Genomic DNA, 114,252 nt, shown 5'->3' with positions numbered 1-114,252 from the left:
GCCCGTGGGGCGTCGATTCGTTCACGCATACCGACGTCCCCCACCGGCGCGGAAGCAAAGACCCGGCGCGCGTGCGCGCCTTCATCGCCGCCGCGCTGCGCGGCTTCGCCGCGATGGTCGAGTCGGCGGCGCGATGATACCCGCTACTCGCTGAAGCCAAGGTCCTTTAGGCGGGCGCGCGCCTCAGCCGCGTCCGAGGCGTAAACCATCAGGCGCGCCGGCACCGCGGAGGTCGAGCCGAGCATCCGCGACATGTCGCCGTCAAAGATGAAAACCTCGAGCCCACTGCCGGCGATCAGGTCATAGGCCATCTTCACCCGCATCGAATCGATGCTGCGGAAGACCTCGGTGAGCCGGTCAGGATCGAAATCGCGCTCCGCCATCGTCGAAAGCGCTCGGCACGGTCGCCGCCGCGCACGCGCATCAAATCAGCAATCGACTGACGCGCGCCGGCTGAATCGTCAGTCGCGCGCGGCGCTGTGTGCGCCGCCGATTCCCTTGATTCGATTGTATAGCACCAGGCCGCCCCCGGCGACGATCAGCACCCCGAGCACGCCGTCGAAGCGATGGAAATACGGGCCGAGATCGTCCCAGTGCTGCCCCAGCTTCATCCCTGCCCACGCAAGGCCCAGGCACCACAGGTACGAGCCGAGCAGCGTGTAAATCGTGAACGGCACAAGCCGCATCCGCGCCACCCCCGCCGGCAGCGCGATGAAGGTGCGGATCACCGGCAGCAGGCGGCTGATGAAGACGGCCTGCGCACCCCAGCGCTCGAAGAAGCGCTCAGCGAGTTCGATCTCGTGCGGCGCGATCAGGACGTAGCGCCCGTAGCGCACGAGCAGGCGGTTACCGCCCTTGCCGATAAAATAGGCGACGTACGAGCCCAGCAGACATCCGAGCGCGCCGGCGAGCGCGACCAGTTGCAGGTCGAAGCGCCCGGCGGCGACCAGGTAGCCCGAAAACGGCATCGTGACTTCCGATGGCAGCGGCACGCAGGCGCTCTCGATCGCCATCAACAGCACGATCCCGCCGTAGCCCATCGCCGAGATGGTCGCCACGATGGCGGCCGAGAGCGAGGTCATCAGGCGATCGATCATGGCGCGCGCCCTGCTTGGTCGCCCCAGAGTCTCATGATCGGACAGCGTGCCATGCGCGGCCGGGCGGCGCCAGTGGGCGCGCCGGCGTGCTCGATCCTTGAGCTGTATATATGTTGATTCGCGGGGTTGAGTTCGCGCGCTGATCGGACAAGACTGCCCGGTAGAAGCTTGCGCCAGAGAAGGAAACGCTCATGGCTAAGAACTCACTGACGATTACCGACAACCGCACCGGCAAGCAGTACGAGATCCCGATCGAGGACGGCGGCGTGATCCGCGCCTCGCGCCTGCGCGACATCAAGACCGGCGCCGACGACTTCGGCCTGATGTCGTACGATCCGGCCTTCACCAACACCGCGTCGTGCCGCAGTAAGGTGACCTTCATTGACGGCGAGCGCGGCATCCTGCGCTACCGCGGCTACCCGATCGAGGAGCTGGCCGAGCGCAGCAACTACCTCGAAGTCGCCTACCTGGTGGTCAAGGGCGAGCTGCCCAACGAGGCGCATTACCGGGCGTGGGAGGAGAACATCAAGACCCACACGATGGTCCACGAGAACATCAAGCATTTCATGCAGGGCTTCCGCTACGACGCTCATCCGATGGGGATGCTGGTGGGCACGGTGGGCGCGATGTCCACTTTCTACCCCGACGCCAAGGACATCATGGACCTCGAGTCGCGCCGCCTGCAGACGCGCCGGCTGATCGGCAAGATGCCGACGCTGGCGGCGTGGGCCTACCGCCATACGCGCGGCCTGCCTTACGTCTACCCCGACAACGAGCTCAGCTACACCGGCAACTTCCTCTCGATGCTGTTCAAGATGACCGAGCTCAAGTACAAGCCCAACCCGGTGCTCGAGCGCGCGCTCGACGTGCTGTTCATCCTGCACGCCGACCACGAGCAGAACTGCTCGGCCAACGCGATGCGCTCGGTGGGCAGCTCGCAGGTCGATCCCTACTCGGCAGTGGCGGCGGCGACGGCCGCGCTCTACGGTCCGCTGCACGGCGGCGCCAACGAGGCGGTGATCCGGATGCTGATGGAGATCGGGTCGGTCAAGCGCGTGCCCGAGTTCATCAAGAGCGTCAAGGCGGGCGAGCGCAAGATGATGGGCTTCGGGCACCGGGTGTACAAGGCCTACGACCCACGGGCCAAGATCGTCAAGAAACTCGCCTACGAGGTGTTCGAGGTCACCGGCCGCAACCCGCTGATTGACATCTCGCTCGAGCTCGAAAAGATCGGCCTGGAAGACGAATATTTCGTCTCGCACCGGCTGTATCCGAACGTGGACTTCTACACCGGGATCATCTACCAGGCGATGGGTTTTCCGATGACGATGTTCCCGGTGCTGTTCGCGATCCCGCGGACCTCGGGCTGGATGGCGCAGTGGGCCGAGATGGTGCGCGACCCCGAGCAGAAGATCGCGCGCCCGCGCCAAGTCTATATCGGCGAGAGCGTGCGCCACTGGCAGCCGATCGAGAAGCGGCCGGAGCCGACGATGCGCGAGGACGCGGTCAGCGACCGCATCTGAGCCCGGGCCCGGGCGCGCGCCCCGCATGCCGACGCGGATGGCCCTCGTCCAGCGCTCTGCCCCGCTAGTCGAAATCCGCCGCCTGCTCGGCGAACTCGCCGCTGCGGCAGGCGAACTCGATTCGGTCCAAGCGTATCTGCACGACGCGATCGAGGTCGCCCGCGCGCGGGAGGCCAAATCGTGGGAGCTGCGAGCCGCGACTTCGATCGCGCGGCTGATGCGCGCGCGGGGCCGCGTAGCGCAGGCCCGCGCCCCACTGGCGCCGGTCTATGAATGGTTCAGCGAGAGCCTCCCGAGCACCAACTTTTGCGCAGCCCGAATGCTGCTCGGTGAGCTGCCCGAATGAGAGCGCGCGCGGCTTGGCTCCGGCCCGTGCGGCTGGCGAGCGCCGCGCGAGTGTAACGCGTTGTCCCTGCGGGCGCGCTATTTTGACCCTCCGCTCTGCAGCGCAACACCGGCACGCGGCGGCGACTGTTAGTAATTCTGCACGGATTCATTAGTCAGTCCCGTGACTTCGAGCGGAACGGCGCGCGCTTCATCGCAGAGCCGCTCTCGCCGCAGACTTTCGGCCAACCCTGAAATCCGCGAATTACCGGCACAAATTGATACGCAGTCACCCCCATTGAGTATTCGCGCCGAATAGCTAGTCGTGCGGCCGTCCATCCTCGGATCGTTGGGGGTGAAATATTTCACCCTTACCGGGCTTTGCGGCCTGCGGCACAATCCGCCGCGATGGACGCGACGCACTTCACATCCGCCAGGCCCGCCCCGCAAGGCGCAGCGCTCGCCGTGCATGGCGTCGTGCTCGACGACAGCCACCTGGGCGAAGCGGCGCCGCCCGAATGGGTAATGCTGATCCCCACCGGCGAGTTTTCCGGTCGCGACGGCCGCGGCCCTTTCCGCCTCAGCGACCCCGCCGCTGTGATCGCGGCGACCAACGAGCTCGCGATGGCGGCCGGGCTGCCGATCGACTACGACCATGCGACGGACTTCGCCGCACCCAAAGGGCGTCCGGCGCCGGCGGCGGGATGGATCTGTGAACTCGCCGCGCGGGAAGGGGCGCTGTGGGGCCGCGTCGAGTGGACTCCGCACGGCGCGATGGCGATCGCGTCGCGCGAGTACCGCTACATCTCGCCGGTCTTCCAATACACCGCGGAGGGCGAGGTTATGCGGCTTCTGCGCGCAGGGCTGACCAACAATCCCAACCTCTATCTGACCGCAATTTCGGCGCGCGCGGCAGCAAGCGCGGGCCATGCCAGGGACGGAATCATGCATTCATTGCTGGACGAATTGCGCAAGCTGCTGGGCCTGCCGGATGAAGCCTCGGCCGAGGAGGCGCTCGCCGCGGTCCGCGCACTGCTCAGCGGCGACGCGGACGATGACGCGCAGGACGCAGCCAACGGCGAGGCCAGCGCCGAGCACGAGCGCGGCGCGGAAGGGGCGCGGGCGGACGGCGGCGCGATGAGCGCCGGCGGCGCGGACGCCGACCCCGCGCGCTACGTCCCGGTCGCGCAGTTCCAGAAGGTGTTAAGCGAGCTCAACCGGATGCGCGCGCAGGGCGCGCGCGAGCGCGCCGAGCGCGCAGTGGACGAGGCAATCCGCGCGGGCAAGCTGATCCCCGCCCAGCGCGAGTGGGCGGTCTCGTATTGCCAGGCCGACGTCGACGGCTTCGCCGCCTTCGTCGCCCGCCAGCCCGCGGTCTTCGGCGTGGAGGTCGAGCGCGCCGCGGCCGACATCGCGCCGCCGCGTCAGCTCGGGCGCGCCGGCGCAAACGCGCTCAGCGCGGTCGAGACCGCGATCTGCGTTCAGCTCGGAGTAAATGCGCAGGACTATCTGCGGCGCAGGCGTGGGGGGCACGGCGATTTTCTGCGCCTCAATCACGGCGGCGAGTAAGCCTGCCGCCGCGCCCTTCATCCACAGGCACAATCCCAACGAGGTAACCCCATGGCGGCTCTAAGCAGCTCCCGCAACACGCCTGAAATGGCCGACTTCGGGCGAATGCAAATCTACCCGGTCGAGGCGAATACGACCATCTATCTGGGCGCGATGGTCGCACTCAACGCCAACGGCAACGCGGTCCCGGCCAGTTCAGCGTCGGGGCTGAAAATCGTCGGGCGGGCCGAGCGGCTGTACAACGGTCTGCCCGGCCAGGACGCGATCAATACTTCGTCGGCGATGATTCCTGGCACCAACCAGCCGGCGGGCGCGGCGGGCGCGATCTCGATCGTGTGCCGGCGCGGCGTCTTCATGTATGCGGTCAACGACGGCTCGCTCGCACAGGCGCAGGTCGGAGCGCTGTGCTTCGCAGTGGACGACAATTCCGTGTCGGCGAGCGACGGCTCGGGGGCAACCGCGGTGAGCGGCGAGTCGCATACCTTTCCCGCTTCGACCAGCGCGCAGGTAATCACGGTCGGTCACGAGAACATCTCCAAGCTGGTGGTGACCTCCTCACCGCCGGGCACCACCTACGTCGAGGGCAAGGACTACGTGGTCGATTACCAGGCCGGGATGATCATGCTGCCGCCGAGTGGTGGCGCGATCGCGGCGGCGTCAACCGTGCTGGTCTCGTACAACTGGGGCGCGCCGACTCGCAGCGTGGCCGGTACGGTCGTCAACCTCGACCCCAGCGGCCAGGTCTGGGTCGACTTCTGGCACCAGGCGGCGCTCGCCGCCTGACACCGCGACGCCATCCTCCGCCCCGCGGCCGCGCCGCGGGCCTCAACGGTAGTAACGATGGAAATCAGCGCAGCAAATCTCACCGCCCTGTTCACCGGCTTCGACGTCATCTTCCAGCGCGGCTTCGAGAAGCCGCCGAGCTACTACGAGCAGATCGCCTCGATCGTCCGCTCGGGCTCGCGCCAGACCACCTATCCATGGCTGGGCCGCACCACCCGTTTTCGCGAGTGGCTCGGTGAGCGCGTGGTCCAGGCGCTCGAGGCCCACGCCTACACGATCGTCAACAAGAACTTCGAAGACACCATCGGCATCGACCGCAACGACATCGAGGACGACACCTACGGCGTTTACGAGCCGGTCATCGAACAGCTCGGCTGGGACACCAAAGTCCACCCGGACATGCTGCTTTTCTCAATGATCAAAAGCGCCGTCGCCACGCCTGCCTCGGTGCTCGCCTACGACGGCCAGCCGTTCTTCGCGACCACCCATCCGGTGGGCCCGATGGGCTCGAACCAGACCCAGGTCGCCAACGTCAACTCCGGCGGCGGCGGGCCATACTGGTTCCTGGTCGACGCGTCGCGCCCGATCCGTCCGTTCATCTTCCAGCTGCGTCGCGAGTACGCGGTTACCCGGATGAACACGCTGACCGACGAAGCGGTCTTCAACCGCCGCGAATTCCGCTACGGCGTCGACGGCCGCGCCAACACTGGCGTCGGGCTCTGGCAGCTCTGCTACGCGAGCAACATGGATCTCAGCAATCCGGCCAACTACGGTGCGGCGCGCGCCGCGATGCGCTCATTCAAGACCGACGGTGGCCTGCCCTTCGGCGCGCTCTCCAGCGGCAAGGGCGTCTATTTGCTGGTGCCGCCAGCGCTCGAGGAAGCCGCCCGCCAGTTGCTCCACTCGGAGTTCATGGTTGGCGCCGGGGCCAGCTCCGGGGTGACCACCTCCAACATCTGGCGCAACAGCGCTGAGCTCATCGTCAGCGAATATCTCGCCTGACCCCCTCCTCCCGCCGCACGCCCGGGGCGGACGCCGCCAGGCCCCGCCCCGGGCCTCCCGCCCACCGGCGGCCGGCGCAAGGAAGAATCGACGATGGCATACGCACAGCCCTCCGACATGATCGCCCGCTATCCCAACCGCGACCTGGTCCAGCTGACCAACGAAGATCCGACCCAGACCACGGTCAATGAAGCGGCCCTGGCCCAGGCGCTGGCCGACGCCTCGGCGGAAATCGACGGCTACCTCGAAAGCCGGTTCGCCCTGCCGCTCAGCGATCCGCCCGCAGTGCTGGTGCGCCTGGCGTGCGACGTCGCGATGTACCGACTTCAGACGCTGCGCCCCCTGCACGACCTCGCGGAGGCGCGCACGCGCTATGAGGACGCCCTCGCTCTGTTGATGCGCGTCGCCGACGGCACCCTCACGCTCGGCCTCGCGCTCGACAATCAGGAGCCCGGCGAAGCGGCCGGCGCCGTGGCCAGCGAGGCCGGCGGCGACCGCTCGGGCGCGCTGCCGGCGCGGATGTTCAACCGCGGCGGCCTCAAGGGGTTCTGACGATGGGTGTGACGCTCGACGCTCCGTGGGCGGGCCAGACCTTCACTCCGCCAACGCCGCTCGACATCGCGACGATCGAGTCCGCGATTGCAGCCCAACTGCGCGCCCAGCTCGGCAGCGTCGAGGTCGTGCAGTTTCCCGACAAGCCCGCTGCCTACCGCCTTGCCCATCGCATCGGCGCCGCGCTGGTCGCCTGGCGCGGCGCAACCTACGGCGCACCCGTCGATACCGCCGCGATCGTCCAGACGCGGCGGCTCGAGTTCGAGATAACGCTGATGGTGCGCGACCTCGGATGGAGCTTCGGCGCCGATCCGTCGGGGCCGAGCCCCGGCGCCCACGCCCTGCTCGAAGCGATCCGCGCGACGCTGACCGGCTTCCGCGTCCCGGGCTGCCGCAAGATGTATCCGCTGCGCGAGAAATTCCTCGGCCGCGACGCGCAAGGCGCGGCCTGGGCCTGGTCGTGTCTCTACGCGCTCGACACGATGGCCGTCGAGGCGTCTACGGCGGACAACTTCCCGCTCTTCGCCAAGGGCAACGCACTGGAGGAGGCGGGCGAGACGACTGCTGCCGCGCCGCCGGCGAGCTTCACTTTCAACGCGCAGGATCAGATCCGCCTTCCCATCGGCAACCTCAGCGGCGTGAGCGTTGCGTCTGCGGACGGCGGCGCCGCCTATGTGGGCGGCGTCGATTACTCAGTCGATACCGTAAACGGCATCATCACTCGCATAAGCGGCGGCGCTATCCCGGCCGGCGCGAGCGTTGTCGTCGGCTATAACTACGCGGACACCGTAACCGCAATCGCCGGCGGCTCGCCTTATCCCACCAGCCCCACGAACTGATCTATTGGCGGACCCGACCTCGGCAGTTGTCCGGCACCCACAGCCAACCCGCACTTACCAGTGTTGAAAAGGAAAAGAGATGCCAGCCAGCTTTCTACATGGAATCGAAACCATCGAGGTGGCCACCGGGCCGATGCCGATCACGGTCGTCAAATCGGCGGTGATCGGACTAGTGGGCAGCGCGCCGCTGTGGGCGGTGGCCGGCGCGCTCGACCTCTGGCAGGCCAACTGGATGGTTTCCGGCGGCCAGCAGATCGTTGACGCCAATGGAAACGTCCAGCAGTGCCTGACCTCCGGCACCACCGGCTCCGCCGCACCGGTGTGGGCGACCGCGCTCAACGCCACCACCAACGACGGGACCGCAGTCTGGAAGCTGGTCACGTTCGCCGGCACTCTGCTCCAGACGCCGACGCTGGTGAACTTCACCGCCAATCCGAATATCGCCGGCTCGGCGGCCGCCTTCGGCCCGCTCATCCAGGGTTACACGGTGCCCTACGCGCTGGCCGCCATCCAGGCCCAGGGAGCGGGCCAGGCGGTGGTGGTGGACGTCTTCAATCCCTACGTCCATTTCACCGCCGTCAGCGGGCTCGCGCTCGCGATGCCGGCGTCGGGTGCGCAGGCGGTCAGCCTCGGCCACATGGGCGTATGGGACGTTGCGGTCAAGAACTCAGCCGGCACCACTACCTACATCAATGGCACTGACTATACGCTCGACGCCGTAAATGGAGTAGTTACTGCGAAGAGCGGCGGCGCGATCACCTCCGGCCAGGCGCTCAGCGTATCATTCAACTACGCCGACCCGGGCAAGGTCACCGACACCGACATAATCGGCGCGGTCAGCGGCACCGTTTACTCCGGAATCCAGACGCTGCGCACGACTTACGGCACCCTGGGCTTCTTTCCCAAGATCCTGATCGCGCCCGGTTACTCGCAGGACGCGCCAACCGCCGCCGCGTTGCTCTCGATGGCGGAAACCATCCGCGCGATCGCGCTCATCGATTCACCGCCGTCGACCTCGCCCGCGACGATAATCGCCGACCGCGCCGCAACCGGCAACGCATTTGCCACCAGCTCGGCTCGCGCGGTGCTCTGCTACCCGCAGGAGAAGTTTCTCGACACCGGCCTGATACCCACCGGCGTAACGCTCAACTCGGCGGGCACGCCGGTTCAGAACGCGGCCAACTCCGAGGCGGTCGGCCCGTACTCGCAATGGGTGGCGGGCGCGATCGCCGCCAAGGACCTCCAGAAGGGCTACTGGTGGTCGCCCTCCAACACGCCCGTCAACGGCCCGCTCGGCCCGGACGTGACGCTCTACGCCTCGGTCATCGACGCGGCCAGCGACGTTAACAACCTCAACGCCCAGGGCGTCGTGACCATCTTCAACGCCTTCGGCACCGGCCCGCGCCTCTGGGGCAACCGTTCGGCCGCTTTTCCTTCCTCGACCACGCCCGACAATTTCATCAACGTGCGCCGCACGATGGACGTGATCGAGGAGTCGGTGGAGCTCGCGATGCTCCAGTTCATCGATCAGCCGATCAGCAACGCGCTAATCTCGGCGATCCTGGCCAGCGCCAACGCCTTCATCCGCAGCCTGATCGGGCGCGGCGCGCTGGTCGCCGGCAGCGCGAGCTACAATCCCGACGAAAATCCCCCCAGCCAGGTCGCTGCCGGGCAGCTGGTATTCGACCTCGACGTGATGCCGCCACCGCCCGCCGAGCGCCTGACCTACAACGTCTTTATCGATACCACACTGCTGAGCGCGCTCGGCAATACCTCCGCGCTCACCGCGGTCACGCTCAACGCCTAGCTCGGCTTAACCGCCCGCCATCGCCCTTCCGCGACGCCGGGCCGCACGAGGCTCAATCGCGATGCCAAATCTCTCGGTCAATCGGATCACCAACGCCAACGTTTATATTGACGGTATCGGCCTGATGGGCCGCGCCGAGGAGGTCGAGGTCGCAAAGCCCAGGCACAAGATGGTCGATCACAAGGGGCTGGGAATGGCCGGCACGGCCGAGTTCTGGGCCGGCGTCGACAAGCTCGAAGCCAAGATCAAGTGGGCCTCGATCTATCCCGAGGCCGAGGCAGTGCTCAACAGCCCTTTTCAGGCGCACTACTTCCAGATCCGCGGCAACCTCGAAACCTACACCAGCCAGGGGCGCACGCAGGAGCAGCCGCTGGTCTATCTGATGACCGGCGTGTTCAAGGACGCGGGTGCGATGAACTTCAAACTTCACGAGGGAGTGGACACCACATCCGTGATCTCCGTGTATCACTCCGAACTGTATATCGGAGGGACGCAGATTTTCCTGTTCGATGTAATGGCGAATATTTACGTCGTCAACGGCGCCGACCAGCTCAACACTTTCCGCGCCAACCTCGGCGGCTAACCGCGGGTAATGAAGATGGCTGAAACGAGAACTTCCGCCGCGCCTTGCGCAAGGCGCTCAGCTTCGCCCGAAATACGCAGCCTGACGCTGCCGTCGGGCCGGAGCGCCACGCTGCGCAAGGGCAAGGGACGCGACCTGATGCGGGCGCAGCGCGCGGTCGGCGGCAACCCCGATCCCACGGCGGTGGTGTTCGCGCTCATCGCGGAGCTCGCCCAGATCGAGGGCGCGCCGATCGTATATGAGGACGTGCTCGAGCTGGACCTTGAGGACGTCCTGATCCTTCAGGCGGAGGTGACGGGCACAAATTTTCACGAGCCGGCGCAGGGCTCCCCGGCGCCGGCGCCTTCGCAGGCCTCGTCCGCTTCGGATTCGGAGTCCGGGAACTAGCCGCGATGGATTTCGAGGAACTCGCTTACTGGCTTGCTGCGGTGGCCGAGTACAACCGCACGCCGGAGGAAGCCGCCGATGAGCGGCCTGGCGGCTGAACGTGACCAGCACGGCCAGAACGAATCTTTCGATGGCGGCTGCCAGCCCAGGGGCTCTTGCGCTTCGCCGCGCGATGCGATCATCGAGCGCGCTGACAAACGCGGCGCGTCTCTCGAGGATGATGGCCATTCCGGCACCTTACGCTGACTCCACCGAATACGCGGCGCGCTACCGCCGCGACGTGCCGCCTCTCCCGCGTCGTTCGGTGGAACTTCACGCGCGCGCGGTCGATTCCGTTCGCGCCAGCGCAGCGCGCGGCGACACGGCCGCGCCGCTGCCGGGCGTGGCGGGACGAATCCTAAATGCGATTAGGCCGCTCCGTCAGATGGCGAGCCGCATAATTCGGGCTTCCGGCATGCACTCCGGTGGCGGTACGGCTGGAGTAATCGAACTGCGGCGCACCCTCGTTCAACGATTGATCGCCCCCGGCTCTGGCATCCCTCTTGACCGCTTGGCGTCTTTCGTAGCGAAAGGGCAGCGCATTTCAGAGAACGTTGCCGCGGTCTCCGCAACGATCCATCAAGCATCCGCGGCCCGCACCACCCATGCACAGACTGAGTCGCGTCGCATCGCACGCGCGGCGCGCCCGCCCGCCATTCGCCGCCCGCGCCGGATCGTACAACCTGTCCCGCCATCCATCGCGCAGGCGGCAGGCGAGAGCCGCAGCTCGACGGACGCTCAAGGAGCAGCCATTACTCAGTCGATTGCGCGCGTGGCCGATGTGATCCGCGTTATCGGAGCACGGCTTGATTCGTTGCTGCATTTTCCCGCCCCGCGCTCCACTGCCGGCGGCCCATCACACATGTCGCGCGCATCGACAACCTTCGCCGAATTGTCAAGCGGCGCCGCTGTCTCCCTGAGCGCGGCGCGGCTAATCGCGCCGGCAGCGCGCGGCGCGGCCCGGCCCTTGTCGTTCGGAGTCCGTCCTGCTTCTAATGGGATCGCGGCCTCATCTCGCGTTCCGCCGCGCGTGCCAATCGTGATTAACTACTCACCCAACCTGGCTATTCATACTAATGAAGGCGAGCGCGACGAGGGACTCGAGCGGCGGCTGATGGATATACTCGAGCGTCACGGCCGCGAACTCCATCAAGTGCTGGCACGTGAGATGGTCCGACGCCGGCGCATGGAGTTCGACAACTGACGTTCTGTCCGGGGAGCTCTGTCCAGTTACTATAATGTTCGCGCTACTTGGTGAAATCCCTTTTGCGGTGATCGCCTCACCCGAAGCGTTGGAATCCAGCCGACGCTTCCAATACGCCGAGCAGCGAGTGATCGAGGACCGACCGCGCCTGCAATGGGTTGGCGACGGTCTGGAATGCATCACGCTCGCGATGCTCTTCCACGCCTCCTTCACCAATCCCGCCGTCCAGTATGAAGCGCTGCTCGCGGCCGCCCGGGACCATCAGGCACGCGCGCTGGTGTTCGGCAACGGTGTCTTCCGCGGCTTCTTCGTAGTCGAGGCGGTCGCCTCCAGCGGCGTCCAGCTCGCCGCCGACGCGAGCCCGCTCGCGATCCGCATGCGCGTACGGCTGCGCGAATGGGTGCCTGAATTCGACCCGGCCGCGCCGCCGCGGCCCGCCTTTGCGCCGCTCGGGCTCGCTCCCGCACCCATCAGCTTTTCCCTGCCGGCGGCCGTATTCACCGCCGTGGCGGCGGCGACCGGCTACGTCGCGCCGGTGTTCGGGCTTCCCGGAGCGTCGGCGCTGGTTGATAATCCGGCGCCCAGCGGCCCAGCCGGGCCCGAAGTCTCATACACCGACGTGCCGGCGTCGGCAATCGTGAGGTCGCCGCGATGAGCGCACCGCAGTTTATCGAGCACGTCACCTTCGCCGGCGAGCGCTGGGACCTGCTTGCTTTCCAGTACTACGGTGATCCGACCAACTACGAAGTGATTATTATGGCCAACCCGTCCGTGCCAATCGAACCGGTGTTCGAGGCGGGAATAGTAATCGCCATTCCGATTATCCAGCAGTGGAGCGTCGTAACCAGCGGCCTGCCACCCTGGAGAGCGAACGCGGTGTCGCAACCATGAGCACTGCGACTGTATATCCGATTCGGTCGCCCAGTTGGGTGCTGCTCTACCAGGGCGTGAACATCACCGCCGATGTCTCGCGGATGGTGCTCTCGATCAGCTACGTGGACGAGCTCGGCGGGCGCGCTGGCGAGCTCGAAATCGAGCTCGAGGACCGCGAGCGCCGCTGGCAGGCCGCCTGGTTCCCGCAGCAGGGCGACGCTGTGAGCCTGCTGCTCGGTTACGGCGGCGAGCCGCTGCTTGCCTGCGGCGATTTCCAGGTGGACGAGCTCGAGCTGCAGGGGCCACCCGACGTTTTCCATCTGCGATGTTTACCCGCGTGGATCACGCCCCCGCTGCGCACGCGCAACAGCCTCGGCTACGAGGGGCAGACGCTGGCGCAGATCGCGGCTACGGTGGCGGGGCGCCACGGGATGAGCGTCGTCGGTGCGCCGGAGGCGCTGGAATCCGCCTACCTCCGGGTCACGCAGAAGCAGGAAACCGACCTCGAATTCCTCCATCGTCTCGCCCGCGAGCACGACTACGAGTTTACGGTGTGCGGCACTCAGATCGTCTTCTATCCGCGTCCGGCGCTGGACAGTCAGCCGGCGGTTCTGACGCTTGCGCGCAGCGACGTGATGAGCTTCGACTTCGTCAGCAAAACCCATCGCATCTATCGTGCGGCGCAGGCTTCCTACTTCGACCCGACGAGCAAGCAGCTCTACACGCAGACCGCCGAGGCCGAGCCCGCGGTCGCCGTCGGCGACGAGCTCAAGCTGGTGGTACGCTGCGAGAACGGGCAGCAGGCGCGCGAGCGCGCGATCTCCGCTTTGCACGACACCAACCGGTTGCTCGTGACGGGCCATCTGAGCGCGCCCGGCGCGACGCGGCTGGTGGCGGGCAACAACGTGGCACTGTCGGGATGGGGCGCGATGGACGGCACCTACATGATCGAGCGCGCTCATCATCGGCTCGCGCGCGCCACGGGTTACGTCACGGAAATCGACGTGCGCCGCGTCAACGCAGCGCCCGTCCCCCAGCTCGCGTGAGGCGACGATGTTCCGGGTCGGACTGGTGAGGCAACAGGATGTGCAGGGGGCGCGAGTGCGGGTCGCGTTTCCCGACCGCGACCAGATGCTTTCGTACTGGCTGCCGATCGTCGCCTTCAAGACGCAGGATGACAAAGGCTACTGGATGCCCGACCTCGGGGAGCAGGTGGTCTGCCTGATGGACGAGCGCGACGAGGCGGGCGCCGTGCTCGGCGCAATCTACTCGACCGCCGACACGCCGCCGGTGCACAGCGCCGACAAGTTCCACGTTGCCTTCAAGGACGGCGCCAGCTTCGAGTACGACCGCGCCGCGCACGCGCTCGCGCTGAATCTGCCGAAAGGGGCGACGATGAAGATCAGCCTCAACGGGGCGTCGCTCGCGATCGACGCCAGCGGCAACCTCACGCTGGTGCCGGCCGACGGCGCGCAGCTTCAGCTCGGCGCCGCGGGCCAGATGGCCGGCGTGGCCCGGCTCGGCGACGCGGTGCAGGTTACCGACGACGAGGGCGGGACTCTGCACGGCACGATCACCAGCGCGAGCACTGATGTGGTCGCCAACTGAGAGCGCCGCAGCGGGAGTATCGAGATGCCGGGCGGAGTAGTGACCCTGGCCGATATCACGTCAGCCGACTGGTCGATGAAGCTCGACACGCCCGGCGCGCCGGGCTCCGGGCTCGGCCAGGTGGTCCAGGGCGTGGACGACGTCAACCAGTGCATCGCGATCATTCTGACCACGCCGAAGGGCACCGATCCGCTGCGCCCCGGTTTCGGGACCGAGGTCTGGAACTTCATCGACGCGCCGATAAGCGAGGCGGGCCCGGCAATCGTGCGCGAGGTTACTCAGTCGATTACCCAGTTCGAGCCAAGAGTGAAGGTGCTGTCGGTAAAAAGCACGCCGCTGCTCGACACCGAACCGGCGGGCGCCCAGGTCGAGATCACGATCTCGTGGCAGCTCGACCTGGGCAATATGCCGACACCCGCGCGCAGCACGAGGGTGACGATCGGCGGCACCGGCCGCGCCGCCTAGCCGGCGCCTGCGCCGCGTTCGGCACGCGTCGGCATTGGAAAGGAAGGCCAGATGGGAGCCGGAGTACCGAACCTGCCGCGGCCGTCGTTCGTCGCTGACGCGAATGGCCTGGATCCCAACAAAGTCCTCAGCGACATGATCTCGCAGTTCGAGGCGGCCTCGGGCCGTACGCTTCAACCGGCGCAAGTCGAGCGCCTGTTGATCAACCTCTACGCCTACCGCGAGTCGCTGGTGCGCGATGCGATCCAGTTCGCCGGTGAACAAACGCTGCTCGCCTTCGCGGTCTTCCCGATGATTGATTACATCGGGCAGCTGCTCGGGGTGACGCGCCTCCCGGCGCAAGGCGCCGTCACCACCTTGCAGTTCACGCTCCAAAATCCGCTCAGTCTCGCCTACACGATTCCCGCCGGCACTCAGGCCGGAACCTCGGACGGGCAATTCATCTTCGCCACCGACTCCAACCTGACGATTCCGGCGGGAACGACCAGCGGCACGGTCTCCGCAACCTGCACCACTGCGGGCAGCGCGGCCAACGGCTACCTTGCAGGCCAGGTCAACGCGCTGCTGAGCCCTGACGTGCTAATCGCCGCGGTGACCAATGTCGAGACCACCGGCGGTGGCGCCGAGCCCGAAACCGACGACCATCTGCGTGCGCGCATCCAGACCGCGCCCAACGAGTTCAGCGTGGCCGGACCCGCAGGCGCCTACCGCTTCTTCGCGCTCGGCGCCGATCCCTCGATCATCGACGTCGAGGTCATCTCGCCGGTGCCCGGAACAGTCAACATTTATGTCCTGACCGGTCCGATCACGATCCAGCCTGCCTCCGCGCCCAACAGCGCGGCGATCGCCAACTCGGCGCTGCTCGCCAAGGTGGAGGGCGTGCTGAGCGCCGACAATGTGCGGCCGCTGACCGACACGGTCAACGCGCTCGCTGTAAGCGAGGTTGACTATCAGATTGCCGGCACGGTGACTCTGTTTGCCGACGCCGATCCGATCGCGACAATGGATGCGGTCAACGCCGCCGCACAAAGCTTCGCGCTCAACCTCGCCTCGCGCATCCAGCGCGATATCGTGCCGAGCGAAATCGTCGCCGCGCTCTCGGTGTCGGGCGTGTACCAGGTGGTGCTCACCGCCCCCGTCTATACGCAGCTCAGCGCCGGGCAGTGGGCGAACTGCACCTCGATCGCGCTCGCCCAGGCGACGGCGGCGGAGCATTCATGAGCGGCGCACGCGGCACGGTGAACTAGATGGCCAAGCTCCAGCTAGCGCCCTCGATCAACGACGCGCGTTCGCAGTCGATGCTCGAGCTGATCAACCGGCTCGACGAGCTTGACCTCACGCCGATCCTGGTCTACCGGCTCGACTCGGCGCCCGACTCGGCGCTACCCTACCTCGCCTGGCAGTTCGACATGTTTGACCCGCGCTGGCAGCTCGCCGGCAGCTCGGGCGAGAGTATCGACGCGCTGACCGACATCGATACGCTGAGCGACGTCGACACCCTGCAATCGCCCTCCGACAGCGCCGGGCCGAGCGACTTCGACACCTGGCGTACGCTGCTGACGACGGCGATCCCGCTGCATCGCATCCACGGCACGCCCGCCTCGATCCGGCAGGTACTGGCGGCGATGGGCTTTGAGGCGGTGAGCTTCCTGGAGGGGCAGGCGAGCTGGGGCGGGACGGCATACCCGCCGTCGCAGGGATGGGCGGTGTTCCGGGTGCTGATCCAGCTCGGCGCGGGGCAAACGATCGGGAGCGGCGACGCGGCGCGGGCGGCCGCGGCGATTAATTTCTTCAAGCCGGCGCGCTGCTTGCTCGACGCGCTGGCATTCGTGGCAGCGCCGCTGGCGGAGGCGACGCCCGTGCCGAGCGACTTCACCGGCACGGTGGATCGCGCGCCGGCGCCGACCGATGTGCTAAGCGCGCCGATCGCGCCGCTGGTTGACGTGCGCGTGATCGCGCCGCGCTACGACGCGCACTACTACCATATCGGGGTAACTTATGGGGCCAATGAACCGGTGGTGGCTGACTCGGGCGTGCTCGCCAACGGAGTGCCGATCTCGGCGAACGGATAGAGCGATGGTGAAACGGCCAAAAGGAATCGTGAGAATTTTCAGCCGCGGCCGGCTGCTGTACGAGTGCCGCAACCTGTTCGTGGACGCCGGGCTGCCGGCGCTGGCTAACCTGCTGGCCGGCGTCACCGCCGGCCAGTTCGCGCTCGCGGTGGGTTTCGGCTCGGGCAACGCCACGCCCGCGGCGAGCGACGTCGACCTCGCGCTTGCGCCCAAATACTACAACGCGGTCGGTGCCCACACCTTCCCAAGTCCGGGCAGCGTGCAATTCAGTTACGCGCTGCGCGCGAGCGCCGATTTCGCCGCGGCCGGAATCACGGTGCAGGAAGTTGGGCTGTTCGCCAACGCCGCGGGGGTGGCCTTGCCCGCGGCGGTCGGCACCAACAACCCGACCTGGAGCGCGAGCACGGCCAAGACCGTCGGCAGCCTGCTGGTGGACGCCAACGGCAACGTCCAGCGCTGTACCACCGCAGGCACCAGCGGGGCCACGCCGCCGACCTGGGCGATGGCGCTGGGCGCGACCACTACCGACGGTTCGGTGGTCTGGACGCTCGCCGCGCTCAACGCACCGCCGGGACCGATGCTCGCGCATGCGGTGGTGCCTGCCTTCGCCTTCAACGGCTCGGCCGACTACCAAGGCACCTGGACGTTCACGTTCTGAGGTGGATGATGCCGACGCTCATCGACAATCCCGCCTTCGCGGCCAACGAGGTCTACGAGATTCAACAGACCGATCCGGTGGAGGGGGCGGGCAGCGGCGCGAGCTTCAGCGGAATCGGGATCAGCAACCAGCCGCATCAGCAGCTCGCCAACCGCACCGCCTTCCTCAAGCAGCGCCAGGACACCAACGTCGCGAGCATCGCGGCGCTTCAGGCGACGCTGGCCAAGCTGACCTGCTCGCTGCAGACCAACGGTTACCTCAAGATTCCGCTGACCGACGTAAGCCGCGGGCCGGTCGTCGCGATTATCCAATGGGGCTACTTCTCGCTGGCGCAGCAGAACTTCACGAGCGACACCCAATTCGTGGTGAGCTGGCCGATTCCGTTTCCCAATGCGATCCTGCTGCCGCCGCTCGCGACCAACGTCTATTACCATACGTCGGGCGGCAATCTGGCGGCCTCGGTCGTGAGCTGGGGGCTGAGCGGGGCGACCTTCGTGCTCGACGTACCGGGCAATCTGAGCGGCGTCGCAAGCCCGCCGTGGACGGGCGAGAAGAGCAACGGCTTCTCATGGCTGGCAGTCGGATTCTGACGGGTGGCGCAATGAACAGATCACTTATCGCGTCGGCATGCGCCGGCGCACTGGCGGCGCTGGTCCTGGCCGCCGGCAGCGCAGCGGGCCAGTACCAACCGATCCCGAACTTCAGCGGCGTCGGCGCCGGCTTTAACTTTCGCCAGGCGATCAACCAGCGGTTTTCCGGTGCGCAGGCGATCGCGCCGACTATCGTGAGCCTGCCCTTCGCCAGCCTGCCCGTGGAACAGGACGGGATGCTGCTTTGGTGCAGGGATTGCCAAAAGACCACGCCCTGCTCGGGCGGCGGCGCGGGCGCGATGGCGGTTGGCACGCGCGGGGCATGGGCGTGCGCGGGGGGACCGCTGGAGCAGGACCTCAACGCCAACGGACGCAATCTCGCGGGGGCGGCCAGTGTTCAGGCTTCGCTTGCGGGCGACGCCCAGGCGCGCGAGGCGCTGGTGGCTGGCGGCGGCGTGCGCGTGAGCAACGGCAGTACACCGCCCTACACAGTGATCGACGAGAACGCGAACATCTCGGGCCATGTCAACGGCGTGATCAACGTCAAGGCCCCGCCCTACGGCGCCAAGGGGGACTGCACCACCGACGATACCGCCGCGATCCAGAGCGCGATCAACGCGGCCTGCGCGGTCAATCCGAGCAACCAGGAGAACATCCCGCCGGTCTATCTGCCGCCGACGCCGTATCCGGGATGCTACAGGATCACCGCCCCGCTGCTGATCGATTGCAGCGACCTGCACGTCTTCGGCGGCGGACGCATGAACACCGTCCTGATGCCGATCTTCTACGGGCCGGACCTTATCGTGCAAAGCGCCCCGACCAGCAATCCGCCGCTGGCCTCGAGCGTGACCGCGACTTGGCAGGCCAACCACGCCTATCCGCAATTCTCCGAGCTGCGCGACAGCAACGGCAATATCGAGGTCGCAACCGGCGGCGGCACTTCAGGCAGCGGCTCGCATCCGACCTGGCCGACAACTCAGGGCGCCACCGTGGCCGACGGCAGCGTGACCTGGACCCTGGAAGTGATCGGCTCGCAGCTTGCCAGCGGAACCGGCTCGGCCTACGACACTGTCAACAACAGCGCACCGGTGCTCGATCTCGGATGGACGGGGCCGCCGATGAATCTCAGCGGGCTGTCGGCCTTCACGGTCGAGACGTACCTCGACGCGGTGGGCAGCTCGTTCTGCGGCAATAATTACTGCAATATTATCGGCTCCTACGTCAACGCGCCGGGCAGCGGGGCGGCAGGAAACGTGGGCGGTGGGGCGTTCGACCTTTATGTCAACCCATTCAGCACGCCGGCAAATGAGTTGCAGGCCGATATCAAGATCGGCGGAACGCATTACGGGTTGAGCGACACCGCGTCACTGACGACCAACGTCACGCACCATATCGCGCTGACCTACGACGGCTCTACGGTGCGTCTGTTCAAGGACGGCGTGATGGTCGCCTCGACGGCGGCGAGCGGCACGCTCACGCAGGGCTACTACGAGACCGTGATGTTCCCCGGGCTGACGCCGCTGGGAACCGCGCTCTGGCCCGGCAACAACCCGGGCGCGGCGGGGCACGGTTTCGTCAATGGCTACTACGATTCGGTGCGAATCTCGAATAGCGCGCGCTACACTGCGAACTTCACTCGACCGACCGCCAAGTTCGCGGTCGACGGCAACTCGCTGCTGTTGTTGAATTTCGGCGCTTCACCCGCGGGCACCGTAATCGGCAATACCAACAGCTTGCTGGCGAATACGCGCCTCGACGCTTTTTTTCCGATCGAGGTTGGCAGTTTCATGAACCGGATTCACCTCGACAATCTTGAATATTGCCCTGGAGGGAGCGGGGGCGGGGGCTTGTGGGCGGTATGGGCGGTCAACTCGCGTTTCGAGGACCTGCATTGCAGCTTCCAGAGCGAGATTGCGGTCGAGCTGTGGGACAACGACTTCCAGGACACCCTGCGCAATATATTTGCGTTCGGCGGCAATGGCCGCACCAACTACGGCTTTGTCTTCGCCAATCAGAGCAACGGCAATGACTACAACCGCCTGCAATGCGACGGGCAAACCGGCGGCTGTATCATTCAGCAGGGCAGTTCGGGCTCCTACGAGCTGCCGATCTTCACCGACCGCGGCAGCTACATCTATCCGCTCATCATCGGCGGGCGCGCGGTGCTTCGCGACCCGTTCAGCGACATGGAAAGCGCCAACAGCCTCTTCCTCGCCGACGTGCTGGCGCTTAACTCGTGGGCACCGATCGTGATCCACGGAGGCGAGCTCGACACGCCCAACGCGAGCGGCGCGCACTTTGCGATCAACGGCGGACAGCCGATCAGCGACGTCGGCACCAGCCTCGGCGGTACTGCGTCGGCCGAAATCGTCAACGTGATCAGCAACCCGACCTCGCCGGTAACCATCCGCGACGCCGTGCTTCCCTCGGGCGTGCCGCTAACCAATCCGGGCAAGCTCGCCCAGGTCTATGCGAACGTCGGCGGCAGCGTGAGCGGGCTCACGGTCAGCACCGGAATCAAGTTCGCCAGCCTGCCCGCGCCGGTAGTCAACGGGGCAAGCTTCTATTGTCCGGACTGCGACCCGCCGGCCAATCCGCCGATCGCCTGCACCAGCAGCGGAGCCAAGTCCGGGGCCTGGGTCCACGGCATCAACAGCACCTGGATCTGCGCGCCGTAGCCGCGGTTGTCGCCCAGGCGACGCGCGCCGCCGGGCACTGGCGATGCGACGACGCCGGCTGAGGCCTCCAATCGCGAGGCGCCGCGCCGGCACTTGTTTAGGCCGCCGCCGCATATATGATCGTGCGATGGACTTCGGGCGGCGGAGGCTCCGCGGTGTCGGCAGCCGGGCGTTGTGCGCCGTGTTACTGGTGGCATTGACGCTCGCCCTACTTCCGCGCGCTCGCTCTCTCCAGTCCGCGATCCATCCGCGTCTTCAAACACGGGTTTTCGGCAAACATTCCAAACGTGGCGGCGTCGTCCTGGTTGCGGTCAAACGCGCCTGCGACTACCGAAGCTTCATTCCTGAGCGCGCATCGGGCGCAACCGCCTTCGATCCTCGGCCGGAGCGGGAGTCTCCGGCCTCGCTCCTGCTGCGCGCGCCTCCATCGACGATCCGCGAATTGGTCTGATTAGCCCGCGCGCCGGTTCAAAAGGCGCGCTTTGGCGACGCTGGCCAGGCGTCGGGCGGCTGTTTTGGCGCGCGGGTTGCACCTATGATCGCGCGTGCGCGGTCAAAAGGCGGGGTTGGCTATGTCTTGGGTATCGCACGGTTACGTGGTTGTTTGGAGAGTTTTTCGCAAGTTCGCGGCCGGGCCGCTTTTTCTGCTGATGGCCGCGGGGAGTGCGCAGGCCGCCGGCCCGGCGTCGCTTATCCCCGCGCAACCCTCTCGCCCGCCGGCGCGCCCCGGGGCGACGGCGCCTGCCGGCGCGGTGGTCGCGCCGCAGCCGCTGCCGCCGCTCAAGCTGCCTCAACATTTCGAAAACAACCCCGAGGTGATTGAAGGGCAACTCAGGCATCTCATCGGCGAGGCGATCGCCAACAATCCCGACCTGCTGGCCTCGCGCTACGGAGCCGAGGCCACGGGCCATCGCGTGCTGCCCGCCGGGATGCCCGACGATCCGTACGTCGGATATCGGATGAAGGACCTGCCGACGACCTTCTCGATGACCCAGGAAAACGCGACCGAAAAGCAGATCGAATTCACCCAGCGCTATCCGTTCCCCGGCAAGCTCAGCCTGCGCCAGTCGGTGGCGGGCAAGCAGGCCGAGGTCGCGCAGGCCGACGTGCGGATCGCGCTGCTGCGCCTCGTCACCGCGGTACGGCTGGCCTTCGCCGACATCTTCGTGGTCGACAAGGATATCCAGCTCGCGCTCGAGCAGCGGCGGATGCTGCGCGAGTTGCGCGATATCGCGGTCTCCAAGTATCAGCTCGGCCCGGGCCTCCAGCAGGACGTGCTCAACGCCGACGTCGCGCTGGCTCAGCTCGACACCACGCTGCTTGACCTGACGCGCAAGCGCGAAACCCGGCTGATCCGCCTTGAAGTGCTACTCAACCGGCCGTCGGTCGCGATCGAGCCGCTCGGCGCGCTGCCGCCCGCGGCGCTGCGCTTGCCGACGGCGCAGCTCGAAGAAATGGTGCTGGCGTCGAATCCGGAGGTGCAGCGGCTGGGCCGCGCGGTCGAGCGCGACACTCTCAACGAGCGGCTGGCCGCGCGCGCGCCGTTGCCGGATATGCTGCTATACCTGGCCTACGGTTCGCGCAACGACAATCCGGGGACTACAAGCACGGCAAACGGCAAGACCGTGGTCACCGGCGCGGCGGTGCGGCCCGATCTTATGACCGGCCAGATCATGTTCGACATCCCGGTCTTCTATTTCTCCAAGCAGCGCGAGCAGCTCTACGAGGCCGAGGCCACGCTCAACCGCACGCGCGCGCGGTTGGCGGCGGCGCGCGACACCGCGCTCGGCGCGCTGCACGATCTGCTCGCGCGCCTGGCCGAGCACGAGGAAACCGCGCGTTCCTACGAGCGCGAGGTGATCCCGCTGGCGCGCAGCGAGGTCGACGCGGCGATCAGCGCCTACCGGGTGGACAAGGTCGATTTTCTGACCCTGCTGGCGGCGCAGGACAACCTGGAGAAGTATGAGACCGCGTACTGGCACAACGAAGCCGACCGCTACCGCGATATCGCGCAGATCGACGAAGTGACCGGCGCAGCGATAAACCAGACGGGGGCCGCGCGATGAGGCGGCCGTCACTGCTTGCGATCTTCCTTGCCGGAGTCGTGCTCGGCGTGGTGGCAACCGCCGCCGTGCTCGCCGGCTGGCGGCGCTCGGCCGACGCTCCGCAAACCCCGGCCGCGCAAAGCGCGCCGGCGGCGCTGCCCGCGCCGCGGCGGCCGCCGGCCGCGCCCAGCGAGGAATTCGTGCCGGCTGCGCACGTCGCGCCGGCTGCGGCGCCCGCCGTCGCCCGCGCCGGCGTTGCGAGTGATGCCGGCAGCGGCGCAGCCGCCGCCGCGCGCAGCGGCGAGATCCGGATCGATCCCGCGATGCTGCAGGACCTCGGCGTGCGCACCACGCTAGTCGAGCCGCGGGTCGTGACCGAATCGATCCACACCACCGGCTACGTCGATTACGACCAGCGCCTAGTCAGCCAGGTCAACGCGCGCGTCAGCGGCTGGGTCGAGAAGCTGCACGTCGCCTACGCCGGACAGCCTGTACACCGCGGCGAAACGCTGCTCGAAATTTACAGCCCCGAACTGGTGTTGACCCAGGAGGATTACCTGCGCGCGCGCCAGCTCGCCGACACTCACGCCGGCGGCGACAGCGACAACAAGGCGCGCAACGACGGCTCCAGCCTGATGTCCGCCGCCGAAACCCGCTTGCGCCTGTGGGGGATCGCGCCGGCCGAGCTGCGCAAGCTGGCGCGGCGCGGCAAGCCGTCGGAGACGCTGCCGATCGAATCGCCGGCAAGCGGCGTGGTCACCGAGAGTAAAGTGGTCGAAGGCGCGCACGTCCGCGCGGGCGACGAGCTGTACAACATCGCCGACCTCTCACGGGTTTGGGTCTACGCCGATATCTACGAACGCGAGCTGCCCAAGGTGCACGCCGGCCAGCAGGCCGAGGTCAGCCTCGACGCCCTGCCCGGCCAGCGCTTCGACGGCATCGTCACCTACATTTATCCCTCGGTGAGCGAGCAGAGCCGCACGGTGCGGGTGCGGCTGGAGTTTACCAATCCGGGGCTGGTGCTGCGGCCGGGGATGTACGTCAAGGTCACGCTGCTCCATCGCGCGCCGCAGCCGACGCTGGCGGTGCCGGCCGAGGCGGTGCTCGACTCGGGCGTGCGCAAGATTGTGATCGTCGCGACGGGCGAGGGCCGCTTCCAGCCGCGCGAGATCAAGACCGGCACCCAGTCCGAGGGTTACTTCCAGGTGCTCGGCGGGCTTCGGCAGGGCGAGCGGGTGGTGACCTCGGCGCAGTTCCTGATCGACTCTGAGTCCAACCTCAGCGAGGCGCTGAGCGCGATGACGCTGACGCCCGAGGGCGGTGCGGGCCTGCCGGCGGCCGGCGCGCCGCGGCCCGCGGGCGCGGCGACGCCGGCGGAGCGTGGGGGGCGCTGAGGCGATGCTCGAGCGGCTGATCGAAAGCTCGGTGCGCAATCGCTTCCTGGTTGCCTTCGTCTCGGTGCTGATTTGCGCCTGGGGCGTGTGGGCGCTGCTCAACATCAAGCTCAACGCGGTGCCTGACATGAGCGACGTGCAGGTTATCGTGTACACGCCGTTCGTCGGCCAGCCACCGCAGGTGGTCGAGGACCAGGTCACCTATCCGCTGGTGCACGCGCTGCTCAGCGCGGCCAACGTCAAGGTGGTGCGCGGCTTTTCGTTCTTCAACTTCTCGCTGGTGTTCGTGGTCTTCCACGATGGCACCGATTTCTACTGGGCGCGCTCGCGGGTGCTGGAGTATCTCAACTACGCCGCGGCCCAGCTGCCGCCGGGGATCCAGCCGCAGCTCGGCCCCGACTCCACCGGCGTGGGCTGGGTGTTCGAGTACGTGCTCGAGGACCCCACCGGCCATTACGACCTCCAGCAGCTGCGCTCCTACCAGGACTGGCATCTGAAGTACGAGCTCGCGACCGTGCAGGGGGTGGCCGAGGTCGCCTCGCTCGGCGGCTTCGTCAAGCAGTACCAGGTCGACGTCGACCCGCGTAAGCTCATCGCCTACAAGCTGTCGCTGGCGCAGGTCAAGCGCGCGATCAAGGCGAGCAACAACGACGTCGGCGGGCGCGTGCTCGAGCGCGGCGGCCAGGAATACCGCATCACCGCGCTCGGCTACATCCACTCGCTCGACGACATTCGCTCGATCGTGCTCGGCGTCGGCCCCGACGGCGCGCCGATCTACGTGCGCGACGTGGCCAACGTCCATCTCGGCCCCGAGCTGCGCCGTGGAGTCGCCGACCTCGACGGGCGCGGCGAGGCGGTGGTCGGGATCGTCGAGATGCGCGCGGGCGACAACGCACTGGCCACGATCCGGCGGGTCAAGGCACGACTCAAGGAGGTCGAGCGCGACCTCCCGCCCGGGCTCAAGATCGTCCCCATCTACGATCGCTCGGGCCTGATTGAGCAGTCGGTCGAAACCCTGCGCCACAAGCTCATCGAGGAATGCCTGATCGTGGTGGTGGTGATCGCGGTATTCCTGCTCAATTTCGGCGCGGCGACGGTCGCGGTGCTTACCATCCCGGTCGGCGTGCTGCTCGCGGCGATCGTGATGTACTACGCGGGGGTGAGCGCCGACATCATGTCGCTGGCCGGCGTCGCGGTGGCGATCGGGGCGATGGTGGACGCGGCGGTGGTGATGGTCGAAAACGGCCATCGCTATCTCGCCGAGGGCAAGCTCGAGCACGATCGCGCGATCATCAAGGCCGCCACCGAGGTGGGGCCGGCGCTGTTCTTCTCGCTGCTCATCATCACGCTCAGCTTCATCCCGGTCTTCGCGCTCCACGCGCAGGCGGGCCGCCTGTTCAAGCCGCTGGCCTTCACCAAGACCGTGTGCATGGCGGCTGCGGCGCTGCTCTCGGTCACGCTGACGCCGGCGTTGATGTCGTACCTGATGACCCGCGGCGGCGCGCTCACCCATCGCGACATCGCGCACGAGGGCAACCTGTTGGACCGCGCCATCCAGGGCGCCTACCGGCCGCTGCTGCGTTGGGCGATGGCCAACCGGGCGGCGGTGGGGGTGCTGTTCGTCGCCCTGCTGGTGAGCACGGTCATCCCATGGTCGCGGATCGGGATGGAATTTCTGCCGTCGGTGTTCGAGGGCGACCTGGTGTACGCGCCGACCGCATACCCGGGGATCTCGATTACCCAGTCAAAGCTTCTGCTCCAGCGCGCCGACCGCATCCTCATGACTTTCCCGGAGGTCGAGCACGTGCTGGGCAAGATGGGGCGGGCCGAGACCGCCACCGACTCGGTTTCGCTCTACATGGGCGAGATCCTGATCAAGCTCAAGCCGCGCGACCAATGGCCGCCCGGGACGACGCCCGATCGACTGGTCGAGCAGATGGACCGCGCGCTCCACTTTCCGGGGATCATCAACGCATGGTCAATGCCGATCAAGGAGCGGGTCGACAACGTCAACACTGGCGTCAAAACCACGCTCGGCATCAAGCTTCTGGGCGACGACCTCGAACGGCTGGAACAAATCGGCCGCCGGATCGAGGAAACCCTGCGCCCGCTGCCCGGCACCCGCAGCGTGCTCAGCGACCGCGTCTACGAAGCCAACTACATCAACTTCCACGTCGAGCGCGAGGAAGCCGCGCGCTACGGGCTCACCGTCGAGGACGTCGAGGACGCGGTGCAACTCGCGATCGGCGGGCTCAACGTCACCACCACGGTCGAGGGCCAGGAACGCTACCCGGTCAACATCCGCTATCCGCGCGAGCTGCGCAGCTCGCCCGGCACGCTCGGGCGCGTGATCCTTTATACCAAATCGGGCGAGCAGGTGCCGCTCGGGCAGGTGACCCGGATGGAGAGCGTCGAGGGCCCGACCGCGGTCAAGACCGAGGGCGGCGAGCTCACCGACTGGATATATATCGATCTCCAGCCCGGAGTTGATATTGGAAGCTACGTGCGCCAGGCGCGCCGCGCGCTCAACTCGATCACCTTGCCGCGCGGCTACTCGATGGTGTGGAGCGGCGAGTACATATACCTGCAGGACGCGGTGCGCACCCTCGCCTACGTCACGCCGATCGCACTTATCATAACTTTCGTCGTGCTGTTCCTCAACTTCCGCAGCGTCGCCGAATCGCTGATCGTGATGCTATGCGTGCCGTTCGGCGCCAGCGGCGGCGTCTGGGCGATGTACCTGCTCGGCTACAACATGAGCATCGCCGCCTGGATGGGAATGCTGGTGCTGGTGGGATTCGCAGTCGAGGGCGGCGTGGTAATGCTGATCTATATAATCAACGCGCTGCGCGACGCCGCCGAGGCCAAGGGCGCGCGCCTCACCCCAGAGGAGATCGAGGTCGAACTCCAGCATGCGGCGGTAGATCGGATGCGTCCGCGGGTGATGGTGCTGGCGTTGCTGACGCTGGGCCTGCTGCCGATCTTCTGGGGCGAAGGCGCGGGTGCCTCACTGATGCGCACGATCGCCGCGCCCGTGGTCGGCGGCATGATCAGCACGGTGGCGGTGATCTTTCTGCTGCTGCCGCCGCTCTACGCGTGGTGGCGGGTGCGCGTGGCGCGCCGCGTCGCCCGTCATATCGGCGCCGAACCGGTCTAGGTCGCCCATTGCTGCGACGGCGCTTCTTGGAGGTGCCGTTCGAGAAGCGCTTTCTCGCTCTGTCTCCGTCTCCGGAATGAGACGCCTGCGTGCCGACCCGCCGAGGCACCATATACCAGTTCACTGAACTGGTAATTGGCCTGCCCGTTGCTTCATCGCCCAGCGGCACTTAACCCGCACGACGGTGTCTCATCTCGAGACAGGCGCCCAGGCCCATGAACAATCGAAGCAAGGAATCCACGGCAGTGGCTTCACAGCCTGTGGCCCGCAATTCCAATGTGCCGGTCACCTTTCCGTTAAGCATCGAACCGCTGCCCTACGCTGCGGTGGTATACGCCCCCGATGGAACGGTTCTGAAGGTGAACGGCGCAGCAGTGGAGCTGTTCGAAGCCGACAGCCCGGATCAGCTTCTTGGCGAAAATATATACAAGACTGGCGAGCCTCCCACGTCGGCCGACGAGATCCCCATCGCCATCAAAGAGCTGCAAGAAGGGCGAAGGATTCGGCTTCAGAAATGGAAGCTGACGACTCTCAAGGGCAACCGGCGCGTGCTCGATATCATCGCGATTCCGGTAATCGGCGACAGAGGCAAGCTCGAATACATAATCGGGTTTGCACGCGACATTACTAATGAAAGCCGCGCCGAACACGAGCAGGCACTCCTGGCGGCAATCGTACAGTCCTCCGACGACGCAATTTTCAGTCTTTCGCCGACCCCTCCGAAGTTTCCCATAATGACGTGGAATAAGGCGGCAGAGCGGCTGTTTGGCTTCAGCGCGGAAGAGGCTATCGGGCGCTCCATCCTCGAGTTGTACGTGTTGCCTGAGCTTCGGGCCCACGCCGCGGATTTGTTGCAAAAGGATGCTACCACTCTGACAGGACACCCAGAACTCGTCCGCCGCCTCGAAGTGCCGGTCAGGAGAAAGGATGGTACGCGGATCGAGATCTCGATAAGCATCTCGGGTATTTATGGCAGCGGCGGTGAACTGCTGGGGATGTCGAGCATCGCCCGCGACATCACCGAGCATAAGCGCGCTGAGCGAGAGCAGGCGCTACTCGCCGCGATCGTGCAGTCCTCCGACGACGCGATCGTGGCCATCTCACCCGACTATCGGGTGATGAGCTGGAACAAAGGGGCGGAGCGGCTGTTTGGGTTTACCGCCGAGGAAGCGCTGGGGCGGCCTCCTAGCGAGCTCTATGTACCGCCCGCGGCGCGTTCGCTGGTCGACCAGCAGATCCGCGCCGACTTCGCGGCGCTTAAAGAGCAGCCGAGCCTGGTTCGCCGGATCGAGGTCGAGCTCCAAAGGAAAGATGGCAGCACCGTCGATGGCTCGCTGGTCGCGTCGGGAATGTTCGATTCGGCGGGAAACATCCTTGGGATGTCCGTCATCGTGCACGACCTCAGTCAGCTCCGACGCGCCGAGCGCGAACAGGCGCAGTTGGCCACGATCGTAAATGCTTCGCCCGATGCCATAATCGGATTTTCGAAAGATTTCAAAATAACCAGCTGGAATCCGGCGGCGGAAAAAGCTTACGGGTTTACCGCGCAGGAGGCGATTGGCCACGGCTTTGATCTGTTCGTCCCCCCTGAAGAACTTGGCCCCGCGCTGGAAGCCGACAGACGGCTGTTCGAGACCGGTGAGCCGATCAGCTTCGAGCAGCGCGCGAAAAAAAAGGACGGCACCTGGTTCGTTTCGCTGGTAAAAATTTTCCCGATTCGCGACAGCACGGGCAACATAGTCGCAGGCGCCGGAATCGGCCATGACATCACCCGACTGAAGGAAATCGAAACCGAACTGCGCGAGGCCCACGAATACACCCGCGGGCTGATCGAATCGTCGATCGACGCGATGGTGATGGTGGACGCCGAGATGCGCATCACCGACGGCAATCAACAACTCTCGCGGCTGACCGAGCTGCCCAAGAAGGCGCTGCTCGGCACGCTGTTCGAAACCTACTTCACCGACCCCTCCGCAGCCCGCGACGCGATCAGGAAAACCTTCGCCGACGGCTTCGTTTCCAACGTCGAGCTGGTGGTGAGGGCGGCCAGCGGTCGGGAGGTCCCGATCTCGTTCAACGCGTCGCTGTTCTACAAGGCGGGCAAGGTGTTCGGCATCTTCGGGGTGGCGCGCGACGCGACCGAGCAGCGCGCGATCGAAAACACGCTGCGCGAGGAGCGCGAGTACAGCCGCAGCCTGGTGCAGTCCTCGCCCGACGCGCTGCTGGTCAGCGATTCGACGTTCACCCTGACCGACGCCAACGAGCGCGCGTTGGAGCTCAGCGGTTACACGCGCGAGGAACTGATCGGCAGCCGGCTGACTTCGCTGTTCACCGACCCGATGCGCGCGCAGGCGGTGGTCGAACAAGCGCGCGACACGGGGCTGGTGCACGACGTCGAGCTCTTTTTGCTGACTCGGGACGCGCGCGAGATCCCGGTCTCGCTCAACGCCTCCTCGTTCCGCAACAGCGACGCCGCCGGACGCAAGATCGTGGTGGCACTGCGCGACGCCAGCGAAAGCAAGCGCGCGCAGGCCGCCAATTCGCTGCTCGCCTCGATCGTCGATTCCTCGGGCGACGCGATCTACAGCGAGACCACCGACATGATCCTGACCAGCTGGAACCCCGCGGCCGAGGCGCTCTTCGGCTATGCCGCCGCCGAGGTCCTCGGGCGCAGCGCCGCGCTGCTGGTGCCGCTCGACCGCCGCACTGAGCTGGCCCAGCGCGTCCAAGCGATTCGCACCACGCGCAAAGCCCAGCACTACGAAACCGTGCGGCTGCGCAAGGACGGCAGCGCGGTCGAAGTCGCGGTCACCCAGTCACCCATCCTCGACGCCGCAGGCGAGATCGTGGGGCTGTCGGTCGCCGTGCGCGATATCAGCGAGCGCCGCCGGATGGAGGCCGAGCTGACCCAGGCGCGCGACGCCGCGCTGGAGGGGGCGCGGCTCAAGTCGGAGTTCCTGGCCAACATGAGCCACGAGATCCGCACTCCGCTCAACTCGATCATCGGGTTGACCGGGCTCTTGCTCGACACCGAGCTCAGTCCCGAACAGCGCGAGTATCTGCACGACGTGCGCGAGAGCGGCGACGTTCTGCTCGCACTCATCAACAACATCCTCGACTTTTCCCGCATCACGGCGGGCAAACTGGTGCTCGAAGAGGTTGACTTCGAACTCGGCGACGAGATCGAAGGCGCGGTCGAGATGGTGGCCGAGCAGGCGCGGCGCAAGGGGCTCGAACTGACGGTGTCGATCGAGCCCGACGTTCCGCGGATGCTGCACGGCGACGCCGGCCGGCTGCGCCAAGTGCTGCTCAACTTGCTGGCCAACGCGGTCAAGTTCACCGAGCACGGCGAGGTCGGCGTGGCGGTGAGCAAGCTGAGCGAAAACCCCAACGAGGCGGTCCTGCGCGTCGAGGTCCGTGACACCGGGATCGGGATCGCCAAGGACAAGCTGCACCTGCTGTTCAAGCCGTTCAGCCAGGTGGACGCCTCGACCCGCCGGCAATTCGGCGGCACAGGCCTTGGGCTGTCGATCGCGCGCGAGCTGGTCGAGCGGATGCACGGGACGATCTCGGTGATCAGCACGCCCGGGGTCGGCTCGACCTTCTGGTTCACGGTCAGCCTGGCCAAGCAGACCGGCGCCGGACGGCCAGCCTCCGAGCGCTTCGCCGCCCTGGCCGAAGCGCGAGTGCTGGTCGTGGACGACAACGCCAACAGCCGCCGCATCCTCGACCGCCAGCTCACCTCGTGGGGGATGAAGTCGAACTCGGCCGCCACCGGCGACGAGGCGCTGGCGATGATGCGCGGCGCGGCGGCCGCCGCGCAGCCCTACGCGGTCGCGCTGGTTGACGTAAAGATGCCCGGGATGGACGGGATGGAGCTGGCGCGCCGGATCAAGTCGGACCCCGCGCTGGCCTCGACTGCGGTCATCTTCGTCTCGTCGGTAGGCCCGAGCAAGGAATTCAAGGAATTGCTGCGCGGCGTGGAATACAGCGGGTGGCTGATGAAGCCGGTGCCGGAGTCGTCGCTGTACGATGCGCTGAGCAGAGTGCTGGCGCCGGCGACCGAGGCCGAGGGCGCGCCGCGAGGGGAGCGGCTGGGCAAACTCAAGCTGCCGCCCGGGCGCAAGCTGCGCGTGCTGCTTGCCGAGGACAATCCGATCAACCAGAAGGTGGCAATGCTGCAAGTGAAGAAGCTCGGCCTGGAAGTGGACGCGGTATCCAACGGGCGCGAAGCCATAGAGGCGGTCTCGCGCCTGCCCTACGACGTGATCCTGATGGACTGCCAGATGCCCGAGATGGACGGCTACGAGGCGACCCGCGAGATCCGCGCCCGCGAGCAGAAGGGCGGCGGCCGCCGCGCGGCGATCGTCGCGATGACCGCGCATGCGCTGCCCGGTGATCGCGAGAAATGTCTTGCCGCCGGAATGGACGGATATATCAGCAAGCCGGTCAAGCTCGCCGCGCTCGAAGACGAGCTTGCCGAGGTGCTCGCCGCTCACCCGCCGTCAGACGTCGTGCCCGCGCGCGCCGAAGCCGCGGCGCAGGGTCCGGCCTCGGCGGACGCCGTGGTGAGGGCAGGCGCTGCGGTTGACGCGAAAGCCCGCAGAGACGGCGAAGCGCCCGCCGCGCAGGCCGAGCCCGGCGCGGAAGCAAAGCCTCAGGCCTAAGCTCCGGCCGCGAGATTCTGCTTGAACAGCGCGAGTGACTTCTGCCAGGCGTCGCGCGCCTCGGCCGGCGCGTAGACGTCCTTGCGGGTGTCGTTGAAGAAGCCGTGCGAGCATCCCTTATAAGTCTTGACCTCGCCATGCTTGTTGAACTTCTTCAGCGCCGCCGCGAGCCGATCGACGTCCTCGCGCGTGATCCAGCCGTCGTTCTCGCCGTAAGCGTAGAACACCGGGCAGTGGAGGTTGCGCAGTTGCTCGTCGGGTGGAACCTCGCCGTAAAACGGCGCGGCCGCCTTGATATCGGGGCTCACGCACGCCAGCAGCAGCGCGTAGCTTCCGCCCATGCAGAAGCCGATCACGCCGATGCGCGCGGCGTCGGCCTCCTTCTGGGTCTTGATCCAGGCCACGGTGCTGAGCAGGTCGTCGATGCCGTCGGCCTTGTCGAGTTTCGACATCAGCTCGCCGGCGACGTTGGGATCCTTGGTGACCTTGTGGCCCTGGCGCGAGTAGAGGTCGGGGGCGACGGCAAAGTAACCCTCCTGGGCGAAACGGCGGGCAACGTCGCGGATATGATCGTCGAGCCCCCACCACTCCTGGATCACGATCACCGCCGGACGCGGGCCGCCGCCCTGCTGATGGGCGACGAAGGCTTTGAGCTGGCAGGCCTTGCCGGGAAAGGTCACCTCGTGGCTGACGAGTTGGCTGGCCATGGTCGAATCACCTCCTCGAAAGCGGTTACGATTGGTAACGCACGGTTTGCGTGGGAGACGGCGCCTATTCGGCGGCGGTTACCGGAATGAAACCGACCGTCCCGTTGCGCAGCGTCACCTGGAGATAGTTGCCCTGGATTCCGGTGACGTGCACGAATTTTCCGCGATGCACCTGGCCGACCACCGAAGTGCCGCTATCGGCGGCCTGGTAGACCGGCGAGTCGTGAGTCAGCTTGAAGCGGCGATTGAGTGGCTTGAACTTCGCAGCCTTGGCAGCAGTTGCGCCTGACGGCGCAGCGGCGGCGGGCGTCGCGGCGGCCTCGGCGGCCGGCGGCGCAGCGGCGGGCGCGGGCACGGGCAGCAGATGCGGGTCAAGCAAGCGCACCTGAGCGAACTCGGCATCGGCCTCGGACTTGCGAGCGGGCATGGTGTTGAGCAGATTGGCGAGCGCCAGGTGCGCACGTGCGTTCTTGGGCGCAAGCCCGATCGCCGTGCGCATTTCGGCCTCCGCCTCGACCGCCTTGCCCTGCTTGGCCAGCAGCTCGCCCAGACTCAGACGGTAGTTGGACTCTGACGGTTTGAGCGCGACGGCGGCACGGAACTGCTCCTCGGCAGCGCCGAGCTGGGATTGTCCCTCGTAAAGGCCACCGAGCGCCGAATGCGCGGCGGCGTTGGCCGGATCGAGCTCTAATACCTTGAGGAATTCAGCCTGGGCGAGGGTCGGCCGCTGTTCGAAGATGTAAAGGTTGCCGAGCGCGACGTGGACGCGCGGGTCGTTGGGCGCCAGTCCGGCGGCGGCGCGGTAATTCTCCTCGGCCTGGCTGAGCTCGGTCTTCTGCATCGCCTGGTCGCCGGCGCTGAGATAATCGCTGACCGAGCGGCTCGGATGACATCCCGCCGCCAAGGCGACCGCCGCGGCCGCAGCCGCGTACACCATCCGGGTTGGTTTCTTGCGCTCCATGACCTCCGCCCTCCCTCTCGTCGAACTCGACCGGCTCAGCCGCGCGCGTCCGACGGCGGGCGTCGCGGGCGATGGCGAGCGTTTGTTCAATGTTTCGTGGCAGGGCAAAGGCTGTCAAGGCGAAGGACGCCGCCGCAGTTGGCTCCATCAGCCGCCTGCGTTATAAAGAATCGCCGTGCGTGCCATCCTGATAGCCGCCAAGCATCTCGCTTTCGCCAAGACGCGCCTGGGGCGCGCATTGGGCGCGGCCGATCGGATTGCGCTGGCCGAAGCGATGTTCCGCGACGTACTGGGCGCGGCACTGGGCGCGCGGGCGGCGCAACACGTGGCGGTGGTGACTTCGGATCCGACACTTTTAGGAATCGCGCGCGGCGCGGGCGCGCTGGTGATCGACGAGGAATATCCGCGCGGGCTCAACGCCGCCGTGCGGCTGGCCAGTGCGGCGCTCGCCGCCCAGGGCGTGAGCCAGCTATGCACCGTGCTCTCGGACATTCCGCTGGTCAGCAGCGAGGATATCGACACGGTCTTCGCCGCGCTGGCCGAAGAGGGGCGCGGGGTGGTGCTGGTGCCGTCGCGCGATCTGAGCGGGACCAATATCATCGCGCGCGCGCCGGCCGAGGCAATCCCGACGCGCTTCGGCTCGCAGAGCCTCGCGCGCCATCTCGAAGAGTGCTACCGGCACGGCCTGCCCAGCCAGGTGGTGCGGCTGCGCGCGCCGGCGCTCGATCTCGACCTACTCGAGGACCTCGCCGAGTTCGTGCGCACGCCGAGCATGACCCATACCTTCAGCCAGCTCGCCCGGCTTGGGATCGCACACGGCTAGACGAGCGGCGCATCTGTAAATGTCGCGTATCGAAGAAGCGATCGAGCGCCTCGGCGCGCTGGTGATCGACAACGTCACGGCGCTGGGCGGCTTCGTGCTGTTCCTGCTGAGCGCTCTACTCTACATTGCGCTGCCGCCGTACAAGCCGCGGCTCGCGATCCGGCAAGTGCGGATTATCGGCGCCGAGTCGTTCTTCCTCGTCGCGCTGATCGCCGCCTTCACCGGGATGGTGCTCGGCCTGCAAGGCTACAACACGCTGCGCCGTTTCGGCTCCGAGGGCGCGCTGGGCACGGTGGTCGCGCTGGTTCTGGTGCGCGAGCTGGGACCAGTGCTGGCGGCGCTGATGGTCACCGCGCGGGCGGGCTCGGCGATGGCAGCCGAGATCGGCTCAATGCAGGCGACCGAGCAGATCGACGCGCTGACCGTGATGGCGATCAACCCCATCCAGTACCTGGTTTCGCCGCGCGTGATCGCGGGCGTTATCAGCTTTCCGCTGCTGACCAGCATCTTCGACGTGATCGGAATCTGGGGCGGCTACGTGATCGGCGTCGGCCTGATGGGCGCACCCGGCGGCAGCTACGTCCACGGCATCGCGCAGAACCTCACCGCCCACGACATCTCGAGCGGCCTGTACAAGGCGTTGCTTTTCGGGCTGGTCGTGATGTGGGTGTGCTGCTACAAGGGCTATCACGCACAGCGAATGGCGACCGGGGTGAGCCGCGCAACCACCGAAGCGGTGGTGCTCTCCAGCGTGCTCATCCTGGCCTGGGACTATTTCCTGACCTCGATCCTCTTATAAAATTCGCGTTCCGGTGATGAGTGCGGTCGGACATAACGGAGCAGGCGCCAATGCGATCGAGGTGCGCGGACTTTACCGGCGTTTCGGCCACCAGCAGGTGCTCAAAGGGGTCGATCTCGACGTTCCCCGCGGGCGCATCTGCACGATCGTCGGCCCCAGCGGCTGCGGTAAGACCGTCCTGCTCAAGCATCTCAACCTGCTGCTGCGGCCAGACGCGGGTCGGATCCTGATCGAGGGTGTCGACGTGACGCGTCTGGGTGCGCGCGCGTTGGACGCCGTGCGCGCCGAGTTCGGGATGCTGTTCCAAGGCGGCGCGCTGTTCGATTCGATGAGCGTGTTCGACAATGTCGCGTTTCCACTGGTCGAAAAGACTCACCTGAAGCGCGAGGAGATCGCCAGGCGGGTGCTCGAGATGCTGGCCAATGTCGGGCTGGAAGGGATGGAGCGCAAGTTCCCCTCCGAGCTCAGCGGCGGGATGCAGAAGCGCGTGGCGCTGGCGCGCGCGCTCATCCGCAATCCCAAGATCCTGATGCTCGACGAGCCGACGACAGGCCTCGATCCCACCCGCACCGGCTCGATCCACGCCCTCGTGCGCCATACCCAACAACGCTTCGGCCTGACCGTCGTGATGGTCAGCCATGACGTGCCGGCGGTCTTCGAGATCTCCGACCAGGTGGCTTTCATGCACGAGGGCAGGATACGGCTGGTCGGCTCGCCAGCCGAAGTAACCGCGGCCAATGACGAGGTCTTTAACCGCTTTCTGGCCGGCCGCGCAGCCGGCGACGAGCGCGAAGTGGAGGCACTTTGAGGGCGGACGATGTACGCCAGCTGGCAAACCAAGCTGATCGTGGGAATCTTCGCGTTGGTGGGAATCGCGGCGCTGGCGTACCTGTCGCTCAGCCTGGGCCGGGTCGAACTGTTCTCCAACAATGGTTACGTTCTCTACGCCAATTTCGACAACATCTCGGGGCTCAAGACCGGGGACCAAGTCGAGATCGCGGGGGTTAAGGTTGGCAAAGTAATTGCTATCGCGCTCAAGGACTATCGCGCTCAGGTCGCGCTGCGGATTAACGAAGGGGTCAAGGTGGACAGTGACGCGATTGCGTCGATCAAGACCAGCGGCATAATTGGGGATAAGTACGTGTCGATCTCGCTGGGCGCCGGCGACAAGGAACTTGGCGATGGCGGAGTAATTCGGCGCACCCAGTCGGCCTTCGTGCTCGAAGACGCGATCGGCCAGCTTATCAACAGCTCCGGCAGCGGCTCGGGGTCATCCTCAGAAAGCGGAGCCTCCAAGGACCATGGCAAAACCTCCGCCCCGGAAGGCATCCAGTAAGAGGTAAGAAGTTCGTATGTTCGGGAAGAATTTTCATCCGTCAAACCGCGTTGCAAACGGCAAGACGTTCCGCTCGCGCGTGGCCCCCTTTGCTCTTGCTACGACGCTCACGGCGTTGGCGATAGCTGTGGTTGCGGCGCCCGCCATGACCGCCACCGCAGTCAGCGCGCAGGCCGTAGTCAAACAGGTTATCGATCGGGCACTGCCCGTCCTGCGCGACAAGCAGACCCCGCTGCCAAACCGTCGGCGTCAGTTGCGCGGACTGCTCGAAGGCCATTTCGACTTCCACGACATGGCGCGGATCGCGCTCGGCTACCATTGGCGCGAACTCAATCCCAGCCAGCGGGCCGAATTTGTTCAGCTCTTTACCGCGTTTATCGAGAACGCCTATTTGAGCAAGATTCAGAATTATGCGGGCCAGGAAGTGCAGGTCTTGGGCCAAAACTCGGAGGGTCAGGGCTTCGCACGGGTGCGCAGCCTGGTCGTGCAGCAGGGGAAGGAGCCCATTAAGGTCGACTATCTCCTGCGGCAGGTGAACAACGACTGGAAGATCTACGACGTCACCGTGGACAACATCAGTATCATCTCGAATTATCGCAACCAGTTTAACCGTGTGATTAACGACCAGGGATACGCTAAACTGGTCGCCGACATGCGTGCCAAGCAGCAGCAACTGCAAGCCTCGCTGGGCTCGTAGGCCAGAGCTTGGGGGGAGACGAAGCGCGCCGCGCGACGGCGGGGGAGGTGAAGCTGGCCGTGAATGAACCAATAATCGGTGTCGCAGGCCACGTGCGACGGAGTTGCCGATGGACTTCGGCGATGGTGGCGTCGCTGGCAGTCGCGGCGCTGGCGGCGGCGTTTGTGCGACCGGCGCTGGCCGCCGACCAGGCACCAGTGGCTCAGCCTAAGGTGTTGCCGGGTGAAGGCGGAGGACCGTATCCGGACCCGCTGTCGCCGTTCAACGAGGCGATGTTCACCTTCAATCTCAATCTTGACGAATGGGTCGTCACGCCGGTAGCCAAGGGCTATTCGTACGTGATGCCGGAGCCGGCCCGCAAAAGCGTTGGCCGCTTTTTCGACAACGTCAGCTTCCTTCCGCGCTTCGCCAACAACCTTTTCCAGCTGCGCTTCGTGCCGGCGGGCACCGAGCTTGCCCGCTTTGGGATCAACACCACGCTGGGAGTCGTGGGATTGTTCGACGTCGCCGACGACTGGTTTGGGCTCAAGGAGCAGCCCGACGATTTTGGCCTCACGATGGGCCATTACGGGATCTATTCGGGTCCTTACATCATGCTGCCGTTCTTCGGCCCTTCGACGATTCGCGATACGGTAGGGCTGGCGGTTGACGCCACGATGAACCCGATGTACTGGCTGGTGCCGTGGTGGATCTCGATGGCCGCTAATGCGGGTTCGGAGGCGGTCACCGCGGTCAACTACCGTTCGCTGCATCCGAATCAATTCGAGGAAGCAGACCGCTACGCGGTGGATCTCTACGGCGCGGTGCAGGACGCTTACATGCAGACGCGCGCTGCGGAACTGAAGAGGATCAGTCGGTAAAAGCCATCGGCTGGGGACGCGCCTGCGCGCCACCAGCCGTTCCAAAAGCCCTTGGGCATAGCGCGGGCGGGCCATCGAGCGATGGCCCGCCCGTCGCGCTTTTGATGGCGCGGCGTCATGCGGCTGTACGCGGAACGCCGACTTCCTCGGCGTGCTGCGCCGGGCGCAGCCGCAGTGCTTGCGCGCACAATGCGCGAGGGCCGCGTCGGCCGCTCCCAAAGCGGCCGACGCGGCCCTCGCCTCCCCCACCACGGCTCCGCCCGCTGGCCGGCCGGACTCGCGTCCGGCCGGCCGTTGGACGAACCCCCCTTTTTCCAACCGACCCGGCGCCACCGCATGGCGCCGGATTTCAATCCCTAGTTGTGCGCCGCAACTCCCTCACCACCGCCACGCGCCGCGCTTCGAAACGCCTCCGACAGCTCGACGAACTGCTCCTGCAGCTCGCCGACCGACTCGAACACCTTGGCCAGCTTTTCAAGCTGGGCCTGGAACTTTCTGGCCGGCTCCAGCGAGGTCGCAAACTGCGCAAGGTTGAACTGGAACGCCTCGGCCATCTGCACCATCTGTTCGTGCAGCGCCTTCATCGGCTCGAACGTCGCCGCCATCGCGCCCAACTGCTCCTGGAACGAGCGCATCGGTTCAAACGTGCCCGACAGCTTCTCCATCTGCGCATGGAACGCACGGATCGGTTCGAAAGCACGCGCCGCCGCCTGCGCCATCTGCTCGATCGAATCGAACGATTTGGACAACTCGGCCAGGCGCTCCTGATGGATTCGCGTGGACTCAAAGACCTTCGCGACTGCATGCGCCACGTGGTAGCGCGACTTCGCGCCGGCTTTCTCCTTGTCCTCGCCGGTCACATACTGAAGCACGCCGCCGGCGACCGAAACCGGTTGGGTAGCCCCCTGCGCCTCGCGTGTCGCCGGCTGCGCCGTAGCCGATCCGAGCGCAGCCGTGGCAGAGACTGGCTCGGATGAAATTGCCCCTTCGGTGCTGCGCTTGTAGACCGTCTCAGCCGGCGCATCTGCACCTGGCATCGAGTCGAGCAGACGCTTCCTGAGCTCTTCGAGTTTGAGGTTCATCCGCCCTTCAGCCATGGCCTCAGCCACGCCGGAGACGCCTACGCAAAAGGCGTTCCGTCACAGCTAACCATTCTGGATGTTCTGTCTTTGAATGGTTAATTAGAGCGAATAAAGTGATGAGAAACTTCTAAACCGCATCAGACTAAGTGTTGGACCACCTGATATCTGCGACTGCCGTGCGGCGACCCTAGATGACAGAGCCCAGAAGCACGTCTTATAGCTAGAAGCACCCGCGCGTCTGCTCTGGAGGTCCGAATCGCTGCGTTGCGCGCGCGCAACGCGGATGCGTCGCGGCAACGGATGTCGGAGAACCGACGAAGGGGATTCGCAGTCACTAGACTGCCGCGGCGTGTTTGGCGTGCTCCCACGCATGGTAGGAGCTGCGGACCAGCGGCCCAGCCTCGACGTGCGCGAAACCCATACCCAGTGCCTCGGCCTTGAGTTCGGCGAACTCATCCGGCGGGACGTAGCGTTCGACCGGCAGATGGTCGCGCGAGGGGCGCAAATATTGCCCGAGCGTGAGGATATCGCATCCCACGGCGCGCAAATCGCGCAACACCGAGACAAGCTCCGCGCGCTCCTCGCCCAAGCCCAGCATGAGCCCGGCCTTGGTCAGCAACGGAGCGCCGCGTCCGGCGGCGGCAAACTCGCGTGCATGGGCGAGCACAGCGAGCGAACGCTCGTAATTTCCGCCCGGACGCGCCTTGCGATAGAGGCTAGGGACCGTCTCGATATTGTGATTGAAGACCTCGATGGGCGAGCGCACCACGGTTTCGACGCTTTGGTGCCTGCCCTTGAAATCCGGCACCAGTACCTCGACCCGTGCCGCCCTGCGCGTCGCCTTGATCGCGGCGGCAGTAGCAGCGAAGTGTGCTGCACCGCCGTCCGGGAGATCGTCGCGATCGACCGAAGTCACAACCACGTGGTCGAGCTCGAGTCGCGCCACGGCCTCGGCGATCCGCCGCGGCTCATCGGGATCGAGCGGGCGCACCTTGCCATGAGCGACCGCACAGTAGGGGCAGTTGCGCGTGCACACGTCGCCCATCAGCATAAAGGTGGCAGTGCGATGGGAGAAACACTCGCCGATATTCGGGCAGCACGCCTCCTGGCAAACCGTATGCAACCTGAGGCCGGCGAGCAGCGCGCGGGTGCGGAAGTATTCGGGCGAGGCCGGCGCCCGCACTTTGATCCAGTCCGGATGTCTGCGCTCGATCATTGCTGATTTCGAGCTTCGCAGCCGCCGCCCGGTCGGTCAACCAGCGCCCATAGCGCGGCCGCCTCCGTCTCGACCGTTTGCTCGTAGCTAAACGCGGCCGCGAACGACTCGCGCATCGCGGCCGCGGCCTCAACAACGCGCGTATCGCGGCCGCACTCGCGCGCAACCGACGTCATCCGGCATCCCGCGATCCCGCACGGGACGATCGCGTCAAAATATTCGAGCTGCGGACAGACGTTAAGCGCAAACCCGTGCAGCGTGATCCAGCGCCGGATACCGACGCCAATCGATCCGATCTTGCGCTCGCCCACCCATACGCCGGTCAGCCCCGGGCGCCGCGCGGCCGCAATTCCCCACCGCGAGAGCCCGTCGATCATCGCGTGCTCCAGGGCGCGCAGATAGCGATGCACGTCGCGCGCGGGGCCTTCGAGCCTGAGGATGGGATAGCCAATGAGCTGGCCCGGGCCATGATAGGTCACCTCGCCGCCGCGCGAGACGCGGATAACCGGCACGCCCGAAATCGCGCGCAGCACAAAGCCCTCGTCGGCTCCGCGGCCAAGCGTGAAGACGTGCGGATGCTCGAGCAGCAGCAGGATGTCGCCGATCCGATCGTCGCGCCGCGCCGCCACCAGCACATCCTGCAACGCCAGCGCATCGCGGTAATCAACCGTCCCCAGCCACGCGACTTCAAGCGTGCCGTGCATGCTCGTTAAAAATTGATCGCCTCGCCCTCGGCGGCGAGCGCTGCCTCCATGATCGCCTCGGAGAGCGTGGGATGCGGATGGACCGACTTGCCGATCTCGGCGGTGGTGGTCTCCAGTGTCCGCCCCAGTACGATCTCCGAGATCAGATCGGTCGCGTGATGGCCGATGATCTGGCAGCCCAGCACCTCGCTGTACTCTTTGCTCGCCACCAGCTTGACGAAGCCCTCGGCCTGGTTGACCGCGACCGCCTTGCCGATCGCACGAAACGGAATCTTGCCCACCTTGACGTCGATCCCGCGCTCGCGCGCCTGCGCCTCGGTCAACCCGACCGTCGCAACCTCCGGCTCGCAGTAAATGCATCCGGCGATCTGCATAAGGTCGAACCCGGGTTGGCGCACGCCCGCCATGATCTCGACCGCTGCGATGCCCTCGGCCGAAGCCTTATGCGCGAGCAGCGGCGGGCGCACCACGTCCCCGATCGCGTAGATGCTCGGGCAGGTGGTGCGAAAAGAGTCGTCGATTCTGATGAAGCCGCCGCGCTCAAGCTCCACGCCCACCTTCTCCAGCCCGAGGTTGGGGCTGAGCGGGCTGCGGCCGACCGCGACCAGCACCGCCTCGGCATCGATGGTCTTGGCGGTCCCGCCGGCATCCAGCGCCACGGTCCAACGGGCGCCTTTGCGCTCCATCGACTTGTATCCATGCCCGAGCATCACGGTCACACCGCGCTTGACGAACGCACGGCGCAACTCCTCGGCGACCTCGGCGTCAAACCCGGGCAGCACCTGCTTTTCCAGCTCGACCACCGTAACCTTCGTCCCGAAGGCCTGGTAGAAATAGGCGAACTCGAGCCCCACCGCGCCGGCGCCGATCACGATCAGGCTTTCCGGCAGGTGCTCGTTGATCAGCGCCTCGCGGCTGGTCATCACGCCGTCGCCGATTTTCATCCCACCGAACAGCCGCTCGCCTGAGCCGGTCGCGACCAGGATCCGCTCGGCCTCGATCGCCTCGGCGGGCGGCGGCGGCTTGCCGTCGGCCGGCGCCAGCGCCACCGTATGAGGGCCTGCGATGCTCCCGCTGGCCTCGATGAGATCGATCTTGTTCTTGCGCAGCAGGAAGCGCACACCCTTGGAGAGTTTGTCGGCGGCTGCGCGCGAGCGCTGAATCACGCGAGCGAAATCGACCCGCACCTCGCCGACCTCGATCCCGTGCTCCCGGGCAGCGGCGCGGATCGACTCGATCGTCTCGGCCGAATTGAGCAGCGCCTTGGACGGGATACAGCCCCAGTTCAGGCACACGCCACCGGGCTGGTCGCGCTCGACTACGGCGACCCGCATCTTGAGCTGGCTTGCGCGGATCGCGCCGACGTAGCCGCCCGGGCCGGAACCGATTACCGCCAAATCGTATCGTGCGTTTGCCAATTCGACCTCCGCAAGTGCGAATCCGGACGCAAGGCGCGGCGAGCGCGGTTCAGGAAACGAGCAGGCTCGCCGGATTTTCGAGAAAGCGCTTCATCTCCTGGAGGAAACGCCCGGCGACCACGCCGTCAACGATGCGATGGTCGCACGACACTGTGAGCATCATCGTATTGCCGATTACAATCTGCCCGTTGCGCACGACCGGCTTCTGCCGGATCGCGCTGACCGCGAGGATCGCCGCCTGCGGCGGCGTGATCACCGCCGCGAAGTGCTCCACCCCGAGCATCCCCATGTTGGAGATCGTAAACGTCGAGCCCGACAGCTCGTCCGAGGTGAAGCCGCCGCGGGCAGCCTTGGAGACCAGGCGATGAGCGACGCGCGCGATCTCGGCCAGCGACAGCCGCTCGCACTCCTTGATCACGGGCACGATCAACCCGTCCTCGACCGCGACTGCCACGCCGATATTGATGTTGGGATGGATCGTGATGCCGTCGTCTTCGAAGCTCGCGTTGATCCGCGGATAGCGGCCGAGCGCGAGCGCGCAGGCTTTGATCACGATGTCGTTGAAGGTGATGTTCTGCTCGAAGAGCTCGGTAGTCTCGAGCGAGTTCTTCAGCCTGACCGCCTCGTCCATGTCCACTTCGACGGTCACATAAAAGTGCGGGATCTCGCGCTTGGAGAGCGCCATCCGCTTGGCGATCGTGCGGCGCATCTTGGAGAGCTCCAGATGCGTGCCGGGCGCGCCCTCGTGCGGGGTTACCAGCCGCCGCATGCGGAAGAGCTGCTGCTCGCGCAGGAAGTTGTCCAGGTCGCGCTTGGTGATCCGTCCGTCGGGCCCGCTGCCGCGGACCTGAGAGAGATCGATGCCGGCCTCCTCGGCCGCGCGCCGCGCCAGCGGCGAGGCGCGAACCTTCTGCCCTTCGGCCTCCGGCGCGCTGGTTATATGGACCACGGGCTCGGCCGGAGCGCTGCGCCGCGCGGGCGGCATCGGGATCGCAGTCGGCGCGGCCGAAGGATGAGCGGCCAGCGCGGGATGGAACTGCGGCTCGCGCGCGGCGCCGTTTATCCTCGCTTCCTCCTCGCGCTCCTCTTCGGAGGCCGCTTGCGCACTGCGCATCTCTTCGCCGTCGTGCCCCGGCGCGGCGGCGCCCTCTTGGTCCGCCGCGCGGGCGGGTGCGCGATACTCCTCGCCGGGCTTCGACATCACCGCGATCACCGCGCCAACTGGAGCGCTCTCGCCCTCGCGCAGACGGACTTCCTGGAGCACGCCGTCCTCGAAGGACTCCATCACCATGTCAGCCTTGTCGGTCTCGACCTCGGCGATCGCTTCCCCGTGATGGACGCTGTCGCCGGGATGCTTGAGCCAGCGCAGGATTTTGCCCTCCTCCATCGTGTCGGAGAGCTTGGGCATGGTCAGTTCGATGCTCATGGCGCAACTCCCTTGCTATCTTGCTCCCGCGCCCGCGCGCGCGACAAGCAAGCGCGCGCGGCATAGCGAGGAGGACGCGCGCGAATGGAAATCATCGAAATTCCGGAGCGCGACTGGCTCAAGGTCGGATTCTACTGGATGGCGCTGGGCCTGCTGGCGACCGCGCCCGGGCTGCGCGCCACATGGGCCGGGGTAGCGGCGCGATGGCTGTTCGACATAACCGTGGTAATCCATGTGATCGAAGCGCTATGGAGCTTGGGCGCGGCGCCCCGCGCCGGGGCTGACCGCCGTACCTGGGCCATGCGCACGCTCTTCCTCGGCTACTTTGCGACTCGCCGGCTGAGCGAACTCGCCGCGCAGGCATCGCGATGAGGCGCCGCCGACCGGCCCATCGCGCTCAGGTCAGCCGCTCGGCCGCCCTGACGATCTGGTCCGGGCTCGGCAGCGCCGCATGCTCGAGTCGCTTGTTGTACGGCAGCGGGGTGTCGAGCGTCGCCACCCGTTCGACCGGCGCATCCAGGTTGTCGAAGGCGGCCTCGTAGATCTGAGCGGCGATCTCGGCGCCCGCGCCGCCCGTGCGCCATCCCTCGTACACCACGATCGCCTTGCCGGTCTTCTTGACCGACTCGACCACGGTTGGGAGATCGAGCGGGTTGAGCGTGCGCAGGTCGATGACCTCGGCGTCGATGCCCTCGTTCTCCAGCGCCTCGGCCGCCCGCAGCGCGTCGAACACGCACTTGGAATATGAGACGATCGTGACGTCCTTGCCCTCGCGCATCACGTTGGCCCGCCCGAGCGGCACGAGGTACTCACCCTCGGGAACTTCGCCCTTCACGCCGTAGAGGCTCTCGTGCTCGAGGAAGATCACCGGATCGTCCTGGCGGATCACGCTCTTGAGCAGGCCCTTGGCGTCAGCCGCGGTGGCCGGGATCACCACGCGCAGGCCGGGGCAGTGCAGGAAGTAGGCCTCCAGGCTCTGACTGTGCTGGGCGCCGAGCTGATGACCGCCGCCCTGGGGCGCACGGATCACGACCGGCACCTTGGCGTGGCCGCCGAACATGTAATGGATCTTCGCCGCGTGGTTGACGATCTGGTCCATCGCGAGCAGGCCGAAGTTGATCGTCATCAACTCGACGATCGGCTTGAGGCCGCCCATGGCGGCGCCGATTCCAGCACCCACGATCGTCAGTTCCGAGATCGGCGTGTCGCGCACGCGCTTTTCACCGAAGAGCGCGAGCAGACCATCGGTGACCTTGAAGGCGCCGCCGAAGTAGCCGACCTCCTCGCCCATAATGAAGACGCGCTCGTCGCGCGCGAGCTCCTCGCGCAGGGCCTGGTTGAGCGCCTCGCGGTAGGTTATCTGTGCCATCTCCGCCCCCTCAGCTCTGCTCGACGTAAACGTACTTGCCCAACTCGTCGAGCCCGGGCTCGGGGCTCTCGTCGGCGAAGCGCACCGCGTCGGCGATCACGTCGTCCACCTCGTGCTCGATCTTCTCCAGGCGCGGCTCCACCGCGGGGTTGTCGCCCAGCATGTGGCGGCGCAGGTTCTTGATCGGATCGCGCTCCTGCCACAGACGTTCCTCGCGCTTGGAGCGGTACTCGGCCGGGTCCGACATCGAGTGGCCCCGGTAGCGATAGGTGACGGCCTCGATCAATGACGGCCCGTCGCCTTCGCGCGCGCGCGCTACCGCCTCGGTCACCGCGGCGTACACCTCGAGCACGTCCTGGCCGTCCACACGCACGCCGGGAATCTTGTAGGACTGGGCAAAGCGGTACAGCTCCTCCTGCGCGACCGCGTTCTGCACCATCGTGCCCATTCCGTAAAAGTTGTTCTCACAGATGAAGACCACGGGCAGCTTCCAGAGCGAGGCAAGGTTGAGCGACTCGTGAAAGGCGCCCTGCGGCAGCGCGCCGTCGCCGAAAAAGCAGCACACCACCTCGGGCTCCTCCTTGTACTGACAGGAGAGCCCCAGCCCGGCCGCCAGCGGCAGCCCGCCGCCGACGATCGCGTAGCCGCCCATGAAACGCAGGTTGGCGTCGAACAGATGCATCGAGCCGCCGTGCCCGCGCGAGATGCCGGTCACCTTGCCGAACAGCTCCGCCATCACCGCGCGCGCCGATGCCCCCTTGGCCAGACAATGCCCGTGCTCGCGGTAGGTCGAGACCACGTAGTCCTTGTCGTACAACGCGTAGATCGCGCCCACCGCCACCGCTTCCTCGCCGGCGTACAGATGACAGAAGCCGGTGATCTTGCCCCGGCTGTACATCTCGGCGACCTTGTCCTCAAAGCGCCGGATAAGCACCATCCGGCGATACAGTTCGCACAGCTCGCTCTCGCCCAGGGTCAGGCGGGCGCGCTCGGCGACGTGCTTGTCACGCTCAAGAGCCATCGGTTAACGCCTCACTTGACGAGCGTTCATCGAGAACTCTAACGCAATCGCGCCGGGTTATAAATCATGTGGACGTGTGCCGGGGCGCGCTCGGTTAACAGCAGGCGCGCGGCCGCCGCTTTTTCAGATGTCGAACGCGAGCTGCGCGGCCTCGAAAACCGGCGCGAAGGAGCGGCGATGAATCGGCGAGGGACCGAGCGCGCGCAGCGCCGCGAAATGCTCGGGCGTGCAGTAGCCTTTGTGCCGCGCGAAGCCGTAACCCGGATAGCGCTCGTCGTGCTCGCACATCATCCGGTCGCGCGTCACCTTGGCGAGGATCGAGGCCGCCGCGATGCAGAAGCTCTTGCGATCGCCACCCACGATCGCGGTCTGCGGGTAGGCGAGGCTTGCGATCTCGCGCCCATCAACCAGCACGTGGGCGGGCTCGCGGCTGAGCCCGGCGAGCGCGCGGCGCGCCGCCAGCCGGGTCGCCCAGTAGATGTTGAGCTGATCGATCTCGGCCGGCTCGGCGATGCCGACCGCCCACGCCAGCGCGTCGGCCACTATTTGATCGTAAAGCTCAGCGCGCCGCTCGGGGGTAAGCTGCTTGGAGTCGTGCACGCCCTTGATGAAGACCTCGGGGGCGAAAATCGCCGCCGCCGCCACCACTGGCCCCGCCATCGGGCCTACCCCGGCCTCGTCAAGCCCCGCCACCACTTCCACGCCGCTGCGCCACAGCCTGCGCTCGTAGCGCAGGTCGGGATGCCTGGTCATCGCCCCTCCGCCACCGAATCGCCGCGCGTCGATGCGCCGATTATGAGCGCGCCGCCGCACCGGATCAAACTTCAAGCATCGACGCCGATCAGCGCGGCGCGTCGGGCTGGCGCTCGGGGCGGGCAGCATCGAACTCCTTGAGCTTCAGGCACTCCTCGTTGACCCGCCGGATCGTCGGATAAGGCGCGAGATCGAGCTTGACCCGGTTGGCGTTATAGACCTGCGGCACGAGGAAGCAATCCGCCACGGTCGGCGAATCGCCGTGGCAGAAGCGGCCCGTCAAGGGCGAGTCGGCGAGCATCTGCTCAATCGCTCCGAACGTAAGCGCGATCCAGTGACGGCTCCACTCGCCAAGTTCGTCCTCGCCGAGATGGAAGCGCTCGCCCAGATACTGCTGGACACGGCGGTTGGCGAGCGGATGGATCTCGCAGGCGACCGCGAGCGCGATCGCGCGCACGCGCGCGCGTCCGCCCGGATCGCGCGGCAGTAGCGGCGGATTCGGATAGCGCTCTTCGAGGTACTCGCAGATCGCGAGCGACTGCGGAATCACCAGCCCATTGTCTTCCAGCGTGGGGATGATCGCCTGCGGGCTGAGCTTGCGGTACTCAGCGCCCGCCGACTCGCCGCGCAGCAGGTTTACCGGCGCGTACTCCCAGGCGAGTCCCTTAAGGTTGAGCGCGATGCGCGCGCGGTACGAGGCCGAGGAACGCCAGTATCCGTAGAGTTTCACCGCTGTCCTCCTCTCATTGCGCCGGCGCCTTCCATGCATCCACGTAGGCCGGATCCTCGACCGCAGCCATTTGCTCGGCCATCTCGACCGGATCACGGGTATCGATATAGACCGCGACCTCGTCGGTCTCCGCGCGTGCGCGCCGCGCGCCGAGCGCGAAGGCCTTGGGCTGGGGGCCGTGCGGGAAGCCGCACGGATGGAGGCTCAGCATCCCGGGGCCGAAGTTGTCGCGGCTAAAGAACTGTCCGCGATGGAGGAAGATTACCTCGTCGATATCGTCGTCGTTGTGGAAAAACGGCACCTTGAGCGCGCCCGGGTCGGACTCGATCGGCCGCGGCGCGAAAGTGCCGACCACAAACCGCTCGGCGACGAAGTTGACGTGGGCCGAGGGCGGTACGTGGTAGCGCGCGCTCACCACCGGCCGCAGGTCGCGCCAGTTGAGCCGCACCGGCGCCAGGTCGCCATGCCATCCCACCGCGTCGAGCGGGTTGAACGGATAGGTCACCGTGCTCAGCCGGTCGCGCCGCTTGATCACGATCCGCCACGGCCGCTCGTCCTGCTGCGCGTGGAAGGCGTCGTCGAGGCGCGGGGTGTCGAGCACGGCGGGATCGAAGATCGCCTGGTTGCCAAGGATGCCCTTGTCGGGAAGCTGGTAGGAGTCGCCGGTCGCCTCGACCAGCAGTGCGCTCAGCGGGGCGGCCGTTTCGATCCGCCACGCGGTGCCGCGCGGCAGCACGAGGTAGTCGCCGTCGCGCAGGGTGAGATGGCCGTAATCGCAGAACAGCTCGCCGCCGCCCTCGTGGATGAACAGCAGCTCGTCGCCGTCGGCGTTGCGCACGAGGTCCTTCATGCTCGCGGCGCATCGCCACCATCGCAGTTGCAGATGCGCGTTGGCGAGCACGGGATACGCTTCCCAAGGCGACCCGCTGCGGCTCTCGAGGCGGTTGAGATTGAAGGCGCGCGGGCGCAGCGGCCCCTCCCAAGCGCTCCATCCGGTCGGCGGATGGCGATGGTACATCTGGGTGGACGGCCCGAAGAAGCCCTCGCGTCCGAGTTCGCGCTCGTAGGTCCCCTCGGGCAGGTCACAGTGCGCCTGGCGCGAGGCGACGCCCTCGATACGCGGAAAGCGGATCCAGTTGCGCATCGCTCCATCCTCCCTCTGGCGGGTTTGGGAGCGGCGGCGACCGCACCGTCGCTCCCGAGGCGGAGTATAGCGCCGTCGCGTGCGCGCGTGGAAAGCCCCGCTTGCGGCGCCTTCAGAGCGCGGCGGGAGGGAGGGCCGGGCCGTGAAGGTAGATCAGCCGGCCGTCGGACGGGTCGCGCTCGCCAAGCCATCGCGCGACGATCGCCATCGCCTCCAGCTCCTCGCGCGCAACCGGACGCACGCGGTAGCTCTCATAATTGGCGGCGACGAAGGCCGCGACCGCCTGCGCGGCGGCCTCCGAATCCAGCGGCTGCGAGAGCGCAAGGCGTCCGCTGAGCACGACGTGGGCGACGCGCGCGGCGCCGGCGCCGACCACGATCACCAGATTGTTCTCGGTGACGACGCGGCTTAGCCGCTCGGCGCGCGCGGCGAGCGTGGCCAGCGCTTCGAGGTCGCGATGCCATCGCGCGGCCTCCTCGAAGCGCATCGCGCTCGCCGCCTGTTCGCGCGCCCGCGCGACTTCGCCGAGCAGCGGCCCGCTGCGTCCGCGCAGGAACTCGATCGCGCGCCGCACGCGCGCGCCGTAGCCGTCTTCGTCGATGCTCAGATTGCAGGGCATCGCGCACTGCCCCATCTGGCCGTACACGCAAGGCGAGAAGTCGGCCTCCGGGGCGAGCTTGCCCGCGCACGTGCGCAGCCCCAGAATGCGCCCGAGCGCGCGCGCCGCGCGCTCGACGCCGGCGCGGCCGACGAACGGCCCCAGCTGCATCACGCCGCGCCGCACCGTCAGCCGCGTCGATATCACAAGGCGCGGAAAAGGATCGCTCAGGTCCAGCCTGACGAAGTAGGCCGGCGCCGCTCCCTTGAGCATCCGGTTGTATGGCGGCTTGCGTTCGCGGATGAGCCGCGCCTCGAGCAGCGCGGCGTCGAGCGCCGAGGGCGTGATGCGGGTTTCGATCGCATGGACGTGGCTGACCAGCTCGGCCGTCCTGGCGCGGGTGCCCATTGCGCCGTTGAAATACGAGCTTACCCGCTCTCTGAGCCGGCGCGCCTTTCCGATGTAGAGCAAGTCGCCGCGCTCGTTGCGCATCAGATAGACGCCGGGCGCGGCGGGCAGCGCGGCGATAACTTCGGGCGCGACGTGGCGCTCGATTCGCCGGCCGGCGGCGCCGCGCCCGTGCAGATCGAGCAGGCGGTCGAGGCGATTCACCCCGTTCTGTGCGGCGAGCTCGAGAAAAATCGCGAGCAGCTCGGCCGCCATCCGCGCGTCGCCGAGCCCGCGGTGGCGTCCAGCGGTGCTGAGCCCGTAGTGCTCGGCGAGGGCGTCGAGCCGGCGGCGGCGCAAAGACGGCGCGAAACGGCGGGCGAGGCGCAGCGTGCATAGCACCGGGTTCTTGAGCCCGATTCCGAACAGGCGGCGGAATTCGAAATCGAGAAACGCGAAGTCGAACGCGGCATTGTGCGCGACCATCACGGCGTCGCCGAGAAAGTCGCGGAACTCGCCGAGCACGCGTTCGATCGGCGGTGCCTCGGCCACCATCTCGTTGGTAATCGACGTAAGCCGCGTGACGAACGGCGAAATCGGAGCCCGCGGACGCACCAGGGTCGCGAACGACTCGGTCATTCGCAGTCCCGCCATCCGGTAGGCGCCGATCTCGATGATCGTGCCCGGGCCGGGACGCCCGCCGGTCGTCTCGAGATCGACAACGACGTAGCGCGCCTGATCGAGAGGGACCCGTAGCTGCTCGGCGCCGCGCAGCGACCACGTGTCGCTCGCCGCATCGAAAACGAAGTTGGGATCGGCGCCGAGCAGGCGATGGACTATGTGCGGGCCAAGCTCGGGGTCGGAGCCTGCGCCCCGGAAGAGCAGGCCGACGAGTTCGCCGGTATGGGCGCCGGCGGGCTGGCGCTGCAGATAGGTATAAAGCTTCTCGCGCGCACTCGCCCCCGAAAATCCAGCCCCGCCCCCGAACGCCGCCACGCTCCACCCCGCAGCTTCGTATTGTGTTTCCTTTATCAGGCCGCCGCCGTAAAGCATATGCTGGCCGCGGGAGACGATATTTTCGAATGACGTGGCGCAGGGTGGCGGCTATCTCGCTCGTGGCGGCTGCATTCGCGGTCGGCGCCGGGCTCATCAGGTCGACGGCTTCGGACGGGGCTCCAGCCTCCCGTGGCGCGGCCGCAGCGGCGTCCGCGGGCCGGCTCGACCCGGCGCGATGGTCGGACGAGCGGCTGACGATCGCCAACCTCGGCCATTCGGCGCTCCTGATGGACTGGTTCGGCGTGCGCGCGATAAGCGACCCGACGCTGTTCAACCGGGTCGGGCTCTCGGTCGCCGGCCTTCTGACGATCGGGCCGCGCCGCCACATCCCGCCGCCGCTTTCGCCCGCCGAGCTTCAGAACGTCGACGTCATCCTGGTAACCCACGCGCACATGGACCATCTCGACCTCCCCTCGCTGCGCGCGCTGCCGAAGAGCGCGGAAGTGATCGCGTGCGCGGGATGCGGCGATCTGATCCGTCCGCTCGGCTTCGGCAACGTCCGCGAGCTTCGATGGGGCGAGCGCGCGGAGGTCAAAGGGCTTCGAATCGAGGCGATAGGCGCGCGCCATTGGGGCGTGCGATGGCCGCCGTTCGGCCGCGCCTACGGCTATAACAGCTACTTGCTCGAGCGCGACGGCGTGCGGATGCTCCTCGCGTGTGACAGCGCGTACACGCCGATGTTCGCCACGCTGCACTCCGACCCGCCCGACATCGCGGCCTTCTCGATCGCAGCCTACGACCCGTGGATCCGCAACCACGCCAACCCCGAGCAGGTGTGGGAGATGTTCCAGCAAAGCGGAGCGCGCTACCTCATCCCATTGCACTGGGGAACGTTTCGGCTGTCCAAGGAACCGATGGACGAACCTATGCGCAGGCTGCTCGCGGCCGCCAAAGCGCAGGCCGACCGCGTCGTGATCCGCCGCATCGGCGTCGCCTGGACGCTGCCGCGGGCAGTCGAACGAGAGGGCTGGACGGCTCGTCTAGCCATGCCAGAATAAGTTATATAGTGTTGTAGAGCGTGATAACCGACTGGTGCCTGCGGTCACATGGATGCGGAAGGAGGCGGCGCAATGGCCGATTCGCTACCGCAAACGATACACACACAGTGGCGGCCGCTATCGGGAGCGTCGAAAGCGCTTCACGTGCCCGTCCTCGCCCTGCTTGTGACGCTGGGATGTCTCGCGCTTTGCCTGCGGCCCGCGTTCGCCCAGGACGACGACTGGACGCAGGTGCCGTCGGAATCGGAACCGCCGCACCCGGGCGAGCACGCTCCCGCTTCGCCGCCGTCGCATCGGGGGGCAACGATGGTCTGCGGAGAGCTTGCGCGACCGGCGGGTCCGCCCTACACAACCATCGTTTCGCAGATCGATCAGCTCTGGGGCATCAACACCCCGGTGTACGAATCGGTGAGAGTCGCCTCGCCCCACGCCAATGATGAAGGCTGCATCTTCTACAATCGCATCTTCATGGCGATCTTCCTGCGGGGCGAGACGGACCGGCACGGCCGCCCCGATGCGATTCCGATGATATACGCCGCGATGGCGCACGAAGTTGGCCATGTCGCGCACGGCGACTTCTCGTCCGCGCGCGAGAAGGTATCCAGCGTGAGCAAAGAGCTCGACGCCGACCGTTTCGCGGGCTACACGCTCTCGCGCCTGGGCGTCCCGCGCGACAACATCGTTCCCTACTACAGCCTGGGCGGCGACGAATTCAGCGGCATCCACGACCACGGCTTTTCCAGCCAGCGCGTGGCGGCGTTCGACAAGGGATGGCAGCTCGCCGAATGGAACCGGCCGGAGAACGGCGACCTGGGAATCAAGGGCGCCGAGCCGGAACTCGGCTCGAAAGATGACAGCCCGGGCCTCGACACCGGCGCGACCGCCCAGCCGTAGCCGGCGTCCTCGCCGCCAACGCTCGAAACGGCCGCCCGTCGTCGATGATCACTGTTCATCCGCTGATATTGCGGCCGTGGAGGCGCTCCGACGCGCGGGCGCTGGTCCGCTACGCCAACAACCGGAAGATTTGGCTCAACCTCAGAGACCGCTTCCCGCACCCCTACACGGAGGCGGACGCGCGCGCGTGGCTCGACCTGCGCGCCGCCGACATCGGCAACCCCGCCAACTTTGCGATCGAGTTCGACGGCGAGGCGATTGGCGCCATCGGCCTGGAGTTTCTTGCCGACGTGCATCGGTTGACCGCGGAGATCGGGTATTGGCTCGGCGAGCCGCTATGGGGCCGCGGGTTTGCCACGCTCGCGGTCAGGGCCGTGACGCGCTACAGCTTCGAGACCTTCGAGTTGCGCCGGATACAGGCGGCGGTCTTCGAATGGAACCCGGCGTCGGCGCGGGTGCTGGAGAAGGCCGGCTATGTCTGCGAGGGCCGCCTGCGCGACTACGTCGTCAAGGACAGCCGCGTCGGCGACGCACTGCTCTATGCGAAACTGCGCTGGTGAGCCGCCGTGCGCTACACTTTCTTGCGGCGCTTGGTAATGTAGTCCACCAGCATGTACTCGCCGAGGTGGTCGGGGCGGGTGTAGAGCGCGCGCCCGCGGTTGATCTGCGTCATCTTTTCGACGAAGGCGCGCAGGCTCGGCGAGTCGTCGAGCATGAAGGTGTTAATCGTGATTCCCTTGCGGGTGACACGCTCGACCTCCTTGAGCGTCTCCTGCGCGGCGCGCATGCTGATGCCGCCGAACGACAGCGGCCATTCGCAGTACAGCCGCTTGTTGAGGAAGTAGGCGGTCGGCTGGCCGTCGGTGATCACGATAATGTGCTGGTTGCGTGAGGGATGGCGCGCGAGCAGGTCGCTGGCCAGCCGCAGCCCGTCCTGAAGATTGGTGAACGGGTCGCCCATGTTCCACGACGCCTCGGGCAAATCCTTGAGCTTGAGCTCGACCGCGCGGGTGAAGAAGCCGACGATCGAGAAGAAGTCGCGCGGGAACTTCGAGCGGATCAGCGTCTCCATCGCCATCGCGACCTTCTTGGCCGCTGCGAAGCGTCCCTCCCAGCTCATCGACCACGACATGTCCAGGCACAGCACCGTGGACGACGAGCTGCCGTAGTCGTTCTCGTAAACCTCGAAGTCGTCGGGCTCCAACCTCAGCGGCACGCCCGGCTTGCGCGCCAGCGCGTGCTTGAGCGTGCCGACCAGGCTCAGGTTGAGCGGGTCGCCGAAGGCATAAGGCTTGGTCTCGTCGGGACGGATCTCGCTTATCCCGCGATGGTCGGTGAGATGGCCGCCGCCGCGATCCTTGAGCAGGCCCTGGTAGATGTCGCGCAAGGCGAGCTGGCCGATGCGGCGCACGCCCTTGGGCGAGAGCGCCACGTGCTCGCCCTTCTGCACCATGTACCCGCCCTGCTCGAGCAGCAGCATCACCTGGCGCAGGTTGTGGAAGTCCTGCTGCGCCTGCTGGCCGAGCAGCTCGCGCAACTCGTCCATCGAGATGCTCTCGAAGTTGCCCGACATCAGATCCTGTTCGAGCTGCTTCATGCGCTCCATCTCGCGCATCAGCTCGAGCGACTCCTGGTAGCCGAGGCTTTTCGGACCGTGGAAGAGATGCTGGTTGCGTTCGCGGAAGTTTTCGAGGTCGCGGACGTTCTCGTATTCGGCGAGCAGCTCGTCGAAATCGGCGCGCGCCTGCGCGTCCTCGAACTCGTAGCTCTCCAACTTGCGGATCGCCTCCGACAGCCGGCGCGGCATCCGCTGCAGCTCACGCTGCTTCTGCTCCATCCCGGGCTTCTGCGCGCTCAGCTCCTCGAGCGTGCGGCGCTCGCGCTCCAGGATGTCCTGTAGCCGGCGCTCCATCTCGCTCAGCGACTCCTTGAGGTTGAACTCGCGGTAGCGCTGGCGCATCTCCTGGCGCAGCTGCTCGAGGAACTCCTCCAGTCCCATCACCCGCGCGCCGTCGAAGTCCATCCCCTGGCGCGCCATCCAGTCCATCGCCTGGCGAACGTCGTCGGTGTAGGACAGGTACTCGGCCAGCTTCTCGAACACCTTGTCGGCGTCGAGCTTGAGCTTCTGGGTGCCGTCCCACTCGGTGTAGCGGATGGTGACCATCGCCGGCGCGGCTCGCGGGGTCAGGCGTGGTAGGCGAAGCGCCCGCCCGCGCGCTGCTTGTTGAGCTTCTGATGGAGGTGGAGGCCCTCGAAGATGAGCTCGCTCGCCGCCGCCATCAGGCCCGGCGTCTCGAACGAGCCGAGCTGCTCGACCGCCTCGCGCAGCCCGGGCACCTCGCGCAGCGCATCGAGGTACTCGGAGGCCGGCGCGCTGTCGGAAACCTCCACGCCCCATCCCTGCTCGAAGTAGCCGACCACGCGGCGCAGCTCGTCAACCTTGAAGTAGCGGTCGAAGACCTTGAGCACGGCCCGGTTGACCAGCCGCTCGATGAGGTCTTCCTCCTTCTTGTCCTCGCCCACGTACTCCAGCTCGATCTTGCCGGCGGTCGAGGCGTAGAGCGAATGGAGATCGCTCGGCCGCGGCACAATCTCGTTCTCGCCCAGGCGCACGGCGCGCTTCTCGGCGTTGGAGAGCACGGACTCGAGGTTGTTGATCGAAACCCGCACCGAGACGCCGGAGCTCTGGTTGATCTCGTTGGAGGCGCGCGCCTCGAAGGTTATCTGGGCGACGATTTCGCGCAGGAACGGCGGCACCCGCAGCGCCATCCCGGGGCTGGACGGATAGCTGCACTCCTGGTCCATGATCGCTATCTCGTCCTCGATCGTGCGCGGGTAGTGGGTGCGGATCTGGACGTCGAAGCGATCCTTGAGCGGGGTGATGATGCGCCCGCGCGAGGTGTAATCCTCGGGGTTGGCGCTGGCGACGAACACCAGGTCGAGCGGCAGGCGGATCTTGTAGCCCTTTATCTGGACGTCCTTCTCCTCCATCAGATTGAACAGCCCCACTTGGACCTTTTCGGTCAGGTCGGGTAGCTCGTTGATGGCGAAGATTCCGCGGTTGGTGCGCGGGATAAGCCCGTAGTGGACGGTTTCCTCGTCGGCGAGATAGCGCCCCTCGGCAACCTTGATCGGATCGATCTCACCGATCAGATCGGCGACCGAAACGTCAGGGGTGGCGAGCTTCTCGGCGTAGCGCCGCTCGCGCGCGATCCATTCGACCTCCAGCTCCTCGCCGCGCTCGGCGAGCCGGCGCCGGCAGGCGCCGCAGATCGGCGCGTAGGGGCTATCGTTGATCTCGCACCCCTTGACCGCCGGCACCCGTTCGTCGAGCAGGCCGGCGAGGAGGCGAATGATGCGCGACTTGGCCTGTCCGCGCTCGCCCAGAAAGATCATGTGATGGCCGGCGAGCACGCCGTTCTCGATCTCGGGCAGCACGCTGGAATCGTAACCGATGATCCCGGGCAGGATCGCGCGCCCGGCGCGCAGGCGCTCGACCAGGTTGCGGCGCATCTCCAGTCGCACCGGCAGGATCTCGACCCCCGCAGCACGCAAGCCGCCCAGGGTGTTGATTTTGAGCAGATCTTGATTCATCCGGTGATCCGATTCCGAGTTTCTAGGATATGGCAGCGCTGACCGCCTTGAAAAGCGGCGCGAGCAGCCTGAACGATTCCTCGAGATGCTGGGAAAGTACGCGCGTGTGGGCGAGCACCGGCATGAAGTTGGTGTCGCCCTCCCATCGCGGAACCACGTGCCAGTGCATATGGTCGGCAAAGCCGGCGCCCGCGCTGCGCCCAAGGTTGGCGCCGAGGTTGAAGCCCGCGGGCTTGAGCGCGCGGCGCAGCCGCACAACCGCCTCGGCCTGCAACTCGGCAAGTGCGGCGCGCTCCGCGCGCGAGAGCCGCTCGGGCGAGGCGAGATGGCGGCGCGGCGCGATCATCAGGTGCCCGTTGTTGTAGGGATAGCGGTTGAGCATCACCAGCGCCTGCGCTCCTGCGTACAGGATCAGCCGGCGCCGGCGCTCGCGGGCGTCCAGATCGCCGACGCAGAAGATGCATCCGCGCGCGGGCTTGCCTGCCGTGCGCAGGTAGGCCGCGCGCCACGGCGCCCACAGCCGCTCCGCAGCGCCCGGCGCTTCAGGCCGAGCGCGCCTGTTCGCCGCCGCCGCCATTCAGCCCCGCGCGCAGCTCTTTGCCGGCGCGAAAGAAGGGCACCCGCTTGGGCGCCACCTCGACCACGTCGCCGGTGCGCGGGTTGCGCCCGTGGCGGGCGCGCCGCTGCTTGGTATCGAAGCTGCCGAAGCCGCGAATCTCGATCCGGCCGCCATCGGCCAACACCCGCGCCATCTCCTCGAACATCGCGTTGACCGCGGTCTCGGCCTGGCGATGGGTGACGCCGCGCCGCCGCGCGAGTAATTCCTCGATGATGCCGCGCCTGGTCATCGCGCCGCCCCTGTATGCGCGGCATCCAGCATGCCGCGCGCCTGCTGTTTGCAATCCGAACCTAGCGCTGCTCGCGGCCCCGCCCGCGGGCGCCCGTGCGCCCGCCTTCCTCGCGGTCCAGACGCAGCTCCTCGTTGAGGATGTCTTCCATTGAAAAGCGCGCCGCCTCGTGCTCGCGCTTGAGATAGGCCTGCATCTCCTCGCGCTCCTCGTGCTGCTTGAGCGCCTTGATCGACAGCCCGATCCTGCGCTCGCGGCTGTCAACCTGAACCACCAGCGCGTTCACCTCGTCGCCCGCCTTGTACAGCGCCGAGGGCTTGTCCACCCGCTCGTTGCTGAGCTGCGAGATGTGGATGAGCCCCTCGATCCCTTCCTCCAGCTCGACGAACACGCCGAAGTCGGCAACCGAGCTTACCTTGCCGCGCACCTTGGTGTTGAGTGGATAACGCTGCGCGACAGTTGACCACGGGTCCGCGGCGAGCTGTTTGATGCCGAGGCTGATGCGTTCGTTCTCGACGTCGATGCCGAGCACCACCGCGTCAACCTCGTCGCCCTTCTTGTAAATCTCCGAGGGATGGCGCACCTTGCGCGTCCACGAAAGGTCGGAGATGTGGACCAGACCGTCGATGCCCGGCTCGATCTCGACGAACACGCCGAAGTCGGTGATCGACTTGACCTTGCCGTGCACGGCCGAGCCGACAGGATGCTTCTGCGCGAGCTCCTGCCAGGGGTTGGGCTCGGTCTGCTTAAGGCCCAGCGAGATGCGCCGGTTTCCCTCGTCGACGCCGAGCACCTGGACCTCGACGAGGTCGCCCTGGTTGACGACCTTCGAGGGATGCACCGCGCGCTTGCTCCAGCTCATCTCGGAAACGTGGATCAGCCCCTCGACGCCCTTCTCGAGCTCGACGAAGGCGCCGTAGTCGGTCACGCTCACCACCTTGCCGCGCAGACGCGCGCCGACCGGATAGTTCTGCGCCGCGCTCGCCCACGGGTCGGGCATGATTTGCTTCATGCCGAGCGACACCCGTTCGCGCGCGGGGTCGTACTTGAGCACCACCACTTTGACCTTGTCGCCGACCTTGACCGCCTCGGAGGGATGCTGCAGGCGGCCCCAGGACATGTCGGTGATGTGGAGCAGGCCGTCGAGTCCGCCGAGGTCGACGAAGGCGCCGTAGTCGGTGATGTTCTTGACCACGCCCTCGAGGATCACGCCCTCCTCGAGCACCTTGAGGGTCTGCTCCTTGAGTTCGGCGCGCTCGCGCTCGATGACCGAGCGGCGCGAGACCACGACGTTGCCGCGCGCGCGGTTGAACTTGAGGATCTGGAAGCGGCCGCGCTGGCCGATATAGCGGTCGAGGTTGCGCGCGGGACGGATGTCGACATGCGAGCCGGGCAGAAAGGCGGGCACGCCGATGTCCACCTGCAAACCGCCTTTGACCTTGCCCAGGATCACGCCCTCCACCGCGGTCTCGCTCTGGAAGGCGCGCTCCAGCTCGCGCCAGACCTTGAACTTCTCGGCCTTGGCATGGGAGAGCGTGACCGTGCCGTTCTCGGTCTCGGTGCCCTCGAAATAGACGTCGACCTCGTCGCCTTCCCTGACCACGACGTTGCCCTCGTGGTCGAGGAACTCGGCGAGCGGCACCTGGCCTTCGCACTTGTAGTTGATGTCGATAATGACGTGATCGCGGGTGATCAGCAGGACCGTTCCGGTGAGCACATCGCCGGAGCGCGGAGCCCGCAGACTCTGTTCCATCAGCGACTGAAAATCATTATCTCCTCCGTGCGACTTATCCGACAAAGCTTTCTCCATTTAGTGGGACCTTCCCCGGGATTCGAGGCTACAGCAATCCATACCGCCGGGCTTGCCTCGTTTCAAGCCCTAAGCTGCGCTCGCGCGCGTGCGCACCCGCGTCGCCATCAACGCCACCACCTCGTCGATCGTGCGCGCGCTCGAGTCCACGACGATCGCATCGGGCGCCGGGCGCAGCGGCGCCAGCGCGCGCTCGCTGTCGCGCCGGTCGCGCTCGCGCAGCGCCGCGAGCACCTCGTCGCGGCTGGTCGCGACGCCGCGCGCCGCGAGTTCGCGAAAGCGCCGCTCGGCGCGGACCTCGGCGCTGGCGTCGAGAAAAAACTTGAACTCGGCGTCGGGAAATACCGCGGTGCCGATGTCGCGTCCTTCCATCACCACGCCGCCGCGCGCGCCCGCGGCCCGCTGCAACTCGCGCATCCGCGCGCGCACCACGCCCAGCGTGGACAAGCGCGAGGCCAGCTCGCCGACTTCCGAGTCTGCGATCGCGCCGCTTACGTCGCGCCCGTCGAGCAGGATGCGTCCGGCGGAAAATTCGATTCGCGTCCGCGCGAGCAGCTTCTCCAGCTCGCGCTCGGCGGCGGAATCGCCGGCATCGATTCCCGCAGCGCGCGCCGCCAGCGCGACCGCCCGATACATCGCGCCGGTGTTGACGTACTCGAAGCCGAGCGCGCGTGCCAGGCGCTGCGCGACCGTCGATTTGCCCGCGCCGACCGGCCCGTCGATTGCGACTATCGGCCGCGCGCGCTTCATTTCAGCCCCTCGCGCATCGCCCGCCCGCGCTCGAACAGGGCCTCGAAGCGCGCGCCATCGCCCTCGGCGATCGCGCGCGCGAACTCGTCGAAACTTGTGCGGAACAGCTCGAGCGCGGCCACGATCGCCTCGCGATTGGTGAGCACGATATCGCGCCACATCTCGGCCGACGAAGCCGCAATCCGCGTCGTGTCGCGCAAGCCGCCGGCGCCGTAGCCGGCTGCGACGCGCCCGCCCACGCGCCCACCTTCGAGCGCGGCGGCGAGCGCGCTGGCGACGATCTGCGGCAGATGGCTTGCGCGGGCGAGAATCTCGTCGTGTTCGCCGGCAGACATCCGCTCGACCCGCGCGCCGGTTGCGCGCCACAGGCGCTCGACGCGCTCGAGCGCGGCGGGCGTGGTGCGCGCCGACGGGGTCAGGATCGCGCGCCGGCCGACGAAGAGTTCCTGGTCCGCGGCCGCGGCGCCCGTGGTCTCCTTGCCGGCCACCGGATGCATCGCGACCAGTGCCATCCGCGGCCCGAGTAGCGGCTCGAGCGCGTCCACCACCCATCCCTTGACGCTGCCGACGTCGGTTATCACCGCCTCGGGCGGCAGATGCGGCGCCATCGCGGCCAGCGTCTCGGGCATCGTGCGCACCGGCACCGCGAGCACGACGAGGTCGGCGCCGCGCGCCGCCTCGGCCGGATCGCGGGTGGCGCGATCGACAATCCCGCGTTGGAGTGCGACGTCGAGGTTGTGCTGCGTGCGGCCGAGTCCGACCACCCGCTCGACCAGTCCGTCGCGTTTGGCAATCAGCGCGAGCGAGCCGCCGATAAGGCCCACCCCGCATACCGTCATCTGCTTGAATAGTACCGCCATCTAGGAGGTTTCAAAGCGCGCCACGATGATGACGTGGGGAGCGCGCCCGCAGCGCGCGGGCGTGCTCAAAGTATAGCACGTCCGCGCGCGCGCCGCTCGCCCGCGCGCCGAAACCTGTTGACATTTTGCGCGGCGGCCTCAGAGCACCCGCTCAAGCGCGGCGATCAGGCGGCGGTTTTCCTCGGGCAGGCCAACGCTGATGCGCACGTGGCGGGGCAGCCCGTAGCCGTTCATCGGGCGCACGATCACGCCCTCGCGCAGAAGTTTTTCGTACACCGCACGCCCCTCGCCAACGTCGGCCAGAATGAAGTTGGCCTGGCTCGGGACAAAGGAGAGCCCCAGCCGGCGCAGCTCGCCTTCGAGATACTCCATCCCGCGCGCGTTGACCTCCAGCGTGCGCGCGACATGCTCGTGATCGTCCATCCCCGCCGCGACCGCGACTTGGCCCAGCGAGGTGACGTTGAAAGGCTGACGCACGTTGTTGAGCAGCCGCACGATATCCTCGCGGGCGACCGCGTAGCCGACGCGCAGGCCGGCAAGCCCGAAAATCTTGGAGAACGTGCGCAGCGTGACCAGCAGACGGTGCCCGTCTTGGTCCTCGAGCGAGTCGGGATAGTCGGGGTCGCGCACGAACTCGAAGTAGGCCTCATCGGCGACGATCACCACCCGCTCGGGCACGCGCTCCAGAAACCGGCGCCACTGGGGCTTGCGATAGATCGTGCCGGTCGGGTTGTTGGGATTGCCGAGAAAGACCAGCGCGGTGCGCTCGTCGATCGCGTCTGCCATCGCGTCGAGGTCGAAGACGTAGTCCTCGCGCAGCGGCACCACCTTGGCCATCCCGCCCGAGGCGGCGATCGCGAGCCGGTAGATCACGAAGGAGTGATCGGCGATCACCGCGTTCATCCCCGGGCGCAGGAACAGGTAAACCAGCAGGTTGAGGATCTCGCATGAGCCCGAGCCCATGAAAATCCGGTCGGGGCTGACCTTGTGCTTGGCCGCGATCTTGTGGCGCAGGCTCCAACTCGAGCCGTCGGGGTAGCGATGGAGCTCACCGAGCGCGGCGCGAATCGCCGCCAGCGCCCGGGGCGAGGGGCCGATCGGATTCTCATTGGAGGCGAGCTTGGCCGGCTCGCCGATTCCCAGTTCGCGCTGGACCTCTTCGATCGGCTTGCCCGGCTCGTAGGGATGGAGCGCGGCAACCGCGGGAAGCACCAAGTCGTCGGCTTTGATCAAGTCAGTTGCAGGGCGGCCGGCTACGCGCCAGCCTGCCTGTCCTCAGGATACGATCCCAGCACCTTCAAAAAAAGGGCTTTGCGTCCCAGTTCGCCCAGTGCGCGGCGCAGGCGCGGGTCGTCGCGATGGCCGCCGAGATCGACGAAGAAGAGGTATTCCCACGGCCGCGAGCGCAGCGGGCGCGATTCGATCTTCGAGATGTTGATGCGGTTGCGGGCGAAGATGCTGAGCGCCTCGTGCAGGGCGCCAACCTTGTCGCGCACCGCGAAGAGCGCCGTGGTCCGGTCGGCGCCGCTGCGCGCAACCGGCTTGCGCCCCATCACCAGGAAGCGCGTGGCATTCTGTGCCGAGTCCTGGATATTGCGCGCGATCACCCGCAGTCCGTAGGCGGCGGCCGCGGCTTCCGAGGCGATCGCCGCCGCCCCGGGCTCGCCCGCCGCGCGCTGCGCGGCGACGGTGTTGGAGGCCACCGCCTCCAGTTCGCAGTGCGGAAAGTTGGCCGCCAGATAGTTGCGGCATTGCGCGAGCGACTGCTGATGCGACAGGATGCGGCGCAGCGCGCCGGCCTCGCCCTCGCGCGACATCAGGGCGTGCCGGATCGGCAGCAGGATTTCGCCGATTATCACCAGCGGCGTATCGATCAGGAGGTCAAGCGTAAGCGTAACCGAGCCCTCAGTGGAATTCTCCACCGGCACCACGCCGAAATCGGCGCGCCCAGCGTCGAGCGCGGCGAACACCGCCGCGATCGAGGGCTGGGCCAGGAACTCGGCGCTCGCCCCGAAGCGCATCCGCGCCGCTTCGTGCGAATAGGTGTACTCGGGGCCGAGATAGGCGACGCGCAGCGGATGTTCGAGCGCGGTGCAGGCAGAAATTATCTCGACGAAAATCCGCCGCACGTGCTCGGCCCGCAGCGGTCCCGGATTGCGCGCGGCCACCTGGTCGAGCACCTCGCGCTCGCGCGCCGGCTGGTAGATCGGCGCGCCCTCGGCCTGCTTGAGCCGGCCAATCTCCTGGGCCGCCTCGGCACGCTCGTTGAGCAGGCGCAGGAGTTCGAGGTTGATCTCGTCTATGCGCGCGCGCAGGCGGGCAAGATTGGCGCGCGGCGTGCAGGCGCCGGAGGATTTGCGCGAGGCCATGGCGGGGAAGATGGCTAACCCAACGCGCCGGGATTTTCAACGCGCCCGCGCCGCAGAAACACCGCGCCCATCGCGGCGAACTTGCGCTCGCGCTCGCGGCGCAGGCGCGCGGGACTGAGCCGCGCAAGGCGGGCGAGATGGCGCTCGAGCGCGCGCCCCAGTTCGCGCGCGGCGCGCGGCGGGTCGAGATGCGCGCCACCGGGCGGCTCGCCGACCACCTCATCGGCGATCCCCAGCGCGCGCAGGTCGGGCGCCGAGAGCCTGAGCGCAGCGGCGGCGTCGGCAACCCGCTCGGGACCGCCCTCGCGCCACAGGATCGCGGCGCATCCCTCGGGCGTGATCACCGAGTAGCAGGCGTTCTCCTGCATCAGGATCGCGTTGGCCACGCCGAGCGCGAGCGCGCCGCCCGAGCCGCCCTCGCCGATCACGCAGGCCACCACTGGCGTTTCAAGCCGCATCATCAGCTCCAGATTCGCCGCGATCGCTTCGGCCTGGCCGCGCTCCTCGGCGCCCACTCCGGGCTCGGCGCCCTGGGTGTCGATAAACGTGATGAGCGGCAGGCCGAAGCGGTCGGCGAGCTGGTAGAGGCGCGCCGCCTTGCGGTAGCCCTCGGGATGCGGCTTGCCGAAGTTGCGCCGGATCCGTTCCTGGGTCGAACGGCCGCGCTGATGGCCGACGATCGCAACCGGCTGGCGGCCCAAGTAGCCGAGCCCGCCGACGATCGCGCCATCGTCGGCGAAGCGGCGATCGCCATGGATCTCGAAGAACCCGCGCACAAGATGCTGGACGTAGTCGAGCGTCTGCGGGCGGGCGGGATTGCGCGCGAGGCGTACCCGCTCGATCGCGCTCGGCGCGCCGGCGGACGCGGCGGCCGCGGCCGACACGCTCGCCTCGCTCGGCGGATTCTCCGCGCGGGCGCGGTTATGTTCTGTGGTTGCCATCCGGAAGGTCTCAGATGCCGGCGCGCTCCGCGCGCGCGAAGAACGCGCTCAGCATCTCGAAAGCTTGCTCAAGCCCGCGCTCCGCGTCAATCCACCTGATCTCGGGATCGGCGCGGAACCAGGTGAGCTGGCGCTTGGCGAGCCGGCGGGTATCGCGCTTGGCGAGCGCGATAGCCTCCTCGAGCGCGGTCTCGCCGCGCACCGCGGCCGCGATCTGCCGGTAGCCAACCGTGCGCAGCGGCGCCCGCCCGGGATCGCATCCGGCGGCAAGCAGCGCGCGCACCTCGCCCACCAGCCCGCGCGCGACCATCTCGTCGAAACGGCGATCGATCGCCTCGTACAGTCGCTTGCGCTCCATCGCGATTCCCAGGGTCAGCGTCTCGTACGGACGCGCGGCGAAGCGATGGCGCTCCTGGTGGACGCTTATCGGCTGGCCGGTCAGACGATAGACCTCCAGCGCGCGCGTGATGCGGTAGAGGTCGTTATGGCCGATCCGTCCGGCAGCGGCGGGATCGACCTCGGCCAGCCACGCATGCAGGCACTCGACGCCGCGCGCGGCGGCGAGCGCGGCCAGCTCGCGGCGCAACTCGGGCGCGGCCGGCGGCCCGGCGAAGATCCCACCGCGCAGCACGCGCAGATAAAGCCCGCTGCCGCCGACCACCAGCGGCGCGCGGCCGCGCGCCGCGATATCGGCGATCGCGCCCCGCGCGAGCGCGACGAACCCCGCAACGTCCAGCGGGGCGGAGGGATCGCGCACGTCGATCAGATGATGTGGGACGCGGCGGCGCTCCTCGGCGGTCGGCTTGGCCGTGCCGACATCGAGCCCGCGATAGACCTGGCGCGAGTCGGCGTTGACGATCTCGGCGCCCAGCCGTTCGGCAAGCTCAAGCGCGATCGCCGTCTTGCCGGCGCCGGTCGGCCCCACGATAAAGCCGACGCGGATGGCTTCGACCGCGCCGGGCGCGCGCGCGGCGCCGGGCGCGCTTTCTTCGCGAGCCACGATGCTCATCGCCGGAACATCCGCTCGATCTGCCCGCGTCCCCACTGGATATGCACCGGGCGGCCGTGCGGGCAATTGGTCTTGAACTCGGTACTGTCCAGCTCGCGCAGCAGCGCCGCGATCTCTGCTCCGCTCAGCGCCCGCCCCACGCGCACCGAGCCGTGACAAGCGAGCTGCTTGAGCAGATCCTCGAAGACGCCGGCGCCGCCCGGACCGAAGCCGTCTTCGCCCATCGCGTCCAGCATCTCGCCGAACAGGCGCGCGCCGTCCTCGGCGCCGAAGACCGCAGGCGCGCCCTTGAGCAGCAGCGTCGTCGGGCCAAACGGCTCGAGCTCGAAGCCCATCGCCCGCAGCTCGCTGAGCGCCTGATGGACTTTCGGGGCGCGTGCCGGATTGAGCTCGACCGCAACCGGCGCGAGCATCGCCTGCACGTGCACCCCGCCCGCGCGCACCTGGGCGCGAAGCTTCTCGAAGGTCACGCGCTCATGGGCGGCGTGCTGGTCAACCAGAATAAGCCCGTCGTCGCCCTCGAGTGCGATATAGCCCGCGAAGAGCTGGCCGATCACGCGCAGCCGCGAATACATCGGGACCCGTCCGGCCGCCGCCCCCGCCGGTTGTGCCAGCGGCACCACCTGCGCTCCCAAGGGGGTCTGCACCACGGGCGGCGCCACCGCGCCGGCGGTCCCGGGCGTATGGGCGCCGGCTGAGTCGCGCGCGGATTCGTCGTAGAGCGCGGCAACTTCGGCCGCCGTGCTCGGACCCCATCCGAGTCCCAGCGCGCGCTGCTCGGCGCGCGCCGCCCCCTGAACGTCCGGCACCAGGCGCAGCGGCGGCTCGGATTGCGAGGCAACGATTAGCGCGCCGAGCGGCTCGGGACGCTGCGGCACCGCGGGCGGCGCGGGGGATGCGCTCTGGTCGGCAAGCCGCTCGCGCAGCACATGATAGACCGCTTCGAAGACCGCACCCGAGTTGCGAAAGCGCACCTCGGTCTTCATCGGATGAACGTTCACGTCGATGTCGTCGGGGCGCAGTTCGACGAAGACGACGGCGGCGGGATGGCGTCCGCGCGGGATGAGCGTGTCGTAGGCCTGCGCCACCGCCCGCGCCAGCATCCGGTCGCGCACCGCGCGCCGATTGACGAAAGTGAAGACCATCCGGGGCGTCGGATAGGACTCGGCGCTGGTCGCGGCGAGGCCGAAGACGCGCACGCCCGACCGCGCGGCGTCGAAGGCAAGCATCCGTGCCGCCAGCTTGGTGCCGAAGAGCTGGCGCGTCCGCTCCAGCGGCGAGGCCGCGCGTGCAAGTTCGTACACCGTGCGGCCGTCGGCCGTGAACTTGAAAGCAACCCGCCAATGGGCAAGCGCCAGGCGCTGAATCGCCTCGGCTGCCGCGGCCTGCTCGGTGGCTGGCGTCTTGAGGAACTTGCGCCGCGCGGGCGTGTTGAAGAAGAGCTCGCGCACTTCGACCCGGGTGCCGGGCGCGGCCGCGCAATCGCGCCTGAGCATGACCTCGCCGCCATCGGCGACAATCTCGGTGGCGGCGAGGTCGGCGGCCCGCCGCGTCACCATCCGAAAGCGCGCGACGCTCGCGATCGAGGCGAGCGCCTCGCCGCGAAAGCCCATCGTGCGGATTGCACCGAGGTCATTCACGTCACGGATCTTGGAGGTGGCGTGGCGACGCAGCGAGAGCAGCGCGTCCTCGCGCCCCATCCCGCAGCCGTCGTCTGCGACCGCGATGAGCGCGCTTGCGCCGCCCTCGATCTCGACGCTTATCGACTTCGCGCCGGCGTCGAGCGAGTTCTCGACCAGTTCCTTGAGCGCGGAGGCCGGCCGTTCGACCACCTCGCCCGCGGCGATCTGGCTTGCGATATGCTCGGGGAGAATGTGGATCAGCCGTTCAGCCATCCCATGCCCGGCCCGCGTCCTTCACTTTTTTCACAATGGAGCTTTTGCCGCGCCGACTCAAGCAACCGCGTCTCAGCGCGCCATGTAGCCGCCGTCCACGGACATCGGATGGCCGGTGACGTAGGAGGCTGCATCGGAGCACAGCCAGGCCACCGCCTCGCCGATCTCGGCGGGGTCGCCCAGACGCTTGAGCGGCTCGGCCGAGGCGAACTTCTTTTCCATCTCGGGGCGATGGCTGAGCAGGCGCTCGAGCATCGGGGTGCGGATCGGCCCCGGGCATACGCAGTTGACGCGGATTTTCTCGCGCCCGTACTCGATCGCGGCCGCGCGGGTCAGTCCGACCACGCCGTGCTTGCTCGCGACGTAGGCCGGCAGTCCCGGCGACCCGCTGAGCCCGGCGGCCGAGGCGGTATTGACGATCGCGCCGCCGCCCTGCTTGAGCATCTGCGGAATCTCGGCCTTCATGCAGAAAAACACGCCGGTGAGGTTGACCGCGATCGTGCGGTTCCAAACCTCCTCGGCGCACTCCGCCGTGCGTGCCATCTTGCCGTCGATGCCAGCGTTGTTGAAGGCACAGTCGAGCCGACCGTAGGTCGCGACCACCCGAGCCACGAGCGCTTCGACCTCGGCCCATCTGGAGACATCGGTGCGCACGAAGATCGCCTCGCCGCCCGCCTGCTTGACCATCCTGAGCGTCTCCTCGCCGGCTTCGGCGACGATATCTGAGAGCGCAAGCCGCGCCCCCTCGCGGGCGAAGATGAGCGAGGTCGCCCGTCCGATTCCGGAGCCGGCGCCGGTTATCAGCGCGACTTTGCCGTGCAACAGACCAGCCATCGTGGGATATCCTCCTTAACACCATTGTTGAGCGCGCCATTGGGCCGCCTGGCGTGCCCCGGACGCGACGTCCGCTGCGCCGGCGGCGCGCGCAGCGCGGTCGGCGTGGCGGCGATGGTCGAACTTCTAGCGCAGACGCGCGCCGCGCGCATGCGCCGGCGTGCCACTTTTATCACGCGGGCCAAGCGGATATTGTGGGCAGTCGACTTCTTCAACTGCGCGGATAATCCATGCGACACTGTGCAATTTGCGGAAAACAACCCTCCGTGGGTAACAACGTCAGCCACGCCAACAATAAGACCAAGCGCCGATGGCAGCCGAACCTCCAGGAAGTGCGCGCGGCCGTCGGCGGCGGGGTCAAGCGGATCCTGGTGTGCACCCGCTGCCTGCGCAGCGGCCGCGTCGCCAAAGCGACGGCGGGCGGGCGCTCCTCGCGCACCGGCGCGGCCCAGGCCTAAAGGAGCGCCTCCAGCCGCTCGGGGGGACGTGCGATAACGGCCTTCTTGCCGCGTACGACTATCGGACGCTGCATGAGCTCGGGATGCTCCAGCAGCAGAGCCACGACCGCCTCGGCGGTGGTGTAGTCGGCGGGCTTGAGCCCGAGCTCTTCGAACCGGCGATCCTTGCGCACCATCTCGGCCGGCGGTCTGTCGAGCATCGCAACGATGCGCTCGAGGGTGATGCGGTCGAGGGGATGTTTGAGATATTCGATGGCGTCGAACTCGACACCGCGGGCGCGCATCAGCTCCAACGCGCCGCGCGAGTTGCTTCAGGCGGGGTTGTGGTAAAAAGTCAGCTTCTCCATCGCGCGGCCTCTTCCGGGCGCTTTTCTTGCGCCAAAGTTTGCCTCAGCATAGGCGCGGTGCTGTGCGCGGGCAAACGGATTAGCCTCGGGATCACGCGGGCAACGACCTGGACCTCGGCGCCACGCGCAGGAGCTACGGGAAGGGCGGGATGACGATCAAGCTTTCGGCAAAACAGGCAATCGGCGCGCTCGCCGCGGCCCTCGCGCTGGGCGCGGCACCCCTTGCGCCTACGGCCGACGCCGCCGATGTGCCCGCGCAAATGGCATCGCCGACGGCCGCTACGAGCACCGCTGCGCAGGCCTCACGAGAGCCGGTACCGTCTCCGTCAGCCCAGGTAAGCGGCGTGCTCACCGATCCGCACGATCGGCCGCTCGCCAACATGGAGATCAATTTCCAGGGACGCGTCGATCCCGATATCTTCACCGTGCGCACCGGCACCGACGGCTCCTTTTCAACCGTCCTGCCGCCGGGAATCTACGACTTGCGCGACGCGCACGGCGCGATCATCGCGAGCGACGTAAGCGTGGGCCCCAACGGCGGCAGCATCGGCCGCGTCCAGACCCCCGCACCGCTTGCCCCGACGCGCCTGTTCGATCGCCAGGCGCTCAGCCGTGTGATCGTGAAGAACCCAGCGCCGTCGGGCGCCTACGTGCCGGCCGCCGGCGAGACGCATGCGCCGATCAAGGCGGCGACGGTGGTAAATCCGCCGGTGCAGGGGGCGACGGGCGGGCGCGCAATGGCGCCGGCTCAGGTGGTGCCGATGGGCATCGAGCAGCAGATCCAGATTCCGCCGGGGGCCGACACCACGATCGCTATGCCGGGAGCGGCCGAGGAAACGATGCCGCCTCCCTCATCCGAACCGGCGCCCCCCTCGACCGAGGGCGGCAAGTCCAGGCCGCCGCGCCTTCATCGGCCTTCCGGTGCCTATTGATTGCCGGCCGCGCCGCTCATCACGGCTTTGGCGCCGATCCGGTCAGGGTGAGGCCAATCTCCTGGCCGTAGGAGACCTCGAGATTGTTGCCGTCGGGATCGGCGATATAGGCCCAGTAGCCGACCGGGTAGCCGGTGTCGGTGGGACCGCTGCGCAGCCGCCCCTCGGCGCGGGCCGCCGCGCATAAACGATCGACCTCTTCGCGGCTGTCGCAACCCACACCGAGGTGACCGAACGGCGCGAGCGGCGAATCGCGCTGGTCGGGCCATTCGGCGAGCACGATCACGAACGGCCGCGTGCGATCGCTCATCCAGGCCACGCGGACGGCTGCGCCGGGGTCGAGGCGCTGATGCACAACCTCCATCCGGGCGTACTTGGCGTAAAAAGCGATACTGTCGTCCAGGTTGCGCACGCTAAGCGCCACGTGCGTCAGTCCGATGTCGGTCATCGCGCAAACCTCCCACGCCGTCGATAGGCGAGGCGGACGCGCCGAGAGTCAGAACTTAAGGACGCCCACCGTGTCCAAGGATTAGAAGGGCTGCGCCGACGCGAGTAAAGGGAGCCGCTGTGCAACTGGCCAAACGGCGTGAACGGAAAAAATCCCGGGCCGTGGCAGCAAGCGGGCGGATACCTGCCGCCACGGCGCCGGTTGGGGGGGAGGAAATTTAATCGAGCACAACCGACAGCAGTCGGGGGGAAGCGCTTGCGCGCGAATCGGCGGCGGCGGTGCGCGATGCCGGCGGGATCGCGTGCGCGAGCGAGACAGGCTGGCGCCCGGTCGGCGAACCCATGATTGAAACCGCGGTGATCTCGGCGCCCGCGCCAAACATCCGCAAAAACACGATCGGCGCCGCGCACTTAAGCGCCACCCTGAACGACGTCCCGTCGGGCGCGGGCCCGGCGAAGAGCACGTTGCCGCGCCCCAGACCGCTGAGTTCGGCCGACTGTTCGGCGGCACGCAAGGCGCGCGCCGGCCAGTTGGGCAGGTAAGCGGCGCCGGCCATCGCCGCCTGATCGGCCGCCATCTGCAGCGTCGTCTGGACCTGGTCGCGGACCAGCATGTCGCGGCTCACCATCAGCGCGGCGGCGGAAATCAGGATCGCGAAGACCGCCAGCATCACAATCGGCCTTGGCGTGCTCTGGGCGCGGTGTCGCGCCATGCTCTGAGCTTGCATAAGAAGATGGCCTTCTTGATCGATCATTGCCCCCTCCAGAGATTCGGAAGTCGTTGCGGAAGTCATGCCTTGACCAACCTGAGCGCGCCTGCGCGCCGACGGGGTTCGCCGCTCGCTCCCGCAGCTCCCGTATGCATCCCGTAACGCGTGAGCATCCGGTACAGCGTGGTGCGCGAGACGCCGAGGATGCGCGCCGCGCGCTGGCGATTGCCGCGGGCATGGCGCAGCGCGAGCACCAGCGCCTCGCGCGTCAGCATATCGAGCGAAGCCGGCGCCGCAGGCTCGCCTGCCGTCGCCGAATCCGCGGTTGCGCTTGCCGCCTGCGCGTCCATTGACGCCGCGGATAAACTGGTGTTGACCGATTCGGCCGCGAACGGCGCGGATACGGGCGCTTCGCCGGCGATGTCGCACGGCAGATGCGCCACGTCGATCCGGTCGCCATCCGCGAGCAGCACCGCACAGCGGACAGCATGCTCCAGCTCGCGCACGTTGCCCGGCCATCCGTAGGCCAGCAGGCGCTCGATCGCGCGCCGCGAGATAAACCTGACTGCGGCGCCGAACTCGCGGTTGCAGCGCTCGACGAAGAGGCTCAGCAGCGCGTCCAGCGCTTCGAGCCGCTCGCGCAGCGGCGGCACGCGCAGGGCGGCCACATTGAGCCGGTAATAGAGGTCTGCGCGGAAGCGCCCCGCCCTGACCTCGGCGCGCAGGTCGCGATTGGTCGCCGCTACGATCTGGACGTCGACCTTGAAGGTGCGGGTCGAACCCACCGGCTGGATTTCGCGATACTCGACCGCGCGCAGAAGCTTGGCTTGCAATCCCGCCGGCAACTCGCCGACTTCGTCTAAAAACAGCACCCCGCCGTCGGCCGCGCGGAAATAGCCCTGGGCCTCGTCGCGGGCGTCGGTGAACGCGCCCTTGACGTGGCCGAAGAGCTGAGATTCGGCCAGCGATTCCACCAGGTTGGAGCAGTTGAAGGTAATGAACGGCCCACGGGGCGCCGGGCGCAGCTCGTGTACGGCGTGCGCCACCAGCTCCTTGCCAGTGCCCGATTCACCTTGAATAAGGACGGTGGTGCGATGTGCGCCGACGCGGGCGAGCAGACGAATCAACTCGCCCATCGCCGCTGATTTCACTACCATCCCGCCAACCTGCGCCGCGGGGCCCATCCGCTGAAGGTCCAGCCAGTCAGCGTCGGTTCCAAAAGCGCGCGCGTTTGCGGTCAGCTCCGCCATTATCTCGTTGCTGCAGCTCAAAGTTCCTCTCGCTCTCTGCCCCCCGGGTCCGGCGGCGCACCGCCGTGCTGCGGGGTTGGTCAGCAAATGCGGTGCCATAGACAGAAAATGAAGAGATATGCACGTTTTAGAGAGATTTAAGATTAAATAAGCGGAAATTGGCGTAGCGGAAGACCAACATCGACGTTGCTCTATTGCACTTTAATTTATCAAAATGTGGCAATATCCCGCGACGCTGTCCTCCGCAGGGGACCGGACGGGGCCCTGACTAACCGCAGGGCTGGCCGCCTATCGGACGCCGCTAGAGTTCCGGCGACAACTCGGGTCGTAGGGCGGTGCGCCCGCGCTCTTTCAGGCGCATGCACTGAGGCAATCCGCGCTCGGCCCGATCGGGTGGGCCCGGCCGGGCCGTTGCGTCCAAGCCACGGCGGGTTGCGCCGGCGCGTCCGCGTGCGAGGCGGAGAGCGGATTAGGACAGTTGAGCGCAATGCGCCGGATGGCATACGGAATGCTCCAGGCCGCGCCGGGGGTTCGAACCAATCAGGAAGGCGTGACTGGCGGGCGGCCCCTAGGAGGGCGCGCGTCAGCTTTGCGGCGGGGGCCGCTGAGATGAGCGCGGATCATCCGGTATTCAAGAAGCGCTTGCCCTACAGGCGGGCGCCCGATTGGGTCAAGTGCGAGCTGTGCCAACGCAACGCGCCCCATCTTCCCGCGCGTTTCGTTGTCGCGGTCAACGAAGAGGCGGACGAGCAGCCGCCAGTCGAGTCGAACTCGCTGGTCCTGCTCTGCATCGACTGCTCGGCGCTGGTCGAGGGCGCGATCGACGCCGACGAATGGAAGCGGCGCACCGGCTTCCGTTCGGCCCAGAGCTGATAAATTTCCCGCTACGTCGATCGCCGCGCGTGCCGCGGCCGGTCGGCCACGGCCTCGACAAATTCGCGCAGCCGCTCGAACCACACCAGCTTGTGTCTAAAGCCAGGAAAGCTCGCGTTGAGCCCGCTCGGGTTGGGCAGGACGAAAACTCGCGCGCCGTCGATCTTCTCAGCCTTGGGCCCTGGTCCGGCGTCGCTGCCGCGTCCGAAAAACTGCCGGTAGATCGTCACGCCGACGAAGGCGACGACGTCGGGATGCAGCCGGCGGATCTTGCGCTCCAGCGCCTGCTTGCCGCGCCGCAACTCGGCCGCGCTCAGCTCGGCGGCCGAGCGCGTCGCACGCGGGCATAGATTGGTTAGCGCAAGGCCAAACTCGGCAAGCCGCTGATCTTCGTCATGGGTGAGCGCGACGGGGACCAGGCGCGCGGCGTAGAGCAGACGCCAGAAGGGATTGCCGGGGCCGGCAAAGTGATGGCCGACCGCCTCGGAGCGCAGGCCGGGGTTAATCCCGACAAACAGGATCCGCGGATGAGGAGTCAGCACGTCGCGCAGCGGCACGACGCAATAGATAGCACGCTCAGGCGCAGTTCGAGAGGACTTTTGGGACGGACGCGACCGCGCTCAACGCGATCCAATCGCACCAAGCCCTAGCGCCCCTATCCCTGAGCATGCGTGACAGGTTGGACGCCATGAAGCCGGTGCGCTGGGCAAGCTCCTGAAACGATTCGTCGCGATTATTCGCGGCGATAGTGGCGAGCAGCGGCGGCGAACTCCCGGACAAGCGGGAATCACCCCCCGATCTGGTACATCGAGCGCTCGCGGGTGGAGCGGCCTTCGAGCAGATGGTGGCCGGTGGGTTTGAGCGCGACCGCGCGCTCCAGAATCCGCGCAACCGCCGCCTCACCCCCGCCCTCGCGCAGCGCGCGCCGCACGTCCATCTCGTCGTCGTTAAGCAAGCAGAGGTGGAACTTGCCGTCGGCGGTCAGGCGCATCCGGTTGCACGTTCCGCAATACGGCTCGCTGACCGGGCTGATGAAGCCGACCACGCCGCGCGCGCCGTACAGCCTGAAGTTGCGCGCCTCGTCGGACGGATTGCTCGACCCGAGCTCGAGCAGCGGGCCCAGCGCCGCCTCGATCCGCCGGCGGGTCTCGATGTTCGAGACGTAGCGCTTGATCGCAAGCCGCGCGCACTCGCCCCCGCCCAGCGGCATCAGCTCGATGAACCGCACGTGCCAGTCGCGCTCGACCGTCAGCGCGGCGAGGTTCACGACCTCGTCCTCGTTGTACCCAGCGGCAACCACCGCGTTGAGCTTGATCGGTACCAGCCCCGCGGCCTCGGCGGCCATGATTCCGTCCCAGATCCGGGTGAAGCTGCCCCAGCGCATCTGCTGCTCGACCGTGGCTGGGTTGAGACTGTCGAGATGGACGTTGATGCGTCGAAGGCCGGCGCGTCTCAGCGGCTCGGCGAGCTTTGCCAGAAGCAGCGCATTGGTGGTGAGCGCGAGATCGCCGACGCCATCGATCGCGGCCAGCCGCTCGACGATCTCGATCACGTCGGCGCGGATGAGCGGCTCGCCGCCGGTCAGGCGGAACTTGCGAAACCCGACGCTGACCGCCGCGCGCACGACGGCTTCGATCTCGGCCGGCGTCAGCAGCTCGTCGCGAGGCAGGAAGCGCAGTCCGTCGAGCGGCATGCAATAGACGCATCGCAGATTGCAATTATCGATTACCGAGATGCGCAGGTAGTCGATTTCGCGATTGAAGGAGTCCCTCGGCATTCTTGCCAAGCCCTGCTGCGGTTGTCTCTCGCGCGCCCGTAAGGGCACGGCGAACCAGCTCCCCAGGTTCGATTTTAGTCGGCGCCTGCGCGGCCTTACAACCGTGCGCCGCGAACGCGGCGATTTCCCACCCGCCCGTGATCGATTAGAGTTGAGGCGCGCCGCATGGATGGCCCGCTCTCACGATGCCCCGTCTTTACTCCGCCCCCGCCGACAACCATCGCCCAGTAATCGAAATCCAGGGGCTGCGGGTTGAGCGCGACGCACTGATTCTCGAGTCCATCGACTGGCGCGTCGAGCCTGGTCAGCATTGGGTGATCCTCGGCGCCAACGGGTCGGGCAAGACTTCGCTGTTGAGCGTGCTGACCGGCTATCTCGCGCCCACCGCGGGCACGCTCCGGGTGCTGGGCGAGACTTACGGGCGCGCCGACTGGCGCGAGCTGCGCACGCGGATCGGGCTCGTGAGCTCGTCCATCCGCCAGCTGATGCCCGGCCATGAGAGCGCCCTGAGCGCGATCGCCAGCGGGCGGCGCGCGATGATCGGGATGTGGGGCGAGGTCGGCGAGACGGAAATCCGCCGGGCCCGCGAGATTCTCGCCGAGGTCGAAGCGGACTACTTGGCCGAGCGCCCGTGGCGCTTCCTCTCTCAGGGCGAGCGCCAGCGGGTGCTGATCGGGCGGGCGCTGATGGCCGATCCGGCTCTGCTCATCCTCGACGAGCCGTGCGCCGGGCTGGACCCGGTTGCACGCGAGCATTTCCTGGCCTTTATCGAGCGCCTGCTCGCGCGTCCCGCCGCGCCGACCCTGGTGCTCGTGACTCATCATGTCGAAGAGATCGTGCCGGGGTTCTCGCACGTGCTTGCGCTGCGCGCAGGGAGGGTTCTGGCGTCGGGGCCGCGCGAGAGCGTGATGACCTCGGCGAGGTTGAGCAGTGCGTTCGACGCACCGGTTCAGTTGACCCACAGCGGCGGCCGCTATTCGCTGACAGTAGGGGCGGCGCCATCGAAGGTCGTGTAGAGTTGTTCGCGCGCGACGGCATCGCCCCACGGGGCCTCGGCCGATTTCGAGTAAAGCAAGCGCCCGCCTCGGCGGCGATTCCACCTATCGTTTCGCTCCGCGAAAACTGGTAGCGTTTTACGCTTGACAGGCCCGCTAGCGGGCGCGCGCCGCCTGGGGCGCGCGGGCGATATCGGCAAAGAGGAGTTCGGGCCCGGGCGGCTCGCACAAACGCATAGTATGGGTTGGAAAATCGCGTTCGCTTTGATGCTCGCTTCGGTCGCTGCGGCGGCCGCGCTGGTCGGCCGCGGAGAACCGAAGGATGCGCTGGCGGTGGAGGAGGAGGCGGCGAAGCAGTTGAACGCGCTTCGGGAGTATTTGTTCCGGCGCTGATCCGGCCGGCGTGTCCATCGCGGCCTTCTCCGGCGCGCGGCGCGTGCGATGCCGCGCATGAGGGACGCCTGCACTCCCGACGCTCCGCCCCCTGCGTTCCCGGCAGAGGAATCGTTAAGCTTGCGATACCGATTATTTCGCGCGCTCGCCGCGCTCAGCCTTAAACGGCCCTGGATGGTGCTGCTGGCCGCGACCGCCCTTGCGCTCGCCAGCGTGATTTACACGCGGGCGCGCCTGGAGTTCCATACCGGGCAGGACGACCTGATCACTCCCAACAGCCGCGCCGCGCGCAACTACCTCGACTACACCCGCGAGTTCCCCGACCTCGACGGCTTGATTATCGTCGTCAGCGCCGCGCCCGACGGCGCGCGCGCCCGCAGCTTCGTTGAAGCGCTGGCGGCGCGGCTGAGCGCCGACCGCGCCAACGTCAAGGCCGTCTTCTACAAGATCGACCCGGGCGCCTTCGCCGACCGCGCGATGCTCTACATGAAGCGCGCCGACCTCGACGCGCTGGCCGCCAATATCCGCGCGGCCTACCCAATGCTGCGCGGCTACGCCGCCGACCCCGGCCTGGCGGGCTTCTTTACAATGGTCAATCGCGGGATCGACGGCCAGATGCGTGCGATGGCGGCAGCACGTGCGCGCGACCCCCACGCCGCCGCGCGCGCGGCCGCCCCGGCCGCCGCGTCGGGAAACAGTCCGATGCCGGCCGCGTTCGATACCAGCGCGATCGATACCGTGCTCCAAGGGATGCTCGCCTATGCGGCCGACGGCAAATACGTCTCGCCGTGGCAAACGATGATCCGCGGGGGCGGCGATAACGGCGGCGCACTCGGCAATCAGGGCTACCTGCTGAGCGACAACGGCAAGTACCTGCTCCTGCACGTCGCGCCCGGCGACGGGGCCAAGGACGGCCCCGACCCGGTCGAAGCCATCCAGAATGATCTCGACGCCGTGCGCGCCGCCTTTCCAGAGGTACTGGCCGGGATGACCGGCGGGCCGGCGCTGGCCCATGCCGAGGAGGCCACCACCGCGCACGATATCGCGCTCGCCTCGCTCATCGCGATCACCTCCAACGTGCTGCTGCTGGTGATCCCGTTCCGTGCGCTGGTCGAGCCCGCCTTCGCGATCCTCGCGCTGCTCGCCGGTGTCGCCTGGTCGTTCGGCTTCACCACGCTCGCGATCGGCCATCTCAACCTGCTCTCGGCGGTGTTCACCAGCGTGCTCGCCGGTATCGGGATCAACTTCCCGGTCCATCTCATGGCGCGCTATGACGAGGCGCGCCGCCAGGGCGCCGACCTGTCGCGCGCGGTCGAGCTGGCCGTGGTCAACACCGGCACCGGCGTCTTCGCCTCGGCCTGTATCATGGCACTGGCCTTCCTGACCCCGGTGTTCACCGACTTCCGCGGAATCGCCGAGCTCGGGATCGTTTCGGCGGCCGGACTCTTCCTTTGCCTGGTTTCGGCACTGCTGATCTTCCCCGCGCTGGCCGTGCTGCGCGAGCGTTACTTTCCGGCGCGGGTGCGCCCGCAGCTTGCGCCGCGCGCGCGCCGCTCGCTGCTCGAAGCGTTCTTCCGCCGTCCGATGCTGATAGTTGCGGGCGCGGCGGCGATCACCGTCTGCGCGGTCTTTATGACCAGGCGGGTGAGCTTCGACCAGAACGTGCTGAATCTCCAGGCCGAAGGCGCCGAGGCGGTCAAGTTCGAGAACCTGCTGCTCAAGGACTCGGGCCGCTCGTCGTGGTTCGCGGTGTCGCTGGCGCCGACGATGGAGGCGGCGGAGGTGCGCGCGACGGCCTTCCGCAAACTGCCCGAAGTCTCCGACGTCGAAACCATCGCGACTTATATCCCCGACGATCAACCGGCCAAGCTGGCGACGCTCCATACGCTGGGCGCGATGCTTGCGCCGATCGAGCTGCCCGCCGCTGTCCGCCCGAGCAATCCCGCGGCGCTCGCGCGCGAGCTCAGGGAGCTGGAGGTGAAATTCACGATGCTCGCGCGGGCCGCCGGTGCGCAGGCGGCCGCCTCGGGCGTCGCGAAGACGGCGGCGCTCGCCAACGCCGCGGTCGCGCGCCTTCAGGCCAGGCCCGACGCATTTGCGGGCTACGAGCTTGCGACCAACGCCGACCTGCGCGCGCGCCTGGCCCAGCTCAAGCGCGATCTCAACACCGACGCGGTGACCGCGGCCAACCTGCCCGAGGTAATCCGCGAACGCTTCATCGGGCGCGGCGGCCGCTACCTGGTCCAGGTCTACCCGCGCGGCGACATCTGGGCCGACGCGCCGCTGGCGCGCTTTGTCGGCGCGCTTGAGAGCGTCGATCCGGACGTGACCGGCCCGCCGGTGCAGACCTACAACATCGCCACCGTGATGCGCCGCGGTTACGAGCGCGCGGCGGTGCTCGCGCTCGCCGCGGTGCTGGTCTTCGTCTTCGCCGACTTCCGCAACCTGCGCGACACGGCGCTGGCGGTGGTACCGCTGTTCTTCGGCGGAGCGTGGCTGCTCGAGGCGATGGGCGGGCTCGGATGGGAATTCAATCTGGCCAACCTGTTCGCAATCCCGATCATCATCGGCACTGCGGTCGACAACGGCGTCAATATGGTCTATCGCTGGCGCGAGGAGCGCGACAAGTCGGCGCTGATCCTGACCCGCGCGGTCGGCAAGTCGGTCACGATCGCCACCCTGACTACGATCGCGGGCTTCGCCGCGCTCATCCCGGCCACCCATCGCGGCATCTCCAGCCTCGGCTGGGTGCTGAGCCTCGGCGTCTCGTTCATCCTGGTTGCGACGCTGCTTGTGCTGCCCGCCCTGTTCGAATTGCTCGGGCGGCGGCTGGAGCCCGCCCCGTCGGCGGCGGAGCCCGTAGCTATCGAGGACGAACCAGCGCCGCGCAAGGCAGCCTCCGGCGGCCTTCGTCGCTAGACTTACTCGGAAAAATCGGCAACGGTCAGCCGCCGGTGATCGGCTTTTCCGGCTCGGCCACGCAGTGAGCGCACCGACAAAGCGCGCGCAGATCGGCCGTGGTGTAGAGCGTCTCGTGCCCGTCCACCCATCCGAGGAACACGCCTTGCTCGCCCAGGCGCGATAGCTGCGCCAAGCGCTGGCTGGCAGCGGGAATCTCGCCGTCGATATGGCCGCCGCAGGTGTGGCACGGGCAGGCGCGCCTGAGGTTCTCCAGCGGATAGATGCTGTCGTGCCCGTCGGCCCATCGCACGCCCACTGCGTAGCGGCCGACGTCGTTGAGGCTCACGATTCGGGACGTCTTTGACTTGTTCAGCGCCATTGGTGCACTCTTGGCGCTGGATTATAGCATCGCCGCGCGCCGCGGCCGCATCGGCCGGCGCCCGCGCAATGCTCGCGCGCGGCACCAGATTAAAACGAATCCAAGGCCCAGGCCGGACTAACCTCTGCGCTCTCGAGCGCGGCTTGGCGGCAGCGGAGAACGGAGAAAACGATGGACGAAAATGCGAAGAAGAAAGCGCTCCTGATGATCCCGTACGGTCTGTTCGTGCTCGGCGCCCGTAGCGGCGAGCGCCAGACCGTGGCCACCATTAACTGGGTCACTCAGGCAAGCTTCAAGCCGCCGCTGGTGGTGGTCGGGGTCAAGGCCGACTCGACCGCCCATGCGCTGATCAAGGAATCCAAGGTCTTCACGCTCTCGATGCTGGCGAGCGGGCAGAAGGCGGTCGGGATGGCGTTCTTCAAGCACGTCGAGCCCAAGGACGGCAAATTCGGCAACTACGCCTTCGAGGCGGGCAAAAATGGCGCGCCGATCATCAGCGACGCGCCGGCGGCGGTCGAGTGCAAGGTCGTCGGGTTTTACGAGCTGGGCGACCACAGCGTGGTCGTCGGCGAGGTCACCGAAGGCCATCTCAAGCGCGAGGCCGAGCCGCTGACGCTCAAGGAGTGTGGCTTCAATTACGGCGGCTGAGCATCGCGCGCGCGCGGCTTTAAGGCCGTCGCCGCGCGTGCGGGCGAGCTTTCGCCAACCCTCGCCTCGCGCAAGAGGAAGGACTAACGAGGGCAGGGCATGGCCAGGAAACGAGTCGTAGTGCTGCCGGGCGACGACGCCGCGCCGGAAACGGTGGGCGCGGCGATGGAGGTCCTGCGCGCGCTCGCGCCTGACATCGAGTACGTTGAGTTTCCGCCCGGCGAGCAGTGGGTGCGCGGCGTCACCGACGTCAACGCGCGCGCCGCGATCGACGCCTCGGACTCGACGCTGTTCGGCTCGACCTCGGGCAAAACCGTGGCGATCGGCTACCTGCGCTGGGGCAAGGAAACCTACGCCAACGTGCGCCCCGCGCGCTATATTCCGGGCGCACGCAGCCCGCTCGCCCGCCCCGACGGCATCGACTTCGTCATCGTGCGCGAGAACCTCGAGGACCTCTACCTCGGTCTGGAAGGGCCGTTGGAGGTTCTGAGCCCGCTCAAGCTGCACAGCAAGATCACGCGCTCGGCGCTGGACACCTCGATGCGCGGCAAGTTTGCGATCAAGATCATCACCGAGCGCAACACCCGGCGGATCGTGGACTTCGCCTTCCGGCTCGCGCGCAAGCGGCGCGCAGCGGGCGGCAAGGGCAAAGTCACCTGCACCTCGAAGTACAACATGCTGCGCGAGTCGGACGGGCTGTTCCGCCAGATCGCCGAGGAGGTGGCGGCCGCCTATCCCGACATCCGCTACGAGCAGTTCATCATCGACGACTTCGCGCGCCGCGTGGTGCAGAGCCCGCACGAGCTCGACGTGGTCGTGATGCCCAACCTCTACGGTGACATCATGTCGGACGCGGCAGCGGGCACCGTCGGCGGGCTGGGGGTCGCGCCCAGCGGATGCTACGGCGACGAGTACGCTTACTTCGAGTCGGTCCACGGCACCGCGCCCGACATCATGGGCAAGAACATCATCAATCCGACGGCGACGATGCTTTCGGCGGCGATGATGCTCGAGTACCTCGGTTTCGAGGACGCGGCGCGACGCTTCGAGCAAGCCGTGCGCAAAGTGTACGCGGAGGGCCGCCTGCTGACACCCGACCAGGGCGGCCATGCGAGCACAGCCGACTTCACCCGCGCCGTGGTCGCAAACCTGTAGCCGGCGCCGCGCGGATTCAAGCGCGGCCTGTATCAGTAGAACCGCTGCTCGCCGGGCGGACGGGTCTTCCAGCGCCGATGGATCCAGTTCCAGTGGTCCGGATGGCGCCGGATCATCTCCTCGATAATCGCGGTGTAGCGCTGAGTGTTGAGCTGCACCGATTCCTCGCGGCCGGCGCCGCGCAGCGGCTCCAGCGGCTCCAGGCATTCGAGCCAGTGATGGGTGCCAGTGCCGTCGCGCACCATGAAGGCGGGCACCACCGGCGCGCCGGTCGCCAGCGCCAGGCGCGCCAGCGCGTCGCTGGTCGAGGCCTTGAGCGAGAAGAAATCGACGAACACGCCGTGGCGCACGTCGAGGTCGAGCGGAATTCCTACCATCCAGTTCTGGCGCAGCAGCCGGATCACGTCGCGTCCGGCCCCTTTGCGCGGAACGACCCGGTTGCCGAAGCGGGTGCGCGCCGCCAGCACCGCCGCGTCGATCAGCGGATTGCGCAGCGGGCGATGGACGACGGCGACCCGATTACCATAGATCGAATGGGCCAGGATGAGGAACTCGAAGTTGCCAAAGTGGCCGGTGAGGATCAGGATCCCGCGGCCCTGAGAGATCTCCTCGGCGCGCCGCCAGTTCTCGATGTTACGGTAGGTAGCGAAGCGCTCGATGTTGTTGCGGTCGAGGCTCGGGAAGTGCATCCACTCCGCCAGCATCCGGCCCCAGTTCTCATAGGTCGCGCGCAGGACGGCGAGGCGCTGCCCCGGCGACATCGCGGGGAAGGCTATCCCCAGGTTGCGCATCGCAACCGGGCGGTCGATGCGGTCCAGACCCATCGCGAGCGCCCCCAGCCGCGCGCCAAGTCGCACCGCCCGCTCGCGCTCAAGCATCCTCAGCGGCGCGGCAAGCGCGCCGACCGCGGCGTACTCCAGCCGCGCGCGTAGCGGACCGGTCTGGCGAGCCATCGCCGAACGAGCGTTCCAGAGCGCGGGCGGCCGCGCAAGCGTGGGCGGTGCCGCGCTGGGTCCGCCGTCGCGCGAACGCGCGGCTTACGGCTCGGCCGCAATCGCCGGCGCTCTCGCAGAACCAAGCGGGCTCGGCGAACCGAAACCGGAAGATGAAGATGCGCTCGGCGACGGAGGCGAAGCCGCCACAGCCGGCGGCGAAGCCGTCGCGGCCGAAGCCGACGCCGCAAGCGGCGCAGTGCCGGAGGTCGACGCCGGCGCCGCCGCGACGGAGGAGCCTGCGCCCTTCTTGATCGCGTTCTTCGAACCCGGGCCGATGATTTCGGTGTTGGGCGGAGTCGCAGGCGGCGGCGCCACCAGGCTGGAAGGCGCGGAGCCGAAGCCGACCGCGGCGCCAGCCGACGGCGCCATCATCGCGCCCCGGCTCTGGAGATCCTGCGCGGGCGACACCGGCACGCTGAAGCTCGGCTGGTTGAGCTGGCGGAACTGCTGCACTGGCATCTGATGCATCTCGCGCCGGCCGAGCGCGTCGATGAAACGCTGGCGCTCGTCAAGCGCGAGCGAGCGCAAATCCTCGCGCGTGCGGACCACGTGCGGGGTAAGAAACACCAGCAAGTTGAGCTTCTGCTTGTTGCTGCCGTTGTCGCTGAACAGGTTGCCGAGCACCGGGATGTCGGAAAAGAACGGCACGCCCTGGCGTTGGATGGTGTTCTGATCGGAGAGTAGGCCGCCGATGACGGCGGTGCGGTGGTCCTGCACCATCACGGTGGTCGAAGCCGAGCGGATCGTGGTCGTCGGGCCGAGCGGATTGTTGACCGACTGCGGCGTGTTGACGACGTTGGAAACCTCCTCGTATACGTCCAGCCGCACATAGTCGCCCTCGGAAACCTGCGGGATGATGTCGAGGGTGATGCCGACGTTCTGACGGTCAACCGAGTTGAAGATCTGGCCCGGCAGACCCGCGTTGGCCGCCGCCGAACCCACGAACGGCAGGTTCTGGCCGACCACGATCATCGCCTCCTCGTTGTCGGCGGTGAGCAGGGTCGGCGCCGAGAGCACGTTGCTGTGAGTGTCGCTCTCCAGCGCGGTCATCAGCGCCACGTCGCATGGCACGCTTACGTTGCTACTGCTCGCGTTGACGGTGCCGGTGGCGCCACTGGTCAGCGTGTTGGTCACCGAGGCTGCCAGGTTGACCGGAATGCTGCACACGCTGGCCGAGGCGAGGCCGATGCCCAGGCCGGTGATGCCGAGCGGATTGGCGAGCGCGGTCTGCAGCTGGCCGAAATTGAGCTGGGCGACGCCGAGGGTGCTGCCGCTGATATTGGAGGCGGACTGGAAGTTGACTCCGATGTCGCGCGTGCGCTGGGCGCTGACCTCGACGATGATCGCCTGGACGAAGACCTGGATGCGCGGGATGTCCAGTTGCTCGATCACCTGGCGTAGGGTTTGGTAGTCCTGCGGCGATGCGCTAACGATGAGCGAATTGGTGGCCGGGTCGGCGGTCACCGTGACCGGATTTTCGAAATCCGGCGAGCGCGTCGTCCCGCCCCCGGTGCTGGCGCTAATCGGTCCGCTCGCGGCCGCGCTGCTGCTGCGCGAGCCCATCGGCGAGCCCATCGCGCCCCCGAAGGCCGAGTTCGCGCCGTAGCCGCCAAACGAAGTGGCGCCCAAGCCGCCATAGCCGCCCAAGCCGCCGCCCATCCCGCTGAACCCCAGACCGCCGAACCCCGAACCGAAACCGCCGCTATAGTTGCCCAGCGCGCTGCCGCGGCCGAGCGAATTGCGCCCGGTCACAGGTGACAGCGTCGTCGGAGCGCCCGAGCCGCCGAGCAGGCCGTTGAGCACCTGGACGATCTCGGCCGCCGAGGCGTTCTTGAGATGAACGACGTGGATGCGGGTGGTCTCGTTGGGCGGATGGATATCGAGCTTGGCCACAAGATCCTTGATGGTACGCATCTGGAGCGGGCCCGCCAGCACGATCAGCGAGTTGGTACGCTCGTCGGGCACCACCTTGAAGCCGCCGGTCGGACCCTGCGCCGCTGGCGCGACCACGCCCATCCCGGGCCGCGGCAGACGCACTCCCTGCTGGGCCTCGCTTTTGGCGCTCATGATTTTCTCGATTTGCGAGGCCACGTCGGCGGCGAAAGCGAGCTTGAGCGGGATGACCTCGATGTTCTGCTGCACGCCCTGGACGTCGAGGCTGCCGATGATCTTGAGCAGGCGCTGGATGTTGTAGGCGTTGTCGGTGAGGATGAGGGTGTTGTCCTCGGGATAGGCCGCCACTAGCCCGTCATGCGAAACCATCGGCTGGACCACGCTGACCAGCGAGGCGGCGTCGATGTTCTTCAGCTTCACCATCCGGGTCACGTACTCGTCGCCGCGGAGCTCGCCGGGCTCCTGGGAGGTAGTCAGGGCTGCGGTCTCGCGGACCTGGCGTGCGGGTACGATCTTGACCACGGGGCCGGCCTGGACGGTGGCGAAGCCCTTGAGCTGAAGGACCGACTGGAAAATCGAGTAGGCCTGCTGGGGGGTGACCTTGGTCGGAGAGATGATGCTCACCTTGCCGCGGACGCTCTCGTCGATAACGAAGTTCTTGCCGGTTATCTCACTGATGAACTTGGCCAGGACCGGGATATCAACGTCCTGAAAGTTCATCGTGATGAGATTCTGATCCTGCGGCCGAGGCGCATCGGCCGCCTGTGCGTGCGCACCGATGACGCAAAAGCAGACCGCGAGGGCAACCGCCCCGGCCAACCAGCGATTCATTGAAGTTCCCCTTTGCGGAAGCCTATGGCGAGGTTATAGCGGGCGGGCAACGCGCGAGGCAACCGCGCAGCCGCCTTAGCCGCCGGCGCGCCGTTGCAAAAGTCCGATCGCTCACGGACTATGGGTTGCGGGAGCTTTCCGCGATTCCACATGACCTTTGCCGATAGCCCGCCCGGCCTGCTGCACGCCACCGCCTTCTGCTGCGCGGGGCCGCGCCACAACGCCCCTATCGGGCCCTCCAACCGGTGCGCTTCGAATACCTGATAGGGATGCGCTACCTACGGGCGCGCCGGCGCGAGCGCTTTGTCTCGCTTATCGCGATCATTTCGCTCAGTGGAGTGGCGCTCGGCACCTTCGCGCTCACCGTCGTGCTGGCGGTGATGAGCGGCTTCCAGGAAGACCTGCGTCAGCGTCTGCTCGCCTTCACGCCGCATATTACAGTCGAAAGCGCCAATCCGGGCGCCGCTAATCCAGCCCCGTTGGAGCGGCGGATCGCCACGATGCCGGGGGTCGAGGCGGTGGCACCGTACATTTCGTCGCAGGTGATGGCGGTTTCGACCAACGCGGAGGGCGTTCCAGGTTACGTGGCGGGCGGGATGCTACGAGGGGTCGTGGCGCATAACAACCCCGTCCTGGGCGAGCTCAAACAGACGCTCAAGGCTGGGGACTTGGCGGTGCTCGATCGCACCTATCCCGCCACGGTTACCGAAAAAGGAGCCCAGCGCACGGTTCAGCTCCCCGGAGCGATTATCGGCGACGCACTGGCAACCGAGCTCGGCGTGCGAATGGGCAGCGCTATCGTCGTCATTTCGCCCGCCACGCTCGGCGGAGGGCTGGGTGGGCCCCGCCTGCGCAGATTCGTCGTCGCCGGGTTATTTCACTCGGGGATGTATCAGTTCGATTCAACTCTGATTTTCGTCGCGCTCAAGCAGGGGCGCGCTCTGCTGGCCGACGATCCGCAGCTCGAAAGCGGACTCGAAGTCCGGGTGCGCAAGCTGTTCGATGCGCCGGCGATTGCTGGTGAGATCGCCGGCCTGGCCGGTAGCGCCTTCACCGTCAGCGACTGGACGCAGGCCAATGCAGCGCTGTTCTCGGCGCTGGAGCTGGAAAAATTCACCTATTTTCTGGTCCTGCTGCTGATTGTGCTGGTGGCAGCCTTCAATATCGTCGCCACGCTGGTGATGGTCGTGATGGAACGGCGCAAGGAGATCGCGATCCTGCGTACGATGGGCGCGCGGGCGAGTTCGGTGGCGGCGATCTTCCTGTGCGAGGGCGCCGCGCTGGGGGTGGTCGGCACCGCGGCCGGGGTCGTCGGGGGCTTTCTCACCTCGTATCTCATCGGTAAATACCATCTGATCCGGCTGCCGCCCGACCTGTTCATGGTCAGCGCCGTGCCGGTGCGTCTTTATCCGCTCAACTTCATAGCGGTGGCAGTCGCTGCGGTTATCCTGTGCCTGGGCGCCGCGCTCTACCCGGCCTTCAAGGCGCGTGCGCTCTCGCCGGTCGAGATCCTCCGCTATGAGTAAAGGCGCAACCCCAGCTTCCGCACCGGGCGCGCAGCGCGCTGCCGTGCTGCTGCGCGCTGAGAAGCTCGACAAGAGCTTCTACGACGCGGGGCGCGAAATCCATGTCTTGCGCGGGCTGGAAGTCGAAGTGCACGCCGGCGAGGAGATTGCGATCGTCGGCCAATCGGGCGTCGGCAAATCGACCCTGCTCCATATCCTCGGCAGCCTTGAGCAGCCGAGCGCCGGCAAGGTTTACTTCGAGGGCCAGGACCTGTTCGCGCTCAGCGAGCGCGCGCTGGCCGAATTCCGCAACCTCAAGCTCGGCTTCGTCTTCCAGTTCCATTACCTGCTCGCCGACTTCAGCGCGCTGGAGAACGTCATGATGCCGGCGCTGATTGCACGAATGGCCGAGCGCGAGGCCGAGCGGCGCGCGGGCGAGATGCTCGAACTGGTGGGCCTGGGCGACAAGCTGCATCGCCGCCCGGCCGAACTCTCCGGCGGCGAGCAGCAGCGGGTGGCGGTGGCGCGCGCGGTTGTGCTGCGTCCGCGCCTGGTGCTGGCCGACGAACCGACCGGCAACCTCGACCCCCAGACCGCCGACGAGGTCCACCAACTCTTCCACCTGCTCAATCGCGAGCTCGGAATCACCCTGGTGGTGGCGACCCATAACGAGCGGCTCACCCGCAGCATGGGCCGCGCGCTCAGGCTGCGCGACGGACGCCTGTTCGAGGAACGGGGCTAGCCGGCGCGCCACCAGCCAGCGCGCGGACCAAGGCGGCGGAGATCACCGCGCGGAGCGCGGAAGCGCAGCCGACAGTGCACAACCAACAGGGTGCGCCGTCGGTCTTTGTTTACTTCGCGGAAGCGATTGGTTAGCTTGGTCGCGCCTCAAAGCGGGAAGGTGAGTGGTGGAATTGCGCAGGAGGCGCCGCTTCGGCGCGCGCTGGGCCCATGCAGCACTGTTGCTCGTCGCGCTGATGCTCGCTGCAGTGCCGGCGCTCGCGCAGCCTGCCGCCCCCGTCATTTCCCAGATCCGTATCGTCGGCAACCAGCGCGTGGAGGAGGACGCGATTCGCGTCCACGTCTCGGCGCAACCCGGCCATCCGCTCGACCCCGCCACGGTCGACCGTGACGTAAAGGCGATCTACCGCATGGGCTTTTTCGACCGGGTCAACGCCGCGGTCGAGCAGCGCGGGGGACAGTCGATCCTGGTCTACCGGGTCAAGGAACGCCCGCTGGTAACCGACGTGCGGCTGGAGGGGATGAAGAATATCAAGCCCACCAGCGACGAAGCGGTAGCGGCGGTCAAGCTGCACTCGGGCGCGATCCTCAATCCGCAGGCGGTACAGGCCACCGAGCGGGCGCTCAAGCAGGTTTACGAAGCCAAGGGCTACCTCGACGCCACGGTCAGTTTCAGCACCGTCGCCCAGCCCAACAACACTGCGGTGGGCATCTTCCGCATAACCGAGGGGCCGCTGGTGCAGATCACGGCCGTCAACTTCGTCGGCAACAAGGAATTCTCGGCGCGCAAGTTGCGCACTCTGATGGAGACGCGGCCGCACAACCTCCTCAGCCGCTTCTTCGGTACCGGCGTGCTCGATCGCACCAAGCTCCAGGAGGACGTCGACCGCCTGACCGCCTTCTATTACAACCATGGCTATCTCCAGGTGCACATCGGCGACCCCATTGTCACCCGCCACGACAACTCGCTCACGGTGACCGTGACCATCAACGAGGGCCCGGTGTTCAAGGTAGGAACGGTCGACGTCGCCGGTGATCTGAAGTTCCCCAAAAAAACCCTGCTTGAGAAGCTTACCCTCAAGCCCAAGGACACCTTCAGCGGCGCCGACATGGAGCACGACGTGCTCACCTTGTCGGACTTCTACTCCGACCGCGGCTACGCCTTCGTCAACGTCGATCCGCGCACCGCGGTTGATCCGTCCGCACATGTCGTCAACATCACCTACGCGGTTACTCCCGGCAATGAAGTGCTCGTCGATCGCATCCGGATCTCCGGCAACACCAAGACCTCGGACAAGGTGATCCGGCGCGAGATGCAGATTCAGGAGCAGGAACCCTACTCGGCCTCCAAGATCCAACAGTCCAAGATGCGCCTGGACCGGCTCGGCTTTTTCCAGAGCGTGCGCATCTCGACCTCGCCCGCCAACCAGCCCGACAAGATCGATCTCGACGTAAACGTGCAGGAGGGCAACACCGCCTCTTTCCAGGTCGGCGGCGGCTACGACAGCTACAGCTCGGTGTTCGGCACTTTTCTGCTGCAGAACACCAATCTCTTTGGCGGCGGCGAAGCGGCGGCGCTCAGCGCCGAGATCGGTTTCCTGTTCGAGAACTTCAGCGTGAGCTACACCGAGCCGTGGTTTCTCGACATGCCGCTGTCGGTCAGCATCCAGGGCTTCGACAACCAGCTCTTCCTGTTCAGTTTCGACCAGAGCGAAGCCGGCTTCATGATCAACAGCGGCTATCCGCTGGCCGACCTCGGTCTGCGCCGGATCGGCCCCTTCTCGCTGGAGAACATCAGCGCGAGCCTCGGCTATCAGTTCGAAAGCGTCGGGATCACGGGGCTGGCGCCGTTTACCACGTTCGATATCCAGCGCGCCAAGGGCTTCACCCGGGTCTCGGAGATTCTGCCCTCGATCCATCGCTTCACGGTTGACAACCCTGTCGACCCGCGCAGCGGCTCGGTCCAGAGCCTCGACATGGAAGTCGCCGGTCTCGGCGGCACCCCGTTCATCAAGGGCGTGGCGCACGGCCACTGGTTTATCCCATTCATCAAGAGCCCGACCTTCGGCGAGTGGGTGTGGTCGCCGGCGATCACGTTCGGCATCGGCACCCAGTTGAGCGGCGGGACCGGCGGGGAGCTGCCGCTGTACGAGCGCTTCTTTCCGGGCGGACTCAACGGCCAGGGCCAGGTGCGCGGCTACCAGATCTATTCGCTGGGTCCGCAGGTGACCGAGTTCAACCAGTTCGGGCAGCCGTTCGCCGTCGAGCAGGTCGGCGGCAGCAAGGAATTGCTGTTCAGCCAACAGGTTAACTTCCCGCTGATCGAGGCGCTGGGGCTGCGCGGGCAGATTTTCCTCGATGCTGGCAATTCCTTCAGGCTGCGCGACTCGCTCTCGCTCGACGCCCTTCAGTACGCCTGGGGCGTCGGGCTTTTCTGGAAGTCGCCCTTCGGCCCGATCAACGTCGACATCGCCCGCCCGATCAACCCGCGGCCCAACGACCTCCACATCGCGTTCGACTTTGGCGCCGGGGCGCCGCTCTAGCTTGGGGGGCGTAAAATCGGCTTAAATGTGCGGCAGGCATTGAGGCGGCGGGCGGAGACTCGCGCCCGCCGGCACTCGGTTCGCGTCCACGGGAGGGATGTAAGTTCGATGAGGAAAGGTCTGATCCTTGGTGTCGTGCTGTTGTTTGTCGCGGCTGCGATACCGGCGCAGGCGGAAGTCAAGCTGGCCTACGTGGATATCCAGCGCGCGCTTAACGAGTGCCAGGCCGGCAAGAAGGCCCGCACCAGCATCCGCGCCGACGCCGAACGCGCACAGGCCAAGCTCCAGAAGGAGCAGGCGACGGTCCAGGCCCTCAAGGATGAGCTCGACAAGAAGGGGATGCTGATGCCGCCCGACCAGCGCCAGAACCTTCAGGACGAGCTCGGCCGCAAAATGCGCAGCTTCCAGGACGACGTGAAGAACGAGCGCGAGGAGCTGCGCCAGAAGGACAATGAGGTCACCGGCGCCATCGTGCGCGACCTCGCCACCGTGGTCCGTCAGCTCGGCGAAAAGAACGGCTACACGATGGTGATGGAGAAGAACGGTCTGCTCTGGGGCATCCCCTCGGCCGACATCACCGACGAAGTTATCCGCACCTATGACGCGATGAACGTCAAGGCCGGCTCGCTCGCGGCCGATCCGCGATGGGAAGGTGCGGGCGCCGCGGCGACTGGCAGCAAGGGCGCCGAGGGCGGCGGTAGCTCGATCCGCAAACATTCGAGTATCTCGAAGTAGCGCGCACGCCGTGGGCGGCGATTTCAATCAGGCCGAGCTCGCCCGGCTGCTCCAGCGGTTGCCCCACCGCTACCCCTTCCTGATGGTTGACCGGGTGCTCGAGTTGGACGGCGAGCGCGTGCTCACGCTCAAGAACGTGAGCATCGACGAGCCGTTCTTCACCGGCCACTTTCCCGGCCGGCCGGTGATGCCAGGCGTGCTGGTGGTCGAAGCGATGGCTCAGTCCGGTGCGCTGCTCGCGCTGGCGATGCGGCGCGGGGAGCAGGCGGGGCTTTTCATGCTTACCGGAATCGACAAGCTGCGGCTGCGCCGGGCGGTGGTCCCCGGCGATCAGTTGCGCATCGAGGTCCGCCTGCTCAAACACCATCGGCCGCTGTGGAAAATGCGCGCCGAGGCGCGCATCGATAGCGAACTGGTGGCCGAGGCCGAGTTGTCGGCGATGGAAGTCGAGGAGGCAACGCCATAGCCGGCCACATCCATCCCAGCGCCATCATCGACCGCCGTGCCGAGCTCGACTCCAGCGTGGAGGTCGGACCGGGCGCGGTGATCGGCGCCGAGGTCAGGATCGACGCCGGTACGTGGATCGGACCGTACGCGGTGATCGAAGGCCGCACCACGATCGGTAAGCGCAACCAGATCTTCCAGTTCGCCTCGGTGGGCGCTGCCCCCCAGGACCTCAAGTACCGGGGCGAACCGTCGCGGCTCGAGATCGGCGACGACAACCGCATCCGCGAGTTTACCACCATCCATCGCGGCACCGAGGGCGGCGGGATGCTCACCCGCATCGGTAACCACGTGCTGGTGATGAACTACGTCCACATCGCTCACGACTGTATCATCGGCGACCACTGCATCCTCGCCAACTCGACCGAGGTCGCGGGCCACTGCGTGCTCGAGGAGTGGGTGGTGTCGGCCGGGATGTGCGGGATTCATCAGTTCAGCCGGATCGGGGCGCATGCGATGCTCGCGGCGGGCTCGAAGGTCGCTCAGGACGTGCCGCCTTACGCGATGGTGGCCGGCGGCGAGCGCGCGCGGCTGGTGGGCGTCAACACGATCGGCCTCGAGCGCCGCGGCTTCGACGCGGAAACCGTGGCTGCCGTGCGCGCCGCCTTCCGCACGCTCTTTTATTCCAAGCTTCTGCGCGACGAAGCGATCAGACAAGTGCTCGATGAGCACGGCGCGCGCCCCGAAGTCCGCCGGCTCATCGACTTCATCCGCGCCTCGGAGCGCGGCGTGGTCGGCCGCGAGCGCGAAGACCGTGACTAGGCTCGGCCTGATTGCGGGCAATGGCGTCTTCCCGCTCGAGGTCGCGGCCGCGGCGCGCCGGCGCGGCGTCGCGGTCGTCGCGGTCGCCCATCGCGGCGAGACCGACCCGCGCCTGGCGGAGCTGTGCGACGAAATCACCTGGATCCGCGTCGGCGAGCTGCAGGCAATGATCGACGCCTTCAAGCGCGCGGGCGTCGCCGAAGCTGCGATGGCGGGCGGAATTGCGCGCGCCCGGTTGGGCGAGTCGTTCGCGCCCGACGCGCGGGCGATCACGATGCTCGCGCGGGTGGGCCGATTTAGCGACGACGCGCTCCTGCGCGCGGTCGCCGCCGAGGTCGAGGCCGACGGGATCGCGATGATCGACCCGGTGCCGCTGCTCGACGACGCGCTCGCCGGGCGCGGCAGGATGGCCGGGCCGGCGCCCAATGATGCGCAACTGCGCGACCTTGACCTCGCGTTTGCCGTCATGCGTGCGCTGGGCGCCTTCGACGTCGGCCAGGCCGCGGCCGTGCGCGACGGGGTGGTCGGCGCGATCGAAGCGATCGAGGGCACCGACGCCGCGCTCCGGCGGGCGGCGGCACTGTGCGGCCGCGGCCTGGTGGTCGCCAAGGTCGCCAAACCGGGCCAGGACCTGCGCTTCGACCGCCCCGCGATCGGTCCCGCGACGATTGAGCTGCTTGCCGAGATCGGCGCCGCCGCCATCGGCGTCGAAGCCGGCCAGGCGCTGATTCTCGACCGCGCGCGCACCCTGGAAGGCGCCGAGCGCGCCGGCATCACGGTATGGGGCCATGAATGAGCTGCGCGTCGCGGTGGTTGGCGCCGGACGGCTCGGCTCACTGCATGCCCTGAAGTACGCCGCCCTGCCCGGCGCGGCGCTCTCCCACGTGGTTGACGTCGCGGTCGAGCGCGCGCGCGAGGTTACCGCGCGTCACGGCGGCGTGGCGCTGGCCGACTACCGCGAGTTGGCAGGCAAGGTCGACGCGGCCAGCGTCGCCGCCCCCGGCAGCCTCCATCACGAGATCGCCTCCTTCCTACTCGCCCACGGGATCGACGTCCTGCTGGAAAAGCCGATGGCGGCGAGCGTGGCCCAGGCGCGCGAGCTGGCGGCGCTCGCCGCGCGCACCGCGCGCATCCTCCAGATCGGCCATCTCGAACGCTTCAATCCCGCAATCGTCGAGCTACGCGCGATGGTGCGCGGCCCGCGCTTCATCGAATGCCATCGCCTCGCCCCGTTCACCGAGCGCGGAACCGACGTCGACGTCGTACTCGACCTGATGGTGCACGATCTCGACGTAATCCTGACCCTAACCGCGGCCGAGGTGGCGTCGATCGAAGCGATCGGCGTCGCTGTGCTGACCGAGCAGGTCGACGTCGCCAACGCGCGGCTGCGCTTCAGCGACGGGCTCATCGCCAACCTCAACACTAGCCGTGTTGCCCCCCGGCGCGAGCGCAAAATCCGCATCTTTCAACCCGACGCCTACATCTCGGTGGACTACGAGGCGCGGCGTATCCAGCTCTACCGCAAATCGTCGCCCCCGCCCGGCGCCCTTTACCCGCAAATTTCCGCGCGCCAGATTGATCTGGGCGAGGGCGACCCGCTGGCCGATGAGATCGCCGCTTTCGTCGATTCGGTGCGGACCCGGCGCGCGCCCGCGGTCAGCGCACTCGACGGGCTGCGCGTGATGGAAGTGAGCGCGCGCATCCATGACGCGATGCGTGCCGAAGCCGAACGCATGCGATGAGTTGCGCGAAAAATTCCGCCGCCGTCCGCTCGCACGCCGGGCTCGCCGGCGCGCTGGCCGCCCTGACGCTGGCGTGGAGCGCCGCCTTTGGACTATCCGGATGCGCGCGCAGGCCGGCGGAAATCATCGAGCCGGGCTCGTATCCAGCGGCCAATCCCAACGATTGCCTGCCCGACATCACGCTCATCGATCAGCACGGGCATGACGTGACGCTCAGTTCGCTCAAGGGGCGTCCGGTGCTGATCGATTTCATCTATACCACCTGCCCGGGGCCCTGCCCGTTGATGACCGCACGGATGGCGGCGGTCGCCAATCTCCTCGGGGCGCAACTGGGGAGCAAAGTCACTTTCCTCTCGATCACGCTCGATCCCGAGCACGACCATCCGCCCCGGCTCCTGAAGTATGCGCAGGCGGCCGGCGCCGACCGGCCCGGATGGCTGTTTCTGACCGGGGCGCCGATGCAGATCGAGCAGCTGATGGCGATCTATCGCCTGCGCCGCGAGCGCAACGCCGACGGCTCGATCGAGCACGCCACGGTGAGCTTCCTGCTCGGCCCCGACGGGCACCAGCTTCGCCAATACGCGCCGCTGCACGTCAAGGCTGCCGCCGTGGTCGCCGATATCGAGCGCGCGCTGGCCCGCAGCTAGAGCGGGATCGACCGTCTGAATCGCACTTGCTGCGGAACTGAACTTCAACTGCGGCTGAACTGCACAGCCGTTCAGCGATGCGAGGGCAGGTGGCGGCTCGGATGGCGCGCGACCATCACCGGCACATTGGCGCTGCGCAGCACCTTCTCGACCGTGCTGCCGAGCAGCATATGGCGCAGCGCGCCGCCGCCGTGCGTGCCCATCACGATCACTCCGGCGTGCTTCTCCTCGGCCGCCCGCAGGATTTCGAGCGCCGCCTCGCCCGACTTGGTCGTCAACTCGAAGTTGGTGAAGCCGGCCAACACGTCGTCGAAGCGATGGATTAGCTCGTGGGACTTCCGGACCGCGTTGGCTTCGAGTGCCGGATACTCGCCGTGAGGCTCGCCGTATAGATGGTCGAGTGGATTTTCGATCACGTGCAGGATGTGGAGCTTGGTGCCGCACAGTTCGGCGAGCGTGCGCGCGTAGCTCAGCGCATGGGCGGAATCTTCGGAAAAGTCGGTCGCAAACAGTATGTTTTCGAGCTTCACCACCGGCGTTTCTCCCAATTGCCGAAGCGGGACGGCGCACCCGCCCGACGTGAATCTCGCGCGGCAAGCTACTTCGTTTGCCGTCCGACTGCAAGCCGTCCAAAGCCGACGCGGACGCCGCGGGTCGCCCGCCCATGTGGCGCGCGCGGCGCTTTTCCAGCACAATCCTGACCGTGAGCGCAACCCCGACTCATCGCGCGGGCGCGGCCGGTGCCGCACCGGCGTCCGCGCGCCGGCGGATTCTGATTGTCGCCGGCGAGGCCTCGGGCGACCTTCACGGCGCTGACCTCGCCGCGCACATTCTCGCCCGCAACCCCGAATACGAGCTGTTCGGCATCGCGGGCGAGCGGATGCGCGCGGCGGGGGTGCGCGCGCTGGTCCGCACAGAGGACATCGCCGGACTCGGCCTCGCCGAGCTCGCCTCCACTATCCGGCGCACACTGGGCGCGCTGCGCCAGCTCAAGATGATCGTGCGGCGCGAGCGCCCCGACCTCGTCATCCTAATCGACTTCGCCGAGTTCAACATGTCGCTCGCGCGCGCGGCCAAGCGCGCGGGCGTTCCCGTGCTCTACTACATCGCGCCCCAGGTATGGGCGTGGCGGCGCGGGCGGATCGCTCGAATCATCGAGCGCGCCGACCGCCTCGCCGTCGTTCTGCCGTTCGAGGCCAGGCTTTACGCGCAGGCCGGCGGGCGGGTCAGCTTCGTCGGCCATCCGCTGCTCGACCGCGTCGTCCCCGCCCAGGATCGCGCCGCTACGCTCAAGCGCCACGCTCTTGGGCCGTATGCGCGGCTGCTCGCGCTGCTGCCGGGCAGCCGGCGCGGCGAGGTGCGCTACCTGCTGCGGCCGATGGTCAAAGCGGCGCGCGAGCTGGCGGCCGATCACGGCCTGATGCCGGTGGTCGCGCTCGCGCCGACGCTCACGCCCGCGCAACTGCACGAAGAGGGCGGCGTGGACCTCGACGGAATCCGCATCATCGAGGGCGACACCTACAGCATCGTGGCGGCGAGCGAGTTGGCGCTGACCGCTTCGGGCACGGCGACGCTGGAAACGGCGCTGCTCGGCTGCCCGATGGTGGTCGCGTACAGGATGTCGCCGCTGACCTACGCGCTCGCGCGCGTCCTGGTGCGCGGCGTCAACCATATCGCGATGCCCAACATCCTGGCCGGACGTGAGATCGTGCCCGAGCTGATTCAGCGCCGGGTCACCGTGCGCAATCTGATTCGCGCCGCGGAAAACCTGATGGTCGAGCCGTTGCGCACCCAGACACGCGAGGCGCTGCTCGCGCTGCGCGCGCAGCTGGGCGAGCCGGGAGCAGCCGCGCGCGTCGCCGCGATCGCGCTCGAAATGATGTCATGAGGCCTAAGGGCGCGACGCCTGCGGCGGCCGGTTTCGTCGCGGCGCCATCGATGCCGGAATGATGATGCTCCGCCTGTATAACGCGATGTGGTATCCGGCGCTGCCGTTTGCCCTCGCGCTGAGCGGGGCACGCGGCGACGCCGAAGCGCGCCGCGCGCGGCTCGGGCTGGCCTGCTCCGCCAACGGCGCCGCGCCGGGAGCGCCGCGAATCTGGGCGCACGCGGCGTCGGTCGGCGAGGTCGGGGCGCTGCGCGCAGTGCTGGCCGCGCTGCTCGACGAGCTGCCGCAGGCTTCGGCCGTCGTGACCACGATGACCGCGGCGGGCCGCGACGCCGCGCGCCGCTCGATTCCCGCCGCGCGGGCGCATCTGCTCGCCCCACTCGACTGCCGCCGCGCGCTGGAACCGTTCCTTGCCGCGGTGCGCCCTACCCTGGTGCTGATCGCCGAAACCGAACTGTGGCCGAACTACTTCGTCGAGTCGCACGCGGCCGGTGCGCGCATCGCGATCGTTAACGGCCGCGTCTCGGAGCGCGCCCTGGCGCGCTACCGTTATGTCCGGCCGCTGCTGGCTGCGGCGCTTGCATACGCCGATCTCGTGCTGGCACAGAGCGAAGAGGACGCCTGCCGCTTCCGCACGCTGGGCGCCGCGGCGGATCGCATCAGGGTCACGGGAAACACCAAGCTCGACCTTCCCTCGCTGACGCCCCCCGCGCTGCGCCCGGCGCTGGCGGCGTTCGCTTATGGGAGGCCGCTGGTCGTCGCGGGCTCGACAGCCCCGGGCGAAGATCAGATCGCGGTCGATGCCTACCTTGAACTGCGCGCCCGGTTTCCCACACTCGCGCTTGCGATCGCGCCGCGCCATCTCGAGCGCACATCCGAGGTCGAACGGATCGTCGCGCGCGCCGGCCTCAGCTACGTCAAAGCGAGCGCCCTGAAAGGCGCGGATACGATAAACACGCCGAGTGCGCTGGTGCTCGACACGATGGGCGAGCTGCGCGCGTTGTACGCTCTGGCGGCGGTCGCCTTTGTCGGCGGAAGCCTCGTACGCGGCCGCGGCGGGCAAAGCCCCGTCGAGCCGGCGGCAGCGGCGGTGCCGGTGATGCTCGGACCGTTCCATGACAACCAGCGCGCGATCGCCGACGCGCTGCTGAAGGCTCAAGCGGCGGCGGTCGTGCGCGACGCCGCCGAGTTCGCCCGCGTGGCGGCGGCGTGGCTGGGCGACGAGGCGGCGCGGCGCGCCGCCGGAGACCGTGCACGCGCGGCGGTTGAGCGGATGGGGGGCGGGCTATGCGCGACGCTGGCGCATCTCCGCCCCCTGCTCGGCGCGACAACCTGAGCCATGCCCGGCCCGCTCGCACCGCCCAGCCGCTCGCGCCTGGAGAGGCTCTGGCAAAGCGACCTCGCGCTGCACGAGCAGATGCTGTGGGCGGCGCTGGTGCCTGCTGCCGGCCTCTATCGCGTCGCGCTGGCCGCGCGCGCAGCCTACTGGCGCAGGATGAAACGCCGGGCGCGGCCGCTGGTGGTGAGCGTCGGCAACCTGACGGTCGGCGGCAATGCCAAAACCCCGTTCACGCTGTTCATGGCGTCGCGCCTGGTGATGCGCGGGCTGAAAGTCGGAATCGTGAGCCGCGGATGGGGCCGCGCGGCAACGGCCGCGCGCGCGACGCTGGTCTCTGACGGCGAGCGCCCGCTGGTCGGGCTCGAAGAGTCGGGCGACGAGGCGATGATGATGGCCAAGGCGTTCCGAGGGCCGATCGCGGTCGGGCGCCGACGGATCGACGGCATCGCTCTTATCGAGGAGCGCCTGGGCGCGATCGACGCGGTCGTGCTCGACGACGCCTTCCAGCACGTGCGCCTGGCGCGCGGCGCCGACCTCCTGCTCGCCAGCGCCGAGCGCGGCGTGGGCAACGGATGGCTGCTGCCGGCGGGCCCGATGCGTGAGCCGGCGAGCGCTGCGCGCCGCGCCGATGCGGTGATTCTGATCGAAACCCCGGGCGGCGTCGACTCCGCCACGCTGCCGCATGCGCTGGCGGCGCATCCGTGCGTGATGCGCGCGGCGCTTAAGCCGCGCGCGCTGGTCCAGGCGGGGCCCACAGGATGGAGCGAGACGCCAGCGGCGCTCACCGGGCGGCGGGTAGTCGCGGTGAGCGGCCTTGCCAATCCGAGTGGATTTTATCGGATGCTGCGCGCGCTGGAGGCCGACCTGGTCGGTGTGCTCGAATATCCCGACCATCACGCCTACACCGCGGGCGACTGGCAAAGCATCGTCGCCGCGACTCACGACGGCGCGTTAGTGGTGACCACCGAAAAGGACCTGGTCAAACTCGAGCGATTTCCGTTCCAGCGCGATTCGCTGTACGCTTTACGGCTCGAAGTCGCGATGGACCTCGAGGACGAGGCACGGCTGCTCGCGATGGTCATCGGCGAACGCGAGCGTCCGCGCGCCGCCGCCGGCGGCCGTTCCTGAGGCATGCGAAGGAAGGTTGGCGACATGGCCATCAGCCAGGAGCTGCTCGAGATTCTCGCCTGTCCCAAGTGCAAGGGCGACTTGCGTCTGACCGACAAGCAGGACGGCCTTATCTGCGACGCCTGCCACCTGCTCTACCCGATCAGGGACGACATCCCGATCATGCTGATCGAGGAGGCGCAGACGCTGAAGTGAGGCTGCCGCGCGGCGGCTCGCTCGGCGCGCGCCTGGCGGCAGCGCACGCCTTCGTCCGGCTCACCGCCGGACCGTACCAACTGCATCTGCGCGCCGACCTCGCATCCCACGCGGGGGCGCTGGCGACGCGCCTGCCGCTGCTTGGAATTGAGGAGAACGTGGGCGCGGGAAATCGCGGCGGCGGCTTTCATCTGAGACTCGACGGCGCGCCCGAGCTGTTCGTGCGCCGCGCGCGGCGCGGTGGCGCAATCCGTTTAGTGCTCGACGATCTTTACGTCGGATTGCGTCCGCGGCCGGTGCGCGAGCTCGCTGTCACCGCCGAGGCGGCGCGCCGCGGGGTGCCGGTCGCCGAGCCGCTCGGCGCGGCCGTACGATGGGTCGCACCGGGAGTGTATCGCGGCTTCTTCATGACGCGCGCAATTTCCGGAATGACGCTATGGGAGTTCGTGCAGACCGACGACGACTCCGCGGTGCGCGCCCACGTGCTCCAGACGGCGCGCGCGGCGGTCGAGACGATGCTGCGCTGCGGGCTCTATCATCCCGACCTCAACCTGCACAACCTCTTCGTCACGCCGCAGGGCGAGAGCTTCGCCATGGTCATCCTTGACCTCGACAAGGCGCGGCTGTACCGCGGCCCGCTGCGCGGCTACGCCCGCCGCCGCATCGCCGACCGTCTGCTGCGCTCTGCGCGCAAGCTCGATCCCGCCGGGCGCTACCTCAACGCCGCCGCGCTGAAAATTCTCGATCTCGCGTAGGCAACTTGAGCGGCGGATGAGCCTTCCATGAATGACGCGGGCCTCCGCGCCTGCCCCCTGCCCGCGCCGTAACTCGCGAGTACCGCGCTACGAGCGGCGGCGGGCGATCGCATCGATCTCGACGCGCGCGCCGCGCGGCAGCGCCGCCACCTGAACCGTCGAGCGTGCCGGATAGGGCGGGCTTAGATGCTCACCGTAGATCCGGTTGACGGTTTCGAAGTCGGCAAGGTCGGCCAGATAGATGGTGGTCTTGACGACGTCATCGAAGCTCAGCCCCGCAGCGGCGAGCACCTCGCGCAGGTTGTCCATCGCGCGCCGCGTCTCGGCCGCGACGCCGCCCTCGACGAGCCGGCCGGTGGCGGGATCAATGCCGAGCTGCCCCGAACAGAAAAGCCATTCGCCGTCGCCAATTGCCTGCGCATAGGGCCCGATCGCAGTCGGCGCCGAGGAGGTCGAAATCTCATGCTTCATCGGAGAGCTACCGCAAAAAGATGCGGACCGGCGACGGTCGATGGCTAGACGCGATGGCCGTTGCCGCCCATCCCCAGCCGTGACACCCGCATCACGCCGTCGATCGCGGCAATCTGGTGGATGAGGTTGTTGAGTTGGCGCGCGCTGCCCACGCTGACCTCGAACACCGAGAGCGCGCGCCCGTCGCTGCCATTGGTCTTGACCTCGGCGGTCGAGATATTGACGCCGGCCGAGGCGATCGTCTTCGACATCGCGGCGAGCAGGCCCGGTTGGTCGATGCACAGGACTTCGAGCCGGATCGGGCGTGGGCTCTCCTCGCCCTCCTTCCATATCACCGGCACCCGGCGCTGCGGGTCGCTCGCCATCGCGTGCGGGCATCCCTTGAGATGGACCGTGACACCGCGCCCGCGCGTGATAAAGCCGGTTATCTCCTCGCCCGGCAGCGGATTGCAGCATCGCGCGAAACGCACCAGCACGTCTCCCACGCCCGAAACCATCACCGCGTCACCGCTGGCAGCGCGCCGCTGCTCACGGCCAGGGCGCCCCGCCTCGGGCGCCGTTGGGGGCGGCCCCTGCTTCTCGGCGCGATAGAGCTTCAACTCCTCGGCGCTGAGAAGCTTGGCCAGAAGCTGGCTTACGGTGATGATCCCGTAGCCGACGGCAGCCAGCAGGCTCTCGACATCCTTGTAGGAGAACTCGCGCAGCGCCGGCTCGAAGCGATGGGCTGCACGCAGTTGCGCGACGCTGAGCCCGAGCGGCGCCAGCTCGCGGTCGATCAGCGTCGCGCCCCACTTCATCGAGCGCTCGGCCTGCTGTGAGCGCAGCCACTGGCGAATGCGGCTTTTGGCGCGCGCGGTCACCGCCCAGTTCATCCAGTCCTTGCCTGGCTTCTGCCGCTCGGCGGTGACGACCTCGACCGTGTCGCCTGACTTCAACCGGTAGCGCAGCGGCACCAGCTTGCCGTTGACCCGCGCGGCGGCGAGGTGATGGCCGACCTGGGAGTGGATGCGGTAGGCGAAATCGATGACGGTCGCGCCCTGCGGAAAGTCGAGCACGTCGCCCTTGGGCGTAAACACAAAGACCTCTTCGGGAAAGAGGTCATCCTTGACGGTGGAAAGGAATTCCTGCGGGTCTTTGAGGTTCTGCTGCCACTCGATGAGCCGGCGCAGCCAGGCGAAGCGCTCGGTCTCGCGCAGCTCGCTGCTGCCGCCCTCCTTGTAGCTCCAATGCGCCGCGATCCCCTCTTCGGCCACCTTGTGCATCTCGGCGGTGCGGATCTGCACCTCCATCCGCTGCCCTTTGGGCCCGATCACCGTAGTGTGCAGCGACTGGTACATGTTGATCTTGGGCAGTGCGATATAGTCCTTGAAGCGGCCGGGGATCGGCTTCCAGTTGGCATGCACGACGCCCAGCGCCTCGTAGCATTCGCGCAAGGTGCCGACGATGATGCGGAAGGCGACCACGTCGTAGACCTGGTCGAAGTTGAGCCCCTCCTCCTGCATCTTGCGATGGATCGAGTAGATGTTCTTGGGGCGGCCGGTGACTTCGGCCTTGACCCCGGCCTCCTCCAGACGTTGGGAGATGATCTGGATGACCGCGCGGATGTACTCCTCGCTCTCGGCCATCGTGCGCGCCACCTGCGCCTTGAGCGCGGCGTAAGCGCTGGGGTTGAGATAGCGGAAGGCGGCGTCCTCGAGCTCCGACTTGAGCCAGTAGATGCCCAGGCGATGAGCAATCGGGGCGTAGATCTCCAGGGTCTCGCGCGCGATCTCCTCCTGGCGGTCGCGCGCCAGATGGGAGAGCGTGCGCATGTTGTGCAGGCGGTCGGCGAGCTTGATGAGCACGACGCGGATGTCGTGCGCCATCGCGATCACCATCTTGCGGAAGTTCTCCGCCTGCTTCTCCGCGCGCGAGGAAAACGTGATGCGCGAGACCTTGGTCACGCCGTCAACCAGGGTCGCGACCTCGGGCCCAAACAGCTCGCGCACCTCCTCGAGCGAGGCGATGGTGTCTTCGACTACGTCGTGCAGCAGCCCAGTGATAATCGAGGGCAGGTCGAGCCGGAGCTGGGCGATGATAAGCGCGACGTTGAGCGGATGGGTGACGTAGGGCTCGCCCGACTCACGCTTCTGCTCGGCATGCATCCGCGCCGAGTACTCGTAGGCGCGGCGGATGAGGCTGAGGTCGGCCTGCGGGTTGTACGACTGGACCTGGCGGATCAGTTCTTCGAGCCCGGCGGGCGCACTAATCGCAGGCGCTAGCTCTTCCACGGCGCGAACTCCTCGCGCAGCCGTGCGACCCGTAGCCGCTCCGCCTCCACCACGGCTTTCAACTGGGCCAGCGATTGCTCGATGGCCGCGTTGATGATCAGGTAGTCGTATTCAGAGTAAGCCCGCGCCTCCTCGCGGGCGCGGCGCAGGCGACGGGCGATTGCCTCCTCGTTTTCGGTGCCGCGCCGGCGCAGCCGCCCTTCGAGCTCGGCGAAGCTCGGCGGCAGGACGAAGATGCTGACGGCGTCGCGCGGGTAGCTGCGCTTGATCTGGCGGGCGCCCTGGATGTCGATATCGAGCAGGATATCGCGACCGGCGGCCACCGCGCGCTCCAGCGCCGCGCGGGGCGTGCCGTAACAGGCGTCGAAAACCTGGGCCCACTCCGCGAATTCGCCGGCTTCGCGCCTTCGGTTGAATTCCTCCTCGTTCACGAAGCGATAATCGAGCCCATCGACCTCCCCGCTGCGCGGTGCCCGCGTGGTCAGCGACACCGACGCTTCAAGGCCGCCGATCGCGTTGAGCGCGGCGCGCGAGATGGTGGTCTTGCCGGCCCCGGACGGGGCGGAGAGGATAAAAATTATCCCGCGGCGGGGCGCCCCCGACGGCGTCATAATCCAACGTATAAAAGGGCCGGGCTGTTTGCAAACTGGGATTTCTCGGCTCTATTCCACATTCTGCACCTGCTCGCGCATCTTTTCGACCTCACCCTTGAGCTCGACCGTCAGCCGCGAAAGCTCGGCGTTCTGCGACTTCGCCCCGGTGGTGTTGATTTCGCGGTTAACTTCCTGGAGCAGGAACTCGATCTGCTTGCCTGCTGGCCCTGGCCGCCCGACCAACTCGCGCAGCCCCCTGAGATGGACGCGCAGGCGGGTCACTTCCTCGGTAATATCGGCGCGCTGGGCCGCCTCGGCCGCCTCCTCAAACAGGCGCTTTTCGTTGATCGCAAGGTCGGCAATCAGATCACGCAGCCGGTTCTGAAAGTTCGCCACAATTTCGCTTCGCGACGCCGCCGCCAAGCTTTCGATCTTCGGCACAGCGCTCGAGATCGCAGCGATGCGGCGAAGAAAGTCGACTTGGAGCGCCTTGCCCTCCCGCCTGCGCTCCGCGTCGAGCGCTTTGAGCGCACGCGAAATCGCGTTCAAGGCCAGCTCCACGCCTGGCCGCGAGTCGCTCTCCTCCTCGGCGACCTGGAAAATCTCGGGCCGATGCAACAGCGCCTCGATACCGAGCTTGCCGTTGAGCCCGAGCCGACGGCCCAACCGCGTCAGCTCCTTGACGTAAAGCGCAGCCAGTTTTTCGTTCACCCGCAGCGTCGCGCGCGGCGGACCCAGCGCGGTGCATCTGACGAACAGCTCTACGCGTCCGCGTGCGATTACCCCTTGAATCAGCTTGCGGATCTCGGCCTCGTACTCGCCCCATCCGCGGGGCAAATTCAGCTTGAGTTCGAAGAAGCGCTGGTTGAGCGAGCGCACCTCGGCGGCAACGCGAATCTTGCCGCGTTCGATTTCAGCCCGTCCAAAGCCGGTCATGCTCCGCATCGTCCGCTCACCCCTCCGCCCGCTGCGTCGATGCTCCAGTCTGAAGGCAAGCCCGGTAAAGCTCAACCGTGCGCCGTGCCATCGCCGCCATCGAGAAACGCTCGACAGCGCGGGCGCGGGCAGCGGCGCCCATCGCCTCGCGCTGCGCGGCGTCCGCGGCCATTTCTCCCACCGCGTCGGCCAGCGCGCGTGCGTCCCGCGGCGCGACCATCAGCCCGGTCCGACCATCCTCAACGGCGTCCACAATCCCGCCGACGTGCGAGGCAACCACCCCGACGCCGCACGCCATGGCTTCGAGGAGCGCGACCCCAAGCCCTTCGCTGAGCGAAGGCATCGCGAAGACGTCGAGCCCCCAAAGTATCGCAAGCACGTCGTCAACCCGGCCCAGCATCCTGACCACGCCTTCCAACCCCAATCGGCGGACCTCGTCCGCCAGTTCGTCGCGCATCGCACCGTCGCCCGCGATGAAGGCGCGCAGCTGCGTCTCGGCCTCGCGCCTGCGAAGCAGCGCGAGCGCTTCGAACAGATAGCGATGGCCTTTGCGCGGCTCCAGCGCGCCGACCGCCCCGATGGCCACTTCGCTGTTAACCAAGCCCAGAGCCGCCCGCGCCTGGCGACGTTCTTCGGCCGATGGCGGTCGGAAATGGGTGCAGTCGACGCCGCTCGGGATCAGCTTGATACGCTCGCGCGGGACGCCCGCGCGCGCCATCGCATCGGCCACGGCAGTGGAAATCGCCGTGACGCCGTCCACAACGCCGCCGCCGTAGAGCCATCGCGCGAATCGCCGGTTGGGCACATAGTCCATCCGCCGCGTCACCACCGCCGCTCGCGCGCATCCGCGCACCCACGGCGCCATCGCATGCGCCCGCGCGGTATGGAAATGCGCAATGTCGTAGCGGCCGGCGCGCAGGCGCCGCCGCAACGCCGCCGCCGCGCGCAGATCGAGCGCGTTGCGGATCGCCAGCGGATGGCATACGACGCCCGCGGCGCGCGCCCGCCGCCACAGCTCTCCCGCCGGATCACATAGCAGCTCCGCGCGATGGCCCATCGCGAGCAATTCCTGCGTCAGCCCGAGGACCTGGGTTTCGCCGCCAGCGAAGTTGCGCTCTGGATCGATCCCGGCGACGCTGAGCGCCGGCGCACCCGTCGGTTCGCGTGCGGCCGCTGGCGGCGCCACCGCTAGTCCGCCAGGCGGTAGTACAGAATTGCCGCGATCGCGGCGATCGCGTCGCGCCAGCCGATCTTCTTGCCCTCCTCGTAGGTTCGCCCGGAGTATGAGATCGGCACTTCGTAGATCCGCCATCGCGCGCGTGCTGCCTTGGCCGTGATCTCGGGCTCGAACGTGAAGCGATCGGCGCTGAGCTTGAGCGCCGCCAGCTTGTCGCGCCGAAACGCCTTCATCCCGGTCTCCATGTCGGTCAGGTTGAGGTTGCTCATCATGTTCGAGGCGAGGGTAAGAATGCGGTTCCCGATGTAGTGCCAGAAAAAGAGCACGCGATGCGGCCCGCCGAGAAAGCGCGAGCCGTAAACCATGTCGGCGCGCCCGTCGAGCAGCGGTACCAGCAGCTCGCGGTAGTCGGCGGGGTCGTACTCCAGATCGGCGTCCTGAACGACGACGTAAGGATTACGCGCGGCGGCGAAGCCCAGCCGCAGCGCGGCGCCTTTGCCACGGTTGACCGCGTGATAGAAGCAGTGGACCCGCGGATGCTCGAGCGATTGGAGGTACTTGCGAGTGTCGTCGGTCGAGGCATCGTCAACCACGATCACCTCGACGTCGAAGCCGCATTCGAGCACGCGGCGAATCACCTCGCCGATCGTCGCGGCCTCATTGTAAACGGGGATCACGACCGAAATCTTTGCCGGCTCCTCCATCCTTTTCCGTCCTCTCTGGGTCTTCGCGCTACGTCAGACCAGGCGTCGCGCCGCCACCGCGCCCGCAGCATCGCGGCCAGCCGTCGTATCAATCGGCGGGGCCGATAACCCATTGCCCGCGCATATGCATCAACGATGCGCAAACGGTCCGTGCGGCTCATCCCGGCGCGCTCGAAGCGGCACAGCTGCACCAGGTTGCGCAGCCGGCGCCGCCGCCACGCCAGTCGCGCGCGTACCGTACGCTCATGGTCGATGAACACGAAGCGCACCGGCGTCTCGCCGGCGACAAAGATGTTGTACGGCGTCAAGTCGCCGTGGAGAAAGCCCGCGCGATGCATCCGGGCAATCTCCTCGCCCAACGCGCGCAGCGCGTCCCGCTTGCGCGCGATCGGGCCGCCGGCGCCCAGCAGGTAGCGCGGCAGTGGCAAGCCCGCCACGCGCTCGGTCACCATCAGCGTGCGTCCGCGGCGCCGCTCCTCGCCCATCATCAAGACCGGCGCGATCGCGAAGCCGGCGGCTTCGAGCGCTCCAGCGATACGCAGCAGACGCCTCCCGCGCGAGCCGATCGCCAGCGCGCGCAGCGCGCCAGGCCCGCCGCGGGGGGCGTCAAGCAGTTTGACGAACATCTCTATCGGAGCCGCCGCCACGTTGGCTCGCATCCCGGCGCCGCCGGAGGCCACGGCGGCCGGCGCCGCATTCAGGCACAAATAGTAGGTCGAGGCGTGACGCGAGCGGCGCAGCGGCTCGCCGCCAGCGCCCGCGGCGAGGCCGAGCGCGCGCTCGACGAGTTCCGCGCGCAGCCCGGGCGGCAGCGGGCAGGCTGCCTCAGCGAACCGGAACGACCAGCCGTCGCGCTCAACCATCTCTCGGATCTTGGTCACGCAGGCCCTCGTCTTTGATGGCCCGGCTGCGATGATCCCGCACCCACCCGTGCCGCATCGCGGGACATCGCCTCGTCCGCCGATGTGTTTGCGCAAGTACTTGCCGCCATCGCGCGCCTTATCGCAGCGGCCACGTCGGTGGGCGCGATCCGGCGCATGCATTCGCGCCCGATCGGACACTCGCGCAGGTAGCATGGATGACAGGGGATTTCACCGGTCAGCGCAAGCTCGGCGAATCCCCACGGCGCCGAGCGCTCGGCCGCAGTGGCACCCCACAGCGAAACGACCGGGCATCCGACCGCCGCCGCGATATGCATCGGTCCCGAATCCGGACCGAATGCCGCCGAGCACTCCGGGAAGATAGCCAGCAGCTCGCGCAGCTCGGTGCGCCCGCACAGGTTCAGCACCCGTTGGCCGGCGAGGTTGGCGATAACGGCTTCGGCCAATTCGGCCTCGGCGCGCCCGCTGCCGAGCAGCACCGGGAACAGCGCCGCAAAGCCGTCGCGAGGCGTGCTCAGCTCGCGGATGACGGCCGCGATCGAGTCGGCAAAGTACATCCGGCTCGGCCACGACGAGCCGAGAATCACGCCCAGCAGCGGCCGCGGCGCATTCTCTAACAAAGCGGCGGCGCGCGCGCGCTCGACAGGCGATGCGGCCAGGCCGAATTCGATCGGCGTCGACGCGACTCCGAGCGCGTCACCGAAGGCCTGGTACTGCGTCAGCTTAAGCCGCATCGGCGGCTGCGGCGCGATCCGCATCGTCGAAAACAGGTGGTTCAGCTCTTTCGTATTGGAGCGGTCGAAGCCAAGGCGCCTGGGCGCTCCCGAAGCCATCGCGATCACGCCGCTCTTAAGATGGCGTTGGAGGTCGAGCACGAGATCAAAGCGGCGCGCGCGCACGCGGGCGAGGAACGGCACGAACGACCACGGGCGGCGGCGGTCGTAGATAATCAGCTCGTCGAGCCACGGATGGCCCTCCAGCAGGGCGCGCGACTTGGGTTCGACCGCCCACGCGATATGTGCCTCGGGCCAGGCCCGGCGTACCCGCCCAAGCAGCGGCAGCGCGCGCACGACGTCGCCGATCGCGCCGAGCAGAACTACCAGCACCCGGCGCGGCGCAACGCCTGACGCGGTCGCGAAGCGCGAATCCGCATGCGCCGGCGCGGCGGCGGACCGTTCAGCGGGATGCTGGGCAGGATGGACGATGTTCATCGGCGTCCGAGGCTAAGCCTAGCAGCCGCCCTCGCCCACCGACGAGAGGCGGTTCAGCGGTCGCACTCGCCGCCGATCATATTGATCATGCCAAAGGTGGCGACGATATCGGGCACCATGTGGCCTATCAGCATCCGCGCAAGCGCGCCCATCCCTAGAAAGCACGGCGGACGCACGCGCACCCGATACGGCCGCCCGCTGCCGTCGCTGACGACGTAAAAGCCCAACTCGCCATTGGAACCCTCGACCGCCTGGTAAACCTCGCCGGCGGGCACCTTGATACCCTCCATGATAAGCTTGAAGTGGTTCATCAGGCCTTCGATCGAGTCGTAAACGCGCTCCTTGGGCGGCAGCACGATACGCGGATCGTCCAGCGCAACCGGCCCCGCCGGCAGCGCGCGCATCGCCTGCTCGATGATCCGCCGCGACTGGAACATCTCCTGGAAGCGGACGTTGAAGCGGTCGTAATTGTCGCCTTTGGAGCCGGTCGGCACGTCGAATTCGAAGCGATCGTACACCAGATATGGCTCCGTCTTGCGCACGTCGTAGGCGACGCCCGAAGCGCGCAGCAGGGGCCCTGTGAGCCCGAAGGAGATCGCCTCGTCGGCGGACATCACGCCGATATCCGCCATGCGGTCGATGAACACGCGGTTGCGGCTTAAGAGCTTGTCGCAATCGGAGAGCACACCGTCGAGATGCTTGAGCGCGAGCGCGACGCGCGCGTCGAAGTCGGCCGGCAGGTCGCGCGAGATTCCGCCCACGCGACACCAGGTAACCGTCAGCCGCGCGCCGGTCACCGCCTCGACCAGGTCGTAGAGGAACTCGCGCGCCTCGATCATGTAGAACATCACGCTCTGCGCGCCGACCTCGCCCGCCGCCATCCCCAGGCACGTCAGATGGTCGGCAATACGGTGGACCTCGCTCATGATCACGCGCGCGTACTGGCATCGCTCGGGCGCGCTCACGCCGAGCAGGCGCTCGACCGCCAGCGCAAAGCCGACGTTGTTGATGCAGGGCGAGGCGTAGTTGAGCCGGTCGGTGTAGGGGAAGCACTGCGTCCAGGTGCCCTGCTCGCACATCTTTTCGAAGCCGCGATGGAGATAGCCGACCTCGACGTCGCAGTCCACGATGCGCTCGCCGTCGAGCTTGAGGTTGAACTTGATGGTGCCGTGGGAGGCCGGATGCGACGGCCCCATCTGGATTTCCATCACTTCTTCGGTCGAGTCGCCGACCTCGGGGTTTTTGCTCCAGCGCGCGGGCAATGCCATGGGTTTCTCTGTCCGGGGACGAGGTGAACCGCCGCCGCCCTCAGCGCGAGGGCCGCAGCGGATTCAGGATCGGGTCGGTTTCGGGCACCATCGGCTGGCGCCGGTTGACGGGATAGTCTTTGCGCAGCGGATGACCCTCGAAGGAATCGTAGAGCAGGATGCGGCGGAGGTCGGGATGGCCCTCGAAGCGGATGCCGAACATGTCGTAACACTCGCGCTCGAGCCAGTCGGCCGACTTCCACAATCCGGTGACGCTATACACCCACAGGTCGGGCTCGCCCGCGCCGACCTTGACGCGCAGGGCGCCGCCGCGTCCCAGCGCGCGCAGATGATATACGACCTCGAAGCGGGGTGTGCGCTCCACCCAGTCGACCGCGGTCAAATCGGCGAGAAAGTTGAAGCCGAAGTCCGGCTCGTCGCGTAGCGCGCGCATCAGCTCTAGCGCCCGCTCGCGCGTAACGACGATCGTCTCCTGGCCGTGGGCGCTCTCTGCCGCGAGGATAGTGGCGCCGAAGCGCTGCTTTAGCTTGTCCAGCAACATTTCTCAGGCTCGCTGCGCGGCGCGTCGCAAGGCCCCGTTCAATTCCAATCCAGCGCGCCGCGGCGCCATGCGTAGGCGAGGCCCACGGCGAGAATCGCGATGAAGATGAGCGCCTCGACGAAGCCGAACATCCCCAGATGGCGCAGTTCGACCGCCCACGGATAGAGGAATATGACCTCGACGTCAAAGACGACGAACAGCAGCGCGGTCAGGTAAAAGTGCACCGAGAAGCGGCCCCACGCGCTGCCGCTCGGCGGATTGCCGCACTCGAAGGCCTCGCCCTTGATCTTGCTCGGTCGCCGCGGCCCGATCAGGCGGTTGACGGTGACCATCCCGCCGACGATTAGCGCGGCGACGGCGATCGTGACGAGAATCGGGAACCAGGTACGCAGCATCCGTCCTCGAAAAGCCCCCCAATTCGGTTATCAATAGCGGATTGGGCTGCCTTTTCCAACGCGCGCCCTCTCAGAGCGACTCGTAGACCGCGGCGATCAACGCTTTAGCGCGCGGGTCGAGCAGGATACCACCCCCCATCTTGTTCATCGCGTAGCCGAAGCCGACCCGGGCGTCAGGGTCTGCGAAGCCCAGCGAGCCGCCGGCACCCGGATGACCGAAGGCGCGCGGATTGGGTCCCATCTCCTCGCCCGCCTGCGACATCATGAAGCCCGCCGAAAAGCGCGTCGAGATGAGCAGCACTTCGTCGCGCCCATGGGACTCCTGCGTATGGCAGGCGGCGATTTGCGCCGCCGGCATCACGCGCACGCCATCGAGCTCGCCGCCGCGCGCCAACGCGCCGTAAAGCCGCGCCAGTGCCCGCGCGTTGGTATGGCCATTGGCGGCGGGAATCTCGGCGCCGCGCCATCCGCGCGAATTGACCACCGCCATCGTGAGCACCAGCGGATTCATGAACGCTTTGGCAGTGACCGACTCGGGACTCCTGGCCGCTTCGGCAAGCAGGTTGAACTCGCCGGGCGCCGGCGGGGGCGCCCCGATCATCTGCGCCGTGCGCTCGTCGTCGCGGGCGGCCAGCCCGATATGCGCGTCAATTCCGAGCGGCCCCGCGATTTCCTCGCGGAAGTATGAGCCTACGCTCCTGCCGGTGATGCGCCGGATCACTTCGCCGACCAGATAGCCGAAGGTCAACGCGTGATAGCCGTGGCGCGTACCGGGCTCCCACCACGGCTCTTCAGCGGCGAGCGCCGCGGTGATGGTCGGCCAGTCGTAGAGATCGCCCACCGCAAGCGGCCGGCGAATCGCGGCGAGGCCGGCGCGATGGTTGAGCAGCATCCGCACCGGGATACGCTCTTTGCCCGCGGCGGCGAACTCGGGCCAATACTTCGCGACCGGCATGTCAAGGTCGAAGCGGCCGGCCGCGGCCAACCGATGGGCGCAGATTGCGGTCAGCCCCTTGGTGGTCGAAAAGGTGTTGACGATCGTGTCGCGCGTCCATGGGCGTGTGCGTGCCTTGTCGGCCCATCCGCCCCACAGGTCGGCGACCGGCCGTCCGTCAACCACGAGCGCGAACGACGCACCGACCTCGTCGCGGCGGCTGAAGTTCTCAGCAAACGCCTCGCGCACGCGCGCAAAGCGTGCGTCGCAATCTCCCTCGATCGTGAATTCGGCCATTGAAGTAACCTCTCCAACCTGAAACTTTGCCCCTCGAGCATCCGGGCGATCCAACCCCTGGCCCTTTCATGGAGAGCAGAGGAATAAAAGTTTTTGTCACAGTTGAATACAGGCAGAGGCGGTGGCAGTTGTGCGACGCTCTCCTTGCTACGCATCCGCCAGCGCGCCGCCGCAGCTCGATCCCGCTCCGGCAGTACATCCGAAGCAATGCGGGCCGGTCGCGATCGGCGCACCATGCAAGCGGTCGAGCTCCTCGACGTCCCAAATCGTCTGCGCCCGTCGCTCGTCCGCCGCGCCCAGCGGCATTCCGAGCATCTGGTTGAAGTCGCAATCGTAAAGCCGCCCGTCCCATCCGACGCTCACCAGCGTGCGGCACATCAGCCCTTCGACCGTCGCCGGATTGAAGTGATTGACCAGCAGCCCCATGTACTCGGCGTAGCGGCCCCACTGATTTAACTGACGGGCGAAGCGCGCGATCGGCATGTTCGTGATCGTCAACAGCCGATCGAAACGAACGCCGAAATTGCGTCCCAGCTCGGCGCGGTAGTCGGCCTCCAACGCGCCTTGCGGCGGCGGCAGCGCCGGACCGAGCGGATTGTAAACCAGGTCCAGCTCAAGCTCGCCGCCTCCGTAACCCAGCGCGTTGAGGCGGCGCAGCGCGGCGATACTTTTCTCGAACACGCCGCGTCCGCGCTGGCGCTCGACGTTGGCCGCGGTGTAGCAAGGCAGCGAACAGACCAGCCTGACGCGATTGTCGCGATAGAACTCGCCGAGCCGCTCCATCTCCGGCTCGAACATCACGGTCAGATTGCAGCGTACCATCACTTCGCGCCCGGCGCGCCGCCCGCCCTCGACCAGCATCGTGAAGTTCTCGTTGAGTTCCGGGGCGCCGCCAGTGATATCCAGCGTGCAAAGGGTCTCGTTCTGCACGAGCAGCTCGAGCACGCGCTCCGCGGTTGCGCGCTTCATCCGCTCAGTGCGCGCCGGACCGGCGTCGACGTGGCAATGATGGCAGGCCTGGTTGCAGAGCTTGCCGAGGTTGACCTGCAAGGTGGTCGCGGTCGAGCGCGTGAGCGGACCAACGCCTCGGCGGGCCAGGGTTTCGTCGAAATCCGGCCGCTCAGTCATCGCGGTCGCCGCATCAGTCTCTGGTCGTTTTCCATCAAAGGTCCGCCTCATGGTCATCCGATCGCCTTCCGTATGCTATTGGTATCGCAAATCGACTGCGCGTCACACCCTCGATGGCAGAACCATCCGCCGCCCCAACGTCCGGCCCGACCCCGACGCCCGAAGCGTCGGCGGCAGCGACAAGCACGGTCCCGCCGGTGGCGCCGCAGCCGCCGACCGTTTCGTCGCCGCTTCATGGTCTGATGCGCGCGGGCGGCGAGCTGGTCGCCCTCCTTTACATCGCGGTCATTGCCGCTATCGCCTGTGCAACGGGGGCCGTCTATGTTCTGTTCCCCGAGCTGGGCGCGCTGTCGCACGACGTGATGACGCGTCCGCGCGGCGCATGGGCCGGCGCGCCCGTACTGCTCGCGATCACACCGGTGCTGACGGCGATTGTCGGCATCGTATTCACGTGCGCCCTGCCTTACGGTTACGCGTCGGTGCTGCTGACGGTGGGGGGATCGATCGCGGTCGTGCTCGGCCTGCGCTCGCCGATCGCGCCGTCGATCTCGGCGGGGCTGCTGCCGCTGGTGCTCGGCGTCAGGAGCCGGTGGTATCCACCGGGAATTCTGCTGGGCACCGCGATGCTCGCGCTGATCTCGATCGCATGGAAGGGCTTCTGCCGGACGCGTGGCGGGGACGCACCCGCAACCGACGAAGACCTCGTCGACGATCTAATCGAGCAGGCGCCGCACGGCTACGGATGGGTGGCCGCCCTGATGGCGTTCGTCGCGCTGGCCGTCTTCGTGGTTGAGCTGACCGGATTGCGCTTCGTGCTGTTCCCGCCGCTGGTGGTGATCGGATTCGAGATGCTCGGCCACACCGCGATCTGCCCGTGGGCGCGGCGGCCGCTTGTGCTGCCGGTCGCCTGCTTCCTCACTGCGCTGGGCGGATTCGTATCGTGGAGGCTGCTGGGCGTCACCCCGCTCGCCGCGGCGTGCAGTATGGCGTGGGGAATCGCGGTGCTCCGGATCTTCGACCTGCACGTGCCGCCGGCGCTGGCGGTTGCGCTGCTTCCGCTGGTGATGGATTCGCCGGGGCCGACCTATCCGGTGGCCGTCGGGCTCGGCACCGCCCTGCTCTCTGCGTGGTTCCTCGCCTGGCAGCGGATTTCCAGCGCCACAGCCTGAACGACATTTATTCGTTATTCGTGATGACTGTCGTGGGCGCGGCATCCCGCCCTACTGAATAATTCCGCGCCTAATCACCCGCGCGGCATCCCGAGCAGGCGTTCCGCGATGATGTTGCGCTGGATCTCAGAGGTGCCCTCCTCGATCGTGTTGCCGCGCGCGCGCAGAGTCCCGTACTGCCATCGCCCGCCGTCGACTACATGCGCCGAACCCTCGTCGAGCGCCGCGCGCGGACCTTGGATCGCCAGCGCGAATTCGTTCATCCGCTGGTTGAGCTCGCTCCACATCAACTTGGCAATCGAGCCTTCGGGGCCGGGCGTGCCGCCGCGCAGCAGGTGCGAGAAGTTGCGGTAGGCGAGATACTTGAACGCTTCGAGGTCGACGTGGAACTGCGCCAGCGTCTGGCGGATCACGCGCGGGCTGAGCGGCGTCGCGTGCTCGGCTATCGCGCGCGCAGCCATCGCCTTGAGGTCGTCGAACGTGTTTCTGAAGCGCATCACGAGCGAGAGCGCGAGCGTCGCGCGCTCATTCATCAACGTGGTCAGCGCGACGTTCCATCCGCCGCCCTGCGGCCCAAGCAGATTGGCGCGCGGCACCCGCACCTCGTCGAAGAAGAGCTGATTGAACTCCTCCTCACCGGTGAGCTGGCGCAGCGGGCGCACGGTGATACCGGGGCTGTGCATGTCGACCAACAGGTAGCTGAGCCCGCGATGCTTGGGCGCGGCGGGGTCGGTGCGCACCAGCGCGAACATGCGGTCGGCGTAGCGGCTGCGCGAGGTCCACACCTTCTGCCCGTTGACCACGAAATGGTCGCCCTTGAGCTCCGCGCGGGTGCGCAACGAGGCCAGATCCGAGCCGGCGCCGGGCTCCGAATATCCCTGGCACCAGATTTCCTCGGCGCGCAGCATCGGCGGCAGGTAGCGGCGCTTCTGCTCTTCGGTGCCGAAGGTGATAAGCGTGGGGCCCAGCAGGTTGATGGCCTGGGCGCCGATCACGCCCGGAGC

The 114,252-nt window shown here is 67.3% G+C and carries 112 protein-coding genes (1 of these 112 only partly in view); 60 read left to right on the top strand and 52 right to left on the bottom strand.

Annotation, left to right across the window (positions count from 1 at the left end; all coding sequences use genetic code 11):
• On the top strand, positions 1-137 hold the end of the coding sequence (locus tag VFB33_05530) for a phosphoribosylanthranilate isomerase (GenBank protein ID HZO81136.1). It extends 535 nt beyond the left edge of the window; only the last 137 of its 672 coding nucleotides appear in the window; its start codon lies off the left edge, out of view; the stop codon is at positions 135-137.
• A 6-nt stretch (positions 138-143) separates the two neighbouring features.
• Here VFB33_05530 and VFB33_05525 read toward each other — a convergent pair whose 3' ends face one another.
• On the bottom strand, positions 144-383 hold the full coding sequence (locus VFB33_05525) for a DUF2007 domain-containing protein (GenBank protein ID HZO81135.1): 240 nt from the start codon (positions 381-383) through the stop codon (positions 144-146).
• A gap of 78 nt (positions 384-461) precedes the next feature.
• Positions 462-1,097, bottom strand: coding sequence for a DedA family protein (locus VFB33_05520; GenBank protein HZO81134.1), 636 nt, complete (start codon positions 1,095-1,097; stop codon positions 462-464).
• A gap of 191 nt (positions 1,098-1,288) precedes the next feature.
• On the opposite strand from VFB33_05520, the gene VFB33_05515 reads away from it, so the two are divergent.
• The 26 genes from VFB33_05515 to VFB33_05390 all read left to right on the top strand — a co-directional run bounded on the left by VFB33_05515 (position 1,289) and on the right by VFB33_05390 (position 31,916).
• Positions 1,289-2,620 carry a citrate synthase gene (locus VFB33_05515; GenBank protein HZO81133.1) on the top strand — a complete coding sequence of 444 codons (1,332 nt, stop codon included), beginning with the start codon at positions 1,289-1,291 and terminating at the stop codon, positions 2,618-2,620.
• A 37-nt stretch (positions 2,621-2,657) separates the two neighbouring features.
• Complete coding sequence (locus VFB33_05510) at positions 2,658-2,966, top strand: hypothetical protein (GenBank protein HZO81132.1); 309 nt, start codon at positions 2,658-2,660, stop codon at positions 2,964-2,966.
• Between the two features lie 386 nt (positions 2,967-3,352).
• Complete coding sequence (locus VFB33_05505; GenBank protein HZO81131.1) at positions 3,353-4,513, top strand: phage protease; 1,161 nt, start codon at positions 3,353-3,355, stop codon at positions 4,511-4,513.
• 51 nt (positions 4,514-4,564) lie between these two features.
• Positions 4,565-5,296, top strand: a complete 732-nt coding sequence (locus tag VFB33_05500; protein HZO81130.1) for a hypothetical protein — start codon at positions 4,565-4,567, stop codon at positions 5,294-5,296.
• Positions 5,297-5,353: 57 nt separating this feature from the next.
• Positions 5,354-6,298 carry a Mu-like prophage major head subunit gpT family protein gene (locus tag VFB33_05495; GenBank protein ID HZO81129.1) on the top strand — a complete coding sequence of 315 codons (945 nt, stop codon included), beginning with the start codon at positions 5,354-5,356 and terminating at the stop codon, positions 6,296-6,298.
• A gap of 93 nt (positions 6,299-6,391) precedes the next feature.
• Positions 6,392-6,850, top strand: a complete 459-nt coding sequence (locus VFB33_05490) for a DUF1320 domain-containing protein (GenBank protein ID HZO81128.1) — start codon at positions 6,392-6,394, stop codon at positions 6,848-6,850.
• A gap of 2 nt (positions 6,851-6,852) precedes the next feature.
• Complete coding sequence (locus VFB33_05485; protein ID HZO81127.1) at positions 6,853-7,689, top strand: Gp37 family protein; 837 nt, start codon at positions 6,853-6,855, stop codon at positions 7,687-7,689.
• Positions 7,690-7,768: 79 nt separating this feature from the next.
• Positions 7,769-9,496, top strand: coding sequence for a phage tail sheath subtilisin-like domain-containing protein (locus tag VFB33_05480; GenBank protein ID HZO81126.1), 1,728 nt, complete (start codon positions 7,769-7,771; stop codon positions 9,494-9,496).
• Between the two features lie 61 nt (positions 9,497-9,557).
• Positions 9,558-10,079, top strand: coding sequence for a phage major tail tube protein (locus VFB33_05475; GenBank protein HZO81125.1), 522 nt, complete (start codon positions 9,558-9,560; stop codon positions 10,077-10,079).
• 15 nt (positions 10,080-10,094) lie between these two features.
• On the top strand, positions 10,095-10,466 hold the full coding sequence (locus VFB33_05470) for a phage tail assembly protein (GenBank protein HZO81124.1): 372 nt from the start codon (positions 10,095-10,097) through the stop codon (positions 10,464-10,466).
• Between the two features lie 217 nt (positions 10,467-10,683).
• Positions 10,684-11,709 carry a hypothetical protein gene (locus tag VFB33_05465; protein HZO81123.1) on the top strand — a complete coding sequence of 342 codons (1,026 nt, stop codon included), beginning with the start codon at positions 10,684-10,686 and terminating at the stop codon, positions 11,707-11,709.
• A gap of 34 nt (positions 11,710-11,743) precedes the next feature.
• Positions 11,744-12,364, top strand: a complete 621-nt coding sequence (locus VFB33_05460; protein HZO81122.1) for a phage tail protein — start codon at positions 11,744-11,746, stop codon at positions 12,362-12,364.
• Complete coding sequence (locus tag VFB33_05455; protein HZO81121.1) at positions 12,361-12,600, top strand: tail protein X; 240 nt, start codon at positions 12,361-12,363, stop codon at positions 12,598-12,600. Before VFB33_05460 ends, VFB33_05455 begins: the two co-directional genes overlap by 4 nt.
• The gene (locus VFB33_05450) at positions 12,597-13,628 is read left to right on the top strand and encodes a contractile injection system protein, VgrG/Pvc8 family (GenBank protein ID HZO81120.1); all 1,032 of its coding nucleotides are present in this window, start codon (positions 12,597-12,599) and stop codon (positions 13,626-13,628) included. The genes VFB33_05455 and VFB33_05450 overlap by 4 nt, the downstream gene beginning before the upstream one ends.
• 7 nt (positions 13,629-13,635) lie before the next feature.
• The gene (locus VFB33_05445) at positions 13,636-14,190 is read left to right on the top strand and encodes a phage baseplate assembly protein V (GenBank protein ID HZO81119.1); all 555 of its coding nucleotides are present in this window, start codon (positions 13,636-13,638) and stop codon (positions 14,188-14,190) included.
• A gap of 24 nt (positions 14,191-14,214) precedes the next feature.
• Positions 14,215-14,655 carry a GPW/gp25 family protein gene (locus VFB33_05440; GenBank protein ID HZO81118.1) on the top strand — a complete coding sequence of 147 codons (441 nt, stop codon included), beginning with the start codon at positions 14,215-14,217 and terminating at the stop codon, positions 14,653-14,655.
• A gap of 51 nt (positions 14,656-14,706) precedes the next feature.
• A complete protein-coding gene (locus VFB33_05435) occupies positions 14,707-15,876 on the top strand; it encodes a baseplate J/gp47 family protein (protein ID HZO81117.1) in 1,170 nt (389 codons plus the stop codon).
• Positions 15,877-15,902: 26 nt separating this feature from the next.
• Positions 15,903-16,727: a phage tail protein gene (locus VFB33_05430; protein ID HZO81116.1), complete on the top strand. Its 825-nt coding sequence runs from the start codon at positions 15,903-15,905 to the stop codon at positions 16,725-16,727.
• A gap of 4 nt (positions 16,728-16,731) precedes the next feature.
• Positions 16,732-17,385 carry a hypothetical protein gene (locus VFB33_05425; GenBank protein HZO81115.1) on the top strand — a complete coding sequence of 218 codons (654 nt, stop codon included), beginning with the start codon at positions 16,732-16,734 and terminating at the stop codon, positions 17,383-17,385.
• A gap of 8 nt (positions 17,386-17,393) precedes the next feature.
• Positions 17,394-17,975 carry a hypothetical protein gene (locus tag VFB33_05420; GenBank protein HZO81114.1) on the top strand — a complete coding sequence of 194 codons (582 nt, stop codon included), beginning with the start codon at positions 17,394-17,396 and terminating at the stop codon, positions 17,973-17,975.
• Between the two features lie 11 nt (positions 17,976-17,986).
• Positions 17,987-20,653, top strand: a complete 2,667-nt coding sequence (locus tag VFB33_05415) for a glycosyl hydrolase family 28-related protein (protein HZO81113.1) — start codon at positions 17,987-17,989, stop codon at positions 20,651-20,653.
• Positions 20,654-20,780: 127 nt separating this feature from the next.
• A complete protein-coding gene (locus tag VFB33_05410; GenBank protein ID HZO81112.1) occupies positions 20,781-21,104 on the top strand; it encodes a hypothetical protein in 324 nt (107 codons plus the stop codon).
• 121 nt (positions 21,105-21,225) lie between these two features.
• Complete coding sequence (locus VFB33_05405; GenBank protein HZO81111.1) at positions 21,226-22,719, top strand: TolC family protein; 1,494 nt, start codon at positions 21,226-21,228, stop codon at positions 22,717-22,719.
• Positions 22,716-24,092: an efflux RND transporter periplasmic adaptor subunit gene (locus VFB33_05400; GenBank protein HZO81110.1), complete on the top strand. Its 1,377-nt coding sequence runs from the start codon at positions 22,716-22,718 to the stop codon at positions 24,090-24,092. The genes VFB33_05405 and VFB33_05400 overlap by 4 nt, the downstream gene beginning before the upstream one ends.
• A gap of 4 nt (positions 24,093-24,096) precedes the next feature.
• The gene (locus VFB33_05395) at positions 24,097-27,249 is read left to right on the top strand and encodes a CusA/CzcA family heavy metal efflux RND transporter (protein ID HZO81109.1); all 3,153 of its coding nucleotides are present in this window, start codon (positions 24,097-24,099) and stop codon (positions 27,247-27,249) included.
• A gap of 245 nt (positions 27,250-27,494) precedes the next feature.
• Positions 27,495-31,916 (top strand): PAS domain S-box protein, encoded by a 4,422-nt coding sequence (locus tag VFB33_05390; protein HZO81108.1) that lies wholly within the window; start codon positions 27,495-27,497, stop codon positions 31,914-31,916.
• Here the strand turns inward: VFB33_05390 and VFB33_05385 are convergent.
• Together VFB33_05385 and VFB33_05380 are read right to left on the bottom strand one after the other, a co-directional pair.
• The gene (locus VFB33_05385) at positions 31,913-32,623 is read right to left on the bottom strand and encodes a dienelactone hydrolase family protein (GenBank protein HZO81107.1); all 711 of its coding nucleotides are present in this window, start codon (positions 32,621-32,623) and stop codon (positions 31,913-31,915) included. The genes VFB33_05390 and VFB33_05385 overlap by 4 nt on opposite strands.
• 64 nt (positions 32,624-32,687) lie before the next feature.
• On the bottom strand, positions 32,688-33,584 hold the full coding sequence (locus VFB33_05380) for a tetratricopeptide repeat protein (GenBank protein HZO81106.1): 897 nt from the start codon (positions 33,582-33,584) through the stop codon (positions 32,688-32,690).
• A gap of 175 nt (positions 33,585-33,759) precedes the next feature.
• Here VFB33_05380 and cofC point away from each other — a divergent pair, with 175 nt between their 5' ends.
• The 6 genes from cofC to VFB33_05350 are packed head-to-tail and all read left to right on the top strand — an operon-like array spanning position 33,760 to position 38,099.
• A complete protein-coding gene (gene cofC, locus VFB33_05375; GenBank protein HZO81105.1) occupies positions 33,760-34,407 on the top strand; it encodes a 2-phospho-L-lactate guanylyltransferase in 648 nt (215 codons plus the stop codon).
• 19 nt (positions 34,408-34,426) lie between these two features.
• Entirely contained in the window at positions 34,427-35,206 is a 780-nt protein-coding gene (locus tag VFB33_05370; protein ID HZO81104.1) for an MlaE family lipid ABC transporter permease subunit, read from the top strand.
• A 16-nt stretch (positions 35,207-35,222) separates the two neighbouring features.
• The gene (locus VFB33_05365; protein HZO81103.1) at positions 35,223-36,014 is read left to right on the top strand and encodes an ATP-binding cassette domain-containing protein; all 792 of its coding nucleotides are present in this window, start codon (positions 35,223-35,225) and stop codon (positions 36,012-36,014) included.
• A gap of 9 nt (positions 36,015-36,023) precedes the next feature.
• The gene (gene mlaD, locus VFB33_05360; GenBank protein HZO81102.1) at positions 36,024-36,542 is read left to right on the top strand and encodes an outer membrane lipid asymmetry maintenance protein MlaD; all 519 of its coding nucleotides are present in this window, start codon (positions 36,024-36,026) and stop codon (positions 36,540-36,542) included.
• A gap of 16 nt (positions 36,543-36,558) precedes the next feature.
• Complete coding sequence (locus VFB33_05355) at positions 36,559-37,239, top strand: ABC transporter substrate-binding protein (GenBank protein ID HZO81101.1); 681 nt, start codon at positions 36,559-36,561, stop codon at positions 37,237-37,239.
• A 59-nt stretch (positions 37,240-37,298) separates the two neighbouring features.
• A complete protein-coding gene (locus tag VFB33_05350; GenBank protein HZO81100.1) occupies positions 37,299-38,099 on the top strand; it encodes a VacJ family lipoprotein in 801 nt (266 codons plus the stop codon).
• Between the two features lie 356 nt (positions 38,100-38,455).
• Here VFB33_05350 and VFB33_05345 read toward each other — a convergent pair whose 3' ends face one another.
• From VFB33_05345 to VFB33_05325, 5 genes are all read right to left on the bottom strand, one after another.
• On the bottom strand, positions 38,456-39,208 hold the full coding sequence (locus tag VFB33_05345) for a hypothetical protein (protein ID HZO81099.1): 753 nt from the start codon (positions 39,206-39,208) through the stop codon (positions 38,456-38,458).
• A 307-nt stretch (positions 39,209-39,515) separates the two neighbouring features.
• Positions 39,516-40,397, bottom strand: coding sequence for a lipoyl synthase (gene lipA / locus VFB33_05340; protein ID HZO81098.1), 882 nt, complete (start codon positions 40,395-40,397; stop codon positions 39,516-39,518).
• The gene (gene lipB / locus VFB33_05335; protein ID HZO81097.1) at positions 40,394-41,101 is read right to left on the bottom strand and encodes a lipoyl(octanoyl) transferase LipB; all 708 of its coding nucleotides are present in this window, start codon (positions 41,099-41,101) and stop codon (positions 40,394-40,396) included. Before lipB ends, lipA begins: the two co-directional genes overlap by 4 nt.
• Before the next feature lie 5 nt (positions 41,102-41,106).
• Entirely contained in the window at positions 41,107-42,519 is a 1,413-nt protein-coding gene (lpdA, locus tag VFB33_05330) for a dihydrolipoyl dehydrogenase (GenBank protein ID HZO81096.1), read from the bottom strand.
• Positions 42,520-42,568: 49 nt separating this feature from the next.
• Complete coding sequence (locus VFB33_05325; protein ID HZO81095.1) at positions 42,569-43,945, bottom strand: dihydrolipoamide acetyltransferase family protein; 1,377 nt, start codon at positions 43,943-43,945, stop codon at positions 42,569-42,571.
• 84 nt (positions 43,946-44,029) lie between these two features.
• Here VFB33_05325 and VFB33_05320 point away from each other — a divergent pair, with 84 nt between their 5' ends.
• Positions 44,030-44,317, top strand: a complete 288-nt coding sequence (locus VFB33_05320) for a DUF4499 domain-containing protein (protein HZO81094.1) — start codon at positions 44,030-44,032, stop codon at positions 44,315-44,317.
• Positions 44,318-44,342: 25 nt separating this feature from the next.
• On the opposite strand, the gene VFB33_05315 is transcribed toward VFB33_05320, so the two are convergent.
• The 6 genes from VFB33_05315 to VFB33_05290 form a co-directional block, all read right to left on the bottom strand.
• Positions 44,343-45,314, bottom strand: a complete 972-nt coding sequence (locus tag VFB33_05315) for an alpha-ketoacid dehydrogenase subunit beta (GenBank protein HZO81093.1) — start codon at positions 45,312-45,314, stop codon at positions 44,343-44,345.
• A gap of 10 nt (positions 45,315-45,324) precedes the next feature.
• Positions 45,325-46,335: a pyruvate dehydrogenase (acetyl-transferring) E1 component subunit alpha gene (gene pdhA / locus VFB33_05310; GenBank protein ID HZO81092.1), complete on the bottom strand. Its 1,011-nt coding sequence runs from the start codon at positions 46,333-46,335 to the stop codon at positions 45,325-45,327.
• A 123-nt stretch (positions 46,336-46,458) separates the two neighbouring features.
• The gene (locus VFB33_05305) at positions 46,459-47,088 is read right to left on the bottom strand and encodes a ribonuclease HII (GenBank protein HZO81091.1); all 630 of its coding nucleotides are present in this window, start codon (positions 47,086-47,088) and stop codon (positions 46,459-46,461) included.
• A gap of 88 nt (positions 47,089-47,176) precedes the next feature.
• Positions 47,177-47,818, bottom strand: coding sequence for a maleylacetoacetate isomerase (gene maiA, locus VFB33_05300; protein ID HZO81090.1), 642 nt, complete (start codon positions 47,816-47,818; stop codon positions 47,177-47,179).
• A 13-nt stretch (positions 47,819-47,831) separates the two neighbouring features.
• On the bottom strand, positions 47,832-48,962 hold the full coding sequence (locus VFB33_05295; protein HZO81089.1) for a homogentisate 1,2-dioxygenase: 1,131 nt from the start codon (positions 48,960-48,962) through the stop codon (positions 47,832-47,834).
• Positions 48,963-49,074: 112 nt separating this feature from the next.
• Positions 49,075-50,943 carry an exonuclease domain-containing protein gene (locus tag VFB33_05290; GenBank protein ID HZO81088.1) on the bottom strand — a complete coding sequence of 623 codons (1,869 nt, stop codon included), beginning with the start codon at positions 50,941-50,943 and terminating at the stop codon, positions 49,075-49,077.
• 86 nt (positions 50,944-51,029) lie between these two features.
• Between VFB33_05290 and VFB33_05285 the strand changes: the two genes are divergently transcribed.
• The 3 genes from VFB33_05285 to VFB33_05275 all read left to right on the top strand — a co-directional run bounded on the left by VFB33_05285 (position 51,030) and on the right by VFB33_05275 (position 53,455).
• Positions 51,030-52,001 carry an MBL fold metallo-hydrolase gene (locus VFB33_05285; protein HZO81087.1) on the top strand — a complete coding sequence of 324 codons (972 nt, stop codon included), beginning with the start codon at positions 51,030-51,032 and terminating at the stop codon, positions 51,999-52,001.
• A gap of 144 nt (positions 52,002-52,145) precedes the next feature.
• Positions 52,146-52,895, top strand: coding sequence for a hypothetical protein (locus VFB33_05280; protein HZO81086.1), 750 nt, complete (start codon positions 52,146-52,148; stop codon positions 52,893-52,895).
• 44 nt (positions 52,896-52,939) lie between these two features.
• Positions 52,940-53,455 carry a GNAT family N-acetyltransferase gene (locus VFB33_05275; protein HZO81085.1) on the top strand — a complete coding sequence of 172 codons (516 nt, stop codon included), beginning with the start codon at positions 52,940-52,942 and terminating at the stop codon, positions 53,453-53,455.
• A gap of 11 nt (positions 53,456-53,466) precedes the next feature.
• Here the strand turns inward: VFB33_05275 and VFB33_05270 are convergent, their stop codons facing one another.
• The 13 genes from VFB33_05270 to VFB33_05210 all read right to left on the bottom strand — a co-directional run bounded on the left by VFB33_05270 (position 53,467) and on the right by VFB33_05210 (position 67,805).
• Entirely contained in the window at positions 53,467-55,059 is a 1,593-nt protein-coding gene (locus tag VFB33_05270; protein HZO81084.1) for a VWA domain-containing protein, read from the bottom strand.
• A 20-nt stretch (positions 55,060-55,079) separates the two neighbouring features.
• The gene (locus VFB33_05265; protein HZO81083.1) at positions 55,080-56,489 is read right to left on the bottom strand and encodes a hypothetical protein; all 1,410 of its coding nucleotides are present in this window, start codon (positions 56,487-56,489) and stop codon (positions 55,080-55,082) included.
• Positions 56,490-56,511: 22 nt separating this feature from the next.
• A complete protein-coding gene (locus VFB33_05260) occupies positions 56,512-57,066 on the bottom strand; it encodes an HIT domain-containing protein (GenBank protein HZO81082.1) in 555 nt (184 codons plus the stop codon).
• Positions 57,032-57,337, bottom strand: coding sequence for an HU family DNA-binding protein (locus VFB33_05255; GenBank protein HZO81081.1), 306 nt, complete (start codon positions 57,335-57,337; stop codon positions 57,032-57,034). Before VFB33_05255 ends, VFB33_05260 begins: the two co-directional genes overlap by 35 nt.
• 61 nt (positions 57,338-57,398) lie before the next feature.
• Complete coding sequence (locus VFB33_05250; protein ID HZO81080.1) at positions 57,399-59,147, bottom strand: 30S ribosomal protein S1; 1,749 nt, start codon at positions 59,145-59,147, stop codon at positions 57,399-57,401.
• A 69-nt stretch (positions 59,148-59,216) separates the two neighbouring features.
• Positions 59,217-59,897, bottom strand: coding sequence for a (d)CMP kinase (gene cmk, locus VFB33_05245; GenBank protein HZO81079.1), 681 nt, complete (start codon positions 59,895-59,897; stop codon positions 59,217-59,219).
• Positions 59,894-60,757: a prephenate dehydrogenase/arogenate dehydrogenase family protein gene (locus VFB33_05240; GenBank protein HZO81078.1), complete on the bottom strand. Its 864-nt coding sequence runs from the start codon at positions 60,755-60,757 to the stop codon at positions 59,894-59,896. Before VFB33_05240 ends, cmk begins: the two co-directional genes overlap by 4 nt.
• Before the next feature lie 138 nt (positions 60,758-60,895).
• Positions 60,896-61,969: a histidinol-phosphate transaminase gene (gene hisC / locus VFB33_05235; GenBank protein ID HZO81077.1), complete on the bottom strand. Its 1,074-nt coding sequence runs from the start codon at positions 61,967-61,969 to the stop codon at positions 60,896-60,898.
• 41 nt (positions 61,970-62,010) lie between these two features.
• Positions 62,011-63,126, bottom strand: coding sequence for a prephenate dehydratase (pheA, locus tag VFB33_05230; GenBank protein ID HZO81076.1), 1,116 nt, complete (start codon positions 63,124-63,126; stop codon positions 62,011-62,013).
• A gap of 14 nt (positions 63,127-63,140) precedes the next feature.
• Positions 63,141-64,067 (bottom strand): acetyl-CoA carboxylase carboxyltransferase subunit alpha, encoded by a 927-nt coding sequence (locus VFB33_05225; GenBank protein HZO81075.1) that lies wholly within the window; start codon positions 64,065-64,067, stop codon positions 63,141-63,143.
• A gap of 10 nt (positions 64,068-64,077) precedes the next feature.
• Positions 64,078-65,076, bottom strand: a complete 999-nt coding sequence (gene miaA / locus VFB33_05220) for a tRNA (adenosine(37)-N6)-dimethylallyltransferase MiaA (GenBank protein HZO81074.1) — start codon at positions 65,074-65,076, stop codon at positions 64,078-64,080.
• The gene (mutL, locus tag VFB33_05215; GenBank protein HZO81073.1) at positions 65,073-66,971 is read right to left on the bottom strand and encodes a DNA mismatch repair endonuclease MutL; all 1,899 of its coding nucleotides are present in this window, start codon (positions 66,969-66,971) and stop codon (positions 65,073-65,075) included. Before mutL ends, miaA begins: the two co-directional genes overlap by 4 nt.
• A gap of 72 nt (positions 66,972-67,043) precedes the next feature.
• The gene (locus VFB33_05210; protein ID HZO81072.1) at positions 67,044-67,805 is read right to left on the bottom strand and encodes an SDR family oxidoreductase; all 762 of its coding nucleotides are present in this window, start codon (positions 67,803-67,805) and stop codon (positions 67,044-67,046) included.
• Between the two features lie 230 nt (positions 67,806-68,035).
• Here VFB33_05210 and rpmB point away from each other — a divergent pair, with 230 nt between their 5' ends.
• A complete protein-coding gene (rpmB, locus tag VFB33_05205) occupies positions 68,036-68,263 on the top strand; it encodes a 50S ribosomal protein L28 (GenBank protein HZO81071.1) in 228 nt (75 codons plus the stop codon).
• On the opposite strand, the gene VFB33_05200 is transcribed toward rpmB, so the two are convergent.
• Positions 68,260-68,547: an ArsC/Spx/MgsR family protein gene (locus VFB33_05200; protein HZO81070.1), complete on the bottom strand. Its 288-nt coding sequence runs from the start codon at positions 68,545-68,547 to the stop codon at positions 68,260-68,262. The genes rpmB and VFB33_05200 overlap by 4 nt on opposite strands.
• Positions 68,548-68,759: 212 nt before the next feature.
• Between VFB33_05200 and VFB33_05195 the strand changes: the two genes are divergently transcribed.
• Positions 68,760-69,542, top strand: a complete 783-nt coding sequence (locus VFB33_05195) for a carboxypeptidase-like regulatory domain-containing protein (GenBank protein HZO81069.1) — start codon at positions 68,760-68,762, stop codon at positions 69,540-69,542.
• Positions 69,543-69,561: 19 nt separating this feature from the next.
• Here VFB33_05195 and VFB33_05190 read toward each other — a convergent pair whose 3' ends face one another.
• The 3 genes from VFB33_05190 to VFB33_05180 all read right to left on the bottom strand — a co-directional run bounded on the left by VFB33_05190 (position 69,562) and on the right by VFB33_05180 (position 71,949).
• The gene (locus VFB33_05190; GenBank protein ID HZO81068.1) at positions 69,562-69,990 is read right to left on the bottom strand and encodes a VOC family protein; all 429 of its coding nucleotides are present in this window, start codon (positions 69,988-69,990) and stop codon (positions 69,562-69,564) included.
• Between the two features lie 217 nt (positions 69,991-70,207).
• Positions 70,208-70,717, bottom strand: a complete 510-nt coding sequence (locus VFB33_05185) for a hypothetical protein (GenBank protein ID HZO81067.1) — start codon at positions 70,715-70,717, stop codon at positions 70,208-70,210.
• 62 nt (positions 70,718-70,779) lie between these two features.
• Positions 70,780-71,949 (bottom strand): sigma-54 dependent transcriptional regulator, encoded by a 1,170-nt coding sequence (locus VFB33_05180; GenBank protein HZO81066.1) that lies wholly within the window; start codon positions 71,947-71,949, stop codon positions 70,780-70,782.
• A gap of 609 nt (positions 71,950-72,558) precedes the next feature.
• On the opposite strand from VFB33_05180, the gene VFB33_05175 reads away from it, so the two are divergent.
• A complete protein-coding gene (locus VFB33_05175) occupies positions 72,559-72,822 on the top strand; it encodes a hypothetical protein (protein ID HZO81065.1) in 264 nt (87 codons plus the stop codon).
• An 11-nt stretch (positions 72,823-72,833) separates the two neighbouring features.
• Here VFB33_05175 and VFB33_05170 read toward each other — a convergent pair whose 3' ends face one another.
• Positions 72,834-73,379, bottom strand: coding sequence for a mismatch-specific DNA-glycosylase (locus tag VFB33_05170; protein ID HZO81064.1), 546 nt, complete (start codon positions 73,377-73,379; stop codon positions 72,834-72,836).
• Positions 73,380-73,609: 230 nt separating this feature from the next.
• Entirely contained in the window at positions 73,610-74,599 is a 990-nt protein-coding gene (gene moaA, locus VFB33_05165) for a GTP 3',8-cyclase MoaA (GenBank protein HZO81063.1), read from the bottom strand.
• 185 nt (positions 74,600-74,784) lie between these two features.
• Between moaA and VFB33_05160 the strand changes: the two genes are divergently transcribed.
• The 3 genes from VFB33_05160 (at position 74,785) to VFB33_05150 (ending at position 78,906) form a co-directional block, all read left to right on the top strand.
• Positions 74,785-75,615 carry an ABC transporter ATP-binding protein gene (locus tag VFB33_05160; protein HZO81062.1) on the top strand — a complete coding sequence of 277 codons (831 nt, stop codon included), beginning with the start codon at positions 74,785-74,787 and terminating at the stop codon, positions 75,613-75,615.
• A 246-nt stretch (positions 75,616-75,861) separates the two neighbouring features.
• Positions 75,862-75,987 (top strand): hypothetical protein, encoded by a 126-nt coding sequence (locus tag VFB33_05155; GenBank protein HZO81061.1) that lies wholly within the window; start codon positions 75,862-75,864, stop codon positions 75,985-75,987.
• 120 nt (positions 75,988-76,107) lie between these two features.
• Positions 76,108-78,906 carry an MMPL family transporter gene (locus VFB33_05150; protein HZO81060.1) on the top strand — a complete coding sequence of 933 codons (2,799 nt, stop codon included), beginning with the start codon at positions 76,108-76,110 and terminating at the stop codon, positions 78,904-78,906.
• A gap of 25 nt (positions 78,907-78,931) precedes the next feature.
• On the opposite strand, the gene VFB33_05145 is transcribed toward VFB33_05150, so the two are convergent.
• Positions 78,932-79,267: a gamma-butyrobetaine hydroxylase-like domain-containing protein gene (locus tag VFB33_05145; protein ID HZO81059.1), complete on the bottom strand. Its 336-nt coding sequence runs from the start codon at positions 79,265-79,267 to the stop codon at positions 78,932-78,934.
• Between the two features lie 171 nt (positions 79,268-79,438).
• On the opposite strand from VFB33_05145, the gene VFB33_05140 reads away from it, so the two are divergent.
• A complete protein-coding gene (locus VFB33_05140) occupies positions 79,439-79,915 on the top strand; it encodes a flavin reductase family protein (protein HZO81058.1) in 477 nt (158 codons plus the stop codon).
• Between the two features lie 99 nt (positions 79,916-80,014).
• Positions 80,015-81,070, top strand: coding sequence for an isocitrate/isopropylmalate family dehydrogenase (locus tag VFB33_05135; GenBank protein HZO81057.1), 1,056 nt, complete (start codon positions 80,015-80,017; stop codon positions 81,068-81,070).
• A gap of 32 nt (positions 81,071-81,102) precedes the next feature.
• On the opposite strand, the gene VFB33_05130 is transcribed toward VFB33_05135, so the two are convergent.
• Together VFB33_05130 and gspD are read right to left on the bottom strand one after the other, a co-directional pair.
• Positions 81,103-82,023, bottom strand: coding sequence for a lysophospholipid acyltransferase family protein (locus VFB33_05130; protein HZO81056.1), 921 nt, complete (start codon positions 82,021-82,023; stop codon positions 81,103-81,105).
• 84 nt (positions 82,024-82,107) lie between these two features.
• Complete coding sequence (gene gspD, locus VFB33_05125) at positions 82,108-84,678, bottom strand: type II secretion system secretin GspD (GenBank protein ID HZO81055.1); 2,571 nt, start codon at positions 84,676-84,678, stop codon at positions 82,108-82,110.
• A 380-nt stretch (positions 84,679-85,058) separates the two neighbouring features.
• Here gspD and VFB33_05120 point away from each other — a divergent pair, with 380 nt between their 5' ends.
• From VFB33_05120 to VFB33_05080, 9 genes are all read left to right on the top strand, one after another.
• Complete coding sequence (locus VFB33_05120; GenBank protein ID HZO81054.1) at positions 85,059-86,315, top strand: ABC transporter permease; 1,257 nt, start codon at positions 85,059-85,061, stop codon at positions 86,313-86,315.
• Complete coding sequence (locus tag VFB33_05115) at positions 86,308-87,036, top strand: ABC transporter ATP-binding protein (protein HZO81053.1); 729 nt, start codon at positions 86,308-86,310, stop codon at positions 87,034-87,036. Before VFB33_05120 ends, VFB33_05115 begins: the two co-directional genes overlap by 8 nt.
• Positions 87,037-87,202: 166 nt before the next feature.
• Positions 87,203-89,578 carry an outer membrane protein assembly factor BamA gene (gene bamA, locus VFB33_05110; protein HZO81052.1) on the top strand — a complete coding sequence of 792 codons (2,376 nt, stop codon included), beginning with the start codon at positions 87,203-87,205 and terminating at the stop codon, positions 89,576-89,578.
• A 108-nt stretch (positions 89,579-89,686) separates the two neighbouring features.
• Positions 89,687-90,313 carry an OmpH family outer membrane protein gene (locus tag VFB33_05105; protein ID HZO81051.1) on the top strand — a complete coding sequence of 209 codons (627 nt, stop codon included), beginning with the start codon at positions 89,687-89,689 and terminating at the stop codon, positions 90,311-90,313.
• 10 nt (positions 90,314-90,323) lie between these two features.
• Positions 90,324-90,779, top strand: a complete 456-nt coding sequence (fabZ, locus tag VFB33_05100; GenBank protein HZO81050.1) for a 3-hydroxyacyl-ACP dehydratase FabZ — start codon at positions 90,324-90,326, stop codon at positions 90,777-90,779.
• Entirely contained in the window at positions 90,776-91,579 is an 804-nt protein-coding gene (gene lpxA / locus VFB33_05095; protein ID HZO81049.1) for an acyl-ACP--UDP-N-acetylglucosamine O-acyltransferase, read from the top strand. The genes fabZ and lpxA overlap by 4 nt, the downstream gene beginning before the upstream one ends.
• Positions 91,572-92,375: a UDP-2,3-diacylglucosamine diphosphatase LpxI gene (gene lpxI / locus VFB33_05090; GenBank protein HZO81048.1), complete on the top strand. Its 804-nt coding sequence runs from the start codon at positions 91,572-91,574 to the stop codon at positions 92,373-92,375. Before lpxA ends, lpxI begins: the two co-directional genes overlap by 8 nt.
• Entirely contained in the window at positions 92,368-93,321 is a 954-nt protein-coding gene (locus VFB33_05085) for a Gfo/Idh/MocA family oxidoreductase (protein HZO81047.1), read from the top strand. Before lpxI ends, VFB33_05085 begins: the two co-directional genes overlap by 8 nt.
• Positions 93,318-93,968 (top strand): SCO family protein, encoded by a 651-nt coding sequence (locus VFB33_05080; protein HZO81046.1) that lies wholly within the window; start codon positions 93,318-93,320, stop codon positions 93,966-93,968. Before VFB33_05085 ends, VFB33_05080 begins: the two co-directional genes overlap by 4 nt.
• Before the next feature lie 71 nt (positions 93,969-94,039).
• On the opposite strand, the gene VFB33_05075 is transcribed toward VFB33_05080, so the two are convergent.
• Complete coding sequence (locus VFB33_05075) at positions 94,040-94,498, bottom strand: universal stress protein (GenBank protein ID HZO81045.1); 459 nt, start codon at positions 94,496-94,498, stop codon at positions 94,040-94,042.
• Between the two features lie 134 nt (positions 94,499-94,632).
• Between VFB33_05075 and lpxB the strand changes: the two genes are divergently transcribed.
• The 5 genes from lpxB (at position 94,633) to VFB33_05050 (ending at position 99,273) form a co-directional block, all read left to right on the top strand.
• The gene (lpxB, locus tag VFB33_05070) at positions 94,633-95,856 is read left to right on the top strand and encodes a lipid-A-disaccharide synthase (GenBank protein ID HZO81044.1); all 1,224 of its coding nucleotides are present in this window, start codon (positions 94,633-94,635) and stop codon (positions 95,854-95,856) included.
• A gap of 64 nt (positions 95,857-95,920) precedes the next feature.
• Positions 95,921-97,192 carry a glycosyltransferase N-terminal domain-containing protein gene (locus VFB33_05065; GenBank protein HZO81043.1) on the top strand — a complete coding sequence of 424 codons (1,272 nt, stop codon included), beginning with the start codon at positions 95,921-95,923 and terminating at the stop codon, positions 97,190-97,192.
• Positions 97,193-97,195: 3 nt separating this feature from the next.
• Entirely contained in the window at positions 97,196-98,323 is a 1,128-nt protein-coding gene (gene lpxK / locus VFB33_05060) for a tetraacyldisaccharide 4'-kinase (GenBank protein ID HZO81042.1), read from the top strand.
• A gap of 24 nt (positions 98,324-98,347) precedes the next feature.
• Complete coding sequence (locus tag VFB33_05055) at positions 98,348-98,518, top strand: Trm112 family protein (protein ID HZO81041.1); 171 nt, start codon at positions 98,348-98,350, stop codon at positions 98,516-98,518.
• Positions 98,515-99,273: a lipopolysaccharide kinase InaA family protein gene (locus VFB33_05050; GenBank protein HZO81040.1), complete on the top strand. Its 759-nt coding sequence runs from the start codon at positions 98,515-98,517 to the stop codon at positions 99,271-99,273. The genes VFB33_05055 and VFB33_05050 overlap by 4 nt, the downstream gene beginning before the upstream one ends.
• Positions 99,274-99,360: 87 nt before the next feature.
• Here the strand turns inward: VFB33_05050 and VFB33_05045 are convergent, their stop codons facing one another.
• The 13 genes from VFB33_05045 to arsS form a co-directional block, all read right to left on the bottom strand.
• Complete coding sequence (locus VFB33_05045) at positions 99,361-99,744, bottom strand: RidA family protein (GenBank protein HZO81039.1); 384 nt, start codon at positions 99,742-99,744, stop codon at positions 99,361-99,363.
• A 44-nt stretch (positions 99,745-99,788) separates the two neighbouring features.
• Positions 99,789-102,014, bottom strand: a complete 2,226-nt coding sequence (locus tag VFB33_05040) for a bifunctional (p)ppGpp synthetase/guanosine-3',5'-bis(diphosphate) 3'-pyrophosphohydrolase (GenBank protein ID HZO81038.1) — start codon at positions 102,012-102,014, stop codon at positions 99,789-99,791.
• The gene (gene gmk / locus VFB33_05035) at positions 102,002-102,625 is read right to left on the bottom strand and encodes a guanylate kinase (GenBank protein HZO81037.1); all 624 of its coding nucleotides are present in this window, start codon (positions 102,623-102,625) and stop codon (positions 102,002-102,004) included. The genes VFB33_05040 and gmk overlap by 13 nt, the downstream gene beginning before the upstream one ends.
• Before the next feature lie 51 nt (positions 102,626-102,676).
• Positions 102,677-103,552: a YicC/YloC family endoribonuclease gene (locus tag VFB33_05030; protein HZO81036.1), complete on the bottom strand. Its 876-nt coding sequence runs from the start codon at positions 103,550-103,552 to the stop codon at positions 102,677-102,679.
• 7 nt (positions 103,553-103,559) lie between these two features.
• Positions 103,560-104,729 (bottom strand): glycosyltransferase family 4 protein, encoded by a 1,170-nt coding sequence (locus VFB33_05025; protein HZO81035.1) that lies wholly within the window; start codon positions 104,727-104,729, stop codon positions 103,560-103,562.
• Between the two features lie 2 nt (positions 104,730-104,731).
• On the bottom strand, positions 104,732-105,424 hold the full coding sequence (locus VFB33_05020; GenBank protein HZO81034.1) for a glycosyltransferase family 2 protein: 693 nt from the start codon (positions 105,422-105,424) through the stop codon (positions 104,732-104,734).
• The gene (locus VFB33_05015; GenBank protein ID HZO81033.1) at positions 105,394-106,305 is read right to left on the bottom strand and encodes a lipopolysaccharide kinase InaA family protein; all 912 of its coding nucleotides are present in this window, start codon (positions 106,303-106,305) and stop codon (positions 105,394-105,396) included. Before VFB33_05015 ends, VFB33_05020 begins: the two co-directional genes overlap by 31 nt.
• Positions 106,302-107,516 (bottom strand): glycosyltransferase family 9 protein, encoded by a 1,215-nt coding sequence (locus VFB33_05010; GenBank protein HZO81032.1) that lies wholly within the window; start codon positions 107,514-107,516, stop codon positions 106,302-106,304. The genes VFB33_05015 and VFB33_05010 overlap by 4 nt, the downstream gene beginning before the upstream one ends.
• A 53-nt stretch (positions 107,517-107,569) precedes the next feature.
• Positions 107,570-108,784, bottom strand: a complete 1,215-nt coding sequence (nuoD, locus tag VFB33_05005; GenBank protein HZO81031.1) for an NADH dehydrogenase (quinone) subunit D — start codon at positions 108,782-108,784, stop codon at positions 107,570-107,572.
• A gap of 40 nt (positions 108,785-108,824) precedes the next feature.
• On the bottom strand, positions 108,825-109,325 hold the full coding sequence (locus VFB33_05000) for an NADH-quinone oxidoreductase subunit C (protein ID HZO81030.1): 501 nt from the start codon (positions 109,323-109,325) through the stop codon (positions 108,825-108,827).
• Positions 109,326-109,363: 38 nt separating this feature from the next.
• Complete coding sequence (locus tag VFB33_04995) at positions 109,364-109,720, bottom strand: NADH-quinone oxidoreductase subunit A (GenBank protein HZO81029.1); 357 nt, start codon at positions 109,718-109,720, stop codon at positions 109,364-109,366.
• A gap of 70 nt (positions 109,721-109,790) precedes the next feature.
• A complete protein-coding gene (locus tag VFB33_04990) occupies positions 109,791-110,951 on the bottom strand; it encodes a serine hydrolase domain-containing protein (protein ID HZO81028.1) in 1,161 nt (386 codons plus the stop codon).
• Between the two features lie 147 nt (positions 110,952-111,098).
• Complete coding sequence (gene arsS / locus VFB33_04985; protein ID HZO81027.1) at positions 111,099-112,079, bottom strand: arsenosugar biosynthesis radical SAM (seleno)protein ArsS; 981 nt, start codon at positions 112,077-112,079, stop codon at positions 111,099-111,101.
• Positions 112,080-112,192: 113 nt separating this feature from the next.
• On the opposite strand from arsS, the gene VFB33_04980 reads away from it, so the two are divergent.
• Entirely contained in the window at positions 112,193-113,248 is a 1,056-nt protein-coding gene (locus VFB33_04980) for an HPP family protein (GenBank protein ID HZO81026.1), read from the top strand.
• Between the two features lie 74 nt (positions 113,249-113,322).
• On the opposite strand, the gene VFB33_04975 is transcribed toward VFB33_04980, so the two are convergent.
• Positions 113,323-114,252, bottom strand: a 930-nt coding sequence (locus VFB33_04975) for an acyl-CoA dehydrogenase family protein (GenBank protein HZO81025.1), incomplete at its 5' end; no start/stop codon positions are given.

This window comes from Candidatus Binataceae bacterium (assembly GCA_035650475.1).
In the GTDB taxonomy this organism is placed as follows: domain Bacteria; phylum Desulfobacterota; class Binatia; order Binatales; family Binataceae; genus JAKAVN01.
This window is presented reverse-complemented; position numbering and strand designations above follow the sequence as displayed.

Coding starts and splice junctions, on each gene's coding strand:
- VFB33_05510 (HZO81132.1), top strand. CDS start 2,658: ATGGCCCTCGTCCAGCGCTCTGCCCCGCTAGTCGAAATCCGCCGCCTG.
- VFB33_05010 (HZO81032.1), bottom strand. CDS start 107,516: ATGAACATCGTCCATCCTGCCCAGCATCCCGCTGAACGGTCCGCCGCC.
- VFB33_05320 (HZO81094.1), top strand. CDS start 44,030: ATGGAAATCATCGAAATTCCGGAGCGCGACTGGCTCAAGGTCGGATTC.
- VFB33_05355 (HZO81101.1), top strand. CDS start 36,559: ATGTTCGGGAAGAATTTTCATCCGTCAAACCGCGTTGCAAACGGCAAG.
- VFB33_05250 (HZO81080.1), bottom strand. CDS start 59,147: ATGGAGAAAGCTTTGTCGGATAAGTCGCACGGAGGAGATAATGATTTT.
- VFB33_05325 (HZO81095.1), bottom strand. CDS start 43,945: ATGAGCATCGAACTGACCATGCCCAAGCTCTCCGACACGATGGAGGAG.
- VFB33_05455 (HZO81121.1), top strand. CDS start 12,361: ATGAGCGCACCGCAGTTTATCGAGCACGTCACCTTCGCCGGCGAGCGC.
- VFB33_04990 (HZO81028.1), bottom strand. CDS start 110,951: ATGGCCGAATTCACGATCGAGGGAGATTGCGACGCACGCTTTGCGCGC.
- VFB33_05315 (HZO81093.1), bottom strand. CDS start 45,314: ATGGCACAGATAACCTACCGCGAGGCGCTCAACCAGGCCCTGCGCGAG.
- gspD (HZO81055.1), bottom strand. CDS start 84,678: ATGAACTTTCAGGACGTTGATATCCCGGTCCTGGCCAAGTTCATCAGT.
- VFB33_05140 (HZO81058.1), top strand. CDS start 79,439: ATGGACGAAAATGCGAAGAAGAAAGCGCTCCTGATGATCCCGTACGGT.
- VFB33_05190 (HZO81068.1), bottom strand. CDS start 69,990: ATGACCGACATCGGACTGACGCACGTGGCGCTTAGCGTGCGCAACCTG.
- VFB33_05210 (HZO81072.1), bottom strand. CDS start 67,805: ATGGCTGGTCTGTTGCACGGCAAAGTCGCGCTGATAACCGGCGCCGGC.
- lpxK (HZO81042.1), top strand. CDS start 97,196: ATGCCCGGCCCGCTCGCACCGCCCAGCCGCTCGCGCCTGGAGAGGCTC.
- VFB33_05105 (HZO81051.1), top strand. CDS start 89,687: ATGAGGAAAGGTCTGATCCTTGGTGTCGTGCTGTTGTTTGTCGCGGCT.
- VFB33_05115 (HZO81053.1), top strand. CDS start 86,308: ATGAGTAAAGGCGCAACCCCAGCTTCCGCACCGGGCGCGCAGCGCGCT.
- VFB33_05505 (HZO81131.1), top strand. CDS start 3,353: ATGGACGCGACGCACTTCACATCCGCCAGGCCCGCCCCGCAAGGCGCA.
- pdhA (HZO81092.1), bottom strand. CDS start 46,335: ATGGCTCTTGAGCGTGACAAGCACGTCGCCGAGCGCGCCCGCCTGACC.
- lipB (HZO81097.1), bottom strand. CDS start 41,101: ATGCACGGCACGCTTGAAGTCGCGTGGCTGGGGACGGTTGATTACCGC.
- VFB33_05490 (HZO81128.1), top strand. CDS start 6,392: ATGGCATACGCACAGCCCTCCGACATGATCGCCCGCTATCCCAACCGC.
- VFB33_05400 (HZO81110.1), top strand. CDS start 22,716: ATGAGGCGGCCGTCACTGCTTGCGATCTTCCTTGCCGGAGTCGTGCTC.
- VFB33_05160 (HZO81062.1), top strand. CDS start 74,785: ATGCCCCGTCTTTACTCCGCCCCCGCCGACAACCATCGCCCAGTAATC.
- mutL (HZO81073.1), bottom strand. CDS start 66,971: ATGGCTGAACGGCTGATCCACATTCTCCCCGAGCATATCGCAAGCCAG.
- VFB33_05465 (HZO81123.1), top strand. CDS start 10,684: ATGATGGCCATTCCGGCACCTTACGCTGACTCCACCGAATACGCGGCG.
- mlaD (HZO81102.1), top strand. CDS start 36,024: ATGTACGCCAGCTGGCAAACCAAGCTGATCGTGGGAATCTTCGCGTTG.
- lpxB (HZO81044.1), top strand. CDS start 94,633: ATGTGGCGCGCGCGGCGCTTTTCCAGCACAATCCTGACCGTGAGCGCA.
- VFB33_05120 (HZO81054.1), top strand. CDS start 85,059: ATGCGCTACCTACGGGCGCGCCGGCGCGAGCGCTTTGTCTCGCTTATC.
- VFB33_05525 (HZO81135.1), bottom strand. CDS start 383: ATGGCGGAGCGCGATTTCGATCCTGACCGGCTCACCGAGGTCTTCCGC.
- VFB33_05410 (HZO81112.1), top strand. CDS start 20,781: ATGGACTTCGGGCGGCGGAGGCTCCGCGGTGTCGGCAGCCGGGCGTTG.
- VFB33_05225 (HZO81075.1), bottom strand. CDS start 64,067: ATGGCAACCACAGAACATAACCGCGCCCGCGCGGAGAATCCGCCGAGC.
- VFB33_05450 (HZO81120.1), top strand. CDS start 12,597: ATGAGCACTGCGACTGTATATCCGATTCGGTCGCCCAGTTGGGTGCTG.
- VFB33_05370 (HZO81104.1), top strand. CDS start 34,427: ATGTCGCGTATCGAAGAAGCGATCGAGCGCCTCGGCGCGCTGGTGATC.
- VFB33_05195 (HZO81069.1), top strand. CDS start 68,760: ATGACGATCAAGCTTTCGGCAAAACAGGCAATCGGCGCGCTCGCCGCG.
- VFB33_05020 (HZO81034.1), bottom strand. CDS start 105,424: ATGGAGGAGCCGGCAAAGATTTCGGTCGTGATCCCCGTTTACAATGAG.
- VFB33_05295 (HZO81089.1), bottom strand. CDS start 48,962: ATGCGCAACTGGATCCGCTTTCCGCGTATCGAGGGCGTCGCCTCGCGC.
- VFB33_05030 (HZO81036.1), bottom strand. CDS start 103,552: ATGCGGAGCATGACCGGCTTTGGACGGGCTGAAATCGAACGCGGCAAG.
- VFB33_05460 (HZO81122.1), top strand. CDS start 11,744: ATGTTCGCGCTACTTGGTGAAATCCCTTTTGCGGTGATCGCCTCACCC.
- VFB33_05260 (HZO81082.1), bottom strand. CDS start 57,066: ATGGCGGCGGCGGCGAACAGGCGCGCTCGGCCTGAAGCGCCGGGCGCT.
- VFB33_05145 (HZO81059.1), bottom strand. CDS start 79,267: ATGGCGCTGAACAAGTCAAAGACGTCCCGAATCGTGAGCCTCAACGAC.
- VFB33_05515 (HZO81133.1), top strand. CDS start 1,289: ATGGCTAAGAACTCACTGACGATTACCGACAACCGCACCGGCAAGCAG.
- VFB33_05475 (HZO81125.1), top strand. CDS start 9,558: ATGCCAAATCTCTCGGTCAATCGGATCACCAACGCCAACGTTTATATT.
- VFB33_05185 (HZO81067.1), bottom strand. CDS start 70,717: ATGCAAGCTCAGAGCATGGCGCGACACCGCGCCCAGAGCACGCCAAGG.
- VFB33_05440 (HZO81118.1), top strand. CDS start 14,215: ATGCCGGGCGGAGTAGTGACCCTGGCCGATATCACGTCAGCCGACTGG.
- VFB33_05380 (HZO81106.1), bottom strand. CDS start 33,584: ATGGAGCGCAAGAAACCAACCCGGATGGTGTACGCGGCTGCGGCCGCG.
- VFB33_05420 (HZO81114.1), top strand. CDS start 17,394: ATGCCGACGCTCATCGACAATCCCGCCTTCGCGGCCAACGAGGTCTAC.
- VFB33_05415 (HZO81113.1), top strand. CDS start 17,987: ATGAACAGATCACTTATCGCGTCGGCATGCGCCGGCGCACTGGCGGCG.
- VFB33_05285 (HZO81087.1), top strand. CDS start 51,030: ATGACGTGGCGCAGGGTGGCGGCTATCTCGCTCGTGGCGGCTGCATTC.
- nuoD (HZO81031.1), bottom strand. CDS start 108,784: ATGGCATTGCCCGCGCGCTGGAGCAAAAACCCCGAGGTCGGCGACTCG.
- VFB33_05180 (HZO81066.1), bottom strand. CDS start 71,949: ATGGCGGAGCTGACCGCAAACGCGCGCGCTTTTGGAACCGACGCTGAC.
- VFB33_05055 (HZO81041.1), top strand. CDS start 98,348: ATGGCCATCAGCCAGGAGCTGCTCGAGATTCTCGCCTGTCCCAAGTGC.
- VFB33_05200 (HZO81070.1), bottom strand. CDS start 68,547: ATGCGCGCCCGCGGTGTCGAGTTCGACGCCATCGAATATCTCAAACAT.
- VFB33_04980 (HZO81026.1), top strand. CDS start 112,193: ATGGCAGAACCATCCGCCGCCCCAACGTCCGGCCCGACCCCGACGCCC.
- VFB33_05080 (HZO81046.1), top strand. CDS start 93,318: ATGAGTTGCGCGAAAAATTCCGCCGCCGTCCGCTCGCACGCCGGGCTC.
- VFB33_05000 (HZO81030.1), bottom strand. CDS start 109,325: ATGTTGCTGGACAAGCTAAAGCAGCGCTTCGGCGCCACTATCCTCGCG.
- cmk (HZO81079.1), bottom strand. CDS start 59,897: ATGAAGCGCGCGCGGCCGATAGTCGCAATCGACGGGCCGGTCGGCGCG.
- VFB33_05065 (HZO81043.1), top strand. CDS start 95,921: ATGCTCCGCCTGTATAACGCGATGTGGTATCCGGCGCTGCCGTTTGCC.
- moaA (HZO81063.1), bottom strand. CDS start 74,599: ATGCCGAGGGACTCCTTCAATCGCGAAATCGACTACCTGCGCATCTCG.
- VFB33_05275 (HZO81085.1), top strand. CDS start 52,940: ATGATCACTGTTCATCCGCTGATATTGCGGCCGTGGAGGCGCTCCGAC.
- VFB33_04995 (HZO81029.1), bottom strand. CDS start 109,720: ATGCTGCGTACCTGGTTCCCGATTCTCGTCACGATCGCCGTCGCCGCG.
- gmk (HZO81037.1), bottom strand. CDS start 102,625: ATGACGCCGTCGGGGGCGCCCCGCCGCGGGATAATTTTTATCCTCTCC.
- VFB33_05500 (HZO81130.1), top strand. CDS start 4,565: ATGGCGGCTCTAAGCAGCTCCCGCAACACGCCTGAAATGGCCGACTTC.
- VFB33_05365 (HZO81103.1), top strand. CDS start 35,223: ATGAGTGCGGTCGGACATAACGGAGCAGGCGCCAATGCGATCGAGGTG.
- VFB33_05495 (HZO81129.1), top strand. CDS start 5,354: ATGGAAATCAGCGCAGCAAATCTCACCGCCCTGTTCACCGGCTTCGAC.
- VFB33_05445 (HZO81119.1), top strand. CDS start 13,636: ATGTTCCGGGTCGGACTGGTGAGGCAACAGGATGTGCAGGGGGCGCGA.
- rpmB (HZO81071.1), top strand. CDS start 68,036: ATGCGACACTGTGCAATTTGCGGAAAACAACCCTCCGTGGGTAACAAC.
- VFB33_05425 (HZO81115.1), top strand. CDS start 16,732: ATGGTGAAACGGCCAAAAGGAATCGTGAGAATTTTCAGCCGCGGCCGG.
- VFB33_05265 (HZO81083.1), bottom strand. CDS start 56,489: ATGAATCAAGATCTGCTCAAAATCAACACCCTGGGCGGCTTGCGTGCT.
- VFB33_05135 (HZO81057.1), top strand. CDS start 80,015: ATGGCCAGGAAACGAGTCGTAGTGCTGCCGGGCGACGACGCCGCGCCG.
- VFB33_05270 (HZO81084.1), bottom strand. CDS start 55,059: ATGGTCACCATCCGCTACACCGAGTGGGACGGCACCCAGAAGCTCAAG.
- VFB33_05155 (HZO81061.1), top strand. CDS start 75,862: ATGCTCGCTTCGGTCGCTGCGGCGGCCGCGCTGGTCGGCCGCGGAGAA.
- VFB33_05130 (HZO81056.1), bottom strand. CDS start 82,023: ATGGCTCGCCAGACCGGTCCGCTACGCGCGCGGCTGGAGTACGCCGCG.
- VFB33_05305 (HZO81091.1), bottom strand. CDS start 47,088: ATGACCAGGCATCCCGACCTGCGCTACGAGCGCAGGCTGTGGCGCAGC.
- VFB33_05480 (HZO81126.1), top strand. CDS start 7,769: ATGCCAGCCAGCTTTCTACATGGAATCGAAACCATCGAGGTGGCCACC.
- VFB33_05470 (HZO81124.1), top strand. CDS start 10,095: ATGGCTGAAACGAGAACTTCCGCCGCGCCTTGCGCAAGGCGCTCAGCT.
- VFB33_05405 (HZO81111.1), top strand. CDS start 21,226: ATGTCTTGGGTATCGCACGGTTACGTGGTTGTTTGGAGAGTTTTTCGC.
- VFB33_05395 (HZO81109.1), top strand. CDS start 24,097: ATGCTCGAGCGGCTGATCGAAAGCTCGGTGCGCAATCGCTTCCTGGTT.
- lipA (HZO81098.1), bottom strand. CDS start 40,397: ATGATCGAGCGCAGACATCCGGACTGGATCAAAGTGCGGGCGCCGGCC.
- VFB33_05520 (HZO81134.1), bottom strand. CDS start 1,097: ATGATCGATCGCCTGATGACCTCGCTCTCGGCCGCCATCGTGGCGACC.
- miaA (HZO81074.1), bottom strand. CDS start 65,076: ATGAGCATCGTGGCTCGCGAAGAAAGCGCGCCCGGCGCCGCGCGCGCG.
- pheA (HZO81076.1), bottom strand. CDS start 63,126: ATGGCCTCGCGCAAATCCTCCGGCGCCTGCACGCCGCGCGCCAATCTT.
- VFB33_05485 (HZO81127.1), top strand. CDS start 6,853: ATGGGTGTGACGCTCGACGCTCCGTGGGCGGGCCAGACCTTCACTCCG.
- VFB33_05435 (HZO81117.1), top strand. CDS start 14,707: ATGGGAGCCGGAGTACCGAACCTGCCGCGGCCGTCGTTCGTCGCTGAC.
- VFB33_05255 (HZO81081.1), bottom strand. CDS start 57,337: ATGACCAGGCGCGGCATCATCGAGGAATTACTCGCGCGGCGGCGCGGC.
- VFB33_05385 (HZO81107.1), bottom strand. CDS start 32,623: ATGGCCAGCCAACTCGTCAGCCACGAGGTGACCTTTCCCGGCAAGGCC.
- VFB33_05240 (HZO81078.1), bottom strand. CDS start 60,757: ATGGCGGTACTATTCAAGCAGATGACGGTATGCGGGGTGGGCCTTATC.
- VFB33_05175 (HZO81065.1), top strand. CDS start 72,559: ATGAGCGCGGATCATCCGGTATTCAAGAAGCGCTTGCCCTACAGGCGG.
- VFB33_05430 (HZO81116.1), top strand. CDS start 15,903: ATGGCCAAGCTCCAGCTAGCGCCCTCGATCAACGACGCGCGTTCGCAG.
- VFB33_05085 (HZO81047.1), top strand. CDS start 92,368: ATGAATGAGCTGCGCGTCGCGGTGGTTGGCGCCGGACGGCTCGGCTCA.
- arsS (HZO81027.1), bottom strand. CDS start 112,079: ATGACTGAGCGGCCGGATTTCGACGAAACCCTGGCCCGCCGAGGCGTT.
- VFB33_05045 (HZO81039.1), bottom strand. CDS start 99,744: ATGAAGCATGAGATTTCGACCTCCTCGGCGCCGACTGCGATCGGGCCC.